Origin of the sequence: Legionella sp. W05-934-2, assembly GCF_964199965.1 — a bacterium.
Lineage (GTDB): Bacteria > Pseudomonadota > Gammaproteobacteria > Legionellales > Legionellaceae > JAFIFT01.
This window is the reverse complement of record NZ_CAXMZT010000002.1, coordinates 1-115343: the sequence shown is the minus strand read 5'-3', so window position 1 is coordinate 115343 and position 115343 is coordinate 1. Positions and strand designations below refer to the sequence as shown.

Here is a 115343-nt window from a genome sequence, read left to right as displayed (position 1 = left end):
AGGTAAGCGTTCGAAAATTTCATGGACGCAGATAGAAACTGGTTCAGCAATTACTTGGAAGTACCCCAGTGTTATTTTGCAAGGGGATCATTCCGTTGGTGAGTTTTACTCGGTTGCACTGACGAATCATTTCCAACAAGCCGATACAGGTACTAAGATGATTCATCTTGGAAAAAATACGCGTTCAACCATCATTTCTAAAGGAATTAGCGCAGGCCGATCCCACAATGCTTATCGTGGTCTAGTAAAAATAACTCCCAATGCCGATAATGCGCGTAATTTTACACAATGTGATTCCATGTTGATGGGTAGTGCCTGCTCAGCACATACATTCCCTTATATCGAAGCAAAAAATCCTAGTGCTAAAATTGAGCACGAAGCAACCACATCAAAAATTAGTGAAGAGCAGCTGTATTATTGCCAACAACGTGGCATTGATACAGAAGATGCGGTTTCAATGATAGTGAATGGGTTTTGTAAACAGGTGTTGAAAGAATTACCGATGGAGTTCGCTGTAGAGGCAACTAAGTTATTAGGTATTAGTTTAGAAGGGGCAGTAGGATAATATGTTATCAGTCAAACAATTAAATGTCGCAATAGGTGAACAGCCGATATTGAAAGGGATTGACTTAACGGTTAATGCTGGGGAAGTGCATGCCATTATGGGACCAAACGGGTCGGGGAAAAGCACCTTGTCGAAAGTGATCGCGGGTCATCCAGCTTATACAATCACTCATGGGGAAATTGAATACCTTGGCCAAGATTTAACACTTCTTGCGCCTGAAGAAAGGGCTCAGGCAGGGATATTTATGTCCTTCCAATATCCCGTAGAAATTCCGGGAGTCACCAATATTAATTTTTTAAAAGCAGCTGTCAATGCTGTTCGTAAAGGTCAAAATAAACCGACGCTCGATGCGATCGAATTTTTATCATTTATCCGCGAAAAATGTGCTCTTTTAGATATGGATGAAAGTTTCTTGTATCGAAATATTAATGAAGGGTTTTCGGGTGGTGAGAAAAAGCGTAATGAAATTTTGCAAATGGCAGCGCTTGAGCCTAAATTAGCGATTTTGGATGAAACAGATTCGGGTTTAGACATCGATGCACTACGAATCATTGCCCAAGGGGTTAATGCAATGCGTAGCGCTGATAGAGCCATTATTTTAGTAACCCACTACCAACGATTACTCGACTATATTCAACCCGATAAAGTCCATGTATTAGCGAATGGTCAAGTCGTTAAATCGGGTGATAAGTCGCTTGCCTTAGAATTAGAAAAGAAGGGTTACAGTTGGGTAGATAAGGTGGAGAAGGTATGAGTGAAGTCGTTGAGTTTTATCGACAACAAGCCACCAATAACCAAACAGCAATTGACTGGCTTGCTCGAAAACAGCAATCTGCTATACAGAAATTAGTCCAGGGAGGGTTTCCATCTCGCCGTGATGAGGATTGGAAATATACCAGTACCGATCAATGGGCAGGGCATCGTTTCTCCGATAAACCAACTGCTTGTGAACAACCAATGGCGCATAGCCCTTGTCCATTAAACACGGACATGGTTATTGATGTAATAAATGGCGAGATCGATGTCAATCAACTTGATTCTTTCAACTTACCTGAAGGCGTTGTGTGCCTCCCATTACGTCATGCGGCTGAGCAATACCCTGAATTAGTACAAACCTATTTGGCAACGATATTAGCAGAAGAGCATGGGTTTCATTATTTGAATACTGCCTATTTAAAATCGGGGCTTTTTTTGTATTTACCTGAACAAGTTCAAATTTCCTCACCGATTATTTTGCGCCATACAAATAGCAGGCTTGGCCAAAACATACAATTACGTCATGTCATTGCTTTGTCTAAGGCAAGCCAGGCAAGTGTGGTTGAGTATTACCAAGGTGCCCACCAAGTGGATTATTTTACCAACAGCATCACCGAGGTTCATTTAGCTGAATCGTCTATTTTGTACCATTATAAAATTCAATGTGAAAGTAAAGCCGCATATCATGTTGGTCACATTGCCGTTAGACAAATGACTAATAGTCAATATCAAAACCATAGCTTAAGTTTAGGTGGTGCCCTGGTGAGAAGTGATTTGACCATTAACTTGGATGAGTCACAGGCTCAGTGTTTGATGAATGGAATATATGCTCCTGGCATGAGTCAACATGTTGATCATCACACAACTGTCTTCCATCACGTCTCAGATTGTCAAAGCAGACAAGATTATAAAGGTATCCTACAAGGGGATGGGCATGGCGTGTTCAATGGACGGGTGGTTGTCAGTCCTGGGGCAGTTAAAACCGATGCCCAGCAACAAAATAAGAATTTGTTATTATCGCCTCGTGCCGAGATCGACACGAAGCCCCAATTGGAAATTTTTGCTGACGATGTTGTTTGTTCCCATGGCGCTACCGTAGGACAACTTGAAGAAGATGCACTATTCTATTTAGAAACAAGAGGTATTAATCGTGCGGAAGCGAGTCGTTATTTAATTCATGCATTTGCTAGTGAGAATCTAGCATCGGTGCCCCATTCTGAGTTAAAGGATTGGATGACTGAGTTATTAAACCAACATTTAGGGTGAGACAATGGTTATCGAGGCACATAACAACGAAAGATTGGATGTTGAAGCGATAAGAAAGCAATTCCCAGGCCTTCATCAAGAAGTGAATGGCCAGCCACTAATCTATTTAGATAATGCTGCCACAACCCAGAAACCAAAATCCGTCATTGATGCAGTCAGTCATTTCTATGAGCATGATAATGCGAATGTTCATCGGGGAGTCCACTCTTTGAGTGTTAGAGCGACTGAACAATATGAGATGGCACGACGAAAAATTGCGCGCTTTATTAATGCAAATAGTGCCAGTGAGTGTATTTATGTTCGTGGCGCAACAGAAGCAATCAACCTTGTGGCCAATAGCTATCTGTTACCAAAACTCAATGAATACGATGAGATCTTAATCACCCACATGGAGCACCACTCCAATATTGTCCCTTGGCAAATGCTCTGCCGCAAAACGGGAGCTATGTTACGAGTTGTGCCGATTAATTATGATGGTGAATTGCTGATTGATGACTTTGCTGATCTTATTAATGAGCGGACAAAATTCATCAGTTTAAATTATGCTTCAAATGCGCTTGGAACGATTAATCCTGTGCATAAGTTGATTGAAATTGCCCATGAAAAAGGGGTGGTTGTGATGCTGGATGGTGCGCAAGCAACGGCTCACTTACCGATTGATGTACGCGCACTAGGCTGTGATTTTTATGCATTCTCGGGTCATAAAATGTATGGTCCAACCGGGATAGGTGTTTTATGGGGCAAAGAGTCCTTATTGAACAGTATGAAGCCCTATCAGGGCGGTGGGGAAATGATCAATTATGTTTCCTTTGAATCCACGGAGTATGCAGCTATCCCCCATAAGTTCGAGGCAGGAACACCGAATATAGCGGGTGCAATTGGCCTGGGTGCTGCGTTGGATTATCTCTGGTCTTTAGATATGCGCTCAGTAGTTGCCTACGAAAGAGAATTATTAGCTTATGCAACGGAAGCATTTCAATCACTTAATGGGTTTTCGATTATTGGTACGGCCAAGCATAAAGTGCCGATCCTATCCTTTGTGAATCCTAAAATTCATGCTCATGATATTGGTACTATCCTAGATTCTGAAGGTATTGCAGTTCGAAGTGGCCATCATTGTGCGATGCCTTTGATGGACTTTTTTGAAGTATCCGCTACAACACGAATGTCGCTATCGTTCTATAATACCAAAGCAGAAATTGACCGGTGTATTGAAGCATTGCATCATGTCAAAGAGGTATTTAAATGAGTTTTGATTTAAGAGAGTTGTATCAGGAAATAATCATTGATCATAACCGCAATCCAAGAAATCATCATGATATGACGTCGCATACTCACCATGCTGAAGGCTTTAACCCTTTGTGTGGGGACAAGTTGTCCTTGTATCTACAAGTTTGCGATAACACGATTCAAGACATCAGTTTTGTTGGTTGTGGGTGCGCTATTTCTCAAGCTTCAGCCTCGTTAATGACAGAAGCGTTGAAAGGCAAAACAGTGGACGAGGCAAAAGATCTGTTTCAACGTTTTCATCATATGCTAACGGAAGATGATGATGTATCGACAACAGGTCTTGATAAATTAACAGTGTTATCCGGTGTTCGCATGTTTCCTGCAAGGGTTAAATGTGCCACATTAGCATGGCACACATTAGACGCTGCTTTAAAACAAGCAATAGAAACAGCCTCGACGGAGTAGAAACGATGTTTGGCTTTGGGAAAAAAAGTGACAAAGTCTTGGTTAAAGAAGCCATTGTTGATCAATTAAAAACGGTGTTTGATCCTGAAATCCCAGTCAATATCTATGATTTGGGTTTAATCTATGATGTTGATATTGATGATGAAGCCCATGCCCATATTAAAATGACGTTAACGACTCCTGGTTGCCCTGTTGCACAAACGTTTCCAGGCACAGTTGAGCAGTCGGTGTTGAGTGTGGAAGGGGTCAATGAGTGCACTGTTGAGCTGGTTTGGGATCCACCCTGGACCCAAGATCGCATGACAGAAGCAGCGAAATTGGAGCTTGGCTTATTTTGAAAGACGTAACTTCTTGGAAACCTACCGCGACGATCGCTGATTTAAATTCCCGTTCGCGCTTCATCCAATCCATTCGGCAATTCTTCATTAATCAAGGTTATTTAGAAGTAGACACTCCTTGTCTGGGAGAATATGGTGTCACTGACTGCTATTTAAAAAACATTGAAGCAGTTTGTAATAGCGAAACACACTATCTGCAAACATCTCCTGAATATTACATGAAACGATTACTTGCTGCTGGCAGTGGTCCGATTTTCCAAATCGGAAAAGTGTTTCGCGACGAGGAAAAAGGGCGGTGGCATCAACCCGAATTCACGATGTTAGAATTTTATCAGCTGGATATTGACCATCTACAACTTATCACCGTGATCAGTGAACTGTTTCAGACAATTTGTGGGTGGCCTCCAATTAAGTTAGTCACCTATCAATCACTATTTGAACAAAATTGTGGCATTAATCCCCACCTTGCAACGCTTGAAGAATTGCAAATCTGCCTCAAAGAATTTGGGTTAGAAACAGTATTACCAGCCACTGAGCAAGATCGCGACCAATATTTGTTTTTATTAATGGCAGATATTATCGAGCCATCGCTAACTGAGCACGATAGACCGCTAGCGGTGATAGATTTCCCTCAATCGCAAGCAGCATTAGCGCAAATTCAGGATGGTAAAGCACAGCGGTTTGAAATTTACTATCGGGGCCTTGAGCTTGCGAACGGTTTTCATGAATTGACTGATATTACTGAGCAAACAAAACGATTTGAACAAGATAATCAATCGCGTCGTCAACAACAAAAAGAACCATCCGTCATTGATCCTCATTTCTTAGCTGCTTTAAATTATGGTCTGCCAGCATGCAGTGGCGTTGCGATAGGTATCGATAGGCTCGTTGCTTTGTATCTTGGACATCAACAAATCAAGACTGTCATATCTTTTGCAAAGGAATAATAGGGGTTTGATACATCGCCTGTCCTTGTATTTAGTTTTTGGTACGATAGAACAGTCCTACCTTGAAGATGCCGAAGAACATGGAATGGTCAATGCGACGCCGGTTATAATCCCTAGTTTAACAGACCTACTCTTTTCATCCTATATTCATCATGATATTTGCTTAAAAACGGGTAGTTTGAAGGACTTGGGGAAAGGCTTTATTTTTATAGAGTATGGCTTGGGATAATAAAATTGTTTTGCAAGCTAGCCCGTAAAATGCACCAATCACAGCGGGTAGTGGCCAGTGAAGCGTTGTTGAAGCAATCACATCGAGACCATAGCAGGCGATCGTCATGCCTAAATAGGCGGAATGTAAGCCTTTTCCAGTCTTATTACGAAAGTTATGCCATATCTGAGGCAACGTATAGGTCCAAATTGCAGCCTGGCAGACATAGCCCATCCCCAAGAAAAAGGGTGTTGGTAGTTTCAAATAAAGGCTAAGAAAGAAAATAGCTGCAAAAAAACCGATGAGTAATTGGTAATAGGAAAACAGGCGACGTTGATGATATTGCTTTTTCAATTGAACATGTTGCATAAAGAGGCAAACAACACCGACCGTACTGACCATACAATACTGCCATGGCATGTTCATGCCAAACGCAAAAATTAAATCGGATAAATAGCCGATGCTTAGCAACCCATGAAAATGGATATTCAGTTGGATGCGATTTTCAACATGGCGATTGTGTAATAATTGCGGCAAGTAATGGATGAGATATAAAACTAATGCAATATTTAAACAAACCTGACCAATATGCTCAGACAAAACAGATCCTTAATTTGAGGCTAAGTCACTAACCTTCGTTATTTGTGTATTAAAATTAATCTAGAGGGGTAATGTTAACTAAATTCAAGCCTATCATCAACAGGACTTCTAAATAACTTTATTCAATAATCTCAGGGATTTCTTTGGCCCGATAACCTCGAACTGTCAAATAATATTGGCGAAAATGGTCATAATCGGCTTTAAGATCACCGGTGGGATAGAACAGTTCATGCAGTTGAACCTCCTTTTTTTGGTAATCAAAGCCAACCAAAAATATGGGCACATTGGCTTTGACGGCGATGTGGTAAAATCCAAACTTCCATCGTTTGACAGGACTTCGGGTTCCTTCCGGTGCTAAGCCAAGAATAAATTTCTCATGTTGGTCAAAAATAGCAGCAATTTGATCGACCATGTGCATTTTTTGACTTCTATCCACGGGTGTGCCGCCAAGCGATCGTAAAATTGAGCTCAGTGGAAAAAAAAATAGTTCCTTCTTTGCTAAAAAGCGGATATCCATTTTTTTAACACACCGTGCGAGGAGTCCAAGGGGTAAGTCCCAATTACTCGTATGCGGTGCGGCAATTAAGACATACTTGTCGACGTTGGGAAGTTCCCCGGTTACTTTCCAGCCTATAAGACTCATCATCCAATGACAAAATCCTTTCATCTGTATTCCCTAACATTCAATAAAGTTAACTGCCAGCCCGCCTAAGGATGTTTCTTTGTAGATTGTTTGCATGTCCATACCGGTTTGGCGCATAGTTTGGATCACTTTATCTAACGATACTTTATGTTCACCATCACCAATTAATGCCATGCGTGAGGCATTGACGGCCTTAACAGCCCCCATAGCGTTTCGTTCAATGCAAGGAATTTGCACTAATCCATTGATTGGATCGCAGGTCATGCCTAAATGATGCTCCATGGCAATTTCAGCCGCATTTTCTACCTGGGCAACCGTCCCACCTAATACGGCAGTAATTCCTGCTGCGGCCATGGAGGAGGCAACGCCTACTTCCCCTTGGCATCCCACTTCAGCGCCAGAAATTGATGCGCCTTTTTTATATAGAATACCAACTGCGGCGCATGTTAGAAAGTAGGTAAATGTATCTTCATCCGTTATTTTGTCATACGCATATTGCAGGTACCGATAAACCGATGGAATGATGCCCGCAGCCCCGTTTGTGGGAGCTGTAACAATTCGACCACCAGCGGCATTTTCCTCATTGACTGCCATGGCAAAGAGATTGAGGTAATTCATAATGTCAGCTTGTTCGAAATTGGTTTTAATTCCCTTTTTCTCAATGAGTTTTTGATATAATAACGGGGCTCGGCGTTTAACATGTAAACCACCGGGTAGCTCCCCACTATGTTGGCAGCCAGCTTCGATGCAATCTAACATGGTTTTTGCGATACGCAATATTCCTTTTTTAATGTCACTCTCGCTACGCCAACTCAACTCGTTGTCCATCATGATGTCAGCGATGGTCTTGTTATGTTTAAGGCAATGTTTTAGCAATTCTTTTGCCGTAGCAAAAGGGTGTGGTAGTTCAAGTAAATCGATACTTTGTTGATCAAACTCTTCCGCTGTTACGATGAAGCCACCACCGATTGAATAATAGTCTTGACTAAGAAGTGTATGATTATTGCTGTCAAAAGCAATGAAGCGCATGCCATTGGTATGTTTAGGCAGTAATTCTTTTTGCAAGAACGGGAAGTCTTGTTCAGGATCAAATGGGATAACGCGTTCGCCATTGAGGTTTAATTGGCTTTCCTTAAACACCTTTTCCATTCTGGGAAGCATGCTTTCTGGTTCAATGTTTTCGGGTAAATAACCACATAAACCATTGATAATGGCCTTATCGGTACCATGTCCTTTGCCTGTTAATGCTAAGGAACCATATAATTCGATTTTGAGGCGTGCAACATGGTCAAACACTTTATGTTGCTTTAGTAAGTGAATAAATGCATTGGCCGCACTCATTGGTCCTACTGTATGAGAGCTTGATGGACCGATGCCGATGGAAAACATGTCAAATAAACTGATATTCATGAATAGCCTTTAGTATTGATGATCCACCAAGATGAATCTGGTTAGGGCGGTTTTTCTCGTTTTATAAAAGTGCGATATGGAGCTGGCTAGACTAACCAATTTAACTTAGTGAGCATTTAATTTTCAGTATCGCTATTTTAAAAGGAAAATACAGGAAACACAAATAGGATTCTTAGTCTATACTGAAAAAATAGCCAAATATCATGGCTAAGGCCTGTTAAAATAGACGATGATAGTTATATCCTAGCTAAGGTCGTGGAAATATTTCGTTTAATTTTGATTAAAATAATCGCAAATATGGCAATATCGCTAATAATAAGAACAGCAACAGACTGTAAATTTCTGGAAAATTGGGGATCCCTCTGGTAATTTAAATTTGCTTTAGGCAAAATACAGGGGCGACTTTTTAGGATGTTGAAAATATTTAAGGGGATTTTTATGAGAATCAAACTTGTTACAGCTTCTGTCATAAGTGTTGCACTTTCGACAGCTGCTTATGCTAGTGAACAAGTAATGCTAAATTCTGAGATGGATAAGGTTTCATATAGTATAGGCGCTGACTTGGGGCAAAAATTTAAACAACAAAACATCAAAATCAATCCCGAAGCCCTTGCTGCTGGTTTAAAGGATGGTTTATCAGGTGGTAATTTGCAATTAAATGATGAGCAAATGAAACAAGTCATGACGGCGTTTCAAAAGTCATTGATAGCTAAGCGCACACAAGAATACAAACAACAAGCGCTAGAAAATAAAGCAAAAGGTGAAGCCTTTCTTGAAAAAAATAAGCAAGATCAAGGGGTTGTTGAGTTGCCTTCCGGATTGCAATATAAAATCTTAACCAAAGGCAGTGGTGCAAAACCAAGCAAAGATGATATTGTAAAAGTTGAATATACGGGTCGATTAATCGATGGTAAAGTATTCGATAGTTCAGAAAAACTTGGTAAGCCAGCGGAGTTTAAAGTATCTCAGGTTATTCCTGGTTGGGTTGAGGCACTGCAATTAATGCCTTCTGGTTCAACTTGGGAAGTATATGTTCCTGCTAAGTTGGCCTATGGTGAGCGTAGTGTTGGCGGCATGATTGGACCAAATGAGACATTGATCTTCAAGATTCACTTGATATCGATTGAAAAAGATAAAAAACAGTCATCCTAATCATCCAAAGAGGGTCGTTTGGCCCTCTTTTCTTATATGAAAACATCGACGATTAAAAAACTGATCATAGTCTTCGCTTTAGGCTTTTCCTCGGGTTTACCTTTTGCACTACTTGGTTCGACATTACAGGCATGGTATAGCTCTGAAAAAGCATCCATTCTTGTCATCGGTCTATTAGGTTTGGTCAATCTCCCTTATACGTTTCGCTTCTTTTGGGGACCTTTGTTTGACAAATTTAATTTATTTGGCCTAGGCAGGCGTCGAGGATGGTTATGCGCTATCCAGGTTAGCTTGATGGTAGGACTATTTCTTCTATCGTTTGCTGATCCGATAATACACCCGGTATTGGTTGGCCTTTTCGCCTTTTTGTTAGCCATCTTGGCTGCGTCGCAAGATGCGGTGATTGATGCACATCGTGCTGAATATTTAATTCGATCGCTTCATGGCTTGGGTGCTTCCATCGCTTCCACCGCATATCGTTTGGCCATGTTATTATCCAGCTCCTTGGCGTTGATAATTGCCGATAAATTTGGTTGGCGAGTGACATATCAGATAATCGCTTTGTTTATGCTGGTCGGCTTAAGTGCAAGTGTGCTTAGTCGCGAGCCGAGAGGTTATCCTGTCACTGAAGGGCTTACTCAAGCGTTCATGCACGCAATCAACGAGTTAAGGCAACGCGATAAAATTTTCTATTTGTTAGGGTTTATCTTTTTTTATAAGTTTGCGGAGGCATTTACGTCAATCACGAGTCCGATTATGCAACCGTTTTTGTTGCAAACATTGGATTTTTCCCTGTCGACCATCGGCTATGTGAGCAAAGGCTTGGGTATCATTGCTACTGTATTGGGGGGCCTTGTGGCCGGTGTATTATTAATGCGATGGGATTTATACCGAGCATTAATGGTGTTTGGGTTAGTTCAAGCGGCGACAAATATTTCCTATATCGTTTTAGCATGGGTTGGCCACAATGTCAGTTTATTAGCATTATGTGTTGTCACTGATAATTTTGCCAATGGTTTAGGTTCGACCGCATTGGTAGCGCTATTTATGCGCATTGTCGATAAACGCTTTACGGCAACTCAATTTTCATTATTTGTTGCATTTTCAACGATTCCACGGGTTATCTGTGGTCCCTTTGGGGCGATGATAGAAATCAACTTTGGTTGGGTCACCTTGTTTTCCTTGTCGTTTTTTATCGCATTGATGTATATTCCATTTCTGATACAAATACGAGGTGCTTCGTCTGAGGATGCTATTGTTGCTACAAGTTGAATGTCAGTATCTCAAGCTAGGAATCGTTCATATATTCTGTTACTATAGCCGTGACTCCAAAAATGCTTTTTGCTATTTTGTTTTTCAACAAAATACACCAGGTCTTATTTAAAACCCTAAGGTCAAGGCAAAAAGAAATTTTGATGAGGGCGTTTAGTTCAACTAACTCACTGAATCAAAAAATTTTTTTCGCTGGAATAAGGGGGGTGTAAGTCCTGTACACCCTTTGTTATTTCAAGTTTCTTTAGTACGGGAACATTATGACTAACTACATATTCGTCACCGGTGGGGTGGTTTCCTCTTTGGGTAAAGGAATAGCCGCGGCTTCATTAGCTGCTGTTTTGGAGGCTCGCGGATTATCGGTGACTTTAATCAAGCTCGATCCTTACATCAATGTCGACCCGGGTACAATGAGCCCCTTTCAACATGGGGAAGTTTATGTTACCCAAGATGGCGCCGAAACGGATCTTGATTTAGGGCACTATGAGCGTTTTGTTCGAACGCCAATGACGCGTCGTAATAACTACACGTCCGGTAAAATTTATGAGAATGTCATCCGGAAGGAACGACGCGGTGATTACTTAGGGGGAACGGTCCAAGTTATTCCTCATATAACCAACGAGATCAAGCGTTGCATAAAAGCTGGGGCAGATAGCTATGATATCGCAATGATCGAAATCGGTGGTACGGTGGGGGATATTGAGTCGTTACCCTTTCTTGAAGCGATTCGGCAAATGCGGATCGAGTTAGGCTCGCAACGTACGTTATTTATTCATTTGACCTTGGTTCCTTATATTCCTTCATCTGGTGAAACCAAGACGAAACCAACGCAACATTCAGTAAAAGAGCTGCGTTCAATTGGTATTCAGCCCGATATATTAATATGTCGTTCAGAAAAAGAATTAAGCATTGAGACAAGACAAAAAATTGCCTTGTTTACCAATGTGGAACGTGAAGCTGTCTTCTCATTAAAAGATGCAAAAAGCATTTATGAAATTCCACTGATATTGCATGAGCAAGGGTTAGATGAAATTGTTGTGAAAAAATTAGCTTTGACCCTAGCGCCAGCGAATCTAAGTGAATGGGAACGTGTAGTCCAAGCGCAAAAGCAGACAAAAGGCGAAGTAAAAATTGGTATGGTAGGCAAATATACGGACTTTAGTGATGCATATAAATCCATTAATGAATCGCTTATTCATGCAGGTATTCACACCGGTAATAAAGTTCATATTAGTTATATTGATGCGGAATGGATTGAAAAGCATGGCACCGAAATATTAGAAGCCGTGGACGCAATTTTAATTCCTGGTGGCTTTGGCGAGCGTGGTATCGAAGGTAAAATCAAAGCAGTACAGTATGCCCGGGAGCGTAAAATTCCCTTTTTAGGAATATGTTTGGGGATGCAAACTGCCGTGATTGAATTTGCTCGCAATAAAGTTCATTTGGCTTCGGCTAATTCAACAGAGTTTGATAAGACCACGCCTTACCCTGTCATTGGTTTGATTACGGAGTGGATGGATGAAGATGGCCAAAAAAGATTCCGAGATGAGAATTCCGATTTAGGCGGTACAATGCGATTAGGCGCACAAATGTGTCAATTGCATGAGACTTCCTTAGCTAGAAAAATATATGGAAAGGATCAAATCATTGAGCGTCATAGGCATCGTTATGAAGTGAACAATAAATACTTAGATGCTCTCCTGGAAAAGGGGTTGATCGTAGCAGGGCACTCTGCCGATAAAAATTTAGTTGAGATGATTGAATTAGCCGATCATCCTTGGTTTATTGGTTGTCAATTTCACCCTGAGTTTACATCAACACCACGAGATGGACACCCGCTGTTTTCGAGTTTCGTTAACGCAGCTCGCGACTATGCTTCTAAAAAGGAATCATCATGAAATTATGTGGCTTTGATGTGGGGCTTGAAACCCCTTTTTTTCTGATCGCAGGTCCATGTGTTATTGAGAGTGAAGAATTAGCTATCGAAACAGCAGGCTATCTGAAAGAGATTTGTTTACAACAGAAAATATCATTTATCTATAAATCCTCATTCGATAAGGCCAACCGTTCTTCGGGCACTAGCTTTAGGGGCCCAGGAATAGAAAGAGGTTTGCAAATTTTGGAAAAAGTTAAGACTCAAGTTGGTGTTCCGGTTTTAACTGATGTCCATGATGATACGCCGGTTCATGAAGTTGCTAAGGTTGTGGACGTCATGCAAACGCCTGCGTTTTTATGCCGCCAAACTAACTTTATTCAAAATGTGTGCTCTCAAGGTATTGCTGTTAATATCAAAAAGGGGCAATTTTTATCTCCTTGGGAAATGAAACACGTTGTGGCTAAGGCTAAAGCGACCGGAAACCAACAGATTCTCGTTTGTGAACGTGGCGTGAGCTTTGGTTACAATAACTTAGTGTCTGATATGCGATCATTACAAATCATGCGTGAAACGGGCTGTCCCGTTGTCTATGATGCAACGCATTCGGTGCAGCTACCCGGGGGTAAAGATGGCGCTTCCGGTGGGCAGCGTGAGTTTGTCCCCCCCTTAGCTAGGGCTGCTATGGCAGTTGGGATATCCGGACTATTTATGGAAACCCACCCTGACCCTGATAAAGCATTATCGGATGGCCCAAACAGCTGGCCATTAAAGCAAATGCCCGATCTTTTAAAATCATTGAAAGCAATCGATGCGGTTGTTAAAGGCCTTTGAATCGTTCCAGCCTATTTATTTGACATTGGAAGCTAGCTCCTTGTAGGCTTGTTGCCGATTTATCCCCAAACACTAATGTTTATAAGCAAAAAGTTCACTCTTAAACCATGAGTTTTAATATTTGTGCTATTGTTAAAGAATAAGAGAAACAAATCGACTTATTCAATAAGCTTGAAATATTAAGGAGTGGACATGGGATTTGTCATAGCTGTCAGCCAGGCAAAGGGGGGTAGCGCTAAGACTACGACAACTGTTAATTTAGCCGGAGCGCTTAAAGAGTTAGGTTATCGCGTTGTGGTTGCTGATATGGATAAAGACAAACCGGACGCAGTTACTTGGGCTCGAAACGGACCTTACATTGATTTCGTCGTTCCATTATATGATGAAAAACCACTTGAACCCATTGAACGACTGAAAAGTAAATATGATTTTGTGTTATTGGACACACCACCTAATTACATGCCGGCTGCGTTTAAAGCCATTATGTTATCCGATTTAGTCATGTTGCCTTGCTCGCCTAGTTTTCTCGATCAACATAACTTATCGGATGCGATTTCAGTGCCACAAATGGCTCAAAAACCATTCAAAATTGTCGGAGTTAGAGTACAAAAGCGTCAAAATATTTCTGAAAAACTCATCCGAGAATTGAAAAAAACTGGTTATGCGTTTGAAGCGTTTATCACACTTAAAACAGCACTCGCTGAGTCGGCTTTCCAAGGTAAATGGGTGGGTGATTATGCCCCTAACTCTGAAAGTCATGATGAATTCAAAGAGTTAGCAAGAGAATTAGTAAAAATGTTTGGCTTCGAGATTGGTAAAAAAGACGCTTCAAAAGCAAATAAAGGTCAATCAAACGGTCAAGATAACAGTACATCGTCTGGTCCTGACAAAGATCTGCAAAAGGCAAGTAATGAAAAACAATCAACATCACCTGCTCAGAATGATCACCAAGCAGACTATCGTGAGAGGATCTAATTATGAATGAATTTTGTTTATCAGCAGTACTTAAGGAAAAATTATATAAGGCCGAACAGGAATTAGGCGATCGTGATTCATTGATTGAAATTGATACTCACATGCTTGATGCTTGGGAATACCGCGATGATGTTGAAGTTGATTTTGCTGCAGTGTCTTCCCTCGCGAAAAGCATCGCGGAAAAAGGTCAAGCGCAACCAATTGTCATCACCCGCGTCAATGATACCTTTCAAGCAAGAACGAATAAGCATGTGCAATACGTGGTCATTGCTGGGTTTCGACGTTTTTTAGCTTGCAAAAAGCTGGATAGACCTGTGCAAGCGGTTGTTCGTAACTATAATTTTGAAGAAGCAATCGCCTGCCTCATTTCAGAAAATGAAAAGCAACATGTATCCGATTTTTCTCTGGGGTTAGTTTGTCATAACTTATTAGAGTCGAATAAAATCTCAGAAGAGGAATTATGTAAACAAGTCTCGGTTTCTAAGGAAGAGCTTAACCAGCTTCTATGCTTTTCTCAAGTGCCTCTGTCATTTTGGTCGAATACGGCAAATGTTCATCATATCTCACGAAAAGCAGCTGATATCATTCACAAATATTGGCGCAAAGGGGAGATATACCAGAGAGCACTTAGTCAAGTTGCGCCACAGATTGGTAAAACAAAATCGTTTAAAAGCTGGCAAAGTGCGTTGCTAAAAATTATTCATGGCGAAGAAGAAAAACACAAGGAAAAACCATTTGAATTGCTAGACAATGGCAAAAAATTAATGACAGTAAATAAAAATGGTCAAATAAGATTTTATTCATCGATAGCTAAAAACGAACGATTTGATTCATTAAGGGATCAGATTGCTGAGCTTGCATTGAATTTTTACAAGCAGTCGAGTAAGAAAAAATAAAGAACAATCATGTTGGCGGAGAGACAGGGATTCGAACCCTGGGAAGGGGGTTACCCTTCAACGGTTTTCAAGACCGCCGCATTCAACCGCTCTGCCATCTCTCCTGCATGGTCTCGCATGTTATCTTAAGTTATTTTTGATTGCAACCTTTTCCCATATAAAGTTGCTTTCCATTTTCTGGTTGCGCGTTGTTGCTCCCACCTTTACAATAACACCACTATAATGATACTTGCAGAGGTGCGCATGCGTAAAATGCATTTTGATACTCGACAAATTCATGCTGGGCAATCAGCAGAACCAGTGACTGGAGCGGTGATGACCCCCATCTTCGCTACTTCGACTTATCGCCAATCAGCGCCTGGTCAGCATACTGGCTATGAATATTCTCGAACACAAAATCCAACCCGACACGCATTGGAAGAATGCATTGCTGACTTAGAGCAGGGCCATCGAGGTTTTGCGTTTGCATCGGGCATGGCCGCTGTGAATACCGCTATCGATCTGCTCCCAGCAGGGTCTCACGTCATTGCTATGGATGATTTATACGGCGGTACTCACCGATTATTTAGTAAAGTCAAACAAAACACCAGCCAATTATCCTTTTCGTTTGTGGATATGACTGATTTATCAGCAATTGAAGCAGCGATAACAGACAAGACTAAGATGATATGGATTGAATCACCCTCAAATCCCATGCTGAAGCTAGTCGATTTAAAAAAGATCAGTTTTCTGGCGAAGAAATATCAGTTGTTAGCGGTAGCGGATAACACGTTTGCAACCCCTTACTTACAAAACCCCTTATCCTTTGGATTTGATATCGTTGTTCACTCAGCCACTAAATATATTAATGGTCATTCGGATGTGGTCGCGGGTTTGATCATTACTGCCAATGCGGGATTGTCCGATAAAATTGCATTTTTACAAAACTCAGCAGGTGGCATATTAGGGCCTTTTGATAGCTACCTCGTTTTGAGAAGCTTGAAAACTTTATCGTTACGTATGAGACAGCATTGCGATAATGCAATGGCTGTAGCTGAATATTTGTCTGGTCATGACAAGGTTGAAAAAGTCATTTATCCCGGATTAGCTTCTCACCCCCAGCATGCGCTTGCTAAAGCGCAAATGCGAGATTTTGGAGGCATGATCAGTTGCGTTCTTAAGGGAAATGAAGCACAGACTTGTCGTTTTCTTTCAGCCTGTCACGTTTTCACCTTAGCTGAAAGCTTGGGTGGGGTTGAGAGTCTCATTGAGCATCCCGCCATTATGACCCATGCCGCTATTCCAAAAGAAATGCGAGAAGCAGCTGGAATTGCCGATAGTTTTGTTAGATTATCAGTAGGTATTGAGCATAAGGATGATTTGATAGCCGACTTAGAACAAGCGTTAGGAGCGATGCATGAAGGATAAGAGTAAGCGAGGGAGACCATTATTGGGCGTATTGCAGATTTTGTTGTTATGCATGTCAACGATGTTGGCATTCATACCCATTTTATTTATTGGCTTATTTAAGTTAATACCTTATACCCCATGGCAAAGTTTTTGTGCAAGATTGGTTGACCGTGTGGTCATGTTTTGGTCTGGTGTTAATAATTTCTTTATTAATCGGACACAAAAAACCAAGTGGCGAATTGATGGTCTCGACAGTTTAAATAAAAAGGATTGGTATTTAATTGTTGCCAATCATCAGAGTTGGATGGATATCGTTGTTTTGCAAAAGGTGTTTAATCGGAAAATCCCTGTCTTAAAATTTTTTATTAAAGACCAATTAAAATGGGTGCCCTTGATGGGGTTTGCTTGGTGGGCGATGGGTTGTCCTTTTATGAAACGGTATTCTAAAGAGCAGCTTTTAAAGCATCCTCATAAAAAAGGTAAAGACATCAAAAGAACGCAAAAAGCCATGCGACTGTTTCGTTACCGGCCTACCTCCATCATTAATTTTGTTGAAGGAACTCGTTTTACTGAGATAAAAAAGGGCATTCAACAATCCCCCTATCACAATTTACTTAAACCCAAAGCCGGTGGGATTAGCTATGCCATTTCCGCCATGGGAGAAAAAATAAACAGTTTAATCGATGTGACTATCCATTATAGTAGCAGGCGTTGTTCATTATGGGATTTCCTCTGTCGAAGAATTGATGCGATTCATGTGACGATTCGTAAAATTCAGATTCCGAAGGAATTCTTAACCGATAGGCTAGTCAATGATGCTAATTTGCAACAATCCTTTCGTGAGTGGCTAAACAAACAATGGCATGACAAAGATCAGTTACTTTTATCGATGAACCCTTAATGATGAGAAAATTATGAATTACCAACCGTTGATCGAATCAGCTTTTGATCATTGTGAAAATTTAACACCAACGAATGCCAGTAATGATGTTAAACAGGCCGTGCAAAGCGTGATAGAGGGATTGGATAAAGGTGACATTCGGGTTGCTGAAAAGAAACAGGGAAGTTGGCATGTCAATGAATGGGTAAAAAAGGCAGTGTTACTGTCTTTTCGATTACAGAATAATACAGTCATTGACGGGAAATTCACCCATTTCTATGATAAGGTGCCGTTGAAATATCAGGATTTTACTGGGGAGGATTTTCAAACCCATGGGGTCAGAGTGGTTCCTCATGCGGTGGTTAGGAAAGGTGCCTATGTCGCCAAAAACACGGTATTAATGCCTTCGTATGTCAATATTGGTGCGTATATTGATGAAGGGGTCATGGTTGACACCTGGGCGACAGTAGGCTCGTGTGCCCAAATTGGAAAAAACGTTCATCTTTCGGGTGGGGCTGGAATCGGTGGGGTTTTAGAGCCGTTACAAGCCGCGCCAACTATCATTGAAGACAATTGTTTTATTGGTGCACGTTCAGAAGTGGTTGAAGGCGTGATAGTTGAAGAGGGATCGGTATTATCAATGGGTGTCTATATTGGGCAAAGTACCCGAATTTATAATCGCATGACTGGGGAAATTAGCTATGGTCGTGTGCCCGCTGGCTCGGTCGTGGTGCCTGGTAACCTTCCTTCTGACGATGGACAATATAGCCTCTATTGCGCTGTTATTGTCAAACAAGTCGATGCTAAGACACGGTCAAAAGTCAGTATTAATGACTTACTCAGAGGGCCGTTTTAAATGGAACTTCGTGATATTTTAGCCAAGCTCATCAGTTTTCCGTCAATCACCCCCGATGATGCTGGTTGTCAAACGTGGATGATGGACTATTTTCGCTCGCTAGGATTTCATTGCCAGCAATATGATAATCCGCCAGTGTCTAATTTTTTTGCGTATCTGGGTGAAAATGGCCCCTTGTTAGTTTTTGCTGGCCATTCGGATGTCGTATCGGTTGGCGATCATCATAAATGGCATACAGACCCGTTTGATTTGACAGAAGTAGGGGGCAAATTATATGGGAGAGGGGTGGCCGACATGAAAGGCAGCATTGCTGCCATGCTACTAATGGCTAAGTGGTATGCAGAACACCAACAGCAATTTAAAGGAAGGCTTGGGTTTTTAATCACGTCAGGGGAAGAAGGTGATTTATTTGAGCATGGCACGCCTCATGTCATGTCTGAGTTGACTAATAAAGGGGTATCGATTGATTATTGCGTGGTTGGCGAACCATCAAGCTCCAAAACAGTGGGTGATGTTATTAAAATTGGACGACGCGGCTCGTTGACGGGTAAGCTGACATTACATGGAAAGCAAGGGCATGTGGCTTACCCCCATTTAGCACTAAACCCGATTCACCAAATAGCACCGGCACTCGCACAATTCTGTCAATATCAATGGGATGCAGGGAATGATTTTTTCCCACCAACCACCCTGCAAATAACGCATATTGATAGTGGGGGGCATGCGAGCAATATCATTCCGGGTGAGTTACAGATGCAATTTAATTTTCGCTTTTCAACCGAACAAACAGCGATTGGTTTACAGCAACAAACCGAAGCGATCTTTCATCAGCATACGGTGCCTGTAACCATTGAATGGCGGGTAAATGGTGAGCCCTTTTTAACAAAAAGAGGGCCGCTAATTGAAGCCACAGTCAAGGCTATTCAGGCCAAAACAAACCGCAAGCCTGAATTAAGTACCAGCGGTGGTACCTCGGATGGCCGTTTTATCGCACCCTATGGTGTCGAGGTAGTCGAACTCGGACCGGTCAATGCAAGCATTCATCAAGTCAATGAGTGGTGTGATTTATCCGAGCTAGAATGTTTAGCCACGATGTATTATCAAATATGCCTAGAGCTCTTGTCTTAACGGCGATTTGCTGTCCCTAGAGCATCCTGCGCTAAACACTGGCTCTTTGCGCTGCGAGTGGTATCGCTTCATCTAATCCAAGGTCTACCTTTTGTGCGTCAATCCCATGATCGACCACTTTCGTCACACAAGCATCGGACCATACATTCAGCGCTGTTTCAAGCATATCAATTAATGCATAAAAGGGGAGTATCACAGACATTAATTCGATGGACATGTTCATGCCAGAAAGCAAACTCGCGCTTAAGAAAAAGCAGCCCATTGGTACCCCAGCATTGCCAATTGCAGCAATGGTTGCAATAAAAACCCACAACAGCATGGTAAGCAATGAAAAATCGACACCTTGGCAATGCATGACAAACATGACTGTGGTAAAAATAAACGCAGCACAACCATTCATATTAAGGCTGGTGCAAAGCGGGAGTAGCATGCGGCTTGTTGACGTGCGAACGCCCCAGTTCTTTTCGATGGTATCCATGGTTACCGGTAGGCTGCCAACGGACGATTTAGAAAAAAATGCTAACGATAACGCAGGCATCATTTTCTTCATCGCGATGAACGGTTTTAACCCCTTGGCACGAAGCCATAATGGTAGAATGATAAGCCCTTGTATGAGGTTTGCCCCAACGATGACTAATAAATATTGGAATAAGCCAGTCATCGCTTTACCCGCATGAAGCTGATGGATTGTTGTGGTCATAAATCCGAATAATGCGAGTGGAATTAAACGAATCAGCCATTGCGTTAATACCATCAATAGTTTGTGCACACCATTGAAGAATTGAAAGACAGCATCCCGTGCTTGTTTATCAGGGATTTGAGGCAGCGCAAAACCAACAATAAGGCTTAAGAAAATAGCACCCATTACTTTGTTATTTAAAAAAGGATCCAGGAAATTGGATGGAAAAATATCATAGAGATATTGACTGTAATGAAAGGCTTGGCCTGTCAAAGTCTGTGTATCAATCTGGCTGGTGTTGATTGATTGGGGCTGTATGAGTACATAAAGAAAAAAACTAACTAGCGCTGCGACAGCTGTGGTGGTAAATGTGTAAAACAGCATACGGCGCCATATTCGTTTAATCGAACCATCGGGTTGGCATTTCGATACGGTGACGATGATTGATAAAGAAATAATTGGCAAACTGATTAACTTAAATAAGCGAACAAAGATATCGGCAACTGCATGACCAATTGGATCAAGTATGTAAATCTCATAATAGCCAACAAATAAGCCAAGACTTATCATAAGGCCATAAATAAACAAGTTTGATTGAAGCCATGTTTTTAAAAGTTTTGTTGTGTATTGCATTTGTCGAATTCCCAAAAATATACGTTAAATCAAAATTAAGGTGGTTTGAGAATTAACAACACTCATAGAGGAGACTACTCAGGTGGGAAAAGCGATGGGGAGCAATACGTCTAACAATCATGATGTGCCAAATGCTGTATTAAATATGTACATTGTAACATAAAAATGGCTAAAAACAAAGATTATAATCTCGCATTTTTTATGAGCACCGGTATAATCAATAAATACAGGATTGCTTGGGGATAGATTTACAAGATTGATCTTTGGGTTAAGAAGAAGGAGTTATTGGTGGCAGCAACACAATTAATCGAACAAATTCAGTTAAAGTTAAAACGTGTCACAGCATTGTTAACGACTCAGCAGAAATTGATTTGTACTGCTGAATCTTGTACAGGCGGTCAACTAGCGATGTGGCTAACGGAGCTTGCAGGAAGCTCAGATTGGTTTGACTGTGGGTTTGTGACTTATAGTAATGCTTCAAAAATTAATCAGTTAGATGTGAGTCCAGACCTCTTAGCGACACAAGGTGCTGTCAGTGAGCCCGTGGCATTGGCAATGGCTGAGGGTGCTCTTCTACAAAGTCAGGCTCATATTGCCGTTGCCGTTACGGGTATTGCAGGCCCTTCAGGCGGTACCCCAAGCAAACCGGTTGGAACGGTTTGCTTTGCTATTGCAAGCAAGGACAAAAGCGTTTCCAAAACGCACTATTTTGATGGTAAAGACCGACAGACAATTCGTGCGCAATCTTGCTTATATGCATTAACCATGGCAGAACAGTTTATCGCATGATCACTGTTTGGTCCGATTTCACGGCCACGCTTGTTGACTATGTTTATCTGTGTGATAATTCATGTTTACTAAACAATGATAACGGGTAAAACAATGGAAGATAATAAACAAAAAGCCTTAGATGCAGCCTTAGCTCAAATTGAGCGTCAATTTGGTAAAGGTTCTGTGATGCGTATGGGCGATAGCTCGGTCGTGCGAGATATTGGTGCCATCTCAACCGGCTCGTTAGGATTAGATATTGCATTGGGAATTGGCGGATTGCCTAAAGGTCGTGTGGTTGAAATTTATGGTCCCGAATCCTCCGGTAAAACAACGTTAACACTTCAGGTGATTGCTGAGTGTCAAAAAATGGGTGGGACGGCGGCGTTTGTCGATGCTGAACATGCCCTGGATCCAAGCTATGCAGAGAAGCTCGGGGTGAATGTTGATGAGCTGTTAGTTTCACAACCCGATACAGGCGAACAAGCGCTAGAAATTACAGATATGCTTGTCCGTTCTGCGGCAGTTGATGTGATTATCATTGACTCTGTTGCTGCATTGACACCGAAAGCAGAGATTGAAGGGGATATGGGCGATTCGCATGTTGGGCTGCAAGCGCGCTTAATGTCTCAAGCATTGCGAAAATTAACCGCTAACATCAAGCGTTCCAATACATTAGTTATCTTCATTAACCAAATTCGCATGAAAATTGGGGTTATGTTTGGTAACCCAGAAACAACCACGGGTGGTAATGCGTTGAAATTCTATGCCTCCGTGCGTTTGGATATCCGCCGTGTTGGCGCGATTAAAAAAGGCGAAGAAGTCCTTGGTAGTGAAACACGGGTCAAAGTCGTGAAGAACAAAGTCGCTCCTCCTTTCAAACAGACGGATTTTGATATTCTCTATGGTGAGGGGATATCTCGTGAAGGAGAAATTATCACTTTAGGCACGGATCTTGGCCTAATTGATAAGTCAGGCGCTTGGTACAGTTACCAAGGTGAAAAAATTGGTCAAGGGAAAGATAATGTTCGCTTGTATCTCAAAGAACATCCTGAGATTGCAACACAGTTAGAGCAAAAAATTCGCTCAGAATTGCTCCCTAAACGAGTCGCGGAGCCTGCTCAAGTAGCTGAGATGGTTGATGAGTAAAGCGTTTGAGCAAGCAGTTCAACTGCTTGCTCGCCGTGCCCATAGTTGCCATGAACTTAAAATCAAACTTGCAAGCCAAGGATTTTCGGATACAGAAATAGAGCAAGCTATTATTCAATGCCAACAAAAAGGGTACCAAAGCGACGATCAATTTGTTGAGCACTATGCTCGCTATCGGGTAGGCCAAGGCGATGGCCCTCTGAAAATACGGCATGCGTTGCAACAAAAAGGAATCGCGAGTGACTTGATTAGGAACCATTTATCGACGATTGATTGGTATGAACAAGCGATAATGGTTTATGGGAAGAAATTTGCGCATGCCGGTAGCGACATAAACGATTTTAAGACTCGCCAAAAGCAAATGCGTTTTATGCAAAGCAGGGGCTTTGATGCCGAAGTGATTAGAGCGTGCTTTGTAAATCAAGAAGATTAGAATGACTAAACAGTCTTAAAAGCAGGGGATATCCCTAAGCAACATTATTCTTTAACACATGAGTCGTAACATGAATACAGCACAAATTCGTCAAGCATTTTTTGAGTATTTTCAAAAGCACCACCATCAAGTGATTCCCTCAAGTTCGCTGATTCCAGGTAATGATCCAACATTATTATTTACCAATGCTGGCATGGTGCAGTTCAAAGAAACCTTTCTTGGTTTAGAGCCTCGCCCTTATACCCGTGCTGTCACCGCACAATGTTGTGTCCGGGCTGGTGGAAAACATAACGATTTAGATAATGTTGGTTATACAGCAAGGCACCATACCTTTTTTGAAATGCTGGGTAATTTTAGTTTCGGTGATTATTTTAAGCGCGATGCGATTCAATATGCTTGGGAGTTTTTAACGAAAGTGCTGGGGCTGCCGCCAGAGCGATTGTGGATCACTGTGTTCCATGAAGATAAAGAAGCGGAAGATATTTGGCTTAACGAGATGAAAGTGTCTTCTCAACGGTTTTCCCGATGCGGTGAAAAAGATAATTTCTGGTCGATGGGAGATACCGGGCCGTGTGGACCTTGCACAGAAATATTTTACGATCACGGCCCTGAAATAGCGGGAGGACCTCCGGGAAGTCCTGAGGAAGATGGCGACCGATATGTTGAAATTTGGAATTTAGTGTTCATGCAATTTAACCGTGACCGACATGGGAAATTGCACCCATTGCCTAAGCCGTCCGTGGATACGGGGATGGGGTTAGAGCGCATAGCGGCTGTCGTACAGGGAGTTCATAATAATTACCATATCGATCTATTTACCACACTCATTGAATCGATCATTGCGTTAAAGCCAGATATTGATAAAAACAGTAACTCATTAAAGGTTATTGCGGATCATATTCGTTCATGTTGCTTCTTAATCAAAGACGGAGTAACTCCCAGTAATGAGGGACGAGGCTATGTATTACGGCGTATCATTCGCCGTGCTATTCGGCATGGAAACCAATTGGGATTAGAACTGCCATTTTTTTATCGGTTAGTGAAGCCGTTAATAGATGTCATGGGGGACGCGTACCCAGATTTAGCCAATAGCCAAACCCAGTTAGAAACCGTTTTGAAAAAAGAAGAAGAGAAATTTGCAGATACCATTTCGCAAGGGTTAACGTTGCTAAAAGCAGAACTTAGTCAGCTATCGGGAAAAGTTATTCCGGGCGAACTTGCTTTTAAATTATATGATACCTATGGTTTTCCAGTCGATTTAACGGCTGATATTGCGCGCGAATATCAAATGACGGTGGATATGGCTGAATTTGATGCTTGCATGACAAGGCAACGGGAACAATCCCAATCAGCAAGCCAGTTTGCCATTGACTACCATGACATGCCTGTTATTGAGCAAGAAAGTGCCTTTCATGGGTATGATGCAGATAGTATCCAAGCCAAAATTACTTATTTAACCAAGGATAATCAGCCGGTTTTGCAATTATCAGAAGGTGAAAGTGGTTTAGTGGTTTTGGATTCAACGCCTTTTTATGCAGAGAGCGGTGGGCAAATAGGCGATCAAGGCACCATTGAGAGTGATGAAGGCGTTTTTGAGGTGGAAGACACTCAAAAAATAGGCCAGGCAATTGTCCATCAGGGAAAAGTTCTATCCGGTGTTTTGTCGATGAAAGATACCGTCTCAGCGCGGGTGAATGCCCAGCGCCGCGATGCTATCCGCTTAAATCATACGGCCACCCATTTAGTTCATGAAGCGTTAAAACAGTGCTTAGGGGAGTCTGTTCAACAAAAGGGGTCTTTGGTTAACGACACCATCACCCGTTTTGATTTTTCTTACCACCAGGCACTTTCACCAGAACAAATTCAACAAGTGGAAGATATTGTGAATGAGGTCATTCGTGCCAACATACCTGTGGCGACCGATGTGATGAGTATGGATGCAGCAAAAAAAGCCGGTGCTGTGGCTTTATTTGGTGAAAAATATGGTGATAAAGTTCGAGTTCTCAGCGTCGGTGATTACTCAAAAGAATTATGCGGTGGTACCCATGTGAATCGCACTGGCGATATTGGTGTGTTTAAAATAATTTCTGAGTTTGGTATTGCCAGCGGTATACGACGTATCGAAGTGGTAACAGGTGCCTATGCTTTGGGATGGTTGAACAGCCGACTCGATATGATGCAACGTATTGCCGATACTTTAAAAACCGGTGTGGGGAAAGTTGTCGCAAAAACAGCGCAATTAGTGGAAGATTTGAAAGCGGCAAATAAAGAGATAGCGGATCTAAAAAATAAATTAGCGGGCCAATCAAGTAAAGATTTGGTCAAAGAAGCGGTCTCAATTGGCACAGCTCAGGTACTAGTAAAAGAAATGCCAGAGCTTGATAGTAAAGGCTTACGACAGTTAGTTGATCAGTTGCGCAGCTCTATGCAGAATGCTGTGATTATGCTATACAAAATAGAAGATGATAAGATCAATGTGATAGCAGCGGTTGATAAAGCATTGATTGGGGGAATGCCTTCGGCCAAAGAGTTAGTCCAAATCCTATGCGGTAAAGGAGGAGGAAGAGATGAATTAGCTCAAGGAGGAGGCCCGCTGCCAACGGATCTGAATGAACGCTTGCTTCAAGTTGATACCATGATAAAGCAAAAGGTTAGTCGCTAACAGGGAAGGAACATCCCTAGCAGACTTTTCATAGTTTTGAAACGTAAGAATAAGGCGACATATGGCGCGATATGTGCAAAAATTTGGTGGAACTTCCGTTGCTTCGGCAGACCATATTCAAAAAGTGGCCTCTATCGTTGCAAAAGCATACCATGAAGGGCATCAAGTGGTGGTTGTTGTTTCCGCAATGGCTGGCGAAACCGATAAATTAATTGCCTTAGCCAAATCGTATGGCCCCAATCCGGATGGCAGGGAATATGCCACGTTAGTCTCAACAGGCGAACAAATTACCAGTGCGCTGACGGCCTTGGCATTACAGGCAATTAATATCCCTGCTAAATCGATGACCGGGTATCAGGCTGGTATTGAAACAAATGCAATTTATAAAAAAGCCCGGATCGAAACCATCCATAGCCAAGCAATCGAATCGGCTTTAAAAGAAGGGTTTGTCGTGGTGGTGGCAGGATTCCAAGGGGCTGATAAAGATGGCAATATCACCACTCTGGGACGGGGCGGTTCAGATACGACGGCTGTTGCAATTGCAGCCGCCATTAACGCGGATGAATGCCAAATATTCACCGATGTCGATGGCATATACACCTGCGATCCGCGTGTGGTTAAAAATGCCAGACGGTTAGAAGAAATTAGTTTTGAGGAAATGCTTGAATTAGCCAGCCTAGGTGCCAAAGTATTACAAATTCGCTCGGTGGAATTTGCAGGTAAATACAAAGTGCCCTTAAGGGTGTTGTCTTCTAAAGAGGCGGGACCTGGCACATTGATATCCATGGCCCAACGAGAAAAAATGGAATCGCCTTCTGTTACAGGGATTGCTTACAGCCGTCATGAAGCAAAGATTACATTATCCGGTTTGCCTTCCGAAAAATCGGCGGTTGCAACCGTATTGAGCAAATTGGCTGAACAGGGTGTTAACACCGATACCTTGTTACAGCATCCAACCAGTGATACTGAAATGGATTTTATATTTACCGTTCACCAAGATGAATATGGTCCGAGTATGGCGTTATTGCAATCCATGCAATCAGAACTCGGATTATCGCGAATTAGTAGCATCGAAAATTTAGCGAAGGTATCGGTAGTCGGAGCAGGGCTTAAAAGCCATCCTGAAATCGCACCTCAGTTATTCCGTACCTTGGATCAACTTGGCATCAATCTTCAGATGATTACGACTTCTGAATTAAAAATCACGGTGGTCATTGATAATCGCTTTGTCGATCAAGCAATCGTTGCCTTGCACGATGTCTTTAATTTAGCCATTATACGCGATGAGAGTAAAGAAGTGGTTTGATAAGAATTATCTGCTTATCGTTATATCATTAATCTCACCATTCTGCTAAAATTATAAACGAAGTTGGTCAGACAATCGCTCTTCACTTTAGAAGGGAGGAAAGTCCGGGCTCCATCGGGCAGAGTGCCAGGTAACGCCTGGGAGGTGTGAACCTACGGAAAGTGCCACAGAAAATATACCGCCAGCAATGGTAAGGGTGAAATGGTGCGGTAAGAGCGCACCGCGCAACTGGCAACAGTTGTGGCAGGGTAAACCCCACTTGGAGCAAGACCAAATAGAAGCCCTTGGGATCTCCCAACGCATGGCCCATGCGGGGCTTGGGTAGGTCGCTTGAGGTTGATAGTGATATCAATCCCAGATGAATGATTGTCCTCGACAGAACCCGGCTTACGACCAACTTCTTCTATTCAAAAACCTTTAAAGCCTTTTTTCTTGCATCTTGACGTATTAATAACGCCTTTATCACTAGGGAGATATTCTCATCATATATCTGCAGTATAATAAAAAAGTGGTGCGATATTTTTCCAATGATTCAACTATTTCTTGAAGATTGAGAGATATTAATCGCCCCTAATAAGAATAAATAATCAATAATAATTCAGCTTGGTGTCTTAGCAATTTAGAAATGTCACATTCTTTTTCAAAATAAAGCCATAATATTGATCAAATGAGTAATTATGTGTATAATTGATCTCTTTTTTAGCAATCGGAGAGAATTATGTCTGCTACTGGTCTTTTAGATAACTTTTATGATGGGGTATCATCCTTATCAAACTCACTAGCCTATCTTCCTTATACAGCAACCTATAGTATTTTTGCTAATAGCAGTGCAAGGCGAAATTATAAAGAATATTCAAATCAATTCAGTGATAAATCGGCAGATTTTGCAATGCAAGTGGTGGCGCAGCACAATGGATCAAATTATGCGGCTGGCTTATGCATTCTGCTTTCCCCAGTTTTACTACCCCTGACAATAGCAACATTTGTGCTAGCAATGGCGATTAAACTTGTTTCGACAATTAGTCAGCTTATTACTTATCCTATCGCTAGCGCGGTTGATGCTTGCTTTTCGCCTTCAAGCAAATAATCTGCTTACCGACCAATAATAATATTGGTCGGATTTATTTCTATCAGGTATATTTAAATAATTTTGTTGTCAGGGACGTTACCTAAGTAGACTCCAATAATTTTATCTCACCAATTAATGCATTGATCCTTAAATGAATGTAGGAATCGCTTTTATCGTATTTATTCGCTTCTTTTAATTGAAAATAGGCATCTCGGTGTCTGCCTTCGAGTAAAAAGCATTGTGCTTGGGTGAAGTAGGCGTAACTTAATCGCTTGTTTTGGTTTTCTGCGCGCGCCAATAAATAACAAAGCGCAACATCCTGCGGAAATTGGCGTTGCCCAGACACCAAGACCGACGTTGCTTCCTTCGCATTATTTTGTAACATGAGCTGCTTTGCGTAGGCTGCAATCACGGCATAGTTATCAGGATAATCTTCATACAGTGTTTTCATCAACGTTAAGCCATAGTGTTTATCTTTGCTGTTTTGTTCGCTTTCAGCTAAGGCTAATTGGATAAAAATGTTATCAGGGGTTTGCTCATCAAGCTTGGTAAGCTGTTTCATTGCTTGTTCAAATTGGCGTTGTTTGGTTGCTAATAAGGCTTGGCCATAGTCGCAAGCCATTTTGGGCTGGCACGACTTGGCATAATATTTACTGAGTCGGAATTTATCCTCGGTTGAAAGTACGCGAATCAATTCCCGAAAATAAAAATAGTTAAAATCTGTACTAAATTTTTTGCCTTTCGTCGTTCCCGCCCTATTTTCTGCTTCTGCTATTCTATCCTCATCCAGTGGATGAGTACGCAAAATAGCGGGAATATTGTCGGTATAATAATAGCGTGAGTTTTCTTGCATTTTTTTAAAAAAGCGAATCATTCCTTGGGGATTAATATTTGCTTTGATTAAATAATTGATACCGATGCGATCGGCCTCTTTTTCATTCGCACGAACAAAATTAATTCTATCTTGTGTTAATCCGGTTAACGAGGCCATCATAGCACCTTCTCCCAACACAGGGTTTAAAACACCTAATGCCAAGGAAGCTAGCATGGATGCCAGCATGGGGATGCGCATCTGCTTTTGGTGTTCAAGCATGGCATATAAGTGATGTTGTTCAACGTGGGCCATTTCGTGGGCCATCACCGAGGCAAGTTCCGATTCGGATTCTGTCGTTAAAATGAGTGATGTATTGATACCAATGAGTCCACCTGGTCCCGCAAACGCGTTTATCTCATTTGATTGAACGATAAAAAAGTAGGGGGGCTTGCCATCTTGGTCTTTAAACAGTCGTTTGCCTAGGTGGTTGATATACTGTACGGCAAGTGGTTCGCGTATCACTAAGCTAGATTGATTAATTTGTTGCCTAAATTCTTTTTCAAGCTCATCGAGTTCTTTATTCGTATAGGCTGTTAAGCCATAACCAGGCGAGGCAATCATAATTGAAAGAATAAACCACGCCATGAGTGAACGAAAATTGAAGCAGTTCAAGGTATTCTCAATAAGTTAAATAAATATTGTACACTATTTGCCTCGCATGGGAAAAAAATTTACTTTTGTTTTCAAGATGCCTCCTTCCAGCGAAGCGAAGCCCTTATTCTTTCAAGCTTGTTTTTATCCTGCATGTCGCTATTTCAATTAAAACTCTATCCTGACTAGGAAAATTTTGCTAGTATGTGAGCAATTTTTCCATCTATTTTATGTATGCACAGTTCATTCATGCTCGAAGCACTGGATGAGGCTAAGCGTTTTCGTGGGTATTGCGCTCCCAACCCATCCGTAGGGGCTATTGCTGTTAGAGGACAGGATGTTCTAGCACGCGCTGCTCATCAAGGTGCAGGCACTCCCCATGCCGAGATCAACTTATTAAATCAGCTTGAAGGTGATTTAAGCGATGTTCGTTTATATGTCACCTTGGAGCCCTGTAATCATTGGGGTCGAACTCCCCCCTGCGTGAAGCAAATCATTGAGAGAAACGTGAGCCAGATCATCTATGGATTTGCTGATCCCAACCCAGTTGTAAAACAAAATGATACACCAAAAATTTTAAGGGAAAATGGTATTGAAGTTATTCATTTTCCAATGCCAGAAATCGATCAGTTTTATCAAAGCTACCACTATTGGACACACCATCATCGTCCTTGGGTTACCGCTAAAATGGCAATATCCCTTGATGGTCGAATTGCCAATAAAGGGAATCAACCCTTTCAATTAAGTAATGAATTATGTCGCACCCATACGCACCTTCATCGTGATAGCAGTGATATTATTCTGACATCAGCCGCAACCATTCTAGCCGATGATCCATTGCTTAATGTTCGGATCAACGAGAAGGAAACCAGTAAGCCATTAGCGGTTGTTGATAGCGATTTAAGCGTACCCAAAGTAGCAAAAGCAATACAAGCTGCAAAAATAGTGTTACAATTTCACCAGCCAGAGGCAACGGTTGCGTCTGCTGTCACCAAGCACCATTTCTCAGTGCCCAAAAACCAGTTTGGGCTTGATATGGATGCGGTTATTCGTCTAATAGGTGAGCAGGGGTATCATGATGTATGGGTTGAAGCGGGTGGTAAGTTGTTTTCCTATTTGCACCAGCATAAATTGGTACAAACGACGTATTTATATGTTTCGCCTCATGTGTTAGGCAATCAAGCCATATCAGCTTTTTCTGATATGCCTAATTGGACCGAAGAAAAACCCGTCGTGAATTGGCAGATAATGGATGATAATGCCATACTTCGTTTGGATTGGTAGTTAAATCAGGATAATTCCATTGCCATAGTAGACATACGGGTAAATGGATTTGGGGGGACGTGAATGGATATTGCTCGTATACCTTGAATGATACAATCTTGCGAATAAAGCGGGTTTTGTAATGCGACTAAAACTTGATGAATTACCGCATAGGAGATTAAGTGTTTACCGGAATCGTTGAAAAAACGGCTCAAGTACTGAGTATTGCTGAAAAAAACAATGGCATCCGTCTAACCATCGATACGTGTTGGCCTGATATTCAACCAGGTGAAAGCATTTGTGTCAATGGTGCCTGTTTAACCGCACTAAGCAGTGATACGCATGCGCTGTTCGATCTTTCTCCCGAAACGTTAGATAAAACTTGTTTTCGGCGTTTAAAGCAAGGAGATTGGGTGAACCTTGAGCGGGCAATGCCCGCGAATGGGCGGTTTAGTGGCCATTATGTGACCGGTCATGTCGATACCTGTGCCACGTTAGTTAACAGTCACATGCTGGGCGATTATCATGTGATGGCATTTTCTCAATTTGTGGATAAGCATGCCTCACAGTATTTGCTTCCTAAGGGAAGCATCGCTATCAACGGAGTTAGCTTAACAATTAATAAAGCAGAAGGGGATTTTATTGAAGTGATGATTATCCCCCACACGCTCAAGTATACGAATCTTTCAAGTTTGCATGTTGGCGATTCGGTGAATATAGAATTTGATTATTTTGCAAGACTTATCGCCCATCAGGTGCGGTTAATTGAACAAGAGGTAATAAGCGTATGACAAACCCATTTTCGCCGATAAGCGCGGCAATTGAGGCAATGCAAAAAGGCCAAATGATTGTCCTATTAGATGATGAAGCTCGTGAAAATGAAGGAGACTTGGTTGTTGCTGCTGATTATGCAACCCCCCAAGCTATTAATTTTATGTCTCGATTTGGTCGAGGACTCATTTGTCTTTCAATGGCAGAAAGATTAATTGAAAAACTGCATCTACCCATGATGACTTCCAAAAACCAGTCATCCTTTGGCACAGCCTTTACCGTATCCATCGAGGCAGCCGAAGGCGTCACCACGGGAATTTCAGCCCAAGATCGAGCCAGGACAATTGCTGTTGCTATCGATCCCAATTCGGGACCACAAGATGTGATAAGCCCAGGCCATGTATTCCCACTAAAGGCTCATCCCAAAGGGGTGCTTGCAAGACAGGGTCAAACTGAAGGCAGTGTTGATTTAGCAAGACTCGCAGGGTTAACGCCTGCCGCTGTTATTTGTGAAATCATTAATGAAGATGGCACAATGAGTCGGCGCGATCAGCTCGTAGATTTTGCTGAGCAACATAACTTACTGATGGTCACCATTAAAGACCTGATTGAATATCGTATTACGCATGAAAGGTTAATTGAGGTAGCTTCCTCCGCCAGGCTCCCAATCAAGGGATTAGGCGACTTTACCATGACAGTATTTCATAATGAATTGGATCAATCGGAGCATTTTGCTTTAGTTAAGCCGCCTAGAGATGGAAATAAAGTACCCCTTGTTCGTATACATTCTGAATGCATCACTGGTGATGTGTTTGGTTCGTGTCGCTGCGATTGTGGTTCTCAGCTAAAACATGCGCTTAATCAAATCGGAGAAGAAGGGGGCGTGTTGATCTATTTGCGGCAAGAAGGAAGAGGGATTGGACTTGCTAATAAACTAAAGGCATACGCCTTACAAGATCAAGGCTATGATACAGTCGATGCAAATTTAAAGCTCGGTTTGCCTGCCGATAATCGCAGTTATGCAATTGCTTATCAAATTCTAACGCATTTGGGCTTGTCTGTTGTCAGGTTAATCACCAATAACCCTAATAAGTTGGAAGCACTGCAAAATTATGGTATTCAAGTAGCAGAAAGAGTAAACTTACCGGCATATGCGACCACAGAAAACAGAGACTATTTGGCAACGAAAAAAGATAAATTAGGTCATTTAATGTCATTTGAAGAGTAAAATGGGATAAGGAATTAATGCAGTTATTCAGAGGGTTTCAACATCAACACTTTCAGGATAATCCCATTGCTGCAACCATTGGCAATTTTGATGGCGTTCATCTTGGCCATCAAGCATTAATTCAAGCATTGAAATTACAGGCAGCGAAACACCTTCTACCCACGGCGGTTATATTGTTTGAACCCCAACCCGCTGAATATTTTCAGCGAGAACAGGCTCCTGCTCGATTATATTCGCTCCGAGAAAAACTGCGTCAGCTTGCTCAGCTAGGTATTGATTATGCAATCTGCTTGAAGTTTGATAAAAAGATGGCGCTGACACCGGCAGACGATTTTGCAAAGCGTATTTTGTTTAACACATTAAATATTAAATACCTTTTAACGGGCGAAGATTTTCGATTCGGATATCAGCGTCAGGGAAATTATGAAACACTCCAACGACAAGCAAAGCTCTGCCATGCAGAGGTTGACTGTTTTAATAATTTTACCGTTGAAAAAAATCGGGTTAGCTCAACTAATATTCGACAAGCCTTGGAACGAGGCGATTTTGAATCGGCTGAACGGTTGCTTGGTAGGACTTATGCGATATCAGGACGCGTCATGCATGGTGATAAACGAGGACGAAAGTGGGGAATACCCACAGCGAATATTAAATTAAGCCATAACCGAATGCCGATTCAAGGCGTGTTTGATGTTTGGGTGATGCGTTCGAATGGACAAGCTCATGCTGGGGTGGCGAACATCGGCAACCGGCCTACCGTTGATGGAACTACCTTTTTTTTGGAAGTGCACCTTCATCATTTTGAACAGTCGCTGTATGGCGAACGGTTGCGAGTTGTTTTTTTACACAAACGGCGAGATGAGATAAAATTTGCTAATGTTGATGACTTAATTCGCCAAATCCATCAAGATATACAAGAAAGTGAAGCCTATTTTGCCAAACCTAACAACTTTGATAGATGAAGAGTAATATGCAATGACAGATTATAAATCCACGCTTAACCTCCCCACAACTGAGTTTCCCATGAAGGCAAGTCTTAGTCAGCGGGAACCGCAACGATTAGAAGATTGGGATACGTCTGGGCTTTACCAAGCGATGAGCAAAGAGCAAGCCCAAAAGCCATTATATGTTTTGCATGATGGCCCTCCCTATGCAAATGGCCATCTCCATTGTGGTCATGCGTTAAATAAAATTTTAAAAGATATCACCGTTAAATCAAAGGTAATGAGCGGTTATCGTGCGCCATTTGTGCCAGGCTGGGATTGTCATGGTCTGCCAATTGAGTTAAATGTGGAAAAGAAGGTAGGAAAAGCGGGACATAAACTATCTGTCAGTGAGTTTCGCGAAAAATGCCGTGAATATGCCTCCAGTCAAATTGATATACAACGCAATGAATTTAAAAGGCTTGGTGTGTTTGGTGATTGGAATCATCCGTATCTGACTATGGATTTCCGCTATGAAGCGGATATCTTACGATCGTTAGCACAGATCATTGCAAATGGTCATTTACATCAAGGATTCAAGCCAGTTCATTGGTGTATAGAATGTGGCTCTGCGCTTGCTGAAGCGGAAGTTGAATACGATGATAAGCAATCACCGTCGATCGATGTTGCTTTTATCGCCGTTGATGCTAACGAAGCTTTGAAACGGTTTGGCGATACTTCACCGACAAAACCAGTGGTTATTCCCATTTGGACCACCACGCCTTGGACCCTGCCTGCGAACGAAGCTGTTTGTGTTCATCCCAAACTAGACTATGTTTTGGTTGATACGAAGCAATGTTATTTCGTTGTCTGTGCTGATTTATGTGATGACGTAATGGCTCGATATGGCATTGAGTCGTTTGAAAAAGTTGCTGTCTGCCAAGGTAACGTTTTGGAATCTATGTCACTCAAGCATCCATTGTTTGATAAAAAAGTGCCAGTTTTGTTAGGCGAACATGTGACGACTGAATCCGGAACCGGCTGTGTCCATACTGCCCCTGCACATGGCCCAGACGATTATGCTGTCGCAGTACAATACAACATTGAGATTCATAACCCGATCATGCAAAATGGTTGTTTTGTGGAATCGCTCCCCCTTTTTGGTGGTCTACACATCAATAAAGCACAACAGCCCATCTTGGAGCGTTTGCAGCATGAGGAAGTTTTATTAAGTCATCAATCGATTTTACATAGCTATCCTCATTGTTGGCGTCATAAAACCCCAACTATCTTCCTAGCAACGCCTCAGTGGTTTATTTCCATGGATAAAAATGGCTTGAGGGAGCAAATTTTAGCTGAAATTAATCGGGTCCAATGGTTACCCGAATGGGGCAAAGAGCGAATGGCAAAAATGGTTGAGAATAGACCTGATTGGTGTATATCGCGCCAAAGATCATGGGGAACCCCCATGCCATTGTTCATTCATCGTGAAACCAGAGAACTTCATCCCCAAACTGTTAATTTAATCGAAAAAGTCGCCCAAAAAGTTGAAACTAATGGGATAGATGCATGGTTTGATTTAAATCCCGAAGAATTATTGGGGAAAGACGCAAGTGAATACGAAAAAATGACCGATACCTTGGATGTTTGGTTTGATTCGGGTGTGTCCCATTATACCGTGTTAAAGCAACGCCAAGAGTTGGGATACCCCGCAGATGTGTATCTAGAGGGGTCGGATCAATATCGTGGTTGGTTTAATTCGTCGTTAACCACTGCTGTTGCTATCAATGGTTCAGCACCTTATAAAACCGTCGTAACTCATGGCTTTACTGTCGATGCGGATGGAAAGAAACTGTCGAAATCGAAGGGAAATTATGTCGCGTTAGACACGCTGGTCGCAGACTATGGTGCGGACATCTTGCGTTTATGGGTTTGTTCAGCTGACTTTCAACAAGAAGTTAGCATATCAGATGAAATCATGCGACGTATCAGCGACACCTACCGGCGCATCCGCAACACGGCTCGTTTTCTACTAGCAAACCTGTTTGATTTCGATCCTCAGAAAGATGCTTTACCCGCGGAACAACTCGTCGCGCTCGATGCATGGGCAATTAAGCGCGCTCAACAAATTCAAGCGGAAGTAATCGATGCCTACGATACGTTTGACTATCATGTCATCTATCAAAAAGTCCATCATTTCTGCTCCATCGATATGGGTAGCTTTTATTTAGATATCATTAAAGATAGACAATACACCTTACCCAAAAACAGTGCGGCCCGGCGATCTTGTCAAACGGCAATGTATCATATTGCTCATGCCTTGACTCGCTGGTTGGCACCCGTACTTTCCTTTACCGCGGAAGAGATATGGCAGTACATCCCTGGCGTTAAAAACGACTCGGTGTTCTTAAATGAATGGTATGACGCTTTCCCAGATGTTGCTTCGATCGACATGGCATTTTGGTCAACATTGCAACCGATACGCGATGAAGTGAATCGAGCGCTTGAAATGAAACGAAAAGAAGGTGTGATTGGTTCAGGGTTAGTGGCTAATGTGACCTTGTATGCTGGGGAGGGTATTCGTTCGATGCTGGAATCCTTAGAAGACGAACTGCGGTTTTTACTTATCACTTCCAACGCTAAGATTCGAGCCTTCAAAGAAGCGCCAAACCATAGCTTTCAAGCAGAAAACTTGGAATTAGCCATTGTCGTTGATGCCTCAGAAGACCCTAAGTGCACACGTTGCTGGCACAGACAACCCGATGTTGGGAGTCATGCGGATCATCCTGATTTGTGTCATCGTTGTGTCAACAACATTACCGGCATTGATGAAATAAGGTCTTTTGTATGAGTCGATGGCAACCGTTGCTAGTGTTGTTCCTGGTCATCTTCTTTGATCAACTCACTAAGTATTGGGCGTTAACCAGTTTAACACCCTACAATTCTGTGCCTGTCATACCCATGTTAAGTTGGATGCTTGCTTTCAATACGGGCGCGGCTTTTAGCTTTCTAAGTGGTGCTGGCGATTGGCACCGATGGTTTTTTACTGGCTTTAGCCTCACCATGTGTACTGTCTTGTTTATATGGATGTGGCGGACAGCCCTCAAGGCGAGATGGCAAGCAATGAGCTTGGCGATGATTATTGGCGGTGCTTTTAGTAATGTGATTGATCGATTTATTCATGGTGCCGTGGTCGATTTCATCCTCGTTTATTACAAAAACTACCATTGGCCGGTGTTTAATATAGCGGACAGTGCAATTTGTATTGGCGCTTTTTTGTTATTTTTTACATTAAAGTAATACAGGAATGCGTTCAAAATCTGCCAGTTAATTCACGCGTTAGCGACATTCTCATATTTGTTAAGAGACAACTTGGTTTTCAGTCATTGCTTTTAAGTGTTCATTTTCAGGATTGCAAATGCTAACCGAGATGACAGATGGGATTGCCAGGTATTGTTCTGCTATATCCCAATCAATATCAGCCGGTATTTGCTTTAATTCAGGAAGGTAATGCGATAACGTTTGACAAAAGGATAAAGAAGCTGGCAAAGGGCGAACTTTTTTGCAGCCCAACGCAAAGATTTGCATGGCTTCTGACACGGTCGCTACACCTGGCAAATAATCAATGGAATAAATCGAAGCGGTTTGCACAAGTGAGGGTAAAAAGCCGGGACTGGTGACAAAATCAACTTGAGCAAGGTAGCTATCTTCAAGCTGTTGCGTCGTGATAACCAAGCCTGCACCCAAAATGATGTCCCCAAATTTTTCTTTGATTGCTTTTAGCCGGCTCATGTCATGGCTTTGCACCTCAATACGACGAAACCCTGCTTGTAACGCATGTTCAATGCGACTTTCTAATAAGTCATCTGCCACCAGGCTTACGATTATTGATTCGTTACTATACAAATTGGTCGTCATAAAGCGATCTCTTTGGTTAATCTATATCATTAATATAACCAAGACGCTTAAAAAAGCAAGTTACTTAGTTATTGATTATAGCAATTGGCATATATCCATGATTAATGCCATAGTAGCATTCTTATCATGGAAAGCAAACCTCTTGTGCAAAATATGACTATGAATTAAGGTAGTAGATAGTATCCCTAGTGAAGTTGATTAAATGGAGATGATCAATGGACGATCAGATTTTTAATCCTACTCATGTTGAAAATGCTAAGTGGGTTGAAAAGTTAATTAAAACCTACCCCCATGAAACTTACTTTATGGCATCAAAACCCTACCAAGTTGAAAAGGATGGCAAGCCTATCAACTTAATTCCAACCCATAGTCTTATTAAAGCTATCCGACTAGTCAACGATGTTAAACAGCCCCTTTCTGGGAGTGATAAATACTTTGTTTTGGATAACTGGATACTAGCAAAGGGGGCGTTTGGTGAAGTAAAAAATATCAGTGTTCGATGGCAAATTAAGAACGAAGCGTTTGATTATAAAACTAAAACAACGCGCATTGCGAAAACTACCTATGAAGATGACTCGATGATGTCGTCATCCATAGAGCCATCATTAATGCCAACATCAAATGGCCCCATTCAGCGGATGAGTATTGGTGAAGCCGCCGATGAATTTAATCTGTTGGCGAAAATTCCTTATTTCAAAATCAAATATGATTTGATTGATAGCCATCATGCGTTTACCACGATCATGGCTAAAGTCGGTTTTGAAAGCTTGAAAAAATGGATAAAAATGTGGCGTGCGTATCCTTCAATCATGACGACGAATCAAGCGTTAGGTCTGGCTATAGCCATATTGGATATGGTGGATGAGTTTCATCATCAATATGGCATTGTCCATACGGATATTAAACCAGCAAACATACGATTAGAACTTGTCAAAGGTCAATTAAAACCCAAGTTAATTGATCTAGGTCTTGCTTATCGTATTGATATGCCGGTATATGGAAAAAGAGGCCATTTTGGCTACCTCGATCCCTATAATATCAATGATCAAGACGAATTAGTCGATGAAAAGTCTGATCAATATTCAACGATGATTTCCGTTATGGAGCTATTTGGTTTCAATACGAAGCATATACCGAGCCATTACCCATCCTATATTTATTATCCTAAAATCGATTATTGCCCCTTATTTTTAGATCAATCCGATTTAAAGGTTGAGCATCGTGATAAGTTGATAAAGGTTATTGAAGAGGCAACGATAGCTCACAGGAACCGGCGTGGTAATTTTGAAAGCGTTCGTGATGCATTTCGAGACGTTTTAATGGAACGTTTAGGCAAAACGACTTTCCACAATGATCTACTAAGTAAATACCGGGAGTCGTTGGAACATGATTTCAAAACAACGAAGTATAAATCAGCATCCTTTTTAGATGAGTTTTTTCGAAATTATGAAGCGGCCATTGCATTGGATGAATTAATAACAGCTGGCTCCTTGGATAAAGTTATGCCAATTCCCCTCAAAGATGTGGTCCAAATTGCCTTTCATAATAAGCAGAGCAGTGGTGATTTGTTTTTGGAGATTCAAGGTACTGTGTTATCAATCTTAAATCGCATGTCGATAAAAACGATTTGGCCTGATTCATTGGTGAATTATTATCGTGCCACAGTGGCATTATCAGAAGAACCGATGTTAATTAATGCAAATTCTTTGTCAATGATAGCTAAGAGAATAGCCAATATCCGAGAACTAGAAGACGTATTAGTCAGTGCGGTAGACTTACCGGAAAAGCCGAGCCTTACCAATTTATCATTATTTGCTAACGCTGATGGATTGCCGCCTCAACAAAGTATTCTATCCGCCGAGATAGACAAAATAGGTGATTGCGCGATATAATCTGCCAAATTATTTGTCATATAGATGTTTATGAATCACAATGTCGGATTTGTCAGCCTCGGCTGTCCTAAAGCACTGGTTGACTCGGAAAGAATCATTACCCAGCTCAAAGCGCAAGGATATCAATTATCCAATTCCTATCAAGATGCCGGGGTTGTTGTCATTAACACCTGTGGTTTTATAGATTCGGCAGTGCAAGAGTCACTGGACACGATTAAAGAGGCCATGGCTGAGAATGGGCGTGTGATCGTAACGGGTTGTTTAGGTGCCAAGGCAGACATCATTAAGCAGGCTTGTCCCGATGTCTTACATATTTCAGGGGCACATGCGTATGAAGAGGTTGTGCGAGCGGTCCACCGACACTTACCCCCACCAACGGATCCGTTTACCCAATTAATTCCCCCTCAAGGGATAAAGTTAACGCCAAGACACTATGCCTACTTAAAAATATCCGAAGGTTGTAATCAAAAATGCACTTTTTGCATTATTCCTACCATGCGAGGAAAATTGCAAAGCTACCCTATCGAGCAGGTGCTTTCGGAAGCGAAACGATTAAAGAACGCAGGCGTTAAAGAGATTTTGGTTATTTCCCAAGATACTAGTGCCTATGGTGTGGATACAAAGTACGTTGAAAAGACGTGGCAAAATAAACCAATCAAAACGCGATTTTATGATTTATGCGAACAATTAGGCGAGCTTGGTCTTTGGGTACGATTACATTATGTCTATCCCTATCCTCACGTCGATGACATTATCCCTTTGATGCGTGATGGCAAAATCCTCCCTTATTTAGATATTCCTTTACAACATTCCCATCCAAGAATTTTAAAAGCGATGAAGCGGCCCGCCAATCAAGAAAATACGCTCAATCGAATTCAGTCATGGCGAGCGATATGTCCAGAAATCACCATCCGCTCAACGTTTATTGTGGGGTTTCCTGGGGAAACGGAAGAAGAGTTTGAGCATTTATTAGCATTCTTGCAACAAGCACAGCTTGACCGAGTGGGGTGCTTTCAATATTCCCCCGTTGAAGGTGCCAAAGCGAACGAATTGGCAAACCCAGTGGAAGAATCAGTTAAAGAAGCCCGTTATCATCGCTTTATGCAAGTACAAGCTGACATTAGTTTTAAGAAAATGCAGCAAAAGATAGGCAATCAATTAACGGTGTTAGTGGATGAAATCCAACCCGACAAAGTCGTTGCCCGAAGTCAGGCAGACGCACCTGAAATTGACGGGTTAGTCTACCTTCCCCTCAACGCTTCTGTTGCAGTAGGGGACATGGTTGACGTTATCATTGAAGATAATGATGAATATGATTTATACGCTGACTATGCTTCATTGAGCGACTGATTGTAAATGCTGGGATAATGATTCTTCGGATTGCTCGCCAATCAATCGGTGCTCGATGAGTTCATGACCTTGCTTGTCCAGGAAGATAAACGTCGGTGGCGCGATGACTTGAAAGTATTTCAACATCGCCTTCTGCTCGTCGTTAAGCCGGGTAACATCGGCCTTAATAACGACATAGTCACTTAGTGCTTTCTCAATAGCCCCTTTATTGAGTACCCCTTTTTCCATGGCTTTGCAAGATGCACACCAATCGGCATAAAAATCGATAAACACGGGTTTGCCATGGGCTTTTTCAATGGCTTCAGTCAGTGCTAATTGGCTATAAACAACGTGACGATTGTTATGTATATTGGATGAGGCTTTTGGGGCGGCGAGCTTTGTCAGTGGCTTCATCGGATCGTCTGCGCCCATGGATGCGCCAATAAGTATCAGAAAACCATACATAAACAGTAAGATGCCTAACGTTTGAAACGAGCGCTTGCCACGTTGCTGGTTTGGGAGGATGCCACCCACATAGAGGCCTGAAAAGATCAATAAAGCAGCCCAGAGTAACATAGTCATGAACTCAGATAGAATTCGACTTGATAGGTAGATAGCTAGGGCTAATAACAAAATGCCAAAAAACGATTTAACTAGGTTCATCCATTGACCTGCTTTAGGCAGGTATCGCCCGGCTGCTGTGCCAATGATTAACAGCGGGGTGCCCATGCCAAGCCCTAGGAAAAACAGCGCTAGGCTTGCAAACACAACCTTGCCGGTTTGCGCGATATAGCCCAATGCACCAAGAAGCGGTGCGGTGACACAGGGGGATAATATGAGCGTCGATAAGCAGCCCATTATCGCAGCGCCAAGATAATGCCCCCCTTGCTGGCGTCTTTGAACATTCGCAAGCTTCGCTTGCCAGCTTGGGGGTAACGTCAGATCGTAAAAGCCAAACATGGCCAAGGCAAGCAAGACAAAAACTAAGCTAAATAAGGTAATAGCCCAGTTGGATTGCATAATCAATTGTAGATTAGATCCTAGCAGAGCGACCAAAGCCCCAACAAGTGCATAGGTCAAGGCCATGCTTAGGACATAACTTAGCGAAACTAAAAACGCTCGTCGCATGGTCACAGTCTGACCTTGCCCAACGATGATGCTTGATAGCACAGGAATCATTGGCAGGACGCAGGGCGTCAATGATAAGAGAAGTCCAAAACCAAAAAATAGCAATAGCACGGTAAACGGATGACGTTCAGTAAAGAGTTTTTCGACCGCTTTATCTTGCGAAATAAGAAGAATCGCTTTATCAATCTTGTTCGTGATTGGATTTATCAATTGGCTATGAATGAGTTGCCGATTCTCATTAAAAGCTAGATTGACCATATGGTGCTGTGGCGGATAACAAAAGCCCTCATCTGAGCAGCCTTGGTAATTGACTTGTAGTTGAGCGATACCCTGTGTAGTTGCTTGGATGATCACAGGAAGGTTAATGATTTGGCGATAAATCGCAATTTTTTTACCCTGAGCATCTCGTTTCAATTCGCTTTTTGGGTAATGTGTATTTTGGATGGTGAAACGCTCTGGACTCGATTCTTTTAGCGTGAGGCGATTTTTATAGATAAAATAACCCGGTTTAATATGAAACGTCACCCGTATCGTGTTTGGGCTTTGTACTTGTGTTGATAAGGAGAATGCTTCTTCAGCGGGAAGAGGTGAGGCGATGGTATTGATTGATAGAATAGACATCAATAGGAATAGTAGAATCTTGGGCATATCGATTATAATTTGAGCTAAAAAAATAAAGACCATCCTTATTGTATCGATTCAAAGATAAAAAACAAATTTTTTTGTAAAATCTTCCTTGAAAAATTCGTAAATGTCCATATATGTTTGTCATCCTGTTTCATAGATTGAAACATGACCCTATAGCGGTTTATCCCGCTTGATAAAAATAGAGTTTAAATTAACCAGGAGAAAACGAGTATGAAAATTCGTCCTTTACACGATCGTGTTGTCGTTCGTCGGTTGGAAGAAGAACGTAAAACAGCTGGTGGCATCGTTATTCCCGATAGTGCTACTGAGAAACCCATGCGAGGTCAAATAGTTGCTGTTGGTGTTGGCAAGTATCTTGATAATGGTGACGTTCGTGCTTTAGCAGTTAAAGTAGGGGATGTTGTTCTGTTTGGGAAATATTCTGGCACTGAAGTCAAAATTGATGGTGAAGAGCTCGTTGTCATGAAAGAAGATGACATCATGGGTGTAATTGAAAAATAATTGAATGAGTTAATCAGGAGATAGTAATGGCTAAAGAATTAATATTTGGCGACAATGCCCGCCAACAAATGATCGCCGGCGTCAATGCATTAGCAGATGCAGTTCAAGTAACGATGGGTCCTCGCGGACGTAATGTTGTATTAGAGCGTTCTTTCGGTGCACCAACTGTCACAAAAGACGGTGTTTCGGTTGCTAAAGAAATTGAATTTGAACACCACTTTAAAAACATGGGTGCTCAAATGGTTAAAGAAGTGGCTTCTAAAACCTCTGATACAGCAGGTGATGGTACGACCACTGCAACTGTATTGGCACGAGCAATTCTGACAGAGGGTCACAAAGCGGTTGCTGCTGGTATGAACCCGATGGATTTGAAGCGCGGAATTGATAAAGCGGTTGCTGCCGTCACTGAAAAATTACAATCCATGTCTAAGCCATGCCGTGACAGCAAAGCAATTGCCCAAGTTGGTACGGTGTCTGCCAATGCTGATACGATCGTTGGTCAGCTAATTGCCGATGCAATGGAAAAAGTTGGTAAAGAAGGCGTTATCACGGTTGAAGAAGGTAATAGCTTAGAGAATGAACTTTCTGTCGTAGAAGGGATGCAGTTTGATCGTGGCTACATTTCTCCATACTTCATCAACAATCAACAAAATATGAGTGCTGAACTAGATAGCCCATACATTCTGTTAGTTGATAAGAAAATTACTAACATTCGTGAAATGTTAGGCGTTCTTGAAGCCGTCGCAAAATCAGGTCGTCCTTTACTGATCATTGCCGAAGATGTTGAAGGCGAAGCGTTAGCAACTTTAGTTGTGAATAACATGCGTGGGATTGTTAAAGTTTGCGCTGTTAAAGCACCTGGTTTCGGTGATCGTCGTAAGGCAATGTTGCAAGATATTGCTATTTTGACCAACGGCCAAGTTATTTCCGAGGAAATTGGCAAGAGTTTAGAAGGTGCTTCCTTAGAAGATTTAGGTGCTGCTAAGCGTGTGGTTGTTACAAAAGAAAACACGACTATCATTGATGGTGAAGGCAAAGCGACAGAAATCGAAGGACGCGTTAAACAAATTCGTGCTCAAATGGAAGAAACGTCTTCTGACTACGATCGTGAAAAACTTCAAGAGCGTGTTGCTAAATTAGCTGGCGGTGTTGCTGTCATTAAAGTAGGTGCTGCGACTGAAGTTGAAATGAAAGAGAAGAAAGCGCGCGTTGAAGATGCGTTGCATGCAACTCGTGCAGCTGTTGAAGAAGGTATCGTTGCCGGTGGTGGCGTGGCTCTAATTCGTGCACAAGTAGCGCTTGATAAGATTAAAGGTGAGAATGCTGATCAAGATATGGGAATCAGCTTATTGCGTCGTGCAATCGAGTCACCATTGCGCCAAATTGTTAGCAACGCTGGCTATGAAAGCTCTGTGATTGTAAACAAAGTACGTGAAGGCAAAGGTAACTTTGGTTTTAATGCGGCTACTGGTGAGTACGGTGATATGGTTGAGCTAGGTATTCTTGACCCAACGAAAGTCACTCGCACAGCATTACAAAATGCGGCATCGATTGCTAGCCTTATGTTAACCACAGAGTGCATGGTTGCTGATTTACCTAAGAAAGAAGACAGTGCTGCTGGCGATATGGGCGGCATGGGTGGTATGGGCGGCATGGGCGGCATGGGCATGATGTAAGTCCAAGCTGAGTCATACTGCTTTTGGTAGCCAAATTGGGCTACCTCCTAAAAAGCCCGCTTTCTGCGGGCTTTTTTTATGGGTATCTCAAGCACAATGAGTTCCACATCGAAATCATGCCTTCGATTCAGCAACCCCTCATCCGCCCTTTGAGCACCTTGCCCTCATGTCTGGGATAAAGAAAATTGAAGGAAGTTTATTAGTGAGCATACCCGCTTGAAATTAATAAATAAGTTCGGTAGAATCTGTTTGCCTTGATAGGGTTCAAGGTTAAGCGTCAGTATTAACGACGCTTTTAAGTCCAATCAATGATATAAAGGAGTTAGTATGAAGTCGATTCTTCTATCTGGAATGGTTGTTATTTCACTCGTATCAACCAATGTGTTGGCAGCAGCCAAGACACCGCCAGCAACCCAGGTTAAAACCCAGACGCCACACACCATAAACCTCAATAAAGCAGAAGCAAAAGAGATACAAAAAGCTTATAAAGGCTTAGGGTTGCGGCGAGCGCGTGCTATTGTCGCTTATCGAAGTGAACATGGGCCATTTAAGTCAGTGGCTGATATAGCACAAGTGAAGCAGCTCGGCAAAGCCTACACGAAGCATAATCTAACAAAGTTAGAAAAAATATTTACTGTGAGTGAGTAGGGGCTTTTGCAGACCGGGCTATTGGCCCGGTCAAACGTCATTGCATCCAGTTTTGTAAGGCTTCGATTATTTTTTTCGCTTGATCTTCACTGGAAATATTAAACTTTGATTTTTGCCAATATTCGCCGTTTCTCTTTTGATATCGACGTATGGAGTACTTAACGGGACCATATTCGCCTTTAGCGTTATCCCAGTCTTGGTAACGAAACATCACCGTAGCCCAGGCACCTTTTGATAATATTACTTTATCTAATTCTTTGGTTGTTTCAATACCATTTTCTTCATAAGTTACGGTTAAATCATCAACATGTTCATTCATAGAAAGCATTCCAATCAAAAAAGTTCGAGATTACTCGAAAACAGGGGTGCAAATCAACAAAACTCTGCATGGAAATCAAAAATACCTATTTAACTGATAAAAATGGTTTCCTCGACATCTTGCGTATTTCTGATTATGGCCTATGTTTGACATGTTCGGAATGGCGTAATAACGCTATCTATCAAGATCCATCATTGATTTCGATTAATTTTCCGCCTTGAAACTTCAGTTGAAGAGGTGGTTGATATTGTCCGAATTGATATATCCAGGTCTCAGGTTTTTTGATGCCAGGTAATGGTTTACGTATAAAGGTATTATTCATATTGCTGGGGTTGCCACAAGCGGTGTACACCATGCTAACAGGGTCCCCTACAGAAAAACTGCCACCATCACAAATTGAGTTGGCATTCACACTGCCACCATCCATTTGGATATCGACAATTTTATTATCCATCACGCTAACAACCAAACTGGTGCCATGATTATTACCCGTTGGAATTTGCCAAACACCATAAAATGCTTTTGATCCACCCGCTTGATTATAGATTAATTGCTGGACAGGCACTTTTTCAGTTGCTGCGCTTTGGCTTTGTTGTTTGCTTAACGGCTGCCCGCAAGAAGCGGCGACTTGGTCTTCCGACATACCAACCGATATTGTCTGATTTTTACCGGGGCAAAAATAATTGGTGCCAGCGAAACCTATAGATAGGTTGATGGCTAATAAGCCACTAATTAATAGGAAATATTTCATCGTCGTTTCCTGGATTCCCGCAATTAATATAATTATAGACGCAAGGCTACGTAAAATGCGAATTATATTAGGCGAACCGGTAATGAAGCAGAAATGAAAATACTCATTAATTGCAGCAGAAGTAGTATAACTAACGGTGAAAAATCAAAGCCTGACATACTTGGTAGTATGTAGCGACCAAGCTTGAGCAACGGTTCTGTAAATAAAACTAAGATATCTTGGACTGGATGATGCCAATCTGGGCGCACCCAACTCATAACTGCACGAATTAAAATAGCAAAAAACAGTAAATTAAGCGGCATAATCACCAAATCGGCGACGATGAGAATCAATAGATAATGGAAAGGAAGCGCTCGATAAAAGAGAATATCGCCGATGATGTATTTGATAATGACAATGATTAGTAGTGTGATGACCACATTGTAGGGAAGGATGGGACGATTTTTTTCTAAATCAAAGACCTTTTTACTGAGATTAACGAGTGGATTGGTTAAGTTATTAACTAGTTGACTAATTTGATGAAACGGACTCACTTTAAAATAATATAAACCGATGCGGATGAGTAGCGCATAGCTAATAATCGCAAAAACGAGTGAATATAGGTATAGGATAACAGTTAAAATTGCATTCATTGAGCACTCTCACTTAGTTGTTTCGCCTTATTGCAGGAAGCTGCCATGGCCTCAGCTATGATTGTGTTTAAATGATTCATTTCCATGACCTTTAATGCTTCTGCCGTTGCACCACCAGGTGATGTTACCTGTTGCCTTAATGTTTCAAGGGGGAGCTGGCTTTTTTGGCTGAGTTTAAGGGCACCAAGCATGGTTTGTTCAGCATATTCTCTCGCATGCGCTTTATCAATACCTAATTTTTGTGCTCCTTCGATCAGGCATTCAAGGAGATAAAAAATGTAGGCAGGCCCACTACCAGATAAGCCTGTGTAGGCATCAATTAATTCTTCAGTCTCCAGCCAAACATAGATGCCACTATGAGAGAAAATGTTATCCACCTTGTTTTTATTTTCATGAGAGCAGTAAGCATTGGCCACGAGTTGGGTTGCTCCATAGCCTACTGAAATAGGGGTGTTGGGCATTGCTCGGATGATTGGCTGGTGTTTGGGGGCTAGTCTGGATAATTGGTCCAGTGTAACCCCCGCTGCAATCGATAATAAAACACTGTTTTTTGAAAGAGCTAGTGATGGCAGGACTGATTTAATGAGTTGCGGTTTGACTGCTAAGACCACCACATCCATCATCTCAATAACGGCATTATTGTCGTTATGTGTATAAATTCCATCCGACTGGCGTCCTTCCCTTAAGCTCGGTGAACAAGCATGGACGGCCAAAAGGTCGGTGCTATTTAAACCATGAGCAATAGCTTTAGCCATATTACCAAAACCGATAAAGCAGATATTCATTCTCTCGCTCCAAAAATTGCTTCCCCAACTCGTACAATGGTACTACCTGCCCTAATTGCCGCTGTTAAGTCGGAAGACATCCCCATTGACAACGTATCTAACGGACATCCAAGTTGATTGGATAAATCCTGCTTCAGATTGGTCAAGCGTCTAAAACTTAGAAATTGTGCTTCACTGCTAGTTTGTGGTTTAGGTATCGCCATCAACCCTCTCAGAGATAGATTTTCCATAGTTTTAATCTGGGTCGCTAATGGTAAACAATCGGTTATCGAAACGCCAGATTTAGACGATTCATTATCCAGATTGACTTGAATACAAATATTCAATGGTGGCATATTATGAGGACGGCATTGGTTTAATAGCTTAGCGACTTTGATTCTATCTACCGTGTGAACCCAGGAAAAATGTTGGGCAATATAGGCGGACTTTTTACTTTGGATGGACCCAATAAAATGCCACTCAATGGCTAAGTCCGCTAATTGGTTCATTTTATCTAAGGCTTCTTGAACATAATTTTCACCAAACGCGCGTTGCCCCGCTTGGTAGGCCTCTCGGATGGCGGAAGCAGGTTTTGTTTTACTGACGGCTAGCAACATCACTTCATTAGGCGAACGATGACTGGCCAAGAGCGCTCGTTTAATTTGTTCGTTTACAAAGGCTAAGTTGTGAACAATTGTTGCCATAACTTTTTGATAAATCTTAAAAGAACCTACTATAATATACAAATAAACAATTCTAACAAGAGTAAAGGGACTTAAAAACCATGAATATTACAGAGCTCTTGGCCTTCTCAGTCAAAAATGGATCCTCGGATTTACATTTATCAGCGGGATTGCCACCCATGATTCGGGTGGATGGGGATTTAAGAAAAATTAATGTTCCAAAATTAGAACATAAAGACGTGATGAAAATCATCCATGATATCATGAATGATAAGCAACGCCGCGAATTTGAAGAGCATTTGGAGACGGACTTTTCTTTTGAAATCGAGCACTTAGCCCGATTCAGGGTCAATGCTTTTACCCACAATCGTGGGGCAGGTGCTGTGTTTCGTACCATTCCCTCTGAAATTTTATCCATGGAAAAATTAAATTTACCGCCAATTTTCAAAGACATTGCTGAGTTTCCAAAGGGATTGGTATTAGTAACGGGGCCAACTGGTTCGGGTAAAAGTACCACACTGGCAGCTGTTATCGATTATATTAATCGATCACGCTATGATCATATTCTGACCGTCGAAGATCCCATTGAATTCGTGCATGAATCAAAAAAATGTTTAGTTAACCAACGTGAAGTCCATCGCGATACACATAGTTTTAATGCAGCACTACGATCTGCCTTGCGGGAAGACCCCGATATTATTTTGGTGGGTGAGTTGCGTGATTTGGAAACAATCCGTTTGGCAATGACCGCGGCAGAAACGGGACATTTAGTATTTGGAACGTTGCACACTAACTCTGCTACGAAAACAATTAACCGGATCATCGACGTGTTTCCAGGAGATGAAAAGCCGATGATTCGCTCGATGTTATCTGAGTCATTGATGGCAGTAATTGCGCAAACTCTTCTCAAGAGGAAAGGGGGAGGACGGGTAGCGGCACTCGAGATTATGCGTTGTAACTCGGCAATTCGTAACCTGATTCGGGAAGATAAAATTGCTCAAATGTTTTCTGCGATACAAACGGGACAAGCACAAGGTATGCAGACGTTAGATCAGCATTTAACACAACTGGTTCATGACGACTCCATTGCGAAAGAAATAGCCCGCGTGGTGGCGATTGATAAAAGTTTATTTCAGTAGCCAATTTGCTAGTTGTTTTCACAAACGCCTCGATGGCAATTCACTTTATAGTATTTATTCAGTAGAATAAACCTTCATGATAAATTGGTGGGAATTGGGGTAGTTATGGCATCAGTGGAATACACAATCAATTTGGCAAAACTTGGCTTGCATGATATTGATCAAGTAGGTGGTAAAAACGCATCACTCGGTGAAATGATTTGCCATCTTTCTCAAGTTGGCGTTCGTGTTCCTGGTGGATTTGCAACAACAGCAACGGCCTTTCGCCAATTCATTAGCCAAAATGGGCTCGAACAAGAAATAAACGAGCTTCTTAGCTCGCTGAATATTGATGATGTCAAAGCACTCGCTGAATGTGGTCAGAAAATAAGACAAAAGATAATCAACACCCCCCTTGAGCCAGCATTTGAAAAAGCTGTCCGCGAAGCATACAAAAATATGGTAAACGAAATTGGTTCTGATGATTTCTCTGTCGCTGTTCGTTCGTCTGCAACAGCAGAAGACTTACCCGATGCTTCTTTTGCAGGGCAACAAGAGACTGTATTAAATGTCAGAGGCATCGATAATATTTTAGCAAATATCAAGCTGGTTTTTGCCTCTTTATACAATGACAGAGCCATTGCTTATCGCGCTCATCATAACTTCGCTCACCATGAAGTGGCGTTATCGGTTGGGGTGCAGCAAATGGTTCGTAGTGATATGGGCACGTCGGGCGTGTTATTTACGATGGATACTGAATCAGGGTTTGATCAGGTTGTTTTTATCACTGCGTCCTATGGTTTAGGGGAAATGGTTGTGCAAGGCGCTGTTAATCCGGATGAATTCTACTTGTTCAAGCCAAATCTTGCCGCGGGACGCCCTGCACTCGTTCGCCGCACATTAGGGACGAAGCAGCAAAAAATGGTTTATGCTGATTCAAGCAGTGATTCGCTTGTAAAAATTGTGCCTGTGGAGGCTTTGGAACAACATCTATTTTGCATAACGGAAGAAGAGGCTACGTTACTGGCTAAACAGGCCATGTTAATCGAAAAGCACTATCAACGGCCGATGGATATTGAGTGGGCAAAAGACGGCATAACAGGAGATTTATATATTTTGCAGGCAAGACCTGAAACTGTGAAAAGTCGCGAAAATAAGCAACAAATTGAGCGGTATCAACTGAATGTTTCGGGTAAGGTGTTGGTTGAAGGAAGAAGTATTGGGCAACGAATTGGGCAAGGAACGGCAAAAATCATAAAGGATGTCAGTGAAATTGATCGTGTTCAACCAGGTGATGTGTTAATTTCGGATATGACTGATCCCGATTGGGAACCCGTGATGAAACGAGCGGCTGCAATTGTCACTAATCGTGGGGGACGCACTTGCCATGCAGCAATTATTGCACGGGAACTCGGTATACCTGCTGTTGTTGGATGCGGTGATGCCACGGATCTGATTGAAGATGGCCAGCCTGTTACTGTTTCTTGTGCACAAGGTGACGATGGTTATGTTTATGAAGGCCTGCTCGACTATGACAAATTGACCATTGATGTCGGAAAAATGCCTGATTTACCGATAAAAATCATGTTAAATGTAGGTAACCCTGAGCGTGCGTTTGCATTTCAGTCAATTCCCAATGCAGGTGTTGGTTTAGCTCGACTTGAATTTTTAATCTCAAACACTATCGGCATTCATCCAAAAGCATTGCTGCAATTTGATACGTTAGAAGATGCTGATTTAAAAGAAACAATTAAACAGAAAACCATGGCGTACCATTCACCCGTGGATTATTACGTGCAACGCCTAAAAGAGGGCATTGCGACAATTGCTTGTGCGTTTTATCCAAAACCCGTCATCGTTCGCCTATCGGATTTTAAATCCAATGAATATGCCAATCTAATCGGAGGGCCCTTATTTGAGCCCGTAGAAGAAAATCCGATGTTAGGATTCCGAGGTGCGTCTCGCTATGTTTCTTCACAATTTGCTGATTGTTTTGCTTTAGAGTGCCAGGCGGTAAAATTGGCCCGAGAAGTGATGGGGCTGACAAATATTCAAGTGATGATCCCATTTGTACGCACTGTTGATGAAGCGGCCGCCGTCATTAAAGTTCTTTCTGAAAATGGTTTGGTTCGCGGTGAAAATGACTTGAAAGTTGTCATGATGTGTGAATTGCCGTCGAATTCGTTGCTCGCAAAGGAATTCTTACACTATTTTGATGGGTTTTCCATTGGTTCAAATGACTTAACTCAGCTAACTTTAGGGCTCGATAGAGATTCAAGTTTAGTTGCACAACAATTTGATGAGAGAAATCCTGCTGTCAAAGCATTGCTGCATCAAGCCATTTCTACCTGCCGAAGTTTAAATAAATACGTTGGCATTTGTGGCCAAGGTCCATCGGATCACAAGGATTTCGCTTTCTGGCTTATGGATGAGGGTATCGACTCTGTTTCGTTAAATCCTGATTCAGTGGTTGATACAGCGCTCTTTTTAGCAAAAGGTAAATAAGCGTCATGAAACAAATAATTCGAATTTTGCTTTTTAGTATCATTCCATGTATTGCTTTTGCTGTTACAAGTAAGGGGCATAGTGATCCGGTTGCCCCGGTGGTCTTATGGGTAACGTTTATTTTCTTTTTTGCCATTTTGGGCCGCTACTTTGCGAGGCTCATGGATCAGCCTGCTGTTTTGGGTGAATTATTAATTGGGGTTTTGCTTGGTAACTTACTCTATTTATTCAATGTCCCCTTATTTATTGTGCTGAGGGAAGGATCGGCAATCTATACAATCGTTCAAGATTTATTAGAAGGCGATAATTTAGTGCAAGCTGTGAACTCGGCGATCCCAAATGCGTTTTATGCAAAGCAAGTCGCAGCTGCATTATCGAGCAGCAATGGAACAGAATTCATTAAAATTGGTTATATGGTTGATATCCTATCCCGATACGGTGTTATATTTTTGCTATTTATGGTAGGGCTCGATAGCTCAGTGGATGAATTAAAAAAAACAGGGGTTGAGTCTTTTCGCGTTGCTGTCATTGGAGTCGCTGTGCCAATATTGTTGGGCTATGGTGTGGCAATGTATATGCTTCCTCAATCAAGTTATCATATCAATTTATTCGTCGCAGCGACGTTATGTGCGACCAGTATTGGCATTACGGCGAGAGTTCTTAGAGAGCTTAAGCGACTAAAAACTAGAGAGGCGCAAACCATCCTGGGTGCTGCGATGATTGATGACATCTTAGGATTAATTATCCTTGCCGTTGTTTCCAGTATTGTCATCACTGGCACGGTGGATCTCAAAGAAGTAATGCAAATTATTATTTGGGCTGTCCTATTTTTTGGGGGAGCTATTATTGTCGGACCATGGGCTTTGCGAAGAATGGTTAATTTTTTCTCGTTTCTATCATTATGGGAAGCCAAACTATTTATTACCTTTATCTTCATTATGACATTGGCCTGGTTAGCAACGGTGGTGGGATTAGCAACGATCATTGGCGCTTTTGCTGCTGGTTTAATATTACATGATGGTTATTTTTCCAACCATGCTGAGAATTCACGACCTGAATTTAGCATTAAAAACTTAGCTTCTCCCTTAGAGTCAATCTTAGCACCCCTATTTTTTGTACTCATCGGCATTCAGGTGAAACTAGAGTCATTTTTTCACTGGCAAGTCATTTTATTAGCAATGGCCTTACTCATTGCCGCCATTGTAGGAAAATTAGTCAGTGGCTGGGGTGCAAATCGTAAAGATGATAGGTTACTCGTGGGCATCGGTATGATGCCGCGTGGTGAGGTAGGATTAGTATTTGCATCCATCGGTCGAACACTAGGCGTCATTTCAGATGAGCTATTTTCAGCAATCATATTAATGGTTATTGTGACAACAGTCATAGCACCACCATTAATTAAGGCGCGATTTAAAGACTATCGCAGGAAGCGGGTTCATGACAATTAGTATTGAGTACATTAGTCAGCTTGTTTTAAATGCGCTGAATGAAGATATTGGTTCTGGCGATGTGACCGCTCAATTAATCAGTAAAGAACGGGTTGGTAAAGCATCGATTATTTGCAGAGAACCCATGGTTGTTTGCGGTCAAGCGTGGGTAGATGCTTGCTTTCATCATTGTTCACCGAACATTATCATAGAATGGTTAGTCAAAGAAGGCGAATACATCACTCACCCCAAGGCGCTATGTATCATTGAAGGGCCTCTTGCACCCATGTTAACGGCAGAGAGAACGGCATTAAATTTTTTGCAAACATTATCTGCGACAGCCACTCAAACAAAGCGCTATGTCGATAAAATTGCCAATACCAATTGTCGTGTATTAGATACCCGAAAAACCATTCCAGGGCTAAGACTTGCACAAAAATATGCTGTAACCATTGGTGGGGGCTTAAATCATCGTTTTGGCTTGTATGATGCCTATTTGATTAAGGAAAATCATATCCAGGCCTGTGGTTCCATTGCCGCTGCGGTGTATGGAGCAAAGAAGGCAAATCCTGGTATATTCATCGAAGTCGAAGTTGAAACCTTAGTGCAACTGGAAGAGACATTGTCATTAGCCGTTGATCGAATTATGTTGGATAATTTTTCCTTACAGGATATTCAAAAAGCTGTTTCTTTACGGGGGAATCACCCCTGCGAATTAGAGGTTTCAGGAAATATCCGTCTAGAGACAATCGAAGAAGTGGCCAGAAGTGGGGTCGATTATATTTCCGTTGGAGCGATCACCAAGTCAATTAATGCGATTGATTTGAGTTTACGGTTAGAGGAATAATAACATGAATATCGTATTAACGGGGGGCGGCACAGCGGGGCATGTCACGCCAAATATCGCATTGATAAATGCTTTACAAGAGCAATCTGCCCAATTGAGTTACATTGGTTCTGCTCATGGGCCGGAGGCAGAAATCATCTCCAAAGTAAGCATCCCCTTTTTTGCCATTAGCTGTGGAAAGTTACGACGATACTTTAGCTGGCAAAATTTCATTGACCCTTTTAAAACCTTGGCAGGGATTGTCCAGGCATGGCGTCATTTAAGAAAAATTAAACCCGATCTGGTCTTTTCGAAAGGTGGCTTTGTTGCATTTCCAGTGGTGGTCGCCGCCTGGCTTAGACGAATTCCAGTGATTGTCCACGAATCAGATTTTACCCCTGGCCTGGCTAATAAACTGAGTTTTCCATTTGCTTCAAAAATATGCTTAACCTTTGCCGCTGCAAAAAAACACATTCGTCAACAAGATAAAACGATGGTGACAGGAACACCCATTCGCCCCACGCTTTTTTTAGGCGATAAAGCCCAAGGGCTTTCTCTTTGTGGTTTTGATGGTAAACTCCCTGTGCTAATGGTCATGGGCGGTAGCTTGGGATCGCAAACAATTAATGAAGTTTTACGCGCTTGTCTGCCAGATTTAATTTCGGCCTTTTCGATTATCCATATTTGTGGTAGGGGTAACCTGGATGATTCATTCGATTGTATAAATTATTGCCAATTTGATTATGTGGATGAGTCTTTACCCCATCTTTTTGCTGCGGCAGATATGATTGTCACTCGCGCGGGCGCAAATGCTTTATATGAAATTCTGGCATTGAAAATCCCTAATTTACTCATTCCGCTCCCCTTAAAAGCCAGTCGGGGAGACCAAATTGATAATGCTAAGTACTTTGCCAAGTTAGGTGTCAGCCGCGTTTTATTTGAGGAGGACTTAACAAAAACCTCATTCACTTCAGCCGTACACTTGTTAGCGCAAGACCGGCAAACATTAAAAGACAAATTGCAACAAATTAACATCCAATCAGCCACTCCGGAATTGCTGATGTTATTTAAGGAATTTAGCCATGATCGACAAAAATCAACTAAGCCAATATATTGATTCCTGCTGGGAAAATGCCATTATCCCTGCGTTGGTTGACTATATTAAAATTCCTAACAAGTCACCTCATTTTGATGTCAATTGGCAACAAGCTGGGCATATGCAAAAGGCGGTCGATCTCATTTTTTCATGGTGTCAAAATCATGCACCCAAAGGCACACAACTTGAAGTTGTTCAATTACCTGAAAGAACGCCATTAATATTTGCAGAGATTCCTGGCGATTCAGGGCATACCATTTTGATGTATGGTCACCTGGACAAACAGCCAGAAATGGTCGGTTGGCGAGAGGGACTTGGCCCTTGGAAACCGGTATTAGAAGGTGATAAATTATTTGGTCGAGGTGGTGCGGATGATGGTTATGCCGCATTTGCTTCATTAACTGCGATTAATGCATTACAACATCAGAACATCCCCCACTCACGCATCGTTATGATTATTGAAGCGTGTGAAGAGAGTGGTAGTTTTGATTTGCCTTACTATATTGATGCACTACAAGATCGTATTGGTCACCCTGATTTAGTGATTTGTTTAGATTCGGGGGCGGGCAATTACGATCAACTGTGGATGACTACCTCTCTTCGTGGCAATGTCGTAGGCAATTTAACAGTTTCAACATTGACAGAAGGCATTCATTCAGGCTATGGCAGTGGTATTGTTGCGGATAGTTTCAGAATATCACGGGCATTATTAGAACGTATTGAAGATCAAGAAACAGGGGAAATTCGATTACCTGAATTACATTGTCCCATTCCCGATGTGCGTCAACAACAAGCGGAGGCATGCGCTGACATTTTAGGAGCTGAACTGGAAAATGCTTATCCCAGGCAAGGCGATACACAGCCAATGAGTTCTGACAGAGCGACTCTAATTTTAAACCGAACCTGGCGTCCAGCACTGACTGTTACCGGCTCAGATGGGATGCCAGCGATTGCTGATGCAGGCAATGTATTGCGACCCTATACATCCCTGAAATTATCCATGCGCACACCACCTGAAGTGGATGCCAAGCGGGCAGGGGATGCTATGCGAAAAGTCATCATGGCGTCTCCTCCCTACCATGCTTCGGTGGATTTTCATATTGAAGATGCTGCCAATGGATGGCATGCGCCCATTATGCCGCCTTGGTTATCACAAGCGGTCAATCAGGCCTCACAGCAGTTTTATGGTAAGGACGCTGCGTTTATGGGGGAAGGGGGAACCATACCATTTATGTTTATGTTGGGCCAGAAGTTTCCTGAAGCACAGTTTATGATTACCGGTGTTTTGGGCCCTCATTCAAATGCGCATGGACCTAATGAATTTTTACATATTCCAATGGTTAAAAAATTAACTGCTTGTGTGGCTTGGGTTATTTCCTCGCATTATCAATATGCGGCAAACATCGAGGGCATCTAGTAACAGTCTATCTTGATGCGATTTCCACCCCAATAAGGTTTTGCTGAATTGATGCGCTAATTGTTTGATTTGGTATAAATCTTGGTGATAGCAATCACAAAAAAGCAAACTAGCACTAGAGAAAAACCATAATACAAAGATGCTTTTTCAGGGGAAGTCCAGCCAAATAAGTGCTCAGTAAGAAGCGGCCTTAAATTAACACGATTACCGGAATGGGTGTTCATATACAAGATGGCTTGCGTTTTTAAAAACACCACATGAATGATGAATGCAGCCATGGCATTTGTACCAAATAACTCAATGGGTTTAAGCCATTTTTGCCAACCCTTGATGTCCACAAGCCAATAGCATAGGGCAAAGACTATCAGCGCAAGTCCAGCAGTCCAAAGAACATAGGAGCTTGTCCATAGCGTTTTATTGATTGGAAAAACCATTCCCCATAACCAACCGATGGCCATTGCAAGTAAACCGGCCGTGCTCATGCCGATTAGGCGTGTTTTTAGGGATTTGTCTGATAAAATCCATACGCCCAAGATATTTCCGAGTAGTGCAGTCGCTATGGCAGGAAATGTGCTAAGTATCCCTTCTGGATCAGGTCCTCCTTGATATAAATGACTTGAAGGGACAAGCAATCGATCGATATAGGCTGCAAAGTTACCTTCATAGCTTAAGTTACCAGAGGCAAATCCAGGAACAGGCATTAATACCATCACTAGCCAATACGCTATTAATACGCTAATCGTAATAAATGCAATCATTCTGATTTCAGTCGTAAGAAACAAAACAGAGGATATCAAATAGCAAATAGCAATTCGTTGAAGCACACCAAAGATGCGAATTGAGTTCAGATCAAAGTGGTTAGGATAGGCGTTAAGCAGGAGGCCTACAAGGAAAAGAAATACAGCGCGCTTAATAACTTTTTGTAATAAAACGCTGGTTTGCAAGCCTTTAGCACGAAGTTTTGTTATGGATAAGGTGACTGACACGCCGACAATAAAAATAAAAAAAGGAAACACCACATCTGCTAGTGTACAGCCATCCCAGTTGGAATGGGAAAGCCAATTATATCCGTGATTGTTATCAAGACTGTTAACCAAGATCATCAAGGCAACGGTCAGTCCACGAAATATATCGACGGACCTGTGTCTAACAGTGATTTTGTTCATCGTCGTTAATCATTGATGGATTGTTTTAATGTCGTTATATGCTGATAGGCATCGTCAATTCGACTTAGGCTTATTTCACCCGATTGAACTTTTGATTCGATGATATCAATAATCTGTTTGGCACTTTGTGGTTTTTCAGAAAGCTGGTTGCCAAATATTAGCATATCAGCTCCTGCATTTATTGCTAGGGTAACTGATTGTTCAAGAGGATACTGATTGCTGATCGCTTTCATTTGCATATCATCGGTCATGATGACACCATCAAACGATAACTGCTTTCGCAGAATGCCGGTTAACATTTTATAGGACAATGTGGCAGGCATACCAGAACTATCTAATTGACGGTTAACAATATGAGCAGTCATCACTATGCCACAGCTTTGTTGTTCTCTTAGCAGTGACAAATAAGGAAATAGCTCAGAAGCATCCCAAGTTTTACTGACATCAACGAATCCTAAATGAGAATCATTGGATGAACTGCCATGACCGGGAAAATGTTTATAAGCACATTGTATGCCGTGACTTAAAAATGCTTTGGAGAAAACAGACGCGAATTTCGCTACGGTTGCTGGATCATTGGAAAAACTCCTCTCCTTTTTGCCAATGATAGGATTATTCGGATTGGCATTAATATCCAGGTCAGGGGCAAAATCCAAATTAAACCCAGATTTTTGCAAAGTTTGAGCGATTGCATCGGCTGCTTGTTCAGCTTCCGGCAATGATTTTGTTCCAATTTCAGCAGCAGACATTGTTTTTGGGAAGCCATAATCCTCTCTTAGTCGAGTCACTTGCCCACCCTCGTAGTCGACTGAAATAAGAAGCGGTAACATGGGTCGATGGTGATTACGATTTGCTTGTTGAGTAAAATACTGTAAGTCTTGGTTAAGCTTTTTTACTTGGGCAGGGCTTTCAATATTTCTATCAAATCGTTGCGTTTGATAGTCATAGTCAAATAAAACGACGCCACCGATGTTTTCGTGATTAATCGCTTTTATAATGTCGGATTGATGGGTAACTGTTTTGCCGTCGAATCCCATTATTAGCATTTGTCCAATTTTATCTCGTAAGCTGATAGGCTTTGCAAAAAGGCTTTCGCCATAGAGCAAATTTAGAAATAGCATTAAAATAGCAATAGGTTTCATATGCGATCAGGTTGGATAAAAGAAAACAAATATAACAAAAAGACATCATCTGGTCAATTGTTGACTATTTTGAATGTTATTCAAAATGACGATTAAGATTTATCGCTTTTAGTTGATTTTGATTTACCAGGTTTCTTTTTGTTTTTAGCCCGCTTTTCTTGCCATGTTTGCAATTGAACGTATAACGCTGGTACAAATACGACAGCCAAACAAGTGGATGCCAGCATGCCGCTGCTGACAGCAATACCAATTGAGCGACGGGAGTTTGCACCTGCGCCACTCGCAAAAACGAGAGGCATAACACCCATTATGAAGGCAAATGATGTCATTAAAATGGGTCTAAATCGTGTTTTAGCGCCAATGACAGCTGCTTCTAAAATCGATTTTTTATTATAAAGCCGCTCTTCACGCGCCACTTCAACAATGAGAATCGCATTTTTAGCTGAAAGGGCTATCAATAATAGAATCCCTATCTGAGTATACATGTTGTTGGCAACGCCTAACAAGGATAGTACAGAGACTGTTCCAAGAAGTGCAAGAGGCACACTAAACAAAACAGAAGCAGGCGTCACCCAGTTCTCATACTGGCCAGCTAAGATTAAATACACCAATACAAGGGATAGCAAAAATATGTAATAACTTAAGTTACCAGCGATTTTTTCTTGATAAGCCGTACTTGTCCATTGGAAAGAAATGCCAGCAGGCAGTAATTGTGTGGCTAATTTTTCCATCGCATTGATGGCTTGACCTGAACTATACCCTTTGCTTGCCATGCCATTGATACTACTGGAAGGGTATAAATTATATAGGGAGATAATAGATGGGCCAACGGTTGGCGTGATGTCAGTAAGGGTGCCTAAGGGGACCATTTCCCCAGCCGTGTTTTTGACATAATAGTTGCGTACTTCCTCAACGGTCATCCGTGATTGATTATCCGCTTGAACATATACTTGAAACACCTTGCCAAATTTGGTGAACAAATTGACATAAGATGAGCCCAAGTAGGTTTGTAGTGCATCAAATGCATCGCCAATCTCCACCCCGAGTGATTCGGCTTTGGTCCGATTAATCGGTGCATAAAGTTGAGGCACAGAAGCGCGAAAGGTTGACATTAGCTGTTGGAAAATCGACAACTGATTGGCTTGGTTTATGAGATTGTCGCTAACGGCCTGCAGTTTTTGATAGTCAAATGTCCCATCTTGTAACTCGACCATCATTTGGAAACCGCCTGATAATCCGAGTCCTTGGATTGGTGGGGGGACCACCACCAGTACTTTTGCTTCGAGCGTATTATCAGCGATAATTTTAAATTGATTATATAAGGATAATAGATCTTCTGACTTCCCACGCTTGCTCCAATCTTCAAACATAATATAAATCATGCCGGCGTTTGCTAAGGTTGCATTATTATCCAATAGGGAAACACCACTGATGGTGATCACATCCTTAACCCCTTTGACTTGTTTGATTTTCGTTTTTAAGTCATCTAAGGTTGCATCTGTTCGGTTTAAAGCAGCTCCATCGGGCAGCATGACGCTCATCACAATGTAGCCTTGATCTTCAATTGGCACAAATCCTGTCGGGATTCGGCTTAAGCCAAAAATTGCAATGGCGACTAAGACGGCAGTAATGATGCATGCGGTACCGCTATGATGAACCAGCTTGTCTATAAATCGCGAATAGGCTGCTTCAACGGGATTGTATGCTTTGTCAAAGGCTTTAAAGAGCCAATTTTTAGGTTTTGTTTTATCAATGGGCCTTAACCACAATGCGCATTGCGTTGGCTTTAAAGTCATTGCATTGATGGCACTGATGAACGCTGTGGCGGCAATCACAAGCGCAAACTGGGCATACATTTTCCCTGTTAAGCCAGGCATGAATCCAGCGGGTAAAAAGACAGCCATCAATACTAATGTAATGCCGACAATGGGGCCTGTTAATTCTTTCATTGTTGTAATAGCAGCTTTCTTGGGCTCAAGACCCTTTTCAATGTTGTGAGAAACCCCTTCAACAATGACAATCGCATCGTCCACTACAATACCAATAGCTAAAACCAAGGCAAAAAGTGTGAGTAGATTGATACTATAACCGAGCATATACATGGCGATAAAAGCACCAATGATTGTGACGGGTACGGTGGTGGCAGGCACTAAGGTTGCACGGAAATTTTGTAGAAATACCATGATGACAATTAATACCAGAATACCTGCCTCGTATAAGGTTTTATAGACTTCATTGATTGAGTCTTCAACGAAAATCGTTGTGTCAAATGGAATTTGGTAAGTCAGCCCGGGCGGAAATTTTTTAGCCATTTTCTCCACGGCTGCTCGCACATCGTCAGCTACTTGCAATGCATTAGCGCCAGGTAATTGAAATATCCCGATGGCAGCCGCTTCTTTGCCATTGAATTTCGCTGTTTGTCCGTAACTAGAAGAACCAAGCTCCACTCGACCAACGTCGCGGATGCGAATTATCCTGGCGCTGTTGGATTCATTTTGATTACTTTGGCCACCTGAGGCTTGGTGTTTGATGATGATATTGGCAAATTCTTCGGGGTTTGCTAACTGGCCAGGAACATTGACGGACAGTTGATAGGCTTGGTTGCCTACTATCGGTGGCGCGGATATTTGGCCAGCAGAAACTTGCCTATTTTGTCTACGAACCGCATTGAGCACATCACTGGGTGTTAATGAATAAGCCAGCAGTTTGCTGGGGTCTAGCCAAATACGCATGGCATAATTGCCTGAACCAAATATGAAAACGTTCCCAACGCCAGGGATTCGCGCTAATTCATCTTGCATGTTGATGGTGGCATAGTTATTTAGAAAAAGACCATCATAGCGATTATTTTCGGAGGTCAAGGTGATAAACTGCAAAATGTTTGTCGACTTTTGCTGGACTAAAACGCCTTGTTGTTGAACGGGATCGGGCAATTGAGCCATGGCTGCTTGGACTCGGTTTTGCACTAGTACTTGGTCAAAGCTTAAGTCTGTGCCGATATCAAAAGTGACAATCAAATTATAATTACCATTGTTAGTGCTTGTCGATTGCATGTATAGCATATTTTCGACACCATTGACTTGTTGTTCAATCGGAAGGGCAACAGTATCAATCAGTGTTTTAGCATCTGCACCAGGGTAGGTGGTCGATACTTGAATCGTTGGCGGAACGATGGGTGGGTATTGAGAAACGGGGAGAACAAATATAAAGACAGCACCCAATAATACTAATAAAATGGCGATGACATTCGCTAGAACGGGCCGTTCGATAAAAAATTTTGCCATCATGATTTTTTCTCATCACTTTTTTGGGGTCTCACAAGGTTGCCGGGTGTTGCAAATTGTAAGCCTTGAACAATGATGTCATCTGTATTAGATAACCCTTTGCTAATCGCTATGCGACCTTTTTCTTTAGGGCCTGTCTGGACATATTTTTGGACGACCGTTTGTTTATTATCAACGGTTAGGATGTAAGGCCCTATTTGATCATATAGGACTGCTGTTTCGGGCACTGTCAACATCGGTGCCGGTTGAGAAATAGGAATTCTCACTTTGACGAATAATCCCGGAACAAATAGCAGATTTTTATTCTTCAAAATTGCCCGAAACTCTAAAGTTCCTGTGGAAGGATTTAATCCCGTGTTAATAAAATTCATGCGGCCTTCATGTGGGTATCCGCTTTCATTTTGCATGCCAACGAATACGGGTATCTCATTAATATCCTCAGCGGTAATCCCTTCTTTTCTTGCTGCTTGCCTTAATTTTAAGAGATCCAATTCATTGAGGTTAAAGTAGACGTAGATTGGCTCAATTTGCTCAATGGTGGCTAACTTAGTCGCTTGGCCATTCCCCACTAAATTACCTTCATCGACGAAATGCCTGCCAATGCGTCCATCGAAGGGGGCCTTCACATGAGTATAACTATAATTAATTTCCGCATTGACTAAATTCGCTTTCGACTGGGATAGATCTGCTTCGGCTTGCTCTTGTTTAGCTAACCACACCTCAACACTGTTCTTAGATGTTGCATTCTCTCGATACATGCGCTGTTGTCGGTTGTACTCGGATTTAGCATAATTTAAGCCAGCTTCAGCAGCTTGCACAGCGGCTTGTGCTTCTTTCAATTTCTCTAGATAGGGCTTTGGTTGTATAACAAATAACTGGCTTCCTTTACGAACAAATGTACCATCGGTAAAGGTAATTGCTTCAAGATATCCTTCGACACGAGCGACGAGATCAACGGTATTATAGGCAACTGTATTGCCAGTTTGTGTAACATATTCTGCAAGCTTGAGGGTTACTGGTTTCGCAGTGACCACTTTTGGCGGTTGAAGTGTTAGTTGATTACTTTGCTTATTGAAGAAAACAAAGTGAAAAATCAGATACACAATGATTATAATTGCTGCAATTTTACCATATTGTATTAGTTTTTCTTTCGATATCGTCATCGTTATCACCAAACGGGTAAGTATAGTTGTTCAAATTGTTGTTTCGGAGTCACAGGAGGGAGGTGATTTTGTGGTTCCAATAGGATACCCCAATTCGTTCTTTCTGACATCGCCTGTTTAACGTGCTCGGGAACAATATCTTTACCTTTCCTGATTTCCCAACCGCCCCCTAATGATCGATATAATCCAACGACGGCAAGTGCAATATCACCCCTTGCAGTTGTCAGATTGGATTGAACTTGAAGCTGTTGACGAAGTGAGTCAAGCACAGTGGTATAAATGGTTTCGCCTTCTTTATAACGGATTAGCGATAACGTTGAGGACTGGATAGCCGATTGATTTGCTGTACTCAATGAAAGCGTCGTTTTCTTTGCCTGAATATACTTGCTAATGTAATTTTGTACTTCTTCCTGTGCTTTTAAAACCGTATTCAAATAATTCAATAACGCTTCTTGGAAGGATGCATCTTGCATTCTCACGGCATTGGTAATTTGCCCATAATTGAGAATTGGCCATGTGACAGCGGGTCCTGCTGTTACATACCGACTGGACCAACGGAACATATCACTAATCTTTGAATTACCGATATCGGTACTGCTAAACGTAAATGTTCCAGATAGAGATAACGCTGGGAACAAGTTTGCTTTAGTTGCACCAATAGCAGCTGATCGAGCCATGGCTTTAAAACGGGCTTCTGCAACATCGGGTCTTTGACATAAAATTTGCTTAGGAATGCCAACTTCAACTTGCGCAGGGGCTCGTGGGATGCCCTGACTTTTTGTTAATAACGCATCAACTTGATTGGGGACAATGCCCAATAAAACGGCAAGTTTATTTTTTTGTACTTGTAACTCAGCGATTTGTGCTGGAAGCTGTGCTTCTGTCTGAGATAACTGGGTTTTTGCTTGTTGCACGTCTAATAAACTGGTTTGCCCGGCTCGATAGCGGGAGTTAACAATCTGTAAGCTTTCTTTTTGTAATTGTATGTTTGATCGTGTGACACCGATTAATGCCTGATAAGTACGAATATTAATATAGGTGCTGGCGATATCGGCTGTTAAAGAAACCAATGCATTGTCATATGATGCGATGGAGGCAAGAAATGATGCATCATTGGATTCAATCGCCCGCCGATATTTACCCCAGAAATCAATTTCCCAATTGGCGGTGAAACCTAAAGCGGCAGAATCAAAACTGGGAGGTAAAATTTGTTTCAATGAACTGCTACCTATTCTTGTATAGGTATAATTGCCGATCCCAGCTTGGGTTTGAGGATACAACTGACCAACTGTTTGGGCTAATTGAGCTCGAGAATACAGGACGCGAACACCGGCCGTTTGTAACGTTAAATTGTCTTGCACCCCTTGTTGGATTAATTTATCTAACGTTGGATCACGAAATGACTTCCACCAATTTGTATGGTGTGCATTTGCCTCTTTGACTGAGGCATATTTACTTTTCGATGCCTGCATCCATCGTTTCGATACTTTGACTGTTGGATCATGATAGTCTGGACCAACTTTTGTGCAAGCACTTAATAATGAGATGGTTAAACAGGTAGCAACTATTCGCATATATGTTGGTCTTCCTTTACCTTAGCAGCATGCTCAGTAACAGGTATTCACCCGCTTAGGCTAGAATATTCGGATAAAGCGCTTAGGACACTATACCGAATAATATGATAAAAAAGCAATGAGTTAGATAAAATTGGGGGCGAATTTGGAATGCTCGCGTATTGAATGTATTTAATATGGATTATATAAAACAGCCTGCATTAGCTCGCGAGAGCGAGCGTAATGCCAGGCTTAGAGAATTATTTTTCAACCTTGATATCATAAGGTTGAAGTTCTTTTTGACCTTTAAGAAACGTTGTGATGGCATCGACTTGCTCAACGGTGGCTGATGACACAATGCCTGCATCGCATGTATTGGTGGCTCCGTCATCCGTGACTATCACCCAATTGCCTTGTTTTGCTTCTGTTGTGCATGCACAGTTGGCCTTAGTCGGGTCATTTTTATCAACAATGCAAGGCTTATCCAGGCAATTAGCCCAGACTCGATCATTGGTGCAGGTTTTATAGGCTTTAATGGGATAATACCGGGAATAGACAAGGTTACCCATGTCGGTTTTTTTCATTGCTTTACAGGGTTCTTGTGATGCCGAGTAGCCGTCATGAACTGTGCATTTGCAGTTAACCACCTTATTATCCCCTTCAACAGCCGTGCAAGGCGCGGTTGTACACAGTGCAAAGATGCTTTTACACGCATAGAATTTCGTGTCATCTGCATAGGTAACGGGGGTAAGAAGGAGGCTAAAGCAAATCGTTAGAAATCGTTTCATATCAATCTCCTATGAGTTACATAGTAAAGACTAGTTCAACAATCGGGATAAAACAAATTGCTATCAAAAATAGGCTAAATATTGATACCCAGATTTTGCCAATTACCAATACGATCTGTTTCAGCGTTGCTTATGGCCAGTTGATTAAGAAACGCGTCGCGTTTTACTAACGTAGCACCCAAGTTTTCTAAATGGGTATTGGGTAATTGGCAGTCAATAAAATGCAAATTAAGTTGATTAGCGATTTTGCAAAGCACATACAGTGCAACTTTAGAAGCATCCGGAACCAAATGGAACATCGATTCACCAAAAAATGCAGCGCCAAAGCTGATTCCGTATAGCCCGCCAACCAATTTATTTTCTAGAAGAATTTCAACAGAATGAGCAAAGCCCATGTGATGTAGTGATGTATAACAATCAATCATTGATTGGGTAATCCATGTATTGTTATCCCTGCCTTGGGTCGTTGCACAATTTACAATAACTTGCTTAAATCGTTGGTCGTATTGAATTTGCCATGGTTTTTGCAAACTTTGCTTGAAGCTTCGATTTATTTTGAGGTTATTTGGATATAAAACAAGCCGTGGATTAGGAGACCACCACAAAATCGGATTTCCAGGTTGAAACCAGGGGAATATGCCTTGGCGATAGGCTTGAAGAACTCGAAATGGATTTAAATCCCCACCAATTGCAAGCAATCCTTGTTTATCGGCTGTTTTAGGGTGGGGAAATGTGTAAGCTATCGTTTGCTGCCAATCAAAATCCAACGGATTATCCCTCAAGTCCGTCCAGATATTTTTCAGCATCAAGGGCTGCCATGCAACCAAAACCTGCGGATGTTACCGCTTGTCGATAAACTTGATCTGCAACATCGCCACAGGCAAATACACCGGGGATATTAGTCGCTGTTGCCATTCCTTCTAGTCCTGATCGAATGATGATATAACCATTATTCATGTTCAATTGATTGCGAAAAATTTTAGTGTTTGGATCATGACCAATTGCTATAAATACGCCATCAAGATTTAGCGTTTGTACTGAATTGTCTAAAACACTTTTCAATTTAACACCAGTGACTTTCATGTCATCACCGATCACCTCATCTAACACATGGTGCCATATGAGATTGATATTGCCATGCTCTGCTTTCTCAAATAATTTATCTTGTAAAATGCGTTCCGATCTAAGTTGGTCACGGCGATGAATTAAGGTGACTGAAGCAGCAATGTTAGAAAGATACAAGGCTTCTTCCACGGCTGTATTACCCCCGCCAATGACACACACCGCTTTATTGCGATAAAAAAATCCATCACATGTTGCACACGCAGAAACGCCTTTTCCCATGTACTGTTGTTCAGATGGGATGCCAAGATATCGAGCGGATGCGCCTGTTGCAATGATTAAGGCATCGCACGTATAGGTTTCAGTATCCCCTTTAAGCCAGAAGGGTTTAGTGGATAAATTGACTTCCGTAATATGATCAAACACCACTTTGGTGTCGAATCGTTCGGCATGCTTTTGCATCCGTTCCATGAGCACAGGACCTGTCAATCCTTCCACGTCCCCGGGCCAGTTATCCACCTCTGTGGTGGTGGTTAATTGCCCACCCGGTTCCATGCCTGTAATCACAACGGGGTTCAAATTTGCTCTTGCTGCATAAACTGCAGCCGCATACCCCGCAGGGCCAGAACCTAAAATAATCAGTCGATGGTGATAGTTCGCTGCCATAAGTCTCCCATCCAGAAATAAATATATGATAAGATGTGTGATAGTATGATAATTTATAGAATATGAAAAGTCTTATGGGTAAAAATAAAACGAATACATCATCAACCGGCCGAAGCGTTCCTGACACCTCGCATAAGCGGTTAATCGAAGGCGCATTTATCATTATCTTATGCGGCGCACTATTTGTTGTCCTCTCACTCCTTACATACAACAGTCAGGATTCCGCCTGGACTCATGTCGGTTATCATGCCAAACAAGTGACTAACTCAGGCGGCCAAGTTGGTGCTTATATTGCTGATTTGATGTATTGGCTTTATGGATATATGGCCTATATTATACCAATTGGCATTGCGTTTGTTGCCTGGCGGGTTCTCCAAGAACAGCGTTTGATTACTCAAGAACACCACTCGACGCTGTTGTTACGCACCGTTGGACTGATTTTTCTCATTTTGGGTGCGTGTGGTTTATTAAGTATGGAAGAGCCACTAAAGCCTCTGGATACCTTACATGCCACGGGGGGTATTATTGGCGATGGCGTAACCGCTTACCTTATTCAAGGATTAAACATACAAGGGGCGACCTTGGTATTGTTGGCATGGTTTCTTGTTGGGGTAACATGGTTAACGGGTTTATCCTGGGTTAAGTTATCTGAGTGGTTAGGAAAACTGCTTTTTGCTTTGTTGATGAATATCTGTAAGGTGGTTGGCGTTGTTGTATCAGCCTTGTTTTTGGCGATAAAATCAATTTTTACCCGTTCGGAAAAACCGAAACAAACCAGCGTGCACAAACCACTTATTCGAAAAATAGAACCATCCATTAAGATTGTCAAAGAGACACCGGATGTAACCATTGCGCATGAACCAATCAAACTTTCCAAAGAAGCACAACCTGCGAAAACAATACGTAAGGTTAAAACTGATGGAAGTATGCCACCATTGAGTTTACTGGATAGACCTAAAACAGGAAAGAAAACCGGTGGTTTTTCTGCCGATGAACTGGAACATTTATCCCGTGAAGTGGAACAGCACTTATTTGACTTTGGTATCCAAGCGGATGTTGTTGCTGTTCAACCAGGGCCTGTGATTACACGGTTTGAATTGCAACTTGCCGCTGGCATTAAAGTCAGTAAATTAACAACCTTAGCCAAAGATCTTGCTCGCTCTTTATCCGTGATCAGTGTGCGGGTTGTTGAAGTTATTCCAGGAAAAACAGTAGTCGGTCTTGAGCTACCGAATGCTCATCGCGAAATTGTTCGCTTATCAGAAGTGTTAGAGCACGATGTCTATACAAAAGCAACATCCCCCTTATCGCTGGCTTTAGGTGTTGATATTGCTGGCCAACCCACAGTGGTCGATTTGATTAAAATGCCGCACCTATTGGTTGCAGGTACGACTGGGTCGGGTAAGTCAGTCGGGATAAACAGCATGATTCTAAGTTTATTGTTTAAAGCATCGCCGGATGATGTTCGTTTGGTGTTGGTTGATCCAAAAATGTTGGAATTGTCCGTTTATGATGGTATCCCGCATTTGTTGACACCGGTGGTGACAGACATGAAAGAGGCGGCAAGTGCTTTACGATGGTGCGTCGGGGAAATGGAGCGGCGTTACCGTTTAATGGCGGCGCTAGGGGTGAGAAATATCGCTGGCTATAATACCAAAGTGCTGGATGCAGAGACTAATGGCGAGCCGATAGTCGATCCCTTATGGAAACCGGTTGATTCGATGGAAGAGGAAGCGCCAATACTGAAAAAGTTACCCTATATTGTCGTTGTTATCGATGAATTGGCAGATATGATGATGGTTGTCGGCAAAAAAGTAGAACAACTGATTGCGCGTATCGCTCAAAAAGCCCGAGCGGCGGGTATCCATCTGATTCTAGCGACACAGCGCCCATCGGTTGATGTGCTAACGGGCTTAATTAAGTCAAATATCCCGACGCGTATATCGTTTCAAGTGTCATCAAAAATTGATTCAAGAACCATTCTCGATCAGCAAGGCGCTGATCAACTATTGGGTCATGGCGATATGTTATACTTGCCACCGGGAAGTGGTGCCCCATTTCGGGTACATGGGGCCTATGTGGATGATAAAGAAGTTCATCGTGTGGCAGATGCTTGGCGAGCCAAAGGCCAACCTGATTATATTGAATCTATCACCCAATTTTCGACCGATAATTTGGATCCCTTTGCGGATCCGGATGAAGAAGGGGAAGATATTGAGGATTCCGATCCATTATATGATGAGGCGGTGCAGTTTGTTTTGCAGTCGCGAAAAGCAAGTATATCTTCTGTGCAAAGGCGTCTAAAAGTGGGTTATAATCGAGCTGCTCGTTTGATTGAGGAAATGGAACGTACGGGTATTGTTGGCCCAATGGATGGGGGTGTTCGAGAGGTGTTGGTCGATGATGTGGCGAAGGGGTGAAAAATGCTAAAAAATTCGATTAAATTATTCGCTGGATTTTATTTGTTATTGGTTTCAACAAGTACCTTGGCAAATACGCCCGAGGATCGTTTGCAAGAAAAACTTAATCATATGAAGTCTATGACAGCAAGTTTTAAACAAATTGTGCGAGCTGAAGGACGTGAAGTATCGCGTTCGAGAGGGAAAATGGCGTTATTAAGGCCTGGACGATTTCGATGGCATACAATTTCCCCCATGGAGCAGCTTGTTGTAGCAGATGGTAGTAAACTATGGGTCTATGATATCGAGTTAGAACAAGTGACTGTTAAAAGGCAACAGAAAGGGATTGGGGGAACACCGGGATTATTTCTGAGTGGCTACGATGACACGGTAAGCCGGGACTTTCATGTTGTCGAAAGCAAAATGAGACATAATCAAACTCAATATGATATGAACGCTAAATCAAAAGACGAGAACTACCAAAGAGTCCTCATGACGTTTAATCAAGACAAACTGGTTCAGCTGGTGTTGTATGATCAACTTGGCCAAAAAACCACGGTCGATCTTGCCAGTATCCGCACAAATCCAACAGTGCCAATGTCTCAATTTAAGTTTAAGCCACCTAAAGGTGTTGATGTTGTCAAGCAATAATCTACCATTCGATGATAAAGTCACGCCATTGGCAGAGCAACTTCGCCCATCATCTTGGCAAGCGGTTGTTGGTCAAGACCATTTACTAGGCGAAGGGAAACCGCTATATCAAGCATTCAAGCATGGAAAGCCGCATTCAATGATATTTTGGGGGCCGCCTGGGGTTGGTAAAACGACATTGGCTTATTTATGTGCAAAAGCGTTCGATTGCGAATGGATCCCCTTATCAGCGGTATTAGCTGGTGTAAAAGACATCCGTCAGGCTGTTGAAATAGCGAGTGATAATCTGCACAAAGGGCGGCATACCATTGTATTTATCGATGAAATCCACCGCTTCAATAAGGCGCAACAAGATGCATTGTTACCCTTCACTGAAAGTGGATTAATTACGTTTATTGGCGCAACCACTGAAAATCCCTCTTTTGAAGTCAATGCTGCCTTACTATCACGTGCTACCGTATATACCTTAAGTTCATTGAGCCATGATCACTTGAAAGAATTGTTAAATAGAGCCATCACGTTTTTAAACGGAAAACTGCAGCTGGATGCAGGGGCGACGGAGTTCATAATTGATATGGCTGATGGGGATGGACGTCGATTGTATAATGCATTGCAATTATTATCCCAATTATGTGATAGTACCCAGGCCTTGACACATGAGCAGGTAAAACACTACCTGCAAACCCATTATCGGCGCTTTGATAAAGGTGGGGATCAATTTTATGATCAAATTTCTGCCTTACATAAATCTGTCAGAGGTTCATCACCGGATGCTGCCTTGTATTGGTTTTGCCGTATGATTGATGGTGGTGCTGATCCGAAGTATCTTGCTCGTCGCATTGTCCGTATGGCTTGGGAGGACATCGGTCTTGCTGACCCCCGAGCATTGCAAATTGCCAATGATGCTGCAGCGACTTATGAGCGGCTTGGTTCCCCAGAAGGGGAATTAGCACTGGCTCAGGCAGTCATCTACCTATCGATCGCTGCAAAAAGTAATGCAGGGTATATGGCGTATAAGCAGGCAAGTGCATTTGTTGCCCAAGATCAATCCAGACTTGTCCCATTACATCTTCGCAATGCACCCACATCGTTGATGAAATCGCAAGGGTATGGTCAGCAATATCGCTATGCTCATGACGAACCTTACGGCTATGCAGCCGGCGAAACATATTTTCCAGAAGGCATGAATCCACCCCAATGGTATCAACCTGTTGATCGTGGTCTTGAGCAAAAAATCGGTGAGAAATTAAAATTTTTACAACAATTAGATGAACAAGCGAGAAAAAAAAGATAGACTAAGATTTGGGGTGTTTAATCACTAGTTAGGTATTAAGGCGATGATTTTTCAATTTAAAACAGCTGGCGATGTCTTAATTGAGATGTCTGAGCAAACACTGCCCTACGAAGGTGCTATTGAAACCTTAATTGAGCGATTAGATCAGCATCGTGGGGCCATTTATACCTCTGGTTTTGAATTTCCTGGCCGGTATACTTGTTGGGATATTGGATTTGTTAATCCTCCAATAGTCATAACATCTTCAGAAAATCAACTGACGGTCCAAGCCTTGAATCAAAGAGGGCAAGTATTGGTTGACGTTGTCAAGCAAGTTGCCATGGTCAATCCGCATATTTCACTGCAAGCAATTGGATCAAATCAGTTAATCATGGAGGTTAACCAATCGGAGGCTATTTATAGTGAAGAGGAACGAAGTAAACAACCCTCCGTTTTCTCATTAATACGTAGTCTTCTTGCTGCTTTTCATTCTGAAAAAGAAGATTACCTTGGCTTATATGGCGCCTATGGCTACGACCTTATTTTTCAATTTGATCAATTAACTAAAAAAATAGACCGTCCCCCACAACAGCGGGATATGGTCATTTATCTACCAGATGAAATTTATGTCGTTGATCACAGCAAGGAAATAGCGTTTGTTCGGCGCTATGATTTTATTTATCAAGGTCGAACAACGCATTCGTACGCCCGAGATGGAGAATTATCACCTTATCAGCCAGCAGGCAATATAAAACAAGGCTGTGATCATCAGCCTGGAGAGTACGCAAACCTGGTCGAAAAAGCGAAACAGAAGTTCGCCTGTGGCGATTTATTTGAGGTCGTCCCTAGCCAGTCTTTCTATCAAGCCTACCAAGACAAACCCTCCATACTTTTTCGGCGTATGCGACATTATAATCCGGCGCCATATGGGTTTTATATCAACTTAGGGGAAGGTGAATTTTTAGTCGGTGCTTCACCAGAAATGTACGTCCGTTTACAAGGGAAACGGGTTGAAACATGCCCGATTTCAGGCACCATTAAACGAGGCAACAATGCGATTGAGGATGCTATCAACATTCAAACGTTACTCGCTTCTGAAAAAGAGGAAGCAGAATTGACTATGTGCACGGATGTTGACCGTAACGATAAGTCACGTATCTGTGAAGCTGGGTCCGTCAAAGTAATTGGGCGACGGCAAATTGAAATGTACTCGCGTTTAATTCATACCGTTGATCATGTTGAAGGCATTTTAAGACATGAATACGATGCGGTGGATGCTTTTTTAACGCACATGTGGGTTGTTACAGTGACGGGGGCCCCTAAACTATGGGCCATGCAATTTATTGAAGACCATGAGAAAAGTAGCCGTAAATGGTATGCTGGTGCTGTTGGATGGTTTGGTTTTAATGGCGATTTAAATACTGGCTTAGTTTTACGCACAGTTCAATTGAGCAACGGGGTAGCCAATATTCGTGTCGGGGCGACACTCTTATATGATTCTGTTCCTGCGGATGAAGAAGCAGAGACAAGACTTAAAGCGTCTGCTTTTTTGGAAATGTTGAACCCGAACTTTGAAAATCAAATCAAAGAAACGGAACACGATTTACCGGGTCATGGAAAACAAGTGTTATTGGTCGATCATCAGGACTCATTTGTTCACACCTTAGCAAATTATTTTCGCCAAACTGGGGCGGAGGTGATGACCTGTCGGTATGATAAATTAATGCATTATTTAACCAAACACAATTTTGACTGGGTTGTCTTATCGCCAGGACCAGGAAAGCCCTCTGATTTTGATTTGTCGCAAACCATCGAACAGGTGTTAAAGCGCAATATTCCTATATTTGGGGTATGTTTGGGTCTTCAAGGAATTGTTGAGTATTTTGGTGGACAACTTAAAACCCTGTCTTATCCCATGCACGGAAAAACCTCCAATATTATACAAAAAAGACGACATCCACTATTTAATAAATTAGATGATTGCTTTGTTGCAGGACGTTATCACTCGCTGTATGCCGATAAAAATTCATTTCCAGAATGCTTGTCGGTTTTAGCTGAAACAGAAGATGGTATCGTGATGGCAGTGGCTCATAATAATTTACCAATTTACGCCGTACAGTTTCATCCTGAAACCATTTTGTCGATGACAAAACAGGCAGGCTTAACCATGATTTATAACTTAATGGAATTAACACATGACTAAGGATGATAAAATCATCATCATCTATCTGGTATCTGTGATAGTGGGGTTATTAACTGGTTTCATCGGCTCTATATTTCAGATAGGGATTGATAAGGTGGCTTTTGCGATTCGAGTATTAATCCACTACTTGCAACAACATCATATTCCTATGATGTTAAGTTCTGCATTAATTACCATGGGAATTGTGCTTTTCGTCTGGCTGTTGGTCAAAAAAGTTGCGCCTGAGGGTGGCGGTAGTGGTGTACAGGAAATTGAAGGGGCATTGTTGCATGAGAGGCCTGTCCATTGGGCAACATTATTACCCGTAAAATTTTTTGGTGGCATTTTAACTCTGGCCGCAAAAATGGTCATGGGAAGAGAAGGCCCAACGATTCAAATTGGGGGAAATTTAGGAGAAATGGTGGGTCGTTTGTGCCATCTCTCCCGCTCTAAATGTGATACCTTGATTGCCGCCGGTGCTGCTGCAGGATTAGCGACAGCATTTAATGCACCCCTCGCAGGCGTGTTGTTTGTTATCGAAGAAATGCGCAACGAATTTAACTTCTCATTTCTCAACTTCAAAATGGTTATAATCGCTTGCGTGGTTGCAACCATCGTATTGCATATAATAATCGGCCCACAACCAGTGCTGCCAATGGATGTTTTTTCTATGCCAAGCTTGAAGTCACTTTGGCTTTTTCTTGTGTTTGGGGCTGTTGTTGGCTTTGCAGGATTGTTATTTAATGAATTCTTAATGCGATTACTCTACCTCTCTGATCGATTCTCTACGTGGTTCATGGTGGTTTTTATATTAGCGGTTGGAGCGATGGTCGGTCTATTAGCTGTCTTAGAGCCACAAACAGTCGGTGGAGGGTATGAAATCATTGAACAGGCATTGACATTTTATCCAGCGGCAAGCGTTTTGTTTTTACTTTTTATCGCCCGATTTGCGACAACCATGATTTGCTATATGACAGGTGTACCTGGTGGCATATTTGCACCCATGCTTGCATTAGGAACTATTCTGGGTTTATTGGTATCTCATTTCACAAATTGGCTATTCCCAGATGCCAGTATTCACCCTGGTATGTTTGCTGTCGCGGGGATGGGGGGGCTATTTTCTGCTGCAGTTCGAGCACCGATAACAGGCATCATCTTAGTTGTTGAGATGACATCAAATTACCAACTGATTTTACCTCTGATGATCACATGCCTTATGTCAACGACTATTGTCCAATTAGCGGGGAATGAACCTATCTATACCCAATTACTTGAACGAACTATAAAGAAACAAAGGGGAGAAGGCTAGTGCCACACCGTATTAAGGAAGCATATCATCCATATTTTGCTGCGCCTCATGAAACTTGTGACGAATCAGCAACTCCTCTTTCGCCCTTTGGGCACATTCTCCCCATGTCTGGAAAGAAGGTAACATGAAGGAATTTATTAAGAAGGAGTGTTAGCCCAATGGCTCCGTTTAGGCGGCATAAACGCGTTTTGATTTTCTTCTTAGCCCCACAGCTCGTTGTGACGCTTGTCTTTTTCTTTCTGCCTGCCTTAAGTGCACTATGGCAATCGTTTCAATTTGGCGATGCTTTCGGTCTCCACAGGCGATGGGCAGGACTTTGTAATTATATCGATTTATTCCAGGATCCCAGTTATTTTCAAGCGGTTGTGGTGACATTAGGGTTGGCCATCGCTATAACAACGAGTTGTATAATACTGGGGGTGTTAATGGCTAACTTATTGCTGGCTATCACCGGTGGACGAAACATCTATAAAACGATGCTGATTTGGCCTTATGCCGTGGCGCCAGCCGTAGCAGCCATTTTATGGCGATTTTTATTTCAACCAAAATTAGGCTGGGTAGCACAAACAGCACAATGGTTTGGAATGGAATTTAATTATTTAACCCACCCTTTGCAAGCAATGGCAACGATTATTATTACGGCAAGTTGGCAACAGTTTTCCTATAATTTTCTCTTCTTCTTTGCCGCATTAAGCGCAATACCCAAAGAAATCATTGAGGCGGCTAGTCTGGATGGTGTATCTTCTTGGCGATTATTTTGGCAAATCAAATTACCATTAATCTCACCCACAACTTTTTTTCTGTTGGTTATGAACTTGATTTATGCCTTTTTTGACACCTTCGGTATCATCGATGTGATGACCCATGGCGGTCCTGCCCAATATACAACCACGTTAATTTATAAAGTATATCAAGATGGATTTGTTGCCTTTGATCCAACCAGCTCTGCCACACAATCGGTGATATTGATGATAGTCGTATCTTTAATGATTTGGTTTCAGTTTCGGTATGTTGAGAAAAAGGTGCATTATCAATGAAGAAGCGTCTATTGCTAATCCATATCCTATTGATTTCGTTTATTCTAATTTTCTTTGCGCCAATTTATGTGGCGGTAATCGCTGCTTCTCACCAAGGGGATACGTTTCTCCAAGGAAATTTGCCACTCTTACCCGGTGGTTATTTTTGGCATAATATCAAAACAGTCCTTTGGCAGGGAGTGATATCGACGGGTAGTGCCTCTGTGTTTACGATGTTAATGAATAGTTTTCTGATGGCTATGTTAATCGCTTTTGGAAAAGTGATAATGGCTTTAATGACGGCTTTTGTGTTAGTTTATTTTGAATTTCGTTTCAAATCGGTTGTATTTGCTATGATCTTTATGACAATGATGTTACCAGTAGAAGTGCGAATTGTGCCAACCTTCCAAGTCGTTGTCGCTTTAGATTGGTTAAATAGTTTCGCGGGGTTAACTCTGCCGTTGATGGCATCGGCCACAGCGACTTTTTTGTTTCGCCAATTTTTTAAATCCTTACCATCATCCTTGGTTCATGCCGCCAAAATGGATGGGGCAGGGCCGTTTCGTTTCTTCATCGATATGGTTGTTCCCCTTTCAAAAACCCCGATGACTGCATTGTTTATCATCATGTTTGTGTATGGGTGGAATCAATATTTGTGGCCAATGATTATTACCACAATGACGGATAAATCGACGATCGTCATGGGCATGAAAGCGTTAGTGGGAGTAGCTGATCAAATTCCTCAATGGCATTTGATAATGAGTACGGCCTTAATTGCCCTGTTACCACCTTGTGCCGTTGTTTTAATTTTACAGAAATGGTTTGAAAAAGGACTGACTCACTGATGAGCTTTGTAACGTTTAAAAATGTATCTAAGCGGTTTGATATACAGGATGTTTTAACCGACATTAATTTTTCGGTATCCCGCGGGGAATTTGTGGTGCTTGTTGGGCCTTCGGGGTGTGGGAAGTCCACATTATTAAGAATGCTAGCGGGTCTTGAATCAATCAGTGATGGGAAAATATTGTTAGACAATCGTTGTATTAATCAAATGAAACCGGTTGAACGGGATATGGCGATGGTATTTCAAAGTTATGCGCTTTATCCCCACATGACCGTATACCAAAATATGTCTTATAGCCTCAAATTAAAACACCTGCCAAAGGCTGAAATTGACGCTAAAGTGAGAGAAGCAGCGCAAATGTTACAGATCGAACCATTGCTGCTAAGAAAACCTGCTGAACTGTCAGGGGGGCAAAGACAACGAGTTGCTATGGGTAGAGCAATGGTTCGTCACCCTTCGGTGTTTTTATTTGATGAGCCATTATCGAATTTGGACAGTAATTTACGAGCAGAGATGCGTTATGAAATCAAACGGTTACATGAAAATCTTAAGGCAACATCTATCTATGTCACCCATGATCAGACAGAAGCCATGACGATGGCAGATAGAGTAATTGTGTTAAACGGGGGAAGGATTGAGCAAATTGATGAGCCAATGCAACTCTATAACCAACCGCAAACACAATTTGTTGCCCAATTTACTGGGCATTATCCTGTCAATCAAGTACCAGCTATCGTATCAAAAGATAGTAAAAGAGTTGAATTGCCTGGAAAAATTGCGATGATTAATCAGCAACTTGAGAACGCCAATCTAACGGCTGATACAGCGGTTAATTTGATTATTCGACCTGAGCATGTTCAGGTGAGTCATGAGCGTGGGATGTTGAAAGGGGACGTTATTTTTGTTGAAAATATGGGGGCAGATTTACTGTTAAGGGTTTCTGTTTTCGGGTATGAAATGCCCTTTGTAGTTCGAGTTGCAGCTACGCATAGTTTCGTGCACAATGAGGTATATTTATCGTTTGATTGGCAAAAGGTAAGTGTGTTTGATGCCGAAACTGGTCAACGAATATAAAGGGTCATATGGTGACACAATTGAAAGGCACATCCTTAAAATTAGAGACGCAACGCCAATATAATTATTGGCAGGCGCTTGTGTTATCTTTTTTTAGTGATTTGTTATATTGGGATGTGTATAAGCGCTGGCGTGGTATCGGTTTGTTATATTTATTGCTGATGACTTGGGTATTTTGTATTCCTTTCTCTATAAAATACATGATTGGCATGGATCATTTTTTCAATGATGTTATCATCAAACCCTTCCAAAAAATACCTGATATTCCCTATGTAAGCGGTAAACTCAAATTTGATAAAAAAATGCCCTATTTTATCAAGAATGATCGGGGGCAAGTCGAAACGATCCTTGACAATACAGGTTCAATCAAAAAATTTGATCAATCAACTTATCCTTCGTTAAGATTCTTATTTTTGGATGACCGCGTTTATTACACAATACCCGATGCGTTCAAATACTTTGAAGATAGGGATTATCAACGTGTAACAGAAGTAAAAGAGATAAAAATGCCGAGTGATACAAGTTTTGTTTTTAATGGCGAATCTTTTTTAAAGGCCTATCAAATTCGAGGATTGAAAATGCTGACATTAACGGTCATTTACCCCGTTGTTGCAGCAACTTATTTTACAGTTGCTCTCATATTTTTGTTAGCATTTGCAATGATGGGGCAAATTGTGAGTCAAACGATTTTTAAGGTGCAGTTGTATTACAAGCAATCTTGTCGATTATTATTCGTTGCCTCAACCCCGGCATTTTTTGTTTTGCAGATAATGGCTGTATGCGGTTATAACAGAAGTATGATGGGTTATGTTTGGCTAGCATTAGTGGCAACTTATTTTTCATTTGCCATTATCTTTGTTAAACGAAATTTACGTTCAATAGCCCGATTATGAAACCCATCATTCATTTTACTCATGGCAATGGCTTCCCGTCTTCCTGTTATCGGCAACTTTTACAATCATTAGCGGATGAATATGATGTTAATGTCATTGAAAAAGTTGGCCATAATCCCGATTTTCCAGTTGGTGAAAATTGGCATACCCTTGTGGATGAAGTGATAGAAAGCATTGTTGAGCAGTCCCATAATCCTGTTGTGGCAGTGGGTCATTCCCTTGGCGGTATCCTTAGCTTTCTTGCTGCAGTACAGCGTCCTGAGTTGATAAAAGCGGTGGTCATGATTGATTCCCCTGTTATTGGGCCAATCAAATCAATGTTGTTAAAAATAGCAAAAAAAATTCGATTAATCGATAAGGTTACACCCGCTGAGCGAACAAGAGGACGGAGAACGCATTGGCCAGACAAGGAACATCTTTTAAGGTATCTGAAAAGTAAACCCGTGTTCCAAACGTTTACCGATGCTTGTTTACAGGATTACATTGATTATGGTTTGATCAAATCGAACACAGGCTATGATCTGGCTTATGATCGGCAAATCGAATATTTAATTTATCGTACAATTCCACATATGTTACCTGATTATATTGGTCATCTAACGTGCCCTTGTGTGATGATTTATGGTAATAAGTCAAACGTTGTTGATTCCTTTGATTTAAGTCATATGAGAAAACAACATGGGATTCGTTCAGTGAGTATGCCAGGGACTCATATGTTGCCTTTTGAATCACCTATAGAACTGGCTAAAAAAATTAAATTAGAGTTGGAAATAATGCTTTCGTGAAAAGATACCCGATATCCACGAAACTTCAATAGGAGCATTTTGAATGATCACGGGTATATGATTAACCATGGCGTGCTATACTGATCATAGGCCTATTGTTTTATCTTTCCAGTTCAATTACTCTAAAATAATCCCAAGAAACGAATCATCGTTTTAATTGTGAGAAAACCTAGCTGCCTGACAACAGTTAATAAAAAATAATAGAATGATTTATCTGGGAATAATGAATGACCTATAGTCGGAACATTTGATATATATAAGACCCGGGGTATCCCTAATTCCATGCTGTGTCTTGGATATCCACTTCCATATAGGTATATTATCCAACAGCTTATAGCAAGGAGAGTGAAGTGATTGACTTACTCATTTTTATTGGTGTTACTTCCGTTATAATGACCTTAATGGCAAAGGAAGCATCCGTTCAGATATGGTTAATATCGTTTGCCATATTATCAGCCGTTGCCACGCAATTAGCGGCCTTTGGTTGGTTTTCAACATTCCTTTTATGTTCGATTACCTTGGTTGCTTTACTTGGAAGCATTTCACCAATTCGTTTAGCGATCACGCGCAAAGTTCTAGAAATATTGCAAAAGAACTTGCCTTCCATGTCTTCGACTGAAAGAGAAGCTTTAGAAGCTGGTACAGTGAGTTGGGAAGGTGAAATTTTTTCTGGTAAGCCAGACTTCAGTAAGTTGCAGCAAGCACCACTTGTCAAGTTAACGAAAGCAGAGCAAGCCTTTATAGATGGGCCCGTTCGAACCTTGTGTGAAATGATTGATGATTGGGATATTACCCATAATCGTACTGATTTACCCGAGGAAATGTGGCAGTTTATCAGAACTAATCGCTTTTTTGGCATGATTATTCCAGAAGAATATGGTGGCTTAGGATTTTCAGCAACGGCTCAAATGGAAGTTCTCGTAAAGCTTTACTCGCGATCGGTTTCAGTTGCCACCACCGTCAGCGTTCCTAATTCCCTAGGGCCAGCTGAATTGCTGCTAAAATACGGCACGAAAGAACAACGAGAATATTATTTACCAAGACTAGCGAATGGAACTGATATTCCATGTTTTGCGCTTACAGGACCAAATGCTGGCTCTGATGCAGCCTCAATTCCGGATACAGGCGTTGTTTGTCGTGGCAATTTTAATGGTGAGGAAGTCATTGGCATACGTCTAAATTGGGATAAGCGATACATTACGTTGTCTCCTGTGGCAACGGTTGTTGGTTTAGCATTCAGACTGTATGACCCCGATAATTTACTCAATAAGAAGAGTGACATTGGAATTACTTGTGCTTTAATTCCCTCAAATTTACCGGGCGTTAGGACGGGCAGACGTCATTTCCCACTTAATTCAGCTTTCATGAATGGACCCACGCAGGGCAAAGATGTCTTTATTCCCATTTCCTATATCATTGGTGGTGCTGAGATGGCAGGAAAAGGGTGGTCTATGTTAATGGAGTGCTTAAGTGCTGGTCGTGCCATTTCATTACCTTCGTCCGCATTAGGAGGCGCTCAACTTATTGCTTTGGCAACGGGTGCTTATGCACGAATTAGAACTCAGTTTGATCAACCTATTGCTAAATTTGAAGGTATTGAGGAGCCACTTGCTCGCATAGCAGGTAATACCTATATCATTGATTCGGCATTAACGCTAGCGACTGCCGCGATTGATCAAGGTGAAAAACCAGCCATTGTTGGTGCGATATTAAAATACCACACCACAGAACGAGCAAGACAGATAGGCATGGACTCGATGGATATCCATGGTGGTAAGGCCATCTGCTTAGGACCTGAAAATTATCTTGGCCGGGGTTATCAACAAGCGCCCATTGGCATCACCGTTGAAGGCGCAAATATATTAACTCGAAGTTTAATTATTTTTGGCCAGGGGGCGATTCGATGCCATCCTTATGTCTTTGCTGAAATGGAAGCGGCTCGTAAAAATGATTTACAAGCCTTTGATAAAGCATTTTGGGGGCATGTTGGCTATACGATGTCCAATTTTGCCCGTTCCCTTGTCTTCCTATTTACCAAAGCCAAAGGAACCCCCGCGCCTTCGATGATAACAAAACCGTATTATCAAGCTATCAACCAATACAGCGCTAATTTTGCATTTGTCGCTGACTTTTCCTTAGCATTACTTGGTGGTGCGTTGAAACGTATGGAATCTTTATCTGCAAGGCTTGGTGATGTTTTATCGAAACTTTACCTTTTATCTGCTGTGCTAAAGCGATACGAGAGCGATGGAGAACCTGCGGTGGATAAGCCAGTCGTTGATTGGGCAGCTCAGCAATTACTCTTTGAAATAGAGCAAGCGTTCCAGGGTATTATTCAGAATTTCCCAATAGCTTGGGCTAAAGGTTTCTTAAAGTTAATCATGCTACCTTTTGGTCCACAACGCAAAGTCCCATCGGATGCGCTTGGTAAGAAGTTAGCAAAATTGTTAACCACAACTTGCCCGACGCGAGAAAGGTTAACGAGATTAGTCTATAAAGAACCTGTTGCAAATTGCCCAGTCGGTCGGATGGAAGAAGCGTTTATTAAGATTGTAACGGTTGCTGATACAGAGAAAAAATTTATAAAAGCCGTTCGTGCTCATAAAATACAAGGGTTAACGGTTCATGATCAGATTAAACAGGCAGAACACCTAGGTCAACTTACTGCAGATGAGGCGAGTCAACTAATGGAAGCAGAACAAGCTAGACAAGCCGTTATCAAAGTGGATGATTTTGATATGGATGAACTTCGTCGACTGGTTGTTGGCAAGGCCAAGACGAAAAGTAAATCAGATAGTGAATCGGCAACATTCTGACAATTGGGATTTTGTTAATTAAATCCAAGCGCACATCAGGTGCGCTTGTAGGCTAATGTTAAGCAGTTTGGGAACTAATGAACTTCTTCAAAGGCCTCTTCGGGCATGGTGACATTCAGTTCTAGTATAGCGTTATCACCATCTTTTTCGAGAGTGACATTCACTTGATCGCGACTTATTGGTACATATTTAGCGATGACTTCTAATATTTCATCTTGTAGTTTTGTCAGATAATCCGGCTGTGATCGTTGTGAACGCTCGTGAGAAATGATGATTTGTAAGCGTTCTTTCGCGACAGAGGCTGTGTTTGGTCTTTTTCGTAAAAATTTTAAAAGACTCATATCGTGGCCTCCTCTTTTGACTTTCCAAAGATGCGTTTTAAAAAGCCTTTGCGCTCAATGCTAATAAATCGCATTGGCCTATTCTCACCTAAAAATCGTGCAATCGCATCTTGATAGGCAACCCCTGCGTCGCTCTGCTCATCCAATACGACAGGAGTACCTGTATTCGAAGCTTTTAAGACAGCTTTAGACTCGGGGATAACGCCGATTAATGGAATCGCCAATATTTCTGTGACATCGTTTACAGATAGCATTTCACCAATTTCAACACGTGTCGGATCATAACGCGTTAAAAGTAAATGTTCTTGAACCGGCTCAAGATTTTCAATGGCCCGTCGACTTTTACTTGCCAAAATACCTAAAATCCGGTCAGAGTCGCGTACGGAAGAAACTTCGGGGTTGGTAACAACTATCGCATGATCAGCGAAATGCATGGCCATTAACGCCCCGGATTCAATCCCAGCAGGTGAGTCACAAACAATGAAATCAAATGATTTTTTGAGTTCTTCGATAACACGTTCAACGCCTTCAAGCGTTAGTGCATCTTTATCTCGTGTTTGGGATGCTGGTAAAATCGAGAGATTTTGAATTCGTTTATCTTTGATCAAGGCTTGATTTAGGCTCGCATCCCCATTAATGACATTAACGAAATCGTAAACGACACGCCGCTCACACCCCATAATTATATCAAGATTTCGTAACCCAATATCAAAGTCTATGACGACGGTTTTATGGCCAGCCATAGCTAATCCAGAAGCAAAAGCAGCTGACGTAGTGGTTTTTCCTACACCGCCTTTACCGGATGTGATAACAATTATCTTGCTCAATGTCGTTTCCTTTGCCAATAAATATACTCTTCAGTTTATACCTAAGGACCTTGTAATTGCAAGCGTTATACGATTGATTTTTAGGGGTTAGACGATGTGAAAACACAACAGATAAGAATCGAAAAACGAGCCTATTGTGAGCACGAAAATCATCAAAATAATCTGCCAATTATTTGATTTACAATCAATTTGTGTGCTAAATATAGGTAACCTTATTTTATGATGATCGACTCATGAGGCGTCTCTTTCTTTTTGGAATTTTGTTCTTGATGGTTGGTGTCACATATGCTTACACAACACCACAACCGTTTATGAATCTGTATTTTGATTTTACTGGCTCGAGTACTCCAGGATTCCCGGCGAATCAAAAAACAATCCCTCAAATATTGGTGGATGCGGAAAATCAACAACAATCTAACAAAAACGATAACAGACTGCTTATTCTATTAATTAATTCAACTATTTATATTTACGATAACCAACGTCAATTAGTCTATAGCAAATTGTTGCGTACTAATCCTTCCACAGGGTTCTATGAAATGACGTCATTATCACATATTGGCCCGGCATTATCTTACTTAGCAGAAATCAAAGCATCCGGTAGTAATGCATGGAAACCAGCAATGCAACAGCTCTTAACCAATATTAAAGCGGTAAGAAAATTAAATGACACTGGCGAGTGGATAAAACAGGCTAATATTCAACCATGGAAGACGCATGAGTCACAAATTCTCGCAATGTTCGATTATGGCTTGTCGATGTCTGGAAACTATATTGTATCTGTATTAAATGGTGGGAAGTTTGATTTGCAAGATGTTCAGAATAATTTTCTAAAGGGTAATAAACAATATCCCATCCCGTTTAATAATATTATGGTGGGAACATTTATGTTCACGGCTTTACAGAGTATGGACGAAATCCACCAAGAAATAAAAGACAAACAGATAGATTGGCCCCATGCGATGATTGTGATTCGTTTTGTGGCCGGGGCAAATGTCACTGCTGGTTTGACAAAAGGTACGAATTGGTTTGTTCCGTTCTTTCAAGCATTATCAAATAATACCTTATTAGCTTCTAATATAATAATTGCGCCATACGCTGATGTAAAATCAGATCTAGGGCAAAAGGTATTATCAGAAGATAGTTACAATTACTATAAAAACCAAGTATGGATGAGCACTAAAAATCGTGAGAAGACTGCTGCCGAAGTGTTTACAAGCCTTGACACCATTTTTGTACCAGGTAGACCTGCTTTGCCTGGCGATTATTCCTATTCGAAGGCATCGGATGTAAGAGATTTTTTAGTCAGGCTTAAGCATTCATTACAGGACCCTCAAGAAATGTTGTCTAATACGGTAGGGTTTTGGATGGCAGGCGAGTTAGCTGCAAAAAATTGGCAAGCAGAAAAAGTGGCAATACCTGGTTTTACGGATGGTTTTCCTGAAGGAATCACCGCTTATCCTACCAATAATCCACCGATAGGAGAGGTAAAATGAGGCCCCATTTGTTTTGTGCATTGCTTCTGACGGTTATTTCAGCTTATTCGCAACCTATTTTAAAGCCGTGGATAACCATTGATGCTCAGGGGACTCGAGAGATAACTCCCTTTGAGATAGATGGACAACGTTATTTAGCTGTCGCACAGCTTGCCAAAGATATTCCTCACACACCGGCGAATATGAATGGCGGCAACTCGGATGTTGATGTCATAATTTTGCGGGAAGGAAAGGGGCTGTTTACGCCGTTACAATCCATTCCAAGTCATGGCAATGAAGGCGTTGAGTTTTTTTCCATTAATAACATTCCGTATATAGCAGTTGCTTCAATCCGATCGGGCCCGCATGCGCCCTACAATATTAACACCTACTCGAAATTATATCAGTGGGATGGAAAACGATTTTATCCAATTCAGCAGTTTTTTAATTTAGCAACTAAACAATGGCGACATTTTCAAATTGGTGAACGACATTTTCTAGCCCAAGCTAATGGCATTATTAAATCATTATCTGAATCAAGTTTAAGTACAAATTCAATGATTTATGAATGGGATGGCCATTCTTTTCAACCTTTTCAAACAATCGCTTCTACTTGGGCTTATTCCTGGGAGTTCTTTGAAATGGACGGTCAGTATTATTTGGCGCTTGCCGATCATGTCAATCACTCAATGATTTACCAATGGAATGGCCGATCATTTCAAACATTTCAAAATTTTCCAGGCAGTGGTGGGAGAGTCTTTAAGTACATGAAGATAGGGGATAAATCCTTATTGGCTTTTGCAAATATCAATCATAATTCAATGATTTATCAGTTTAAACAAGGAAAATGGGAGCCTTTGCAAACATTAAACGGAACTGGAGGACGTAATTTTACCTACTTTAAATACAAAGGTGATGATTACCTATTAAGGATTAACTTCATAACTGGTAGTCGAGAGAAACCAGTGAGTGTGTTGAAGTCTCCGTTATACCGTTGGAATGGGAATCAATTTGAACAAGTGGAAGAAATTACAACCTATGGTGGTGTGAGTGCTAATCCATTTATGCATGGTGGGCAACTCATGATTGCTGTTGCAAATAGTTTAAGCAAAGATTTGCGTTTTAAACAGCCTTCGTTGATTTATCAAGTTGGTGAAGCCCAACGTCCAAATTAGAGGGATTTTTTTTCTATCCCATAGCTGATTTAACGTTCTTATCAGGGAGTCAGAAGTATGAGCAGTTTACTTCGTCTAGGCACAGTGTTATTCCTATGTATTCCATCCGCCATATTTGCTCACGACAAACTGATTTTTGCCATCGATATTATTCGACATGGCGATAGAACCCCATTTATTTCACTACCATCTGTCGATTACCATTGGCAAGAAGGATTCGGACAGTTAACTGCTGAAGGGATGCAGCAAGAATACAATTTAGGTAAGACCTTTCGTAAAAAATACATTGAACAAACACACCTGTTGCCTGACTGTTATGAACAAGGATTAATCAATGTATATGCCACCTATTTCGATCGCACACATATGAGTGCACAATCATTGCTAATGGGATTATACCCTCCCGGAACTGGACCTAAAACAACGGGAAACTCAGCTCCTGCATTGCCGCATGCATTTCAACCCATTCCGGTATTTAGTTCACCGGCAAAATATGATCAAGTGATCGATCAGTACGTCAGCCATGAAGAGAGAGCTAAGCTGATGGAGCAATATGTGTATTCGACGGTTGAATGGCAACAAAAAAATAATGAGCTTAAGACTAAATACACACTTTGGAGCAATTTGCTTGGGCTACAAATTCAGAGCTTGTCGGATCTGCAATTACTCGGCGATGCTTTGTATATTCACAAAATTCATCATGCCCCAATGCCAAGCCAATTAAGTTCAGACGATATTGATACCATCATCAAGGCCAGCCATTGGGCTTTTACAGCGCAATTAAAGCCTAAACAGGTTGCAACTGTTTATTGTGGTAAACTCATGACCAATATTGCCAACTACCTCGATAAAGGCAGTCAACAAAGTTCTAAGCTGAAATATGTCCTGCTGTCAGCACATGATACGACAATTGCGGGTGCATTAAGTTTTTTAGGGGTACCCTTGGAGCAAGTTCCCACGTATGCCTCAAATCTTAATTTTTCACTTTACGAAAGTGGCCAAGACTACTATCAGGTGAAAATCACCTATAATGGCCAACCTGTTTCAATTCCTGCATGTGGTGGGGTGTCTTGCGAGTTACAACAATTTATAAAATTGGTGGATAGTACCAAACAAATGTCTTTAGGTTAAAGTTCTCATAACATGATGCACTTTAGACGGTCTTGCTACGAATGGCGATAACTCTGACATTTTTAGCTTGCTTGAGTGCATACGGCTTATTCACCACAATTTTTACCTGTTGGATGGGAAAGTTCGTCAATATCTCTTGGGCAATGTCATTAGCAACGGTTTCAATGAGTTGGAATGATTTTTTCGTTACATAGGCGTTAATATGTTGACTAATCAAGTCATAGTTGATGGTTTCGTCAATATGGTCATTTATCGCTTTGAAATCCACATAAAGATGAAGGTCTACTAACAAACATTGATCAATAGCTTGTTCCCATTGATTAACGCCAATGCGTGTTTGTAGACTCAATGATTCAATCACAATTTCATCCATGCAAGGTTCTCCGATTTAACTATCCAAATTTTCAATATTAGCGAATTGCTGTCGAAGCTTTGTCAATGTCTGTTCTGTGTTGGAAAGCCGTTCTTTTTCTTTCATAATTACCTCAGCAGGTGCTTTTTTGACAAAGTTTGCATTCGACAGTTTGGTTGATACATCCTGTTTATCTTTCTCTAATTTTGCTATTTCTTTTTTTAGTCGAGCGAGCTCGGCGTCTCTATCTATTAACCCCGCCATTGGTATGAAAATTTCCAATCCTTCAACGACGCCAGTTGCTGAGGGAGGGACGCTTTCATGTTTCTCAAGAAGGGTTATAGGGGAAACCTTGCTCATACTGATGAGTAGCTTCTGATGTTTATCTAATCGTTGTTTGTCTTTTTCGGATACATTACGGAGAATTAACGGAACCGATTTGCTTGGTGATATCCCCATTTCACTGCGGATGGTTCGAATGACTTGGATGACCGTTTTAAGCCATTCAATTTCTTCTTCCGTTTCTGGCCGGATATATTCTGGATGAACAATTGGGTATTCGCTAATTGTAATACTCTCAAGGCTCTGGCTGGTGAATCGCTTAATTCGAAGCCAAATTTCTTCGGTAATGAACGGCATGATTGGGTGGAGTAATTTCAATATTTGATCCAACACATGGATAAGTGTTCGTCTCGTTCCTCGTTTCATCGAGCCCAAAGCTTGGTCGTCTTGTAAGACGGGTTTGGATAGTTCTAAATACCAATCACAATACTCATGCCATACAAATTCATAAATGGCATTTGCAAGCAAATCAAAACGGTAACTTTCAAAATAGTGACGACATAAGGCGATGGTGTTTTGCAACCTTGACAATATCCACTGATCCGATGGGCTATATTGGAAGGGACCATCCCCTAAATCACCGCTTTCTTCATCGACATTCATTAAGGCGTATCGTGATGCATTCCACAATTTATTACAGAAGTTTCGGTAGCCAGCGACTCGATTGAGGTCAAAACGTAGATTTCGTCCGGTTGATGCCATTGAGCAAAACGTAAATCGCAACGCATCCGTACCATGTGCTTCAATGCCTTGGGGAAATTCCTTTTGTGTTGCCTTTATAATTTGTTTGCGGGTTGATTCCAACATCAAATTCGATGTGCGTTTTTCTAATAAATTATCTAAACTGATGCCATAAATAATATCTAAAGGATCTAATACATTTCCTTTCGACTTAGACATCTTTTTCCCTTCGCTATCTCGAATTAAACCCGTGATGAGCACCTCTTTAAAAGGTACTTGGCCAGTAAATTTGAGCCCCATCATAATCATCCGGGCTACCCAGAAAAAGATAATATCAAACCCTGTTACTAAAACAGATGTCGGATAAAATGTTGTAAGCTCTTCTGTTTGCTCAGGCCAACCTAAGGTTGAAAATGGCCAAAGGGCAGAGGAGAACCAGGTGTCTAAGACATCCTCATCTTGCTTTAAGCTAATATCTTCATCGAGCTGATATTTATATCGAACATCGTTTTCACTACTACCAACATAAATATTTCCTTGATTGTCATACCAAGCAGGGATGCGATGTCCCCACCAGAGTTGACGAGAGATGCACCAATCTTCAATATTCTCCATCCATTGAAAATAGGTTTTACTCCAGTTTTCAGGGATAAATTTTATCTCGCCTTGTTTGACTGCCTCAATTGCTGGTTTTGCCAAAGGTTCAACTTTCACATACCATTGCTCAGTTAGCAAAGGTTCAATTATGACATTGGATTTTTCTCCACGAGGCACTTTGATTTTGTATGGCTCTATTTTATTTAATAAACCTAGATCCTCAAGATCAGTCACAATATGTTCTCGAGCAATAAACCTATCCATTCCTTGATATTTGACAGGGGCATTTTTACTGATGGTTCCCTTTTTTGTCATGATTTTGATGACCGGCAGATCATGTCGTTTGCCGATTTCATGGTCATTAAAATCATGGGCAGGGGTTATTTTAACGCACCCACTACCAAAATCTTGTTCCACGTATTCATCGGCAATAATGGGTATCGTTCGATCACATAAAGGGAGTTGAACATATTTCCCTATCAAGTGTTTGTATCGTTTATCATCTGGGTGTACGGCAACGGCTGTGTCACCAAGAAGTGTTTCGGGTCGAGTTGTTGCTATCGTTAAATGGTCTTTGCTATCAACAATAGGGTAGTTGATATGCCACATGAAACCATCTTCTTCTTCTGATATCACCTCGAGGTCAGATATGGCTGTTCCTAATTTAGGATCCCAATTAACTAATCGCGTTCCTCGGTAAATAAGTCCTTCATCATAGAGCTGAATAAACACTTTTTGAACGGCCTCAGATAGCCCTTCGTCCATGGTAAATCGTTCGCGTCCCCAATCGACAGAAGCACCCATTTGACGCATTTGATCAGTAATTTTACCGCCGGATTCATTTTTCCATTGCCATACATAGTCTAGAAAGGTGTCTCTTGACATGTTTTTACGATTCAACCCTTCTTGTTCTAGGCGACGTTCGACAACCAATTGCGTTGAAATTCCAGCATGATCTGTTCCTGGCTGCCATAGTACTTTTTTGCCGTTCATGCGGTTATAGCGAGACAATGCATCCATGATTGTATATTGAAAGCCATGGCCCATGTGTAGACTGCCTGTTACGTTTGGTGGAGGTAGCATTATGCAAAATGATTCTCCATCACCTCTAGGCGAGAAATAATTTTTTTTCTCCCAGTTCTCATAACAACGGCGCTCTATGTTATCAGGTGAGTAGGTTTTATCCATGGCTATTTCTACTATCTATTAAAAGGGCCCATTCTATCAATAAACCCAGGAAAATTGAAGATTTCATCAAACCAATTCAGTTTTACTTGCACGATGGTCTGCTGCGATATAGGTATACATGGTTGGAATGATAAACAATGTAAAGAGTGTTCCGATTAGTAAACCTGTTGAAATCACTAGACCGATGTTAAAGCGACTTACCGCACCTGCACCAGAAGCCATCAACAATGGAACCACGCCAAATACCATGGCTGCGGTGGTCATCAGGATGGGCCTTAAGCGAATGGCAGCAGCCTCCTCGACTGCTTCCCTTTTCGAGAGGTTTTTTTCTTGCTGTAGGTGATTTGCAAAATCAACAATTAAAATCCCGTGCTTTGATATCAATCCTATCAGTGTAATTAAGCCAACTTGCGTGTAGATATTAATCGATGCTAAACCTAAGTTTAGTGGAATCAACGCGCCGCATATTGACATGGGCACTGAGACTAATATGATTAGCGGATCGCGGAAACTTTCATATTGAGCGGATAAGACAAGATAAATAATTAATACCGCCATAAAAAAGGCAAATAACAGCACATTTCCTTCTTGAACATATTGACGGGACTGACCACCATAATCCATGGTAAACCCTTTAGGTAATATCTTTTGGGATTGTTCTTGTAGATATTGTATACCTTGTCCAAGGGTGACACCCGGCATCATAACACCCTGAATGGTGGCTGCATTTAACTGTTGAAAGTGACTAAGCTCATTGGGTTGGGTCTCTTGTTTAAGATTAACAACCGTTGATAAAGGTACCATCTGGCCGATGCTCGTCCTCATGTAGAGATCAGTTAATTGTTTTGGCGTTTGACGATACTTTCTATCCAGCTGCGGTATAACCTGGTAACTGCGTCCTAGCAGGTTAAAGTAGTTAACATAATTACCCGATAGGGCACTGGTTAGTGAGCTTCCAATTTGTCGCATATCAAGACCTAGATCGGATGCTTTTGAACGATTTATTTCAAATACTTGTTGAGGCTGATCAAATCGCAGGCTGTTATTTAAGAAAATAAACAAACCACTTTGTCTGGCTTTATTGATCAATTCATTGGATACATGATACAAGCTTTGAAAATCATTGGTTGTTTTAATAACAAACTGCAGAGGGGTGCCTTCACCTCCGCCAGGAAGTGGTGGTGGTATCACGGCAAAAGTATTAAGGCCAGCAACAGAGTCTAATTTGTGCTGGAGGGCTTCCTTTAAGGTAAACTGCGAGACCCTTTCACCCCAAGGTTTAAGCACCATGCCAGAAATAATGGGGGTACTATTAATAATAAAATGATTGACGGTTTCAGGGAAGCTTCGATAAATGGCATTGAACGTATCTGTAAATGTTTCGATGTAGTTGATAGATGCATATTGTGGTGCACTGCTTATCACGAAAAAGAAACCTTGATCTTCTTCAGGGGCTGTCTCGGACGGTGTTTTCAGGTAAAGATAAGGTAGAATAGCTAATACGACCACGGCTATGATAAGGACTTTCGAGCGGATATTGAGTACATTATCGAGCGTTCGTTTGTAGCGATGTTTCAATTTTTCAAATGTTCTATCGAGAAAAAGGACTAATTTTCCGCTTGTATCTTCCGTGGACAAAATTCGGGAACACATCATGGGGGATAACGTTAAGGCGATAACACCTGATATGATTACGGCAGAGGCTAAAGTAAACGCAAATTCTTTAAATAACGCCCCAGTTAGACCCGATAAAAATCCAATCGGCGCATATACCGCAGCCAGTGTGATTGTCATAGCGATAATCGGTGTGGTAATTTCCCTTGCGCCAATTAAGGCGGCTTTGAAGGGGCTTAGTCCTTTTTCTATGTGGCGATGAACATTTTCCACCACGACAATCGCATCATCGACGACTAACCCGATTGCTAAAACAAATGCAAGCAGCGTCAGTAGGTTGATAGAATAGCCTAAGGCGAGCATAAACGTACACACGCCAATGAGCGATAATGGGATCGTTACAATTGGGATGAGAACCGAACGAATGGATCCCAGAAATAGAAATATCACAATGACAACAATGATTGCTGCTTCGCCAATCGTCCGCACAACTTCTCGAATAGAAGCACGAATAAATTCCGTTGCATCATAAACAACCATACCTGATAAAGCGGGAGGGAATTGCTTGACGATACTTGGAAACAAATCCTTGGCGTTTTTGATGACGGTGAGTGGGTTAGCGGAAGGCGTCGGGGTAAGTGCTATAAAAACAGCTTTTTTACCATTAAAACTAACACTGCTGTTATAATCTTGAGAACCCAATTTAACAGTCCCGATATCTCTTAAACGGATAATAGAATTTTCGTCACTTCTAACAATTAATTTACTGAATGTTTCTGCATTATTAAGATCGGTTTTGGCTTTCAGACTGATTGCAACATACTGTCCTTTGGTTTTTCCTGCTGCTGTTAGAAAATTATTATTAGCAAGAACCTGACTAACATCACTTGCATTGACCCCTAAAGCAGCCATTTTATCCGGATCAAGAAATATGCGCATTGAGTAGGTCTTACCGCCTAGAATATCTGCTGAAGCAATACCATCGACCGTTTCTAATTGGGGTTGAACCACGCGGATAGCATAGTCAGTAATTTGTTCTGGTGTTAATTCAACACTATCCAAGCTGATATACATGAGTGGGGTAGACATATCCGATTTTTTGATAATAACCGGCCGCTGTGATTCGGGAGGAAGTTGATTTAATGTTTGTTGAACTTTAGACATGACATCAGTGAAAGCAATTTGCGGGTCAAAATTTAATTTGATGTTCAACGTGATAGTGCTAAGTCCTTGGATGCTTGAGGAGGTCATATAGTCTACCCCTTCAGCGCTGGCGACAGCGGCTTCAAGGGGGGTTGTAATAAATCCGGCTATTATTTCAGCATCGGCTCCGGGATAACTGGTTGTAATGGTAATGACAGTGTTATTCATACGCGGAAATTGTCGAATTTCCATCGTACCAATCGAATTCAAACCAAAGAGTAGAATCAGTAAACTAATTACAATTGATAATACCGGTCTTTTAATGAATATATCTGTTAATTTCATGGTTTAATGCTTTATTCACCTAACTTGTCAATGTCTTTAACATCAGGCATTTTAACGGAATTGTTAATTTTTACGCGCGAACCATTTTGAAGCTTAAGTTGTCCTGAACTGACGACTTCATCACCTGGTTTTAGTCCATGGGTGATGACAATATGATTGCCTTGTTGTTCGCCTGTGCGTACAAAGGTTTGTTGGACATATAATTCGGGCTCACCGTCTTTTTGTTTTGAAGGACGCTGTTTTATGACATACACAGAGTCACCGTAGAGACTATAGGCTATCGCAGTGGCTGGTAAAACGATTTGATTGGGAATCACTGGCTGAACCACCTCAATACTCGCAAACATACCTGGAATAAAACTAAAATTGGAGACATTCTGCTGTTCGTTTTTTTGAGATTGACAGTTAACAATGACTCGGTCACTGCCGGGCTCTTTTTTAGCACTAACCATGGGAGACTTTAATGGGTTCTTAAGTGCATTGGTGGGGCAATTGGGAATAGTTGCTTGGACTCTGATATTATGTGTTCTGATATCCACCTTAGAATTGATAGCAGAAATTTTGCCAACGAAAAGCAAGTCTGGGTATTCGCTGACATGGAATCGGATAGGCTGACCAACCCGTATTTTGTTTAATTGTTGTTCAGGTAGGTAAAACTCTAAGAATAAGGGATCTAATGACTGGAGAGTAACAATCGCTGTTTGTCCTGGCGAGATATATTGGCCGAGGTTGATAAGACGAATACCTAATTTCCCTGTGAAAGGTGCGGTAATGTGTTTTTGTTGAATTTGGGCTCTAATTTTTTCAACATTGGCCTGGGCTTGATCGAGATTTGCACGTGCTTCATCGACATTGGAACTTGGTGCCGCACCTTTTCTGAAAAGTTTGTCTTGACGATCAAAACTCAGCTTTTTTAAATCAAGTTCTGCTAAATTAAATTTCAATTGTGCTTGTTCGACGCTATCATCGATTGTAATCAGAGGCTGATTTTTTTTGACATTTTGGCCGGATTGAAAATGGATTTCTCGAACATTCCCACTGGCTTCTGAGTTAACATCCACACCATACTGGGCATTGATATTACCGACAGCATCTAAGGATGGATGCCAATCCATTTGTTTTGCTTTTACCGTTGATATTGTCGCAGGCGGGGGTTGAAATCCTTCGAAAAATTTCTTAATCGCATAATCTTTAATAATATTAAATGCAACTAGTGCTATAAATACGAAGAGAATTAAGCCGAATACAATTTTGCCGCGTATGGTCATAAAGGGATTGGTTTTAGAAAAATAATCATTTGAATATACCATATCAAATAGCAATACCCAAGAAACTTATTTATGCGTTTTCTGGCTGTGTGGTGAGTTAAAAAATAGTTATTCCTTGATGAAAGGAAATATGGTAGTATGCACTTTTTTAGTCCATGGCGGTTGTCGATATGAAAAAAGTACTGGTTTTTATTTTAGTTTTATCAAGCACGTTTATTTTTGCGGGTAACCGACATTTTTATCCCGCCAAACAAGGAAGCGATCAAATCAAATCACAACAGAATACGACGAAATTACCAGGGTATTGTGAAATTGAGGTCATCAACCCCTCCAGTTTACCTGTCCATATCGAAGGTCAATACCTTGATGGAGAGTTTTTACAACCGTTTGATATGTATCCACATCAAACTAACCAATACATTGTTTTATATTATTTCGGTTGCATGCCTGGTATGAATTTGACTATTTCGGGCTTCGATGGATATGTCTATTTAGATGGTTATGTTTCAGTTAATTCATCAATCATTATTCCTGAAAGAATGATGGGCAAAACAGTGAAGGCAAAAGTAAATAATAAATAGGATGGTTTCTTTAATCTGAATTGGTTGCCCTGTGTTCATACAACATGATTTTAACTAACCCATATGGATATCATTTTTAAGAGGTTTTCCATGGTAAAATATTTGCGAGTTCTCCTTGTAGGACTATCAGCCGCTGCTATCGTGACCGGTTGTGAAATGATGACTGACGAGATGTTCTATCATATAGAACCACCAAACCGTCATGATCACCCTTTGCCGCCTAATCATCATGGCAAAAGGGTGGATGGTCAGCATCATCGTCGAAATGAAAATAGCCAACGAGTTGTGGTTGTACCGAGTCCTGCGAATCGTCATGGTCGAGTAGTGGTTAACCCACCTGCCGCTCCTCAGACACATGGTCGGGTAGCTGTTAACCCACCTGCCGCTCCTCAAACTCATGGTCGGGCAGCTGTTAATCCATCTCCAGCTCCTCAAACTCATGGTCAGGCAGCCGTTAATCCATCTCCAGCTCCTCAAACTCATGGTCGGGCAGCTGTTAATCCATCTCCAGCTCCTCAAACTCATGGGCGAGTTGCGGTGAATCCACCCTCAGGTCCTCAGTCTCATGGCCGCGCGACGCTTGATTCAAATCGCAAAAAGCCAAATGAACAATTGGAAAAGGAGCGTCATGCTGCGCAATCAGCTAATGGTACGATCGTTGCTAAATCCAGGGTAAATGCACTGACAAATAATTATTAATCCTATTGAATCCATTGGTTACCTCCTTCCCCTGGGCTGGGGAGGGGGGAAATAAATGTGTTGTCCAATATGCTGTCATTATCTTCGCTAATTCATCTGTTTAATTTGAAGTTTTTTAGGTATGTGATACACTGATTTCAATTTGTCGTTAAGTTGAGGATTTTGCTTCATGAAATTAACGAAGTGGCTATATTTTGTTGCTGTCATCTGTTTTGTTGTCGCTTGCGCTGCAACACCCACCTCTGAAAGTACGGGCGAATACCTTGATAGTTCTGCTATAACAGCTAAAATTAAAGCAAAGCTTGTAGATAAACTTGGTACGAAAGGGTTTTCAATCAAAGTAAAAACCTATAAAGATCAGGTCCAGTTGAGTGGTTTTGTCAGCAGTAATCGCACCAAAATGATAGCAGGGCAAATTGCCGAGTCAGTTGGAGATGTCCACACAGTTCGCAATGATATCATTGTTAAGTCCTCAATCGAGTAAAGGATAGTGTTATGAATCAGAATCAGATACTTGCAGAGTTTGATCCCCAGTTATGGAAGGCAATTTCCGGCGAGTTACAACGCCAAGAAGATCATATTGAACTGATTGCTTCAGAAAACTATGCAAGCCTTAGGGTATTGGCTGCGCAAGGATCTGTGTTAACGAATAAATACGCGGAAGGATATCCTGGTAAACGCTATTACGGCGGTTGTGAGTATGTGGATATTGCTGAAGAATTGGCAATAGAAAGAGCAAAAAAATTATTTAATGCAGACTATGTGAATGTACAGCCACATTCCGGCTCTCAAGCGAATGAAGCGGTCATGCTTGCTCTACTCAAACCTGGCGATAAAATTTTAGGAATGGCCTTACCCCATGGCGGTCATTTAAGTCATGGTTCAAAAGTTAACTTTTCCGGTAAAATATATCAATCGGTTGAATATGGTATTGATGCTGAAACAGGTTTAATCGATTACGATGCTTTAGAACAATTGGCTCTTAAAGAGAAGCCTAAGATGATCATTGCTGGGTTCTCTGCCTACTCTCAAATTTTAGATTGGGTCCGATTCCGTGAAATTGCAGACAAGGTGGGTGCCTATTTACTTGCTGATATTGCACATGTTGCCGGGTTAATTGCTGCTGGACTATATCCTTCCCCTGTGCCTTATGCGGATGTTGTTACCACAACTACCCATAAAACATTACGTGGGCCTCGTGGAGGAATGATCTTAGCTCGCAAAAATGAAGACCTTTGTAAAAAAATTAACTCAGCTGTGTTTCCCGGTACCCAGGGGGGACCATTGATGCATGTTATTGCGGCAAAAGCTGTCGCTTTCCAAGAAGCTTTGCAAGAATCATTTATCGCTTATCAGAAACAAGTTTTACTCAATGCGAAGGTTATGGCTGAAACGTTACAATCACGAGGTTTGGATATTGTTTCACATGGCACAGAAAATCACCTGGTCTTAGTGAGTCTAATTAGTAAAGACATAACCGGTAAAGAAGCCGACGAAAAGTTGGGGCAGGCAAATATCACTGTGAATAAAAATTCTGTGCCAAATGATCCACGTTCTCCCTTTGTGACCAGTGGATTGCGTCTAGGTACGCCTGCTGTGACGACAAGAGGTTTTAAAGAGAAAGAAATTCAAACCCTGTCACACTGGATTGTTGATGTGATTGACAACATTCAAGATGAAGCAGTCATTAATCGAATCCGAAAAGATGTGATAGCGTTATGCAAATCTTTTCCAGTGTATGCATAGACGATTATGTTTTGTCCATTTTGTCAAGCTGAAGAAACCAAGGTCATTGACTCTCGCTTAGTGGCTGATGGTACCCAAGTTAAAAGACGCCGTCAGTGCTTAAAATGCAGTGAACGGTTTACCACGTTTGAAACGGCTGAGTTAATGATGCCATTAGTGATTAAGCGTGATGGGCGACGAGAGCTATTTAACTTGGATAATATGCGCGCTGGTATGTTACGGGCTTTGGAAAAGCGTCCTGTGAGTGTTGAGTTGCTTGAACAAGCTATTGCAAATATTATTCAAGCCATTCGCCGAAAAGGGGAACGTGAAATTGAATCGAGATGGTTAGGTGAGCTGGTCATGACGCAATTATATAAACTTGACCACGTAGCTTATGTTCGATTCGCATCAGTCTATAAACGATTTAAGGACGTCAGTGAATTTAGGGAGACAATTGAACAACTAAAGAGTAATGACATCGAGTGAGGTCTTTGTGGATAAGAATGATATTCGTCGTAAACGTAAAGCAAGACGATTAGCTCTTCAGGCTATGTATCAGTGGCATATGACTAAACTTGACAGCCATGAAATTGAGCTCCAGTTCCGCATAAGCAATGATTTTGAAAAAATTGACGTTGACTATTTTTCCCGCCTGCTTCATGGCATTAGCCAATCCATTTCACAAATTGATAATCTCTATGAACCCTATTTAGATAGAAGCATTGACAGTTTGAATCCTGTGGAACGTTGTTTATTAAGAATCGGATCGTATGAGTTGGCAAATATGTTAGAAATTCCCTATAAAGTCATTTTAGATGAATCGGTCAATATGTCTCGAGAATTTGGTGCAACAGATGCTCATAAATATGTGAATGGCGTACTAAATCAAGTTGCAAAAACACTAAGAGCCACTGAGATATCTGAAGAACTATAAATGGGGGAATCATGGATGAATTTCAGCTGATCAGGACTTTTTTTCAGCGTCAATACGCCGATCCTCAAATTATTTGCGGTTCCGGTGACGATGCGGCTACCTTGCAACCTAAACCAGGCTATGTTCTCTGCGTTAGTTCAGACTCGTCTGTCGCTGGCGTGCATTTTCTTGAAAAATGGGATCCCAGTATTATTGCATCAAAAGCGGTAACAGCAAATGTGTCAGATATTGCAGCAATGGCAGCTGAACCCAAATGGGTGACAGTCGCACTGACACTACCCAGTGTTGATAAAGATTGGTTATCTGCTTTTAGTAAAGGTTTGTTTCGGACATTAGATGCAGATAATATCGCTTTGGTTGGCGGTGATATAACACGGGGCCCTTTGTCAATTAACATCACTATTTTTGGCGAATGCTTGCCGGAAGATGCAACATATCGACACGGGGCCAAAGTAGGGGACATTATTTATGTCACAGGGTCCCTTGGCGCGCCTTCTTTAGCTGTCGACTGGTTGAATAAGACGGATGTTGATGAGGATGTCCGCCAATATTTGATGAGTCGATTACAAAAGCCACACGCAAGAACCGACTGCCGACAACTTATTAGCCAATTTGCCAATAGTTGCATTGATGTTTCCGATGGTTTAGTTGGCGACTTAGAGCATATTTGTCACCGCAGTCACGTTGGTGCGAACATCATTTCAGAACAAATTCCTATTGATAAAATGGTGAAAAATCAAGTCCCGGATCAAGCGATGGACTATGCGCTGCATGGTGGCGATGAATATCAGTTATGTTTTACGGTAGCAAAAGAGCAAAAGAGGGCTGCAGAATTACTTGCTGAAAAAATGGGGTTGTCGATCTACCCAATTGGGCATATTATACAAGAGCAAGAAATAAATTTGATGGTGGGTGGTAAGAAGTTACCGCTTCAATCTCGGTCATATAGGCATTTTACATGAAAGGTAAACAGGTTATGAACGGACAACAATTAAGTAAAGCTGTTTGGCAAAAACCTTCTTTCTTCACGGCATTTGGTTTCGGTACTGGCTTGTCCCGTATTGCGCCTGGTACGTTTGGTACGTTAGCGGCTCTCCCGATTTATGCACTTATCTATCAATTTTCACCACTAGTATATGGGTTAATCTGTGCGGTGCTTTTTTTTGTTGGCATACCACTTTGTGGAAAAGTGGCAAAAGATATTGGTATTGATGATTATAAAGGGATTGTTTGGGATGAAGTTGTTGGTTATTTAGTAACGCTGTATATGGTGCCGCCAAGCGTGAGTACCTTAGTTGCGGCATTTTTGTTATTTCGTCTATTTGATATCCTAAAACCGCCACCGATAGGCTGGGTAGAGAAAAAAGTAAGAGGTGGCTTCGGGGTTATGTTTGATGATTTACTGGCCGCTATCCCCGCGTGCCTCATTTTGCATTTGCTAATTTGGTTACATTTGCTATGAATGAAAATCATCGGGAACTTGTGAGCATTGGTTTAACCCTTGCAATTGTTGTACTGACGATTTTTATCATACATCGTTTTATACCCTCTATCATTTGGGCTGCCATCATTGTCATCGCCACGTTTCCTTTGTATCGGCGATGGCAAAAATATATCCCCGGTGGCAGGAACACTTCAGCACTTCTTTTTACCAGTTTACTTGCATTTGTCTTTGTCATCCCTTTAACTTGGCTGATTAGCTTGTTGTATACAGAATCACAACTTTTTATCAATTATCTTCAGACTGTTAACAGACACGGAGGCGAGCCCCCAGAACTACTGCATCATATTCCCTTATTAGGGGACGATATTTATCAATTATGGCAAGAAAAGTTAGGGGAGCCTGGACGAGTGCGAGAACTATTGGCCAATTTGCATATATCATTGGCATCCTATAGTTATTATATTAAACAAATAGGCGCTAATTTGCTGCACAGGGGCTTTCAATTAGGTTTCACTTTGCTGACCTTATTTTTCTTTTTCCGTGATGGGGAAAAACTCTATCGGCAAATCCAACTAGTTGGAGAGTATTGTTTAGGGAAACGGTGGTTTCGTTATGCTGACAAATTACCCGCTGCATTACGAGGAACCGTCAATGGCACCATTGTAGTTGGTTTAGGTGTGGGTATTCTAATGGGGGTTTGCTATGGGTTAGTTGGTTTCCCGGCACCAACCCTAACAGGCTTTATCACGGCTATTTGTGCAATGATCCCTTTTGTTGTTCCAGTTGTTTTTGCGGTGGTTGCTATGATCTTACTATCAATGGGTAAGTTGATCGCAGCATTGATCATTATAGGCTGGGGTACATTGGTCATGTTTGTAGCTGACCATTTTATTAAGCCTGCTTTAATTGGTGGAAGTATCAAACTACCATTCTTAGCTGTATTGTTTGGGATTTTAGGTGGTGTAGAAACATTAGGACTACTCGGTTTATTTCTAGGCCCTATCATTATGGTTCTTTTTCTCACATTATGGATGGAACCTTATGATAAATTGGATGAATCCACAATCAGTTAATCAGGTCAAGTCCTCATCTATGACAACGATTTGTTGTCTATAATTAAAACACAGAGATTTAATTTAATATAAAATATGGTACAATCGACTTCTAGGATGCTGATTATGAAATAATTCAGGTTCTAAGTTTTGAGAAACCTTGAACTCCTATAAATCATCCCCATCTAGGGTGTGAGTTGGTTAAAAGAGGTGTGTTGATGAATAAAGATTGGCCTACAAAAACGCAAGATATTCGAGCAGCACAAGCGATTATGGAAGAGTACGCTAATGAGACAAATAGCGAAACATTAGGCATGTTCGAATTGGTTGTTGACCAAGAGAAAAAACGAATGGATTTTAGGTTATCATCTTGGGTCGTCGCAATAGCATCGCATTTCAAGTCAAAATATGGTGAAGAAAAAGGGGACTCCATTACTCGTCTTGTCTTAACCTATTGTATTACCAGAAACGAAACCATTCATTAATCCACCTAAATTACCTCTTTCATATTGCCTTCTCCCCAGGCATAGGGAGAAGGTGCCCAAAGGGCGGATGAGGGGTTTTCTAATCGAAGTTATAATTTGAATGTGTAGCAAATCGTGCTTGAGATGCTATGTCAGTATATTTGATATCTTAAAACCTGGTACAATATTCATTTTATCTTAAAAATACACGCTACTATGCTCAAAGACGCGCTTGCCAATATGCACCATTATTTTGATGAGATTGTTCTTGAGCGTGGCCGGCTGTGCCAAAAGCAAGGTAAAATTCTTAGTGTCAAGATCAGCGAAGGATTGATCAAAGGGCGAGTCAAAGGAAGCCAAAGCCAACTGTATGACGTCCATATCAACCTAAGAGCTGATGCAGAACACTTCGCGCGATGTACCTGCCCCTATACACTCAATTGTAAGCATGCTGCTGCCTGTTTGTTTGAAATTCAGTCTAGACGAAATTTACCAGAAACAGGTCAATTACCCACGCATGTTATCGTTGCAAAGCCTCCCGTTAAAGCGACTCCGGATTGGAAGGAATCAAAGCCTACTCAACTGTCGAATTATATTGTTCATTATGAGATAGAATTTGATAAAGGGCATAAGCGGGGCATCCCAGTTCGTCTATACCGCATAAAACGACTTAAGAGTGGAGGGATGGGCAAGCCGATTGAAATGACCAATGAGGACGATATTAGCAGTCGATTGTCAACGACTGATCAAATTATTGCAATGAAGTTATTAACACAGACAGGCTTATTAGAACGACGGAATAATATCCGTGACGTTGAAACCTTAAAGCAAGTTGTAGCAACCAATATGGCTTTTGTTAAACCAAAATTTAACGCTAAAAAGCATAAATTAACTTGGGGAAAGGAGATCCAGGCTACTTTAGGTTGGGAGCTTTACCCTGAAGGCGAGTTTCATCTTCACTTATATGCTAAGGGCAAAGCAATCGATCACGTCTTTTTATGGCGATCCCCATTTTACTTAAATAGGCAAAATTGGTCGCTTCACGATATACAGACAAACTACTCGCCCGAATTATTGCGATCATTGATGTCATTGGCCCCAGTATCAATTGACCAAATTAAAGAGCCGACAAAAATCAATATGCAAATGAATGAGCAATTGCCGGCATTACCAACATTTAATGTCACGACAAAAAATGAAAAGCCATTCGTCAAAATCGTATTTGATGCGGTTGAAAAAAACCAAGTGATCCCGAATAGCAGTCAAGATAATGCGCAATATATCTTTTTTGTTAATATCTACGCGGTTTATCATGGAATTTCTGTGTCTTACAGCAATACTTGCCATGCCGTGTATGTTCAAAAGCAATCCGTGATTGAGCGGTATAAGCGATGTTTTGAAGATGAAACTGAAAAGCTTGAAGAAATTAAGAAAATGCTGGATTTACGAGAACCTAATCAATCTGAAAAGTTGTATTTAGCGCAGGTTCCCCAGTGTGACTATATTGCAAAAGCATGTCTTAATGAAAAGTACCTGGGCTTTCTATTTGAGAAACTTCTGCCACATTTACATGAGCTAGGATATCTCGTCGAATTTAATCACCCTATCTTTCAACAGCCAATTGATATTGATGATTTGACTTGGTTTTCAGAATTAAGTGAAACAAAATCCGATATGCTCGCTTATGAATTGGGCGTTATTATCGATGGCCAAGCAGTCAATCTTGTGCCGCTTGTGGTTGAAGTGATCCATAAATACACGCCGATGGAACTTCAGCAGCTGCCCGATGATTATAGGCTGAGCCTTGGGCTTAACCATAGCAAAGCGATATCGATTGATATTGCAAGAATTCGTCCGTTGATTAACTTTATTATTCAATTTGGCGAACACAGAATCAGTCAAGGTAGAATCTTAAAATTAGAAAAATACCAAGCAATTTGGCTTCAAGAGATGGAGCAAGCATCAAAAGCTGCAAAGGCACGCTGGCAAGGTTCAGAGCAATTTCGTAACCAACTGCGTCAATTTATTGCACAGGATTATACCATTGATATGCCTACCCGATGTCTTGCAACCCTGAGAGAGTATCAAGTTAAAGGAGTCGCTTGGCTACAAAGCTTAAGAATCTGTCATTTTTCAGGCATTTTGGCGGATGATATGGGCCTGGGTAAAACGGTTCAAACACTGGCCCATCTGCAAATCGAAAAAGAACACAATCGGCTCACCAAACCCAGCTTAATTGTGGCACCTACCAGCTTGGTGATGAATTGGTTTCAAGAGGCGAAACGGTTTACACCTGACTTGAAGGTTCTCGTATATCACGGGGCAGAAAGGGTGCCTGATGAAATGGATCATTATGATATGGTGGTGACTACCTATGGGTTGATTCAACGCAATAAAGAACAGTTTTTACCGACAAAGTTTTATTATTTAATCCTGGATGAAGCACAGTTTATTAAGAACGCCCGAGCCAAAACGACGTTAGTGGTTCAACAAATACAAGCGACACACCGGATATGTTTAACAGGCACACCGCTTGAAAACCATTTAGGTGAATTATGGTCCCTGTTTCATTTTTTAATGCCGGGATTTTTAGGGACCGCTCGACAGTTTCGACAAGCGTTTAAATTTCCAATTGAAAAAGAACAATCACAAGACCGTCAAATTATATTGTCTAATCGAGTCAGCCCATTTTTGTTAAGACGTACAAAAAAAGAGGTTGTGAAAGAGTTACCTGAAAAAACAGTGATCACTCGCATGGTGGAATTGTCTGGACCGCAACGCGATTTGTATGAGGCCATTCGTTTAACGATGGAGAGTAAAGTTCGTCAAGCGATTGCTGATAGAGGGCTTAATAAAAGCCAGATTATTATCTTGGATGCATTATTAAAAATGCGACAAGTATGCTGTGATCCTAGGTTATTAAAGGAAGAACAGGCAGTTATCGCTAAAGGACATTCAGCTAAATTAGATTTACTTGAGGATCTATTATTGAACTCGGTTGATGAAGGAAGGCGAATTTTATTGTTTTCTCAATTTACCTCGATGTTATCGATCATTGAAAATCGCTGTCAACAATTAAAACTGCCCTATCTCAAGTTAACGGGTCAAACCCAAAACCGGCATAAATTGGTTGAGTCGTTTCAACAAGGAGATGTTCCACTATTTCTCATTAGCTTAAAAGCAGGGGGAACTGGCTTAAATTTAACTGCGGCGGATACCGTCATTCACTATGATCCCTGGTGGAATCCGGCGGTTGAAGACCAGGCAACGGATCGAACCCACCGTATTGGGCAGGTGAATCCTGTGTTTGTATATCGCTTGATATGTGCTGGAACTGTTGAAGAGGCAATGTTAACACTGCAGGATAAAAAGCGAAAATTGATCTCAGGCGTATATGAGCAAAACCTTCTTGATAAACAAATGGATATTGATACGTTGCTCAATCTATTTCAGCCAATTACGGATACAAATTAGTTTGCAAACCAAACAACTTTTGCATAAGCTTACTTAAGGTCTTGTTTTTAAGGCTAACGGAAAGTGTTCATGTCTATTTCTTCTCAGGAGAGTTTAATTATGAAACAGCTTAAGTTGTTTTTAGTATCGCTAATGATGTTAAGTTTCGTTCCAGTTGCCATGGCCGCATCTGGTTCACCCACTGGAACGTGGACAACCATTGATGATAAAACAGGTAAGAAAAGAGCCGTCGTCTCTGTTTCTGAGAGCGGTGGTGTTCTTTCAGGCACGATTATCAAAGTGTATAAACAACCTGGCGATACAGGCTATTGCAAAAAGTGTCCTGGCCAATTTAAAGATAAGAAAGTGCAAGGATTAACGTTTCTTTGGGGACTTAAAAAAGAAGGCTCAAATGTATGGGGTGGTGGCCAAATTTTAGATCCTAAAAATGGGAAAATATACCGCGCCAAAGTGACTTTAAAAGGTAATAAATTATATGTGAGAGGCTATGTTGGGGTCTCATTACTTGGTCGAACTCAAGTTTGGGTACGTTAACCAGCAGTTAGTCAGCTTTTAAGTTAGTTACTTATTTTGTGACTTACTTATTTGTTTAGTTCACATGCCGGGCCTCTACCCTTAGGTATATTCAGTTTTTGGGAAATGCCTGACATTTAGTCGTTGCGAGCGTTAGCGAAGCAATCCAGTACAGATGTTTAACATGGCATCGATCTGGATTGCTTCGCTAACGCTCGCAACGACAGTAACTTTTCCTTGCTTTCGAAAACTGACGATACTTTGGGCCTCTACCCCGGCATAGTTATTTTCCGTCCCTACCTAATCACGATGTCATTCTCAATCTCACTTAATCTAATATCGACAGCAGAATGAATTCCCTTTACAATGCTTCTACGGTAACAATCACGTCAAATGATGGTTGAGTTAGCAACAAGGCCCACAAGTCAAGCAGAAGCTTTAAAACGCCCACCCCATTCCATTGAAGCGGAACAATCAATCTTGGGGGGATTACTGCTGGATAACCAAGTTTGGGATAAAATCAGTGCCCAATTATGTGAAAAGGATTTTTATCGAGGCGAACACCGAGTCATTTTTCGCGCCATCGAAGACTTAGTGCGAAAAGAGCAACCGTTTGATGTGGTCACACTCCTTAACATCCTCAAAACCAAAGACGAATTAGACGATGCGGGTGGCGAAACGTATCTTTTTGAGCTGGCTAATAACACGCCTAGCGTTGCCAATGTTTCAGCATATGCCAATATTGTTCGTGAAAAATCGGTTCAACGTCAATTAATTGAAGTAGCGAATGAAATTGCAGATAATGCATATAATCCAGCTGGCGATGATGTTGCTACGCTCTTGGATCGTGCCGAAACGAAAGTGTTTGCCATCGCTGAACAAACAGGGGGCGATGGTGGCCCGGAAAGCATTAAGCATATTTTGGTTCGTGCTGTTGAGAAAATCGATGCATTATATCAATCCGGTGATGCCCTTACTGGATTATCAACGGGACTCAAAGACGTCGACAACCTCACCTCCGGCCTACAATCATCGGATTTAGTCATCGTGGCAGGTCGGCCTTCCATGGGTAAAACAACCTTAGTAATGAATATGGCTGAACATGCAGCGATTCAAGAAAAGGCGAATGTGCTCGTTTTTTCAATGGAAATGCCTGCTGACTCGCTTGCAATGAGAATGATGTCTTCATTGGGGCGTATTGATCAAAACCGTATACGAACTGGCAAACTAGAAGATGATGATTGGCCAAGAGTGACATCGGCAGTACACATGCTTTCCGAAGCGCCATTATTTATTGATGACACACCCGCATTAAGCCCAAGTGAAATGCGTTCACGGGCCCGTCGTTTGGCAAAAGAACATGGCTCATTAGGTTTAATCGTTGTCGACTATTTGCAATTGATGAAGGTACCAGGTTTTAAGGCGGAGAGCAGGACGGCCGAAATTTCAGAAATTTCTCGAAGCTTAAAGAGCTTGGCTAAAGAATTAAGCGTACCGGTTGTTGCGCTATCTCAGCTGAATCGAAGCCTTGAACAACGACAAGACAAGCGGCCTGTTATGTCCGATTTGCGTGAATCAGGCGCCATCGAACAGGACGCTGATTTGATTTGCTTTATTTATCGGGATGAAGTCTATAATGAAGATTCTCCTGATAAAGGTGTCGCAGAAATTATCATCGCTAAGCAAAGAAACGGTCCTATCGGTCGCGCACGTGTAGCGTTCTTGGGCCAATACACCAAGTTCGAAGATTTAGCGTTCAGTGGTTATCAAGAGATGGAATAATGACTAGAAGGACAAGCCTTTATGTTGACCAATCAAGTCTTAACCATAACCTTGACATGGTTAAACAATTGGCACCAAGCAGTAAAATAGCTGCCATGGTAAAAGCGAATGCGTATGGTTGTGGTTTGCAATCGGTTCTTCCAGTATTGCATGACCAAGTTGATGCTCTTGGTGTAGCGTGCGTTAATGAAGCGATAGTGATTCGACAAATGGGTTATCAAACACCCTGTATCCTGTTTCAAGGTGTTTTTTCATCCCAGGATTACCACTATATCGAAAACTATGGCTTTGAATTAGTCATTCATAGTGAACAACAGCTACAACAATTTTTATCCCAGCGCTTTAGCAAGCGTATTCGATGCTGGTTAAAAGTCGATACGGGAATGCATCGCTTAGGGATTGCACCAGAAGACGTTCCGAATGCGATTGAGCGTTTATCTATGAGCCCCCATGTGGATAGGCCGATTGGAGTCGTGAGTCACTTTGCTTGCGCGGATGAGCCTAATCATCCTTTAAACCGTTATCAAATCGATCAATTTGAAGCGATTAAAGCATTTCTGGGCCCAAATTTTGTCTATAGCATTTCCAATTCTGGCGCGATTATCGATGCTAGTCATAATCATTATGATATGGTTCGTCCTGGCATTATGTTATACGGTGGCTCTCCAATCTCTGGTAAATTGGCATCAGAGTTAGGATTAAAACCCGTCGCTTTTTTTACGAGTCAGATTATGGCAATGAAAAGCATTAACGCCGGGGAAACAGTGGGTTATGGGGCTACCTGGCAAGCCAACAAAAAAAGTCATATTGCGATTGCTGCAGTTGGTTATGGTGATGGCTATCCCCGCCATATTAGTCATCAAGCGCAAGTTGCTATTGGTAATCAGCTGGCACCCATTGTTGGCCGAGTATCCATGGACATGATGGCGATAGACATCTCGGAGCTTACCAATATCAACGTTGGCGATAGTGTCGAATTATGGGGGAGTCAAATACCCATTGACAGGGTGGCTGATTGGGCGGGTACAATCAGTTATGAACTACTGTGTCAGTTCCAACATCGCGTAGAGCCAAGTGAAATTTCTAGTTAAAAAATATGCTAGATAGGTACACATTTGTCCGGATTGGTGATATTATGCCGCTCTGAATTTTCAATATTTTAAAGGTGTGATAATGAACAAAAGTGTTATTGCAGTTTTCTGTTCCGCCTTACTACTCACCTCATGTGCTGAGATGAACAATGAAGGCGTTGGTACGGTTGCTGGAGGGATTGCCGGCGGGATTTTGGGTAACCAAATTGGTGGCGGATCAGGTCGTGTTCTTGCGACCGGTGTTGGTGCTATAGCGGGTGCCTTCTTGGGTGGAAAAGTTGGCCGCAGCATGGACAAACAGGACCAATTGCAGATGCAACAAGCACTTGAAACGGCACCCACAGGTCGAACTGTTCGTTGGCATAATCCAGATTCTGGCAATCATTATGCTGTGAAGACAACAAGAACTTATTACCGTCAACATCAACCTTGTCGTGAATATGTCACCGAAGCAAAAATAGGCGGCCGTTCCGAGCAAATATATGGCAAGGCATGCCGCCAGGCTGATGGTTCTTGGAAAGTGGTTAGTTAAACGATCGAAAATTTAATTTAGTTACCGTTATGACAATCCTCCGCTCAAGCGGAGGATCTCTATCTGCAAATCAGTCTGTGCTATAGTTATAGAGTAAATTCGTTTCTCTAAGGTGTTCATCATGGCTGATATTCTAGCTGCACTTCTCCCCAAACCACGCCGTGAAATGATATTCATTTTACCCGATGTCAATGTCCAACAATGCTGTGATTTAATGGTTAGCAATGATATTGGCGCACTAGTCGTTTGGGATGAGTCAAATATTCAAGGGATTGTGTCAGAGCGGGATCTCGTGCGCAAATGTTTGTTTCGTCGCTGTGACGCAGAGAAAATAAAAGCATCAGACGTTATGTGTTCGAGCATATCCATTCTGCCCATCGAGGCCACGGTCGAAAAGGCGATAAGTACCATTACCAGTACTAAGCGTCGTCATATTTTAGTCGAAGAAGAAGGGAAAGTGGTAGCAATTCTTTCACAAGGCGATATCCTATTCCATATGTTACAAACCATGCAACAAACCGTCGATCAGTTGGAAAGGTATATCTCTAATGGTTAAATTACGTGTCCAGTATTGCGGGCCAGATTAAAATAGCCCGCGGAAAAATTGAGAGTTATCACTGAAAGCTGAATTCAGATCGGTCTTCAGGTAATATAGCTTGCACAAGGCTAGCAATGGGTCGAGTAAGTAGTGCAATAATACTAAGAATCGCATTTAAGGTATTTGCAACGAGTGCAGAAACACAGCCTTCAAAATGACTCCAGGCTATACCCAATTCCCTTGACGTTTCCCAATCAATCAATTTAGTCGTGTCTTGTTGATTCATTGTCCAAAGATGTAGTGCCTTCACAAAGGATGCCGCTGCATTGAGTAAATGGATACTTGAATCAATTGCGAATATTGGTTCTAACACAAATGTATCAATTAAAGGAGTTGCCACATAAGCAGTAAGATCTGACTGTTTCCATGATGTCGATTGAATCGGGGTGAATAGATTATTGAAGCGGTGTGTTGTCGTTTTAAAATAGTCAGAATTTGATTGTTCAATGAACGGTCTAATAATGGTTGTCATAAAAATACTCCAAAGAGAAAATCAAGAAGATGCTTGGTTGTTACAAGGGTCTATCGAACCGATAGCAATAGAGTGACCGATTATAATTCATAGTGAGTATAAATGCAATCAAAAGAACCGAAAAAAATCATTTATTGACAACAGAATTCTAAGAATGATTTTTTAAATTTAAGGAAAATTTTACCTCACTTGATTCGATTATCTGCTATATTTTAAAAAGGAACCCGTCAAAAGGAGTGACCATTGAGAGATAAGGACATGCCTCTCCCCATGCCGGTATGCGTGGAAGTGAAAGCAAATAAAATTTATCAATGGTGTGGCTGTGGCGAAAGTAAAAATTTACCCTTTTGTGATAATAAAGAGGGTTGTAATCAATCAATCAGTTATCAATTGCCATATGATGATACGGTGCTATTTTGTAATTGTCGAAAGAGTCAGTCAGCACCTCTATGTGACGGTTCGCATGCTGAGTTACTAATTGCGATGGCAAAAGCAAAGCGAGGCTAAAATTTTACAAGGATTTGTTAAATAGACACTATTTAAAATAGAGTGGTGCTTATGGATAAGAATGACACGTCAAATTTGAAAGGAAGCTTTATGGTTGATCAAGACTTTAAGAAAAAGATAATTAATACCATCAATCGATATGAAACGAAATGTCAGGGTCTGCAATCGGAAATTGATGTATTAAAAACAACCATCGATCAACTAAGTACCCTCCCACAAGGCATGTATGATGAGTTAGATACGCAATTAAAAGCGTTACGAACGGAAGTACATGAACACAAAGGTTCCGTTGCAATTAATCATCGCTTGCATCTTCTTAATGATATGATGCAGTCTATGGAGAAAAAAAAGCAGAACTCGCGGGCGCAATTAAAACGATTATGTCGCCAATCGCTCTCTGTGCTTGATCGCCTCGATCTCAATAAAGAATATCAACAAAAATTTTTTAAACTTCAAGCTTTGCTAGACGATGAGGATGTTTCTGAAAAACTGCTCGTCAATAATTATTTAAAACAATTGGATAGTTTTATTTTTCACGTCGCGGCTAATTTATCACCAAAATTGGGTGATCTGGATGAAAAAAGTGACTTAGATATCACGGAAAGCTCTCCAGCTATTCCTGAAATCGCTTCATTGCCCCTAGCAATTAACGATAGTTTGCGTGAACTGCTCCAAAATTTGGCTTTGCCAGAAGCATTCGCTCAAAGAACCGATCAACTCAACAACCTATTTGCCAAGCCAATTTCAACCAAACAGTTAGTTTCTATCATTGATACGATTTCAGAATTGGTCATTCAAGCGTTTCATCTCGAACAAAATCGCTTCAAGGGTTTTCTAAATGAATTGAGTCACCAATTAGAGACGTTTGATAAATTTTTAAGTGCTCAGGCAGATCTTAATGAAGCGACTGTTGAAAAAAGCTCGGAACTACAAAAAGGCATTTCTGAAGATATATCAGCCATCAAGCAGGAAATGAGTGGCCATAAAAATGTCGAAGATATGACATTGGCTATTCATAATCACTTGAATAAAATTGGAAAAAAAATAGAGAATTTCCGTGATTCGGAAGCGAAAAGAATGTCCGATTATGAAAAAGAAATTAACTCATTGAAAAAGCAACTGGTCACGGCTCATGAGAATTCGGATGAATTGCGCAAACTGATCTCCTTCCATGAGGAATTGATGAATCGTGACTGCTTAACTGGTTTACCAAATCGGGCAGCCTACGAAGAACATCTCAAAGGGGCGTTTCATCGTTGGCAACGTGGTTTTGGACAATTAGTTATTGCCATTGGTGACCTAGATCACTTCAAACTGGTTAACGATACCTATGGCCATCTAGCGGGCGATAAAGTGCTCAAAAAGACATCAGAGCTAATGAAATCATCCCTGCGAGCGGTGGATTTTGTTGCTCGCTATGGCGGCGAAGAATTTGTTATCGTTTTTGAACGAACACCCATAGAAGATGCGCATAAACGTCTGGATAAATTAAGACAAGATCTCGATGAACTGGAGTTTTCTTATCGCAAGCAGCCTGTGGAAGTAACCATTTCATTTGGGCTTGCAAGCATCGTAGAAGAGGATGACTTGGAATCTGTTTTTGCACGGGCTGACAAGGCGTTGTATGAAGCTAAGAAAAATGGCCGCAATCAAGTATGCTCGCTGTAAACTGAGCATCTAAAGCATGATTCGCAACCTATCTTAATAGTCATTCTTACTGAGCAATCCATCAACTGCCTTTTGGGCACTTGAACTTCAAATTTAGGTAGAAGGAGAATAGAAGTATGTTATTTACAAGCTATAATAATACTATAATTGAAAGCTTGGGAGTGTCGCATGGCCAATGATCAGAATAAAATGGAAGGGGTTGAAAATACCCTCGAAGAAGAAAAATTAAGTAAAATGACGGGTGATACAGACGATGATACTCGCGATATGTTATATAACAATGGGGATATGGTCGACATGAAAGGAGATGGCGTCTTTAACGAAACCTTAGGCGTTGCGACTCCCAATGATCAGATCGCTGAAGATATTGAAGATAGAAAAACCCCTTCGCCTTTCGAAATCGATATTCCTGAGCCAAAGCCCGGTGAATGATTCTTTCCTGGTATGGCCTCATTTAACGAGCTTACTAATATATTTGGTTTAAAAAAAAGGAAAAAGGTAGCTGATTAAATCAAATAGGCAACTTTTCCTATTCCCATATTTACTCATTACGGCAATCCAATCATAATGAATTTAATCACCCAATCAGGATGAGAGTGAAAAAAAATCGTTAAGAAGTGTATATATATTCCACAAAATGAATAAATGTATACTATACTTCAAACGAGGTATGTGTATTTGGAGGTAACGTGGCAGACTTTTCAAAATACGGCATCATCGAAACAGTAAACGGAATACTAATAAGAACGGATGTCGAAGGTCACTCAAGGATGCTAAAGCAAGGTGCTGAATTAAGACCTGAAGATACTCTTGTGCTTTTAAGCGGCAACGCAACTATCCACCTCGATCACCAACTACCTTACGCATTACCTTTAGACTACCCATACCCACTCGAAGGCCACACCCCAATATTTGAAAATAAACAAGCCAAAACACTCGCAGAAATTATTCAAGAAGAAGCCTGGGCCCAAGGAACCGACATATCAGATATACTCGATATCCTCGAAGAAACAGCTGCAGGGGATTCAGAACTCGGCAGCGGCGGTAATTTCTATGTCTACCAACCTTTATACACGGCAGGTAGTGTTTCAGTTGAGCTGATGGGAAGAGATCCCAATTATTATCAACATGCACAAGAGTCTCCTTTGCAGGTGTTTTTTTATGATAGGAGTGCAGCTGATGTTGGTGAAGAAACAAGAATCGTTGATAATTCAACCCCAGTGCCTACATTATCTCTTAATAACTTTATTGACACCGGCATCAGTGGAACTGATTTTATCAGCCAAGATAATACATTTGAGTTAAGCACTAGTGGCCAAGAAGCGGGAGCTAGCATCCGCTATGAGCTATCATCCGATGGGGGTACGACCTGGTCAGCAACGACGGCCAATCAAACTGGCCTTGCCGATGGGGATTATCAATTTAGATCGACTGTGACTGATGCGGCAGGTAATAGCGCAATTTCCAATACTATATCGGTAATCGTCGATACCACAGCACCTGTGCCTACATTAAGCATCAATGATGTGACTGCCGATAATATCATCAATGCCCAAGAATCAGGCGGCACGGTAACCATCACAGGCAGTGCTGGCGGTGATGCACAAGCAGGCGATACCGTGACATTGACTATCAATGGCACAGACTATACCGGCACCTTAGATGGCAGCTTACAATTTGCCATTGATGTGGCTGGAAGCGAGTTGGTCGCCGATGGCGATAGCCAAATTGATGGCAGCATTACTACCTACGATCTCGCTGGCAACCCAGGTACGGCCACTAGCACGCAAAGCTATACCGTCGATACCACGGCATCCGCTTCTATCAGTGTTGATACCATCACCCCCGATGATATCGTTAATGCCGCAGAAGCAGCAGGCACAATTAATGTCACGGGCAGTGTGGGAGGCGATGCAACTGTTGGTGATACCATAAGCTTTAGTGTGAAT

General features: G+C 41.6%; 101 protein-coding genes, 1 tRNA gene and 1 other RNA gene (1 of these 103 running past the window's edge). 75 read left to right on the top strand and 28 right to left on the bottom strand.

Going from position 1 to position 115343, the window contains the following annotated elements:
• The 7 genes in view from sufB to epmA are tightly spaced (at most 5 nt apart) and all read left to right on the top strand, a layout consistent with a single transcriptional unit that may run on beyond the window.
• Positions 1 to 565, top strand: the final stretch of a protein-coding gene (sufB, locus tag AB3348_RS02480) for a Fe-S cluster assembly protein SufB (RefSeq protein WP_367605973.1). 884 nt of this gene lie to the left of the window's left edge; 565 of the gene's 1449 nt are visible here — the last part of the coding sequence; the start codon falls outside the window, past its left edge; the stop codon is at positions 563 to 565.
• Between the two features lies 1 nt (position 566).
• Positions 567 to 1319: a Fe-S cluster assembly ATPase SufC gene (gene sufC, locus AB3348_RS02475; protein ID WP_367605972.1), complete on the top strand. Its 753-nt coding sequence runs from the start codon at positions 567 to 569 to the stop codon at positions 1317 to 1319.
• A complete protein-coding gene (gene sufD / locus AB3348_RS02470) occupies positions 1316 to 2587 on the top strand; it encodes a Fe-S cluster assembly protein SufD (protein ID WP_367605971.1) in 1272 nt (423 codons plus the stop codon). The genes sufC and sufD overlap by 4 nt, the downstream gene beginning before the upstream one ends.
• Before the next feature lie 4 nt (positions 2588 to 2591).
• Complete coding sequence (locus tag AB3348_RS02465) at positions 2592 to 3836, top strand: aminotransferase class V-fold PLP-dependent enzyme (RefSeq protein ID WP_367605970.1); 1245 nt, start codon at positions 2592 to 2594, stop codon at positions 3834 to 3836.
• On the top strand, positions 3833 to 4282 hold the full coding sequence (gene sufU, locus AB3348_RS02460) for a Fe-S cluster assembly sulfur transfer protein SufU (protein ID WP_367605969.1): 450 nt from the start codon (positions 3833 to 3835) through the stop codon (positions 4280 to 4282). Before AB3348_RS02465 ends, sufU begins: the two co-directional genes overlap by 4 nt.
• A 5-nt stretch (positions 4283 to 4287) precedes the next feature.
• Entirely contained in the window at positions 4288 to 4620 is a 333-nt protein-coding gene (locus AB3348_RS02455) for an SUF system Fe-S cluster assembly protein (protein ID WP_367605968.1), read from the top strand.
• Positions 4617 to 5567: an EF-P lysine aminoacylase EpmA gene (gene epmA, locus AB3348_RS02450; protein ID WP_367605967.1), complete on the top strand. Its 951-nt coding sequence runs from the start codon at positions 4617 to 4619 to the stop codon at positions 5565 to 5567. The genes AB3348_RS02455 and epmA overlap by 4 nt, the downstream gene beginning before the upstream one ends.
• Before the next feature lie 163 nt (positions 5568 to 5730).
• Here the strand turns inward: epmA and AB3348_RS02445 are convergent, their stop codons facing one another.
• The 3 genes from AB3348_RS02445 to AB3348_RS02435 all read right to left on the bottom strand — a co-directional run bounded on the left by AB3348_RS02445 (position 5731) and on the right by AB3348_RS02435 (position 8428).
• Entirely contained in the window at positions 5731 to 6375 is a 645-nt protein-coding gene (locus tag AB3348_RS02445; RefSeq protein ID WP_367605966.1) for a PQ-loop domain-containing transporter, read from the bottom strand.
• Between the two features lie 118 nt (positions 6376 to 6493).
• Positions 6494 to 7042: a lysophospholipid acyltransferase family protein gene (locus tag AB3348_RS02440; protein WP_367605965.1), complete on the bottom strand. Its 549-nt coding sequence runs from the start codon at positions 7040 to 7042 to the stop codon at positions 6494 to 6496.
• Positions 7043 to 7051: 9 nt separating this feature from the next.
• On the bottom strand, positions 7052 to 8428 hold the full coding sequence (locus tag AB3348_RS02435) for an L-serine ammonia-lyase (protein ID WP_367605964.1): 1377 nt from the start codon (positions 8426 to 8428) through the stop codon (positions 7052 to 7054).
• 438 nt (positions 8429 to 8866) lie between these two features.
• Here AB3348_RS02435 and AB3348_RS02430 point away from each other — a divergent pair, with 438 nt between their 5' ends.
• The 6 genes from AB3348_RS02430 to AB3348_RS02405 all read left to right on the top strand — a co-directional run bounded on the left by AB3348_RS02430 (position 8867) and on the right by AB3348_RS02405 (position 15430).
• On the top strand, positions 8867 to 9580 hold the full coding sequence (locus AB3348_RS02430) for an FKBP-type peptidyl-prolyl cis-trans isomerase N-terminal domain-containing protein (protein ID WP_367605963.1): 714 nt from the start codon (positions 8867 to 8869) through the stop codon (positions 9578 to 9580).
• Positions 9581 to 9616: 36 nt separating this feature from the next.
• On the top strand, positions 9617 to 10852 hold the full coding sequence (locus AB3348_RS02425; RefSeq protein ID WP_367605962.1) for an MFS transporter: 1236 nt from the start codon (positions 9617 to 9619) through the stop codon (positions 10850 to 10852).
• 260 nt (positions 10853 to 11112) lie between these two features.
• Positions 11113 to 12750 carry a CTP synthase gene (locus tag AB3348_RS02420; protein WP_367605961.1) on the top strand — a complete coding sequence of 546 codons (1638 nt, stop codon included), beginning with the start codon at positions 11113 to 11115 and terminating at the stop codon, positions 12748 to 12750.
• A complete protein-coding gene (kdsA, locus tag AB3348_RS02415; protein ID WP_367605960.1) occupies positions 12747 to 13559 on the top strand; it encodes a 3-deoxy-8-phosphooctulonate synthase in 813 nt (270 codons plus the stop codon). The genes AB3348_RS02420 and kdsA overlap by 4 nt, the downstream gene beginning before the upstream one ends.
• A gap of 192 nt (positions 13560 to 13751) precedes the next feature.
• Positions 13752 to 14534, top strand: coding sequence for a ParA family protein (locus AB3348_RS02410; RefSeq protein WP_367605959.1), 783 nt, complete (start codon positions 13752 to 13754; stop codon positions 14532 to 14534).
• A gap of 2 nt (positions 14535 to 14536) precedes the next feature.
• A complete protein-coding gene (locus AB3348_RS02405) occupies positions 14537 to 15430 on the top strand; it encodes a ParB/RepB/Spo0J family partition protein (protein WP_367605958.1) in 894 nt (297 codons plus the stop codon).
• Between the two features lie 13 nt (positions 15431 to 15443).
• On the opposite strand, the gene AB3348_RS02400 is transcribed toward AB3348_RS02405, so the two are convergent.
• A tRNA-Ser gene (locus AB3348_RS02400) sits at positions 15444 to 15534 on the bottom strand.
• A gap of 139 nt (positions 15535 to 15673) precedes the next feature.
• Here AB3348_RS02400 and AB3348_RS02395 point away from each other — a divergent pair.
• Genes AB3348_RS02395 through dapE form a run of 4 tightly spaced genes read left to right on the top strand, consistent with a single transcriptional unit; the run spans position 15674 to position 19683 of the window.
• The gene (locus AB3348_RS02395) at positions 15674 to 16837 is read left to right on the top strand and encodes a PLP-dependent aspartate aminotransferase family protein (RefSeq protein WP_367606195.1); all 1164 of its coding nucleotides are present in this window, start codon (positions 15674 to 15676) and stop codon (positions 16835 to 16837) included.
• Entirely contained in the window at positions 16827 to 17720 is an 894-nt protein-coding gene (locus AB3348_RS02390) for an acyltransferase (RefSeq protein ID WP_367605957.1), read from the top strand. The genes AB3348_RS02395 and AB3348_RS02390 overlap by 11 nt, the downstream gene beginning before the upstream one ends.
• A 13-nt stretch (positions 17721 to 17733) precedes the next feature.
• Positions 17734 to 18555, top strand: a complete 822-nt coding sequence (dapD, locus tag AB3348_RS02385) for a 2,3,4,5-tetrahydropyridine-2,6-dicarboxylate N-succinyltransferase (protein ID WP_367605956.1) — start codon at positions 17734 to 17736, stop codon at positions 18553 to 18555.
• Entirely contained in the window at positions 18556 to 19683 is a 1128-nt protein-coding gene (gene dapE, locus AB3348_RS02380; protein WP_367605955.1) for a succinyl-diaminopimelate desuccinylase, read from the top strand. It begins immediately after the preceding gene.
• Between the two features lie 31 nt (positions 19684 to 19714).
• Here the strand turns inward: dapE and AB3348_RS02375 are convergent, their stop codons facing one another.
• Positions 19715 to 20995 carry a dicarboxylate/amino acid:cation symporter gene (locus tag AB3348_RS02375; protein WP_367605954.1) on the bottom strand — a complete coding sequence of 427 codons (1281 nt, stop codon included), beginning with the start codon at positions 20993 to 20995 and terminating at the stop codon, positions 19715 to 19717.
• Between the two features lie 315 nt (positions 20996 to 21310).
• Here AB3348_RS02375 and AB3348_RS02370 point away from each other — a divergent pair, with 315 nt between their 5' ends.
• From AB3348_RS02370 to AB3348_RS02340, 7 genes are all read left to right on the top strand, one after another.
• A complete protein-coding gene (locus AB3348_RS02370) occupies positions 21311 to 21784 on the top strand; it encodes a CinA family protein (protein ID WP_367606194.1) in 474 nt (157 codons plus the stop codon).
• A gap of 93 nt (positions 21785 to 21877) precedes the next feature.
• Complete coding sequence (gene recA / locus AB3348_RS02365; protein WP_367605953.1) at positions 21878 to 22912, top strand: recombinase RecA; 1035 nt, start codon at positions 21878 to 21880, stop codon at positions 22910 to 22912.
• Positions 22905 to 23345 carry a regulatory protein RecX gene (locus AB3348_RS02360; RefSeq protein WP_367605952.1) on the top strand — a complete coding sequence of 147 codons (441 nt, stop codon included), beginning with the start codon at positions 22905 to 22907 and terminating at the stop codon, positions 23343 to 23345. Before recA ends, AB3348_RS02360 begins: the two co-directional genes overlap by 8 nt.
• A 70-nt stretch (positions 23346 to 23415) precedes the next feature.
• Complete coding sequence (gene alaS, locus AB3348_RS02355) at positions 23416 to 26007, top strand: alanine--tRNA ligase (RefSeq protein WP_367605951.1); 2592 nt, start codon at positions 23416 to 23418, stop codon at positions 26005 to 26007.
• A gap of 61 nt (positions 26008 to 26068) precedes the next feature.
• Entirely contained in the window at positions 26069 to 27313 is a 1245-nt protein-coding gene (locus AB3348_RS02350; RefSeq protein WP_367605950.1) for an aspartate kinase, read from the top strand.
• Positions 27314 to 27372: 59 nt separating this feature from the next.
• Positions 27373 to 27718: RNase P RNA component class A (gene rnpB, locus AB3348_RS02345), an RNA gene on the top strand.
• A 313-nt stretch (positions 27719 to 28031) separates the two neighbouring features.
• Entirely contained in the window at positions 28032 to 28400 is a 369-nt protein-coding gene (locus AB3348_RS02340) for a hypothetical protein (RefSeq protein ID WP_367605949.1), read from the top strand.
• Between the two features lie 82 nt (positions 28401 to 28482).
• Here the strand turns inward: AB3348_RS02340 and AB3348_RS02335 are convergent, their stop codons facing one another.
• Positions 28483 to 29841 (bottom strand): M48 family metalloprotease, encoded by a 1359-nt coding sequence (locus AB3348_RS02335; protein ID WP_367605948.1) that lies wholly within the window; start codon positions 29839 to 29841, stop codon positions 28483 to 28485.
• 240 nt (positions 29842 to 30081) lie between these two features.
• Between AB3348_RS02335 and ribD the strand changes: the two genes are divergently transcribed.
• From ribD to lspA, 6 genes are all read left to right on the top strand, one after another.
• On the top strand, positions 30082 to 31131 hold the full coding sequence (gene ribD, locus AB3348_RS02330; protein WP_367605947.1) for a bifunctional diaminohydroxyphosphoribosylaminopyrimidine deaminase/5-amino-6-(5-phosphoribosylamino)uracil reductase RibD: 1050 nt from the start codon (positions 30082 to 30084) through the stop codon (positions 31129 to 31131).
• Between the two features lie 161 nt (positions 31132 to 31292).
• Complete coding sequence (locus tag AB3348_RS02325; protein ID WP_367605946.1) at positions 31293 to 31901, top strand: riboflavin synthase; 609 nt, start codon at positions 31293 to 31295, stop codon at positions 31899 to 31901.
• Positions 31898 to 33109 (top strand): 3,4-dihydroxy-2-butanone-4-phosphate synthase, encoded by a 1212-nt coding sequence (ribB, locus tag AB3348_RS02320; RefSeq protein WP_367605945.1) that lies wholly within the window; start codon positions 31898 to 31900, stop codon positions 33107 to 33109. The genes AB3348_RS02325 and ribB overlap by 4 nt, the downstream gene beginning before the upstream one ends.
• A gap of 17 nt (positions 33110 to 33126) precedes the next feature.
• Entirely contained in the window at positions 33127 to 34071 is a 945-nt protein-coding gene (ribF, locus tag AB3348_RS02315; protein WP_367605944.1) for a bifunctional riboflavin kinase/FAD synthetase, read from the top strand.
• A 13-nt stretch (positions 34072 to 34084) separates the two neighbouring features.
• A complete protein-coding gene (gene ileS / locus AB3348_RS02310) occupies positions 34085 to 36883 on the top strand; it encodes an isoleucine--tRNA ligase (RefSeq protein ID WP_367605943.1) in 2799 nt (932 codons plus the stop codon).
• Positions 36880 to 37332 carry a signal peptidase II gene (lspA, locus tag AB3348_RS02305; RefSeq protein WP_367605942.1) on the top strand — a complete coding sequence of 151 codons (453 nt, stop codon included), beginning with the start codon at positions 36880 to 36882 and terminating at the stop codon, positions 37330 to 37332. Before ileS ends, lspA begins: the two co-directional genes overlap by 4 nt.
• Before the next feature lie 60 nt (positions 37333 to 37392).
• On the opposite strand, the gene AB3348_RS02300 is transcribed toward lspA, so the two are convergent.
• Positions 37393 to 37950, bottom strand: a complete 558-nt coding sequence (locus AB3348_RS02300) for a bifunctional 4-hydroxy-2-oxoglutarate aldolase/2-dehydro-3-deoxy-phosphogluconate aldolase (RefSeq protein ID WP_367605941.1) — start codon at positions 37948 to 37950, stop codon at positions 37393 to 37395.
• Positions 37951 to 38165: 215 nt separating this feature from the next.
• Between AB3348_RS02300 and AB3348_RS02295 the strand changes: the two genes are divergently transcribed.
• Together AB3348_RS02295 and rimO are read left to right on the top strand one after the other, a co-directional pair.
• Entirely contained in the window at positions 38166 to 39842 is a 1677-nt protein-coding gene (locus AB3348_RS02295) for a hypothetical protein (protein WP_367605940.1), read from the top strand.
• Positions 39843 to 39872: 30 nt separating this feature from the next.
• Complete coding sequence (gene rimO, locus AB3348_RS02290; protein ID WP_367605939.1) at positions 39873 to 41192, top strand: 30S ribosomal protein S12 methylthiotransferase RimO; 1320 nt, start codon at positions 39873 to 39875, stop codon at positions 41190 to 41192.
• On the opposite strand, the gene dsbD is transcribed toward rimO, so the two are convergent.
• Positions 41178 to 42947, bottom strand: a complete 1770-nt coding sequence (gene dsbD, locus AB3348_RS02285) for a protein-disulfide reductase DsbD (protein WP_367605938.1) — start codon at positions 42945 to 42947, stop codon at positions 41178 to 41180. The genes rimO and dsbD overlap by 15 nt on opposite strands.
• A 210-nt stretch (positions 42948 to 43157) precedes the next feature.
• Here dsbD and groES point away from each other — a divergent pair, with 210 nt between their 5' ends.
• The 3 genes from groES (at position 43158) to AB3348_RS02270 (ending at position 45772) form a co-directional block, all read left to right on the top strand.
• The gene (gene groES, locus AB3348_RS02280) at positions 43158 to 43448 is read left to right on the top strand and encodes a co-chaperone GroES (RefSeq protein ID WP_367605937.1); all 291 of its coding nucleotides are present in this window, start codon (positions 43158 to 43160) and stop codon (positions 43446 to 43448) included.
• A gap of 26 nt (positions 43449 to 43474) precedes the next feature.
• On the top strand, positions 43475 to 45124 hold the full coding sequence (gene groL / locus AB3348_RS02275; protein ID WP_367605936.1) for a chaperonin GroEL: 1650 nt from the start codon (positions 43475 to 43477) through the stop codon (positions 45122 to 45124).
• 327 nt (positions 45125 to 45451) lie between these two features.
• Positions 45452 to 45772 (top strand): ComEA family DNA-binding protein, encoded by a 321-nt coding sequence (locus tag AB3348_RS02270; RefSeq protein ID WP_367605935.1) that lies wholly within the window; start codon positions 45452 to 45454, stop codon positions 45770 to 45772.
• A 37-nt stretch (positions 45773 to 45809) separates the two neighbouring features.
• Here the strand turns inward: AB3348_RS02270 and AB3348_RS02265 are convergent, their stop codons facing one another.
• The 5 genes from AB3348_RS02265 to AB3348_RS02245 form a co-directional block, all read right to left on the bottom strand.
• Positions 45810 to 46091, bottom strand: coding sequence for a hypothetical protein (locus AB3348_RS02265; protein WP_367605934.1), 282 nt, complete (start codon positions 46089 to 46091; stop codon positions 45810 to 45812).
• A 181-nt stretch (positions 46092 to 46272) separates the two neighbouring features.
• Positions 46273 to 46842: a DUF2845 domain-containing protein gene (locus AB3348_RS02260; protein ID WP_367605933.1), complete on the bottom strand. Its 570-nt coding sequence runs from the start codon at positions 46840 to 46842 to the stop codon at positions 46273 to 46275.
• 62 nt (positions 46843 to 46904) lie between these two features.
• Positions 46905 to 47474 carry a YggT family protein gene (locus AB3348_RS02255; RefSeq protein ID WP_367605932.1) on the bottom strand — a complete coding sequence of 190 codons (570 nt, stop codon included), beginning with the start codon at positions 47472 to 47474 and terminating at the stop codon, positions 46905 to 46907.
• The gene (gene proC, locus AB3348_RS02250) at positions 47471 to 48259 is read right to left on the bottom strand and encodes a pyrroline-5-carboxylate reductase (RefSeq protein ID WP_367605931.1); all 789 of its coding nucleotides are present in this window, start codon (positions 48257 to 48259) and stop codon (positions 47471 to 47473) included. The genes AB3348_RS02255 and proC overlap by 4 nt, the downstream gene beginning before the upstream one ends.
• Complete coding sequence (locus tag AB3348_RS02245; RefSeq protein ID WP_367605930.1) at positions 48256 to 48942, bottom strand: YggS family pyridoxal phosphate-dependent enzyme; 687 nt, start codon at positions 48940 to 48942, stop codon at positions 48256 to 48258. Before AB3348_RS02245 ends, proC begins: the two co-directional genes overlap by 4 nt.
• Before the next feature lie 80 nt (positions 48943 to 49022).
• Between AB3348_RS02245 and AB3348_RS02240 the strand changes: the two genes are divergently transcribed.
• The 6 genes from AB3348_RS02240 to AB3348_RS02215 all read left to right on the top strand — a co-directional run bounded on the left by AB3348_RS02240 (position 49023) and on the right by AB3348_RS02215 (position 57310).
• The gene (locus AB3348_RS02240; RefSeq protein WP_367605929.1) at positions 49023 to 50060 is read left to right on the top strand and encodes a type IV pilus twitching motility protein PilT; all 1038 of its coding nucleotides are present in this window, start codon (positions 49023 to 49025) and stop codon (positions 50058 to 50060) included.
• Between the two features lie 105 nt (positions 50061 to 50165).
• Positions 50166 to 52544, top strand: coding sequence for a phosphoenolpyruvate synthase (gene ppsA, locus AB3348_RS02235; protein ID WP_367605928.1), 2379 nt, complete (start codon positions 50166 to 50168; stop codon positions 52542 to 52544).
• A 5-nt stretch (positions 52545 to 52549) separates the two neighbouring features.
• The gene (locus AB3348_RS02230; RefSeq protein ID WP_367605927.1) at positions 52550 to 53992 is read left to right on the top strand and encodes a cation:proton antiporter; all 1443 of its coding nucleotides are present in this window, start codon (positions 52550 to 52552) and stop codon (positions 53990 to 53992) included.
• Positions 53982 to 54818: a carboxylating nicotinate-nucleotide diphosphorylase gene (nadC, locus tag AB3348_RS02225; protein ID WP_367605926.1), complete on the top strand. Its 837-nt coding sequence runs from the start codon at positions 53982 to 53984 to the stop codon at positions 54816 to 54818. Before AB3348_RS02230 ends, nadC begins: the two co-directional genes overlap by 11 nt.
• A 4-nt stretch (positions 54819 to 54822) precedes the next feature.
• Positions 54823 to 55914 (top strand): undecaprenyldiphospho-muramoylpentapeptide beta-N-acetylglucosaminyltransferase, encoded by a 1092-nt coding sequence (locus tag AB3348_RS02220; protein WP_367605925.1) that lies wholly within the window; start codon positions 54823 to 54825, stop codon positions 55912 to 55914.
• A complete protein-coding gene (locus tag AB3348_RS02215) occupies positions 55880 to 57310 on the top strand; it encodes a M20 family metallopeptidase (RefSeq protein ID WP_367605924.1) in 1431 nt (476 codons plus the stop codon). The genes AB3348_RS02220 and AB3348_RS02215 overlap by 35 nt, the downstream gene beginning before the upstream one ends.
• 56 nt (positions 57311 to 57366) lie before the next feature.
• On the opposite strand, the gene AB3348_RS02210 is transcribed toward AB3348_RS02215, so the two are convergent.
• The 8 genes from AB3348_RS02210 to trxB all read right to left on the bottom strand — a co-directional run bounded on the left by AB3348_RS02210 (position 57367) and on the right by trxB (position 68134).
• Complete coding sequence (locus tag AB3348_RS02210) at positions 57367 to 58476, bottom strand: acyltransferase family protein (protein WP_367605923.1); 1110 nt, start codon at positions 58474 to 58476, stop codon at positions 57367 to 57369.
• A 5-nt stretch (positions 58477 to 58481) separates the two neighbouring features.
• Positions 58482 to 59597 (bottom strand): glycoside hydrolase family 3 protein, encoded by a 1116-nt coding sequence (locus AB3348_RS02205; protein ID WP_367606192.1) that lies wholly within the window; start codon positions 59595 to 59597, stop codon positions 58482 to 58484.
• A 113-nt stretch (positions 59598 to 59710) separates the two neighbouring features.
• Positions 59711 to 62905: an efflux RND transporter permease subunit gene (locus tag AB3348_RS02200; RefSeq protein ID WP_367605922.1), complete on the bottom strand. Its 3195-nt coding sequence runs from the start codon at positions 62903 to 62905 to the stop codon at positions 59711 to 59713.
• The gene (locus AB3348_RS02195) at positions 62902 to 64065 is read right to left on the bottom strand and encodes an efflux RND transporter periplasmic adaptor subunit (RefSeq protein WP_367605921.1); all 1164 of its coding nucleotides are present in this window, start codon (positions 64063 to 64065) and stop codon (positions 62902 to 62904) included. Before AB3348_RS02195 ends, AB3348_RS02200 begins: the two co-directional genes overlap by 4 nt.
• 5 nt (positions 64066 to 64070) lie before the next feature.
• On the bottom strand, positions 64071 to 65639 hold the full coding sequence (locus AB3348_RS02190) for an efflux transporter outer membrane subunit (RefSeq protein WP_367605920.1): 1569 nt from the start codon (positions 65637 to 65639) through the stop codon (positions 64071 to 64073).
• A 239-nt stretch (positions 65640 to 65878) separates the two neighbouring features.
• The gene (locus AB3348_RS02185) at positions 65879 to 66406 is read right to left on the bottom strand and encodes a hypothetical protein (protein WP_367605919.1); all 528 of its coding nucleotides are present in this window, start codon (positions 66404 to 66406) and stop codon (positions 65879 to 65881) included.
• A 74-nt stretch (positions 66407 to 66480) separates the two neighbouring features.
• Entirely contained in the window at positions 66481 to 67212 is a 732-nt protein-coding gene (gene aat / locus AB3348_RS02180; RefSeq protein ID WP_367605918.1) for a leucyl/phenylalanyl-tRNA--protein transferase, read from the bottom strand.
• A complete protein-coding gene (gene trxB, locus AB3348_RS02175; protein ID WP_367605917.1) occupies positions 67178 to 68134 on the bottom strand; it encodes a thioredoxin-disulfide reductase in 957 nt (318 codons plus the stop codon). Before trxB ends, aat begins: the two co-directional genes overlap by 35 nt.
• A gap of 74 nt (positions 68135 to 68208) precedes the next feature.
• On the opposite strand from trxB, the gene AB3348_RS02170 reads away from it, so the two are divergent.
• The 11 genes from AB3348_RS02170 (at position 68209) to AB3348_RS02120 (ending at position 83376) form a co-directional block, all read left to right on the top strand.
• Positions 68209 to 70554, top strand: coding sequence for a DNA translocase FtsK (locus AB3348_RS02170; RefSeq protein ID WP_367605916.1), 2346 nt, complete (start codon positions 68209 to 68211; stop codon positions 70552 to 70554).
• Between the two features lie 3 nt (positions 70555 to 70557).
• Complete coding sequence (gene lolA, locus AB3348_RS02165; RefSeq protein ID WP_367605915.1) at positions 70558 to 71184, top strand: outer membrane lipoprotein chaperone LolA; 627 nt, start codon at positions 70558 to 70560, stop codon at positions 71182 to 71184.
• On the top strand, positions 71168 to 72478 hold the full coding sequence (locus AB3348_RS02160; RefSeq protein ID WP_367605914.1) for a replication-associated recombination protein A: 1311 nt from the start codon (positions 71168 to 71170) through the stop codon (positions 72476 to 72478). Before lolA ends, AB3348_RS02160 begins: the two co-directional genes overlap by 17 nt.
• Before the next feature lie 43 nt (positions 72479 to 72521).
• Positions 72522 to 74660, top strand: coding sequence for an anthranilate synthase component I (locus tag AB3348_RS02155; RefSeq protein WP_367605913.1), 2139 nt, complete (start codon positions 72522 to 72524; stop codon positions 74658 to 74660).
• On the top strand, positions 74653 to 75948 hold the full coding sequence (gene clcA / locus AB3348_RS02150; protein ID WP_367605912.1) for a H(+)/Cl(-) exchange transporter ClcA: 1296 nt from the start codon (positions 74653 to 74655) through the stop codon (positions 75946 to 75948). The genes AB3348_RS02155 and clcA overlap by 8 nt, the downstream gene beginning before the upstream one ends.
• Positions 75949 to 76106: 158 nt before the next feature.
• Positions 76107 to 76985, top strand: coding sequence for an ABC transporter permease subunit (locus AB3348_RS02145; RefSeq protein WP_367605911.1), 879 nt, complete (start codon positions 76107 to 76109; stop codon positions 76983 to 76985).
• The gene (ugpE, locus tag AB3348_RS02140; protein WP_367605910.1) at positions 76982 to 77809 is read left to right on the top strand and encodes a sn-glycerol-3-phosphate ABC transporter permease UgpE; all 828 of its coding nucleotides are present in this window, start codon (positions 76982 to 76984) and stop codon (positions 77807 to 77809) included. Before AB3348_RS02145 ends, ugpE begins: the two co-directional genes overlap by 4 nt.
• Positions 77809 to 78882: an ABC transporter ATP-binding protein gene (locus AB3348_RS02135; protein WP_367605909.1), complete on the top strand. Its 1074-nt coding sequence runs from the start codon at positions 77809 to 77811 to the stop codon at positions 78880 to 78882. The genes ugpE and AB3348_RS02135 overlap by 1 nt, the downstream gene beginning before the upstream one ends.
• A gap of 8 nt (positions 78883 to 78890) precedes the next feature.
• Positions 78891 to 79775, top strand: a complete 885-nt coding sequence (locus AB3348_RS02130; protein ID WP_367605908.1) for a DUF1189 family protein — start codon at positions 78891 to 78893, stop codon at positions 79773 to 79775.
• Positions 79772 to 80560, top strand: a complete 789-nt coding sequence (locus AB3348_RS02125) for an alpha/beta fold hydrolase (RefSeq protein ID WP_367605907.1) — start codon at positions 79772 to 79774, stop codon at positions 80558 to 80560. Before AB3348_RS02130 ends, AB3348_RS02125 begins: the two co-directional genes overlap by 4 nt.
• 392 nt (positions 80561 to 80952) lie before the next feature.
• A complete protein-coding gene (locus tag AB3348_RS02120; RefSeq protein ID WP_367606191.1) occupies positions 80953 to 83376 on the top strand; it encodes an acyl-CoA dehydrogenase in 2424 nt (807 codons plus the stop codon).
• A 74-nt stretch (positions 83377 to 83450) separates the two neighbouring features.
• On the opposite strand, the gene minE is transcribed toward AB3348_RS02120, so the two are convergent.
• Positions 83451 to 83717, bottom strand: coding sequence for a cell division topological specificity factor MinE (gene minE, locus AB3348_RS02115; protein WP_367605906.1), 267 nt, complete (start codon positions 83715 to 83717; stop codon positions 83451 to 83453).
• Positions 83714 to 84544: a septum site-determining protein MinD gene (minD, locus tag AB3348_RS02110; RefSeq protein ID WP_367605905.1), complete on the bottom strand. Its 831-nt coding sequence runs from the start codon at positions 84542 to 84544 to the stop codon at positions 83714 to 83716. The genes minE and minD overlap by 4 nt, the downstream gene beginning before the upstream one ends.
• 269 nt (positions 84545 to 84813) lie before the next feature.
• Between minD and AB3348_RS02105 the strand changes: the two genes are divergently transcribed.
• From AB3348_RS02105 to AB3348_RS02095, 3 genes are read left to right on the top strand one after another with little or no spacing between them, the layout of a single operon-like run.
• Positions 84814 to 86040, top strand: coding sequence for a DUF5624 domain-containing protein (locus tag AB3348_RS02105; protein ID WP_367605904.1), 1227 nt, complete (start codon positions 84814 to 84816; stop codon positions 86038 to 86040).
• Positions 86037 to 87194 carry a hypothetical protein gene (locus AB3348_RS02100; protein WP_367605903.1) on the top strand — a complete coding sequence of 386 codons (1158 nt, stop codon included), beginning with the start codon at positions 86037 to 86039 and terminating at the stop codon, positions 87192 to 87194. Before AB3348_RS02105 ends, AB3348_RS02100 begins: the two co-directional genes overlap by 4 nt.
• 57 nt (positions 87195 to 87251) lie before the next feature.
• Positions 87252 to 88325: a histidine phosphatase family protein gene (locus AB3348_RS02095; protein ID WP_367605902.1), complete on the top strand. Its 1074-nt coding sequence runs from the start codon at positions 87252 to 87254 to the stop codon at positions 88323 to 88325.
• Positions 88326 to 88347: 22 nt separating this feature from the next.
• On the opposite strand, the gene folB is transcribed toward AB3348_RS02095, so the two are convergent.
• The 4 genes from folB to AB3348_RS02075 form a co-directional block, all read right to left on the bottom strand.
• On the bottom strand, positions 88348 to 88698 hold the full coding sequence (gene folB, locus AB3348_RS02090) for a dihydroneopterin aldolase (protein WP_367605901.1): 351 nt from the start codon (positions 88696 to 88698) through the stop codon (positions 88348 to 88350).
• A 15-nt stretch (positions 88699 to 88713) separates the two neighbouring features.
• A complete protein-coding gene (locus AB3348_RS02085) occupies positions 88714 to 91485 on the bottom strand; it encodes a valine--tRNA ligase (protein WP_367605900.1) in 2772 nt (923 codons plus the stop codon).
• A gap of 66 nt (positions 91486 to 91551) precedes the next feature.
• Complete coding sequence (locus AB3348_RS02080; protein ID WP_367605899.1) at positions 91552 to 94587, bottom strand: efflux RND transporter permease subunit; 3036 nt, start codon at positions 94585 to 94587, stop codon at positions 91552 to 91554.
• An 11-nt stretch (positions 94588 to 94598) separates the two neighbouring features.
• Positions 94599 to 95855, bottom strand: coding sequence for an efflux RND transporter periplasmic adaptor subunit (locus AB3348_RS02075; RefSeq protein ID WP_367605898.1), 1257 nt, complete (start codon positions 95853 to 95855; stop codon positions 94599 to 94601).
• Between the two features lie 170 nt (positions 95856 to 96025).
• Here AB3348_RS02075 and AB3348_RS02070 point away from each other — a divergent pair, with 170 nt between their 5' ends.
• From AB3348_RS02070 to AB3348_RS01995, 16 genes are all read left to right on the top strand, one after another.
• Positions 96026 to 96436 carry a hypothetical protein gene (locus AB3348_RS02070; protein WP_367605897.1) on the top strand — a complete coding sequence of 137 codons (411 nt, stop codon included), beginning with the start codon at positions 96026 to 96028 and terminating at the stop codon, positions 96434 to 96436.
• 90 nt (positions 96437 to 96526) lie between these two features.
• Complete coding sequence (locus AB3348_RS02065; protein WP_367605896.1) at positions 96527 to 97135, top strand: hypothetical protein; 609 nt, start codon at positions 96527 to 96529, stop codon at positions 97133 to 97135.
• Between the two features lie 169 nt (positions 97136 to 97304).
• Complete coding sequence (locus tag AB3348_RS02060; protein ID WP_367605895.1) at positions 97305 to 97619, top strand: BON domain-containing protein; 315 nt, start codon at positions 97305 to 97307, stop codon at positions 97617 to 97619.
• A gap of 11 nt (positions 97620 to 97630) precedes the next feature.
• The gene (gene glyA / locus AB3348_RS02055; protein ID WP_367605894.1) at positions 97631 to 98881 is read left to right on the top strand and encodes a serine hydroxymethyltransferase; all 1251 of its coding nucleotides are present in this window, start codon (positions 97631 to 97633) and stop codon (positions 98879 to 98881) included.
• A gap of 6 nt (positions 98882 to 98887) precedes the next feature.
• A complete protein-coding gene (gene nrdR / locus AB3348_RS02050; RefSeq protein WP_367605893.1) occupies positions 98888 to 99349 on the top strand; it encodes a transcriptional regulator NrdR in 462 nt (153 codons plus the stop codon).
• 7 nt (positions 99350 to 99356) lie between these two features.
• The gene (nusB, locus tag AB3348_RS02045; protein WP_367606190.1) at positions 99357 to 99797 is read left to right on the top strand and encodes a transcription antitermination factor NusB; all 441 of its coding nucleotides are present in this window, start codon (positions 99357 to 99359) and stop codon (positions 99795 to 99797) included.
• Between the two features lie 11 nt (positions 99798 to 99808).
• Positions 99809 to 100759 carry a thiamine-phosphate kinase gene (gene thiL / locus AB3348_RS02040; RefSeq protein WP_367605892.1) on the top strand — a complete coding sequence of 317 codons (951 nt, stop codon included), beginning with the start codon at positions 99809 to 99811 and terminating at the stop codon, positions 100757 to 100759.
• Positions 100756 to 101259, top strand: a complete 504-nt coding sequence (locus AB3348_RS02035) for a phosphatidylglycerophosphatase A (protein ID WP_367605891.1) — start codon at positions 100756 to 100758, stop codon at positions 101257 to 101259. Before thiL ends, AB3348_RS02035 begins: the two co-directional genes overlap by 4 nt.
• Positions 101256 to 102314, top strand: a complete 1059-nt coding sequence (locus AB3348_RS02030; RefSeq protein WP_367605890.1) for an AI-2E family transporter — start codon at positions 101256 to 101258, stop codon at positions 102312 to 102314. The genes AB3348_RS02035 and AB3348_RS02030 overlap by 4 nt, the downstream gene beginning before the upstream one ends.
• A gap of 197 nt (positions 102315 to 102511) precedes the next feature.
• Positions 102512 to 102778 (top strand): hypothetical protein, encoded by a 267-nt coding sequence (locus AB3348_RS02025; RefSeq protein ID WP_367605889.1) that lies wholly within the window; start codon positions 102512 to 102514, stop codon positions 102776 to 102778.
• Between the two features lie 195 nt (positions 102779 to 102973).
• Positions 102974 to 106231: an SNF2-related protein gene (locus AB3348_RS02020; RefSeq protein ID WP_367605888.1), complete on the top strand. Its 3258-nt coding sequence runs from the start codon at positions 102974 to 102976 to the stop codon at positions 106229 to 106231.
• A 99-nt stretch (positions 106232 to 106330) separates the two neighbouring features.
• Positions 106331 to 106765 (top strand): DUF2147 domain-containing protein, encoded by a 435-nt coding sequence (locus tag AB3348_RS02015; protein ID WP_367605887.1) that lies wholly within the window; start codon positions 106331 to 106333, stop codon positions 106763 to 106765.
• 375 nt (positions 106766 to 107140) lie between these two features.
• Positions 107141 to 108526, top strand: a complete 1386-nt coding sequence (gene dnaB, locus AB3348_RS02010; protein ID WP_367606189.1) for a replicative DNA helicase — start codon at positions 107141 to 107143, stop codon at positions 108524 to 108526.
• Positions 108526 to 109617: an alanine racemase gene (gene alr / locus AB3348_RS02005; RefSeq protein WP_367605886.1), complete on the top strand. Its 1092-nt coding sequence runs from the start codon at positions 108526 to 108528 to the stop codon at positions 109615 to 109617. The genes dnaB and alr overlap by 1 nt, the downstream gene beginning before the upstream one ends.
• Positions 109618 to 109699: 82 nt before the next feature.
• Complete coding sequence (locus tag AB3348_RS02000; protein WP_367605885.1) at positions 109700 to 110149, top strand: RT0821/Lpp0805 family surface protein; 450 nt, start codon at positions 109700 to 109702, stop codon at positions 110147 to 110149.
• Positions 110150 to 110270: 121 nt separating this feature from the next.
• Entirely contained in the window at positions 110271 to 110705 is a 435-nt protein-coding gene (locus tag AB3348_RS01995) for a cyclic nucleotide-binding/CBS domain-containing protein (protein ID WP_367605884.1), read from the top strand.
• 58 nt (positions 110706 to 110763) lie between these two features.
• On the opposite strand, the gene AB3348_RS01990 is transcribed toward AB3348_RS01995, so the two are convergent.
• Positions 110764 to 111219: a hypothetical protein gene (locus AB3348_RS01990; RefSeq protein ID WP_367605883.1), complete on the bottom strand. Its 456-nt coding sequence runs from the start codon at positions 111217 to 111219 to the stop codon at positions 110764 to 110766.
• 243 nt (positions 111220 to 111462) lie between these two features.
• Here AB3348_RS01990 and AB3348_RS01985 point away from each other — a divergent pair, with 243 nt between their 5' ends.
• The 4 genes from AB3348_RS01985 to AB3348_RS01970 all read left to right on the top strand — a co-directional run.
• Complete coding sequence (locus tag AB3348_RS01985) at positions 111463 to 111726, top strand: CDGSH iron-sulfur domain-containing protein (RefSeq protein WP_367605882.1); 264 nt, start codon at positions 111463 to 111465, stop codon at positions 111724 to 111726.
• A 51-nt stretch (positions 111727 to 111777) separates the two neighbouring features.
• Positions 111778 to 113394 carry a diguanylate cyclase gene (locus AB3348_RS01980; RefSeq protein ID WP_367605881.1) on the top strand — a complete coding sequence of 539 codons (1617 nt, stop codon included), beginning with the start codon at positions 111778 to 111780 and terminating at the stop codon, positions 113392 to 113394.
• 168 nt (positions 113395 to 113562) lie between these two features.
• A complete protein-coding gene (locus tag AB3348_RS01975; RefSeq protein WP_367605880.1) occupies positions 113563 to 113826 on the top strand; it encodes a hypothetical protein in 264 nt (87 codons plus the stop codon).
• Positions 113827 to 114083: 257 nt separating this feature from the next.
• Positions 114084 to 115343: Ig-like domain-containing protein (locus tag AB3348_RS01970; protein ID WP_367605879.1), on the top strand; the 1260-nt coding region annotated here is incomplete at its 3' end.

Coding starts and splice junctions, on each gene's coding strand:
- sufC (WP_367605972.1), top strand. CDS start 567: ATGTTATCAGTCAAACAATTAAATGTCGCAATAGGTGAACAGCCGATA.
- sufD (WP_367605971.1), top strand. CDS start 1,316: ATGAGTGAAGTCGTTGAGTTTTATCGACAACAAGCCACCAATAACCAA.
- AB3348_RS02465 (WP_367605970.1), top strand. CDS start 2,592: ATGGTTATCGAGGCACATAACAACGAAAGATTGGATGTTGAAGCGATA.
- sufU (WP_367605969.1), top strand. CDS start 3,833: ATGAGTTTTGATTTAAGAGAGTTGTATCAGGAAATAATCATTGATCAT.
- AB3348_RS02455 (WP_367605968.1), top strand. CDS start 4,288: ATGTTTGGCTTTGGGAAAAAAAGTGACAAAGTCTTGGTTAAAGAAGCC.
- AB3348_RS02440 (WP_367605965.1), bottom strand. CDS start 7,042: ATGAAAGGATTTTGTCATTGGATGATGAGTCTTATAGGCTGGAAAGTA.
- AB3348_RS02435 (WP_367605964.1), bottom strand. CDS start 8,428: ATGAATATCAGTTTATTTGACATGTTTTCCATCGGCATCGGTCCATCA.
- AB3348_RS02430 (WP_367605963.1), top strand. CDS start 8,867: ATGAGAATCAAACTTGTTACAGCTTCTGTCATAAGTGTTGCACTTTCG.
- AB3348_RS02425 (WP_367605962.1), top strand. CDS start 9,617: ATGAAAACATCGACGATTAAAAAACTGATCATAGTCTTCGCTTTAGGC.
- AB3348_RS02420 (WP_367605961.1), top strand. CDS start 11,113: ATGACTAACTACATATTCGTCACCGGTGGGGTGGTTTCCTCTTTGGGT.
- kdsA (WP_367605960.1), top strand. CDS start 12,747: ATGAAATTATGTGGCTTTGATGTGGGGCTTGAAACCCCTTTTTTTCTG.
- AB3348_RS02410 (WP_367605959.1), top strand. CDS start 13,752: ATGGGATTTGTCATAGCTGTCAGCCAGGCAAAGGGGGGTAGCGCTAAG.
- AB3348_RS02405 (WP_367605958.1), top strand. CDS start 14,537: ATGAATGAATTTTGTTTATCAGCAGTACTTAAGGAAAAATTATATAAG.
- AB3348_RS02395 (WP_367606195.1), top strand. CDS start 15,674: ATGCGTAAAATGCATTTTGATACTCGACAAATTCATGCTGGGCAATCA.
- AB3348_RS02390 (WP_367605957.1), top strand. CDS start 16,827: ATGAAGGATAAGAGTAAGCGAGGGAGACCATTATTGGGCGTATTGCAG.
- dapD (WP_367605956.1), top strand. CDS start 17,734: ATGAATTACCAACCGTTGATCGAATCAGCTTTTGATCATTGTGAAAAT.
- dapE (WP_367605955.1), top strand. CDS start 18,556: ATGGAACTTCGTGATATTTTAGCCAAGCTCATCAGTTTTCCGTCAATC.
- AB3348_RS02375 (WP_367605954.1), bottom strand. CDS start 20,995: ATGCAATACACAACAAAACTTTTAAAAACATGGCTTCAATCAAACTTG.
- recA (WP_367605953.1), top strand. CDS start 21,878: ATGGAAGATAATAAACAAAAAGCCTTAGATGCAGCCTTAGCTCAAATT.
- AB3348_RS02360 (WP_367605952.1), top strand. CDS start 22,905: ATGAGTAAAGCGTTTGAGCAAGCAGTTCAACTGCTTGCTCGCCGTGCC.
- alaS (WP_367605951.1), top strand. CDS start 23,416: ATGAATACAGCACAAATTCGTCAAGCATTTTTTGAGTATTTTCAAAAG.
- AB3348_RS02350 (WP_367605950.1), top strand. CDS start 26,069: ATGGCGCGATATGTGCAAAAATTTGGTGGAACTTCCGTTGCTTCGGCA.
- AB3348_RS02340 (WP_367605949.1), top strand. CDS start 28,032: ATGTCTGCTACTGGTCTTTTAGATAACTTTTATGATGGGGTATCATCC.
- AB3348_RS02335 (WP_367605948.1), bottom strand. CDS start 29,841: ATGGCGTGGTTTATTCTTTCAATTATGATTGCCTCGCCTGGTTATGGC.
- ribD (WP_367605947.1), top strand. CDS start 30,082: ATGCACAGTTCATTCATGCTCGAAGCACTGGATGAGGCTAAGCGTTTT.
- ribB (WP_367605945.1), top strand. CDS start 31,898: ATGACAAACCCATTTTCGCCGATAAGCGCGGCAATTGAGGCAATGCAA.
- ribF (WP_367605944.1), top strand. CDS start 33,127: ATGCAGTTATTCAGAGGGTTTCAACATCAACACTTTCAGGATAATCCC.
- ileS (WP_367605943.1), top strand. CDS start 34,085: ATGACAGATTATAAATCCACGCTTAACCTCCCCACAACTGAGTTTCCC.
- lspA (WP_367605942.1), top strand. CDS start 36,880: ATGAGTCGATGGCAACCGTTGCTAGTGTTGTTCCTGGTCATCTTCTTT.
- AB3348_RS02300 (WP_367605941.1), bottom strand. CDS start 37,950: ATGACGACCAATTTGTATAGTAACGAATCAATAATCGTAAGCCTGGTG.
- AB3348_RS02295 (WP_367605940.1), top strand. CDS start 38,166: ATGGACGATCAGATTTTTAATCCTACTCATGTTGAAAATGCTAAGTGG.
- rimO (WP_367605939.1), top strand. CDS start 39,873: ATGAATCACAATGTCGGATTTGTCAGCCTCGGCTGTCCTAAAGCACTG.
- dsbD (WP_367605938.1), bottom strand. CDS start 42,947: ATGCCCAAGATTCTACTATTCCTATTGATGTCTATTCTATCAATCAAT.
- groES (WP_367605937.1), top strand. CDS start 43,158: ATGAAAATTCGTCCTTTACACGATCGTGTTGTCGTTCGTCGGTTGGAA.
- groL (WP_367605936.1), top strand. CDS start 43,475: ATGGCTAAAGAATTAATATTTGGCGACAATGCCCGCCAACAAATGATC.
- AB3348_RS02270 (WP_367605935.1), top strand. CDS start 45,452: ATGAAGTCGATTCTTCTATCTGGAATGGTTGTTATTTCACTCGTATCA.
- AB3348_RS02265 (WP_367605934.1), bottom strand. CDS start 46,091: ATGAATGAACATGTTGATGATTTAACCGTAACTTATGAAGAAAATGGT.
- AB3348_RS02260 (WP_367605933.1), bottom strand. CDS start 46,842: ATGAAATATTTCCTATTAATTAGTGGCTTATTAGCCATCAACCTATCT.
- AB3348_RS02255 (WP_367605932.1), bottom strand. CDS start 47,474: ATGAATGCAATTTTAACTGTTATCCTATACCTATATTCACTCGTTTTT.
- proC (WP_367605931.1), bottom strand. CDS start 48,259: ATGAATATCTGCTTTATCGGTTTTGGTAATATGGCTAAAGCTATTGCT.
- AB3348_RS02245 (WP_367605930.1), bottom strand. CDS start 48,942: ATGGCAACAATTGTTCACAACTTAGCCTTTGTAAACGAACAAATTAAA.
- AB3348_RS02240 (WP_367605929.1), top strand. CDS start 49,023: ATGAATATTACAGAGCTCTTGGCCTTCTCAGTCAAAAATGGATCCTCG.
- ppsA (WP_367605928.1), top strand. CDS start 50,166: ATGGCATCAGTGGAATACACAATCAATTTGGCAAAACTTGGCTTGCAT.
- AB3348_RS02230 (WP_367605927.1), top strand. CDS start 52,550: ATGAAACAAATAATTCGAATTTTGCTTTTTAGTATCATTCCATGTATT.
- nadC (WP_367605926.1), top strand. CDS start 53,982: ATGACAATTAGTATTGAGTACATTAGTCAGCTTGTTTTAAATGCGCTG.
- AB3348_RS02220 (WP_367605925.1), top strand. CDS start 54,823: ATGAATATCGTATTAACGGGGGGCGGCACAGCGGGGCATGTCACGCCA.
- AB3348_RS02215 (WP_367605924.1), top strand. CDS start 55,880: ATGATCGACAAAAATCAACTAAGCCAATATATTGATTCCTGCTGGGAA.
- AB3348_RS02210 (WP_367605923.1), bottom strand. CDS start 58,476: ATGAACAAAATCACTGTTAGACACAGGTCCGTCGATATATTTCGTGGA.
- AB3348_RS02205 (WP_367606192.1), bottom strand. CDS start 59,597: ATGCTATTTCTAAATTTGCTCTATGGCGAAAGCCTTTTTGCAAAGCCT.
- AB3348_RS02200 (WP_367605922.1), bottom strand. CDS start 62,905: ATGATGGCAAAATTTTTTATCGAACGGCCCGTTCTAGCGAATGTCATC.
- AB3348_RS02195 (WP_367605921.1), bottom strand. CDS start 64,065: ATGACGATATCGAAAGAAAAACTAATACAATATGGTAAAATTGCAGCA.
- AB3348_RS02190 (WP_367605920.1), bottom strand. CDS start 65,639: ATGCGAATAGTTGCTACCTGTTTAACCATCTCATTATTAAGTGCTTGC.
- AB3348_RS02185 (WP_367605919.1), bottom strand. CDS start 66,406: ATGAAACGATTTCTAACGATTTGCTTTAGCCTCCTTCTTACCCCCGTT.
- aat (WP_367605918.1), bottom strand. CDS start 67,212: ATGCTGAAAAATATCTGGACGGACTTGAGGGATAATCCGTTGGATTTT.
- trxB (WP_367605917.1), bottom strand. CDS start 68,134: ATGGCAGCGAACTATCACCATCGACTGATTATTTTAGGTTCTGGCCCT.
- AB3348_RS02170 (WP_367605916.1), top strand. CDS start 68,209: ATGGGTAAAAATAAAACGAATACATCATCAACCGGCCGAAGCGTTCCT.
- lolA (WP_367605915.1), top strand. CDS start 70,558: ATGCTAAAAAATTCGATTAAATTATTCGCTGGATTTTATTTGTTATTG.
- AB3348_RS02160 (WP_367605914.1), top strand. CDS start 71,168: ATGTTGTCAAGCAATAATCTACCATTCGATGATAAAGTCACGCCATTG.
- AB3348_RS02155 (WP_367605913.1), top strand. CDS start 72,522: ATGATTTTTCAATTTAAAACAGCTGGCGATGTCTTAATTGAGATGTCT.
- clcA (WP_367605912.1), top strand. CDS start 74,653: ATGACTAAGGATGATAAAATCATCATCATCTATCTGGTATCTGTGATA.
- AB3348_RS02145 (WP_367605911.1), top strand. CDS start 76,107: ATGGCTCCGTTTAGGCGGCATAAACGCGTTTTGATTTTCTTCTTAGCC.
- ugpE (WP_367605910.1), top strand. CDS start 76,982: ATGAAGAAGCGTCTATTGCTAATCCATATCCTATTGATTTCGTTTATT.
- AB3348_RS02135 (WP_367605909.1), top strand. CDS start 77,809: ATGAGCTTTGTAACGTTTAAAAATGTATCTAAGCGGTTTGATATACAG.
- AB3348_RS02130 (WP_367605908.1), top strand. CDS start 78,891: ATGGTGACACAATTGAAAGGCACATCCTTAAAATTAGAGACGCAACGC.
- AB3348_RS02125 (WP_367605907.1), top strand. CDS start 79,772: ATGAAACCCATCATTCATTTTACTCATGGCAATGGCTTCCCGTCTTCC.
- AB3348_RS02120 (WP_367606191.1), top strand. CDS start 80,953: ATGACCTTAATGGCAAAGGAAGCATCCGTTCAGATATGGTTAATATCG.
- minE (WP_367605906.1), bottom strand. CDS start 83,717: ATGAGTCTTTTAAAATTTTTACGAAAAAGACCAAACACAGCCTCTGTC.
- AB3348_RS02105 (WP_367605904.1), top strand. CDS start 84,814: ATGGTTGGTGTCACATATGCTTACACAACACCACAACCGTTTATGAAT.
- AB3348_RS02100 (WP_367605903.1), top strand. CDS start 86,037: ATGAGGCCCCATTTGTTTTGTGCATTGCTTCTGACGGTTATTTCAGCT.
- AB3348_RS02095 (WP_367605902.1), top strand. CDS start 87,252: ATGAGCAGTTTACTTCGTCTAGGCACAGTGTTATTCCTATGTATTCCA.
- folB (WP_367605901.1), bottom strand. CDS start 88,698: ATGGATGAAATTGTGATTGAATCATTGAGTCTACAAACACGCATTGGC.
- AB3348_RS02085 (WP_367605900.1), bottom strand. CDS start 91,485: ATGGATAAAACCTACTCACCTGATAACATAGAGCGCCGTTGTTATGAG.
- AB3348_RS02080 (WP_367605899.1), bottom strand. CDS start 94,587: ATGAAATTAACAGATATATTCATTAAAAGACCGGTATTATCAATTGTA.
- AB3348_RS02075 (WP_367605898.1), bottom strand. CDS start 95,855: ATGACCATACGCGGCAAAATTGTATTCGGCTTAATTCTCTTCGTATTT.
- AB3348_RS02070 (WP_367605897.1), top strand. CDS start 96,026: ATGAAAAAAGTACTGGTTTTTATTTTAGTTTTATCAAGCACGTTTATT.
- AB3348_RS02065 (WP_367605896.1), top strand. CDS start 96,527: ATGGTAAAATATTTGCGAGTTCTCCTTGTAGGACTATCAGCCGCTGCT.
- AB3348_RS02060 (WP_367605895.1), top strand. CDS start 97,305: ATGAAATTAACGAAGTGGCTATATTTTGTTGCTGTCATCTGTTTTGTT.
- glyA (WP_367605894.1), top strand. CDS start 97,631: ATGAATCAGAATCAGATACTTGCAGAGTTTGATCCCCAGTTATGGAAG.
- nrdR (WP_367605893.1), top strand. CDS start 98,888: ATGTTTTGTCCATTTTGTCAAGCTGAAGAAACCAAGGTCATTGACTCT.
- thiL (WP_367605892.1), top strand. CDS start 99,809: ATGGATGAATTTCAGCTGATCAGGACTTTTTTTCAGCGTCAATACGCC.
- AB3348_RS02035 (WP_367605891.1), top strand. CDS start 100,756: ATGAAAGGTAAACAGGTTATGAACGGACAACAATTAAGTAAAGCTGTT.
- AB3348_RS02030 (WP_367605890.1), top strand. CDS start 101,256: ATGAATGAAAATCATCGGGAACTTGTGAGCATTGGTTTAACCCTTGCA.
- AB3348_RS02025 (WP_367605889.1), top strand. CDS start 102,512: ATGAATAAAGATTGGCCTACAAAAACGCAAGATATTCGAGCAGCACAA.
- AB3348_RS02020 (WP_367605888.1), top strand. CDS start 102,974: ATGCTCAAAGACGCGCTTGCCAATATGCACCATTATTTTGATGAGATT.
- AB3348_RS02015 (WP_367605887.1), top strand. CDS start 106,331: ATGAAACAGCTTAAGTTGTTTTTAGTATCGCTAATGATGTTAAGTTTC.
- dnaB (WP_367606189.1), top strand. CDS start 107,141: ATGGTTGAGTTAGCAACAAGGCCCACAAGTCAAGCAGAAGCTTTAAAA.
- alr (WP_367605886.1), top strand. CDS start 108,526: ATGACTAGAAGGACAAGCCTTTATGTTGACCAATCAAGTCTTAACCAT.
- AB3348_RS02000 (WP_367605885.1), top strand. CDS start 109,700: ATGAACAAAAGTGTTATTGCAGTTTTCTGTTCCGCCTTACTACTCACC.
- AB3348_RS01995 (WP_367605884.1), top strand. CDS start 110,271: ATGGCTGATATTCTAGCTGCACTTCTCCCCAAACCACGCCGTGAAATG.
- AB3348_RS01990 (WP_367605883.1), bottom strand. CDS start 111,219: ATGACAACCATTATTAGACCGTTCATTGAACAATCAAATTCTGACTAT.
- AB3348_RS01980 (WP_367605881.1), top strand. CDS start 111,778: ATGGATAAGAATGACACGTCAAATTTGAAAGGAAGCTTTATGGTTGAT.
- AB3348_RS01975 (WP_367605880.1), top strand. CDS start 113,563: ATGGCCAATGATCAGAATAAAATGGAAGGGGTTGAAAATACCCTCGAA.